Annotated in this window: 99 protein-coding genes and 2 pseudogenes; 28 read left to right on the forward strand and 73 right to left on the reverse strand. The window is 64.8% G+C overall.

What is annotated here, in order from left to right; genetic code table 11:
• Nucleotides 1-256 precede the first annotated feature (256 nt).
• Nucleotides 257-448: a periplasmic substrate-binding domain-containing protein gene (locus IEG05_RS23275; protein WP_020307714.1), complete on the forward strand. Its 192-nt coding sequence runs from the start codon at nt 257-259 to the stop codon at nt 446-448.
• A gap of 14 nt (nt 449-462) precedes the next feature.
• On the opposite strand, the pseudogene IEG05_RS23280 reads toward IEG05_RS23275, so the two are convergent.
• The 4 genes and pseudogenes from IEG05_RS23280 to IEG05_RS10075 all read right to left on the reverse strand — a co-directional run.
• Nucleotides 463-645, reverse strand: a pseudogene (locus tag IEG05_RS23280) (IS5/IS1182 family transposase); the annotation flags it as partial.
• 159 nt (nt 646-804) lie between these two features.
• Nucleotides 805-2,838: pseudogene (locus IEG05_RS10065) on the reverse strand (PAS domain-containing protein); the annotation flags it as partial.
• Nucleotides 2,839-2,904: 66 nt separating this feature from the next.
• Entirely contained in the window at nt 2,905-3,378 is a 474-nt protein-coding gene (locus IEG05_RS10070) for a response regulator (RefSeq protein WP_023446463.1), read from the reverse strand.
• A complete protein-coding gene (locus IEG05_RS10075; RefSeq protein ID WP_191121995.1) occupies nt 3,378-5,648 on the reverse strand; it encodes an ATP-binding protein in 2,271 nt (756 codons plus the stop codon). Before IEG05_RS10075 ends, IEG05_RS10070 begins: the two co-directional genes overlap by 1 nt.
• A 226-nt stretch (nt 5,649-5,874) precedes the next feature.
• On the opposite strand from IEG05_RS10075, the gene IEG05_RS10080 reads away from it, so the two are divergent.
• Together IEG05_RS10080 and IEG05_RS10085 are read left to right on the forward strand one after the other, a co-directional pair.
• Nucleotides 5,875-6,285 (forward strand): SMI1/KNR4 family protein, encoded by a 411-nt coding sequence (locus IEG05_RS10080; RefSeq protein ID WP_046618273.1) that lies wholly within the window; start codon nt 5,875-5,877, stop codon nt 6,283-6,285.
• An 82-nt stretch (nt 6,286-6,367) separates the two neighbouring features.
• The gene (locus tag IEG05_RS10085; RefSeq protein WP_014822224.1) at nt 6,368-6,742 is read left to right on the forward strand and encodes a DUF3301 domain-containing protein; all 375 of its coding nucleotides are present in this window, start codon (nt 6,368-6,370) and stop codon (nt 6,740-6,742) included.
• Nucleotides 6,743-6,746: 4 nt separating this feature from the next.
• Here the strand turns inward: IEG05_RS10085 and IEG05_RS10090 are convergent, their stop codons facing one another.
• On the reverse strand, nt 6,747-7,715 hold the full coding sequence (locus IEG05_RS10090; RefSeq protein ID WP_473774377.1) for a CobW family GTP-binding protein: 969 nt from the start codon (nt 7,713-7,715) through the stop codon (nt 6,747-6,749).
• 88 nt (nt 7,716-7,803) lie between these two features.
• Here IEG05_RS10090 and IEG05_RS10095 point away from each other — a divergent pair, with 88 nt between their 5' ends.
• Nucleotides 7,804-8,166 (forward strand): hypothetical protein, encoded by a 363-nt coding sequence (locus IEG05_RS10095; RefSeq protein WP_046618271.1) that lies wholly within the window; start codon nt 7,804-7,806, stop codon nt 8,164-8,166.
• 60 nt (nt 8,167-8,226) lie between these two features.
• Here IEG05_RS10095 and IEG05_RS10100 read toward each other — a convergent pair whose 3' ends face one another.
• A complete protein-coding gene (locus IEG05_RS10100; RefSeq protein WP_041015547.1) occupies nt 8,227-8,751 on the reverse strand; it encodes a DUF3617 domain-containing protein in 525 nt (174 codons plus the stop codon).
• 166 nt (nt 8,752-8,917) lie between these two features.
• Here IEG05_RS10100 and IEG05_RS10105 point away from each other — a divergent pair, with 166 nt between their 5' ends.
• The 4 genes from IEG05_RS10105 (at nt 8,918) to IEG05_RS10120 (ending at nt 14,263) form a co-directional block, all read left to right on the forward strand.
• A complete protein-coding gene (locus IEG05_RS10105; protein ID WP_046618276.1) occupies nt 8,918-9,433 on the forward strand; it encodes a sigma-70 family RNA polymerase sigma factor in 516 nt (171 codons plus the stop codon).
• Nucleotides 9,433-10,395 (forward strand): FecR domain-containing protein, encoded by a 963-nt coding sequence (locus tag IEG05_RS10110; RefSeq protein WP_046618270.1) that lies wholly within the window; start codon nt 9,433-9,435, stop codon nt 10,393-10,395. The genes IEG05_RS10105 and IEG05_RS10110 overlap by 1 nt, the downstream gene beginning before the upstream one ends.
• 99 nt (nt 10,396-10,494) lie before the next feature.
• Nucleotides 10,495-12,987 carry a TonB-dependent siderophore receptor gene (locus tag IEG05_RS10115; RefSeq protein ID WP_191121996.1) on the forward strand — a complete coding sequence of 831 codons (2,493 nt, stop codon included), beginning with the start codon at nt 10,495-10,497 and terminating at the stop codon, nt 12,985-12,987.
• Nucleotides 12,988-13,057: 70 nt separating this feature from the next.
• Entirely contained in the window at nt 13,058-14,263 is a 1,206-nt protein-coding gene (locus tag IEG05_RS10120) for a PepSY-associated TM helix domain-containing protein (RefSeq protein WP_046618267.1), read from the forward strand.
• Nucleotides 14,264-14,581: 318 nt separating this feature from the next.
• On the opposite strand, the gene IEG05_RS10125 is transcribed toward IEG05_RS10120, so the two are convergent.
• From IEG05_RS10125 to IEG05_RS10145, 5 genes are read right to left on the reverse strand one after another with little or no spacing between them, the layout of a single operon-like run.
• A complete protein-coding gene (locus IEG05_RS10125) occupies nt 14,582-15,217 on the reverse strand; it encodes an SCO family protein (RefSeq protein ID WP_046618266.1) in 636 nt (211 codons plus the stop codon).
• Nucleotides 15,218-15,238: 21 nt separating this feature from the next.
• Entirely contained in the window at nt 15,239-16,138 is a 900-nt protein-coding gene (gene cyoE, locus IEG05_RS10130; protein ID WP_023445729.1) for a heme o synthase, read from the reverse strand.
• Between the two features lie 17 nt (nt 16,139-16,155).
• Complete coding sequence (locus IEG05_RS10135; RefSeq protein ID WP_046618264.1) at nt 16,156-17,211, reverse strand: COX15/CtaA family protein; 1,056 nt, start codon at nt 17,209-17,211, stop codon at nt 16,156-16,158.
• 52 nt (nt 17,212-17,263) lie between these two features.
• Nucleotides 17,264-17,842, reverse strand: coding sequence for a hypothetical protein (locus tag IEG05_RS10140; RefSeq protein WP_046618263.1), 579 nt, complete (start codon nt 17,840-17,842; stop codon nt 17,264-17,266).
• Nucleotides 17,817-18,554 carry an SURF1 family protein gene (locus tag IEG05_RS10145; protein WP_090522791.1) on the reverse strand — a complete coding sequence of 246 codons (738 nt, stop codon included), beginning with the start codon at nt 18,552-18,554 and terminating at the stop codon, nt 17,817-17,819. Before IEG05_RS10145 ends, IEG05_RS10140 begins: the two co-directional genes overlap by 26 nt.
• 70 nt (nt 18,555-18,624) lie before the next feature.
• Here IEG05_RS10145 and IEG05_RS10150 point away from each other — a divergent pair, with 70 nt between their 5' ends.
• Nucleotides 18,625-18,828 (forward strand): twin transmembrane helix small protein, encoded by a 204-nt coding sequence (locus IEG05_RS10150; RefSeq protein WP_046618260.1) that lies wholly within the window; start codon nt 18,625-18,627, stop codon nt 18,826-18,828.
• Between the two features lie 4 nt (nt 18,829-18,832).
• Here the strand turns inward: IEG05_RS10150 and IEG05_RS10155 are convergent, their stop codons facing one another.
• From IEG05_RS10155 to IEG05_RS10190, 8 genes are all read right to left on the reverse strand, one after another.
• On the reverse strand, nt 18,833-19,729 hold the full coding sequence (locus tag IEG05_RS10155; protein ID WP_042924230.1) for a cytochrome c oxidase subunit 3: 897 nt from the start codon (nt 19,727-19,729) through the stop codon (nt 18,833-18,835).
• The gene (locus IEG05_RS10160; protein ID WP_003303654.1) at nt 19,726-20,301 is read right to left on the reverse strand and encodes a cytochrome c oxidase assembly protein; all 576 of its coding nucleotides are present in this window, start codon (nt 20,299-20,301) and stop codon (nt 19,726-19,728) included. Before IEG05_RS10160 ends, IEG05_RS10155 begins: the two co-directional genes overlap by 4 nt.
• An 88-nt stretch (nt 20,302-20,389) precedes the next feature.
• A complete protein-coding gene (gene ctaD, locus IEG05_RS10165; RefSeq protein WP_003303652.1) occupies nt 20,390-22,027 on the reverse strand; it encodes a cytochrome c oxidase subunit I in 1,638 nt (545 codons plus the stop codon).
• A 12-nt stretch (nt 22,028-22,039) separates the two neighbouring features.
• Complete coding sequence (gene coxB, locus IEG05_RS10170; protein WP_042924233.1) at nt 22,040-23,173, reverse strand: cytochrome c oxidase subunit II; 1,134 nt, start codon at nt 23,171-23,173, stop codon at nt 22,040-22,042.
• Between the two features lie 232 nt (nt 23,174-23,405).
• The gene (locus IEG05_RS10175) at nt 23,406-23,672 is read right to left on the reverse strand and encodes a hypothetical protein (protein ID WP_003303649.1); all 267 of its coding nucleotides are present in this window, start codon (nt 23,670-23,672) and stop codon (nt 23,406-23,408) included.
• 109 nt (nt 23,673-23,781) lie between these two features.
• Nucleotides 23,782-25,323 carry a SulP family inorganic anion transporter gene (locus IEG05_RS10180; RefSeq protein ID WP_046618259.1) on the reverse strand — a complete coding sequence of 514 codons (1,542 nt, stop codon included), beginning with the start codon at nt 25,321-25,323 and terminating at the stop codon, nt 23,782-23,784.
• Nucleotides 25,324-25,398: 75 nt separating this feature from the next.
• A complete protein-coding gene (locus IEG05_RS10185; RefSeq protein WP_046618257.1) occupies nt 25,399-26,133 on the reverse strand; it encodes a carbonic anhydrase in 735 nt (244 codons plus the stop codon).
• A gap of 197 nt (nt 26,134-26,330) precedes the next feature.
• Nucleotides 26,331-27,395: a PA0069 family radical SAM protein gene (locus IEG05_RS10190; RefSeq protein WP_191121997.1), complete on the reverse strand. Its 1,065-nt coding sequence runs from the start codon at nt 27,393-27,395 to the stop codon at nt 26,331-26,333.
• A gap of 299 nt (nt 27,396-27,694) precedes the next feature.
• Between IEG05_RS10190 and IEG05_RS10195 the strand changes: the two genes are divergently transcribed.
• A complete protein-coding gene (locus tag IEG05_RS10195) occupies nt 27,695-28,765 on the forward strand; it encodes an acyltransferase family protein (protein ID WP_046618235.1) in 1,071 nt (356 codons plus the stop codon).
• Nucleotides 28,766-28,857: 92 nt separating this feature from the next.
• Here the strand turns inward: IEG05_RS10195 and IEG05_RS10200 are convergent, their stop codons facing one another.
• Genes IEG05_RS10200 through prlC form a run of 3 tightly spaced genes read right to left on the reverse strand, consistent with a single transcriptional unit; the run spans nt 28,858 to nt 31,969 of the window.
• Nucleotides 28,858-29,637 (reverse strand): DUF1835 domain-containing protein, encoded by a 780-nt coding sequence (locus IEG05_RS10200; protein WP_046618233.1) that lies wholly within the window; start codon nt 29,635-29,637, stop codon nt 28,858-28,860.
• Between the two features lie 5 nt (nt 29,638-29,642).
• Nucleotides 29,643-29,921 carry a YheV family putative zinc ribbon protein gene (locus IEG05_RS10205; protein ID WP_023445743.1) on the reverse strand — a complete coding sequence of 93 codons (279 nt, stop codon included), beginning with the start codon at nt 29,919-29,921 and terminating at the stop codon, nt 29,643-29,645.
• Nucleotides 29,918-31,969, reverse strand: coding sequence for an oligopeptidase A (gene prlC / locus IEG05_RS10210; protein ID WP_046618232.1), 2,052 nt, complete (start codon nt 31,967-31,969; stop codon nt 29,918-29,920). Before prlC ends, IEG05_RS10205 begins: the two co-directional genes overlap by 4 nt.
• Before the next feature lie 257 nt (nt 31,970-32,226).
• On the opposite strand from prlC, the gene IEG05_RS10215 reads away from it, so the two are divergent.
• The gene (locus IEG05_RS10215; protein ID WP_046618231.1) at nt 32,227-32,763 is read left to right on the forward strand and encodes a gamma carbonic anhydrase family protein; all 537 of its coding nucleotides are present in this window, start codon (nt 32,227-32,229) and stop codon (nt 32,761-32,763) included.
• A 6-nt stretch (nt 32,764-32,769) separates the two neighbouring features.
• On the opposite strand, the gene IEG05_RS10220 is transcribed toward IEG05_RS10215, so the two are convergent.
• Nucleotides 32,770-33,195 carry a VOC family protein gene (locus IEG05_RS10220; protein WP_046618229.1) on the reverse strand — a complete coding sequence of 142 codons (426 nt, stop codon included), beginning with the start codon at nt 33,193-33,195 and terminating at the stop codon, nt 32,770-32,772.
• Between the two features lie 96 nt (nt 33,196-33,291).
• Here IEG05_RS10220 and IEG05_RS10225 point away from each other — a divergent pair, with 96 nt between their 5' ends.
• Nucleotides 33,292-34,275 carry a zinc-dependent alcohol dehydrogenase family protein gene (locus IEG05_RS10225; RefSeq protein WP_046618227.1) on the forward strand — a complete coding sequence of 328 codons (984 nt, stop codon included), beginning with the start codon at nt 33,292-33,294 and terminating at the stop codon, nt 34,273-34,275.
• Between the two features lie 204 nt (nt 34,276-34,479).
• On the opposite strand, the gene IEG05_RS10230 is transcribed toward IEG05_RS10225, so the two are convergent.
• Genes IEG05_RS10230 through IEG05_RS10240 form a run of 3 tightly spaced genes read right to left on the reverse strand, consistent with a single transcriptional unit; the run spans nt 34,480 to nt 36,996 of the window.
• Entirely contained in the window at nt 34,480-35,253 is a 774-nt protein-coding gene (locus IEG05_RS10230) for a MetQ/NlpA family ABC transporter substrate-binding protein (protein ID WP_046618226.1), read from the reverse strand.
• A gap of 58 nt (nt 35,254-35,311) precedes the next feature.
• Nucleotides 35,312-35,989: a methionine ABC transporter permease gene (locus tag IEG05_RS10235; RefSeq protein ID WP_046618225.1), complete on the reverse strand. Its 678-nt coding sequence runs from the start codon at nt 35,987-35,989 to the stop codon at nt 35,312-35,314.
• The gene (locus IEG05_RS10240) at nt 35,989-36,996 is read right to left on the reverse strand and encodes a methionine ABC transporter ATP-binding protein (protein ID WP_046618223.1); all 1,008 of its coding nucleotides are present in this window, start codon (nt 36,994-36,996) and stop codon (nt 35,989-35,991) included. Before IEG05_RS10240 ends, IEG05_RS10235 begins: the two co-directional genes overlap by 1 nt.
• Nucleotides 36,997-37,260: 264 nt before the next feature.
• Between IEG05_RS10240 and katE the strand changes: the two genes are divergently transcribed.
• Nucleotides 37,261-39,396, forward strand: coding sequence for a catalase HPII (gene katE, locus IEG05_RS10245; RefSeq protein ID WP_046618222.1), 2,136 nt, complete (start codon nt 37,261-37,263; stop codon nt 39,394-39,396).
• Between the two features lie 203 nt (nt 39,397-39,599).
• Nucleotides 39,600-41,087 (forward strand): DASS family sodium-coupled anion symporter, encoded by a 1,488-nt coding sequence (locus IEG05_RS10250; RefSeq protein WP_046618220.1) that lies wholly within the window; start codon nt 39,600-39,602, stop codon nt 41,085-41,087.
• A 44-nt stretch (nt 41,088-41,131) separates the two neighbouring features.
• On the opposite strand, the gene IEG05_RS10255 is transcribed toward IEG05_RS10250, so the two are convergent.
• From IEG05_RS10255 to zur, 4 genes are read right to left on the reverse strand one after another with little or no spacing between them, the layout of a single operon-like run.
• A complete protein-coding gene (locus IEG05_RS10255) occupies nt 41,132-41,653 on the reverse strand; it encodes a M48 family metallopeptidase (protein WP_041015525.1) in 522 nt (173 codons plus the stop codon).
• Nucleotides 41,650-42,435, reverse strand: a complete 786-nt coding sequence (znuB, locus tag IEG05_RS10260) for a zinc ABC transporter permease subunit ZnuB (protein ID WP_014822193.1) — start codon at nt 42,433-42,435, stop codon at nt 41,650-41,652. The genes IEG05_RS10255 and znuB overlap by 4 nt, the downstream gene beginning before the upstream one ends.
• Nucleotide 42,436: 1 nt before the next feature.
• Nucleotides 42,437-43,207 carry a zinc ABC transporter ATP-binding protein ZnuC gene (gene znuC, locus IEG05_RS10265; protein WP_023445753.1) on the reverse strand — a complete coding sequence of 257 codons (771 nt, stop codon included), beginning with the start codon at nt 43,205-43,207 and terminating at the stop codon, nt 42,437-42,439.
• On the reverse strand, nt 43,204-43,689 hold the full coding sequence (gene zur, locus IEG05_RS10270; RefSeq protein ID WP_046618217.1) for a zinc uptake transcriptional repressor Zur: 486 nt from the start codon (nt 43,687-43,689) through the stop codon (nt 43,204-43,206). The genes znuC and zur overlap by 4 nt, the downstream gene beginning before the upstream one ends.
• Before the next feature lie 64 nt (nt 43,690-43,753).
• On the opposite strand from zur, the gene IEG05_RS10275 reads away from it, so the two are divergent.
• Nucleotides 43,754-44,737, forward strand: coding sequence for a zinc ABC transporter substrate-binding protein (locus IEG05_RS10275; protein WP_046618216.1), 984 nt, complete (start codon nt 43,754-43,756; stop codon nt 44,735-44,737).
• A 53-nt stretch (nt 44,738-44,790) separates the two neighbouring features.
• On the opposite strand, the gene aptA is transcribed toward IEG05_RS10275, so the two are convergent.
• Entirely contained in the window at nt 44,791-46,116 is a 1,326-nt protein-coding gene (gene aptA / locus IEG05_RS10280; RefSeq protein WP_046618215.1) for an omega-aminotransferase AptA, read from the reverse strand.
• Nucleotides 46,117-46,307: 191 nt separating this feature from the next.
• Here aptA and IEG05_RS10285 point away from each other — a divergent pair, with 191 nt between their 5' ends.
• Nucleotides 46,308-47,801: an aldehyde dehydrogenase gene (locus IEG05_RS10285; RefSeq protein ID WP_046618214.1), complete on the forward strand. Its 1,494-nt coding sequence runs from the start codon at nt 46,308-46,310 to the stop codon at nt 47,799-47,801.
• Between the two features lie 100 nt (nt 47,802-47,901).
• Here IEG05_RS10285 and IEG05_RS10290 read toward each other — a convergent pair whose 3' ends face one another.
• From IEG05_RS10290 to IEG05_RS10335, 10 genes are all read right to left on the reverse strand, one after another.
• Nucleotides 47,902-49,305, reverse strand: a complete 1,404-nt coding sequence (locus IEG05_RS10290) for a glycosyltransferase family 2 protein (RefSeq protein WP_046618211.1) — start codon at nt 49,303-49,305, stop codon at nt 47,902-47,904.
• The gene (locus IEG05_RS10295) at nt 49,302-50,426 is read right to left on the reverse strand and encodes a HEAT repeat domain-containing protein (RefSeq protein ID WP_191121998.1); all 1,125 of its coding nucleotides are present in this window, start codon (nt 50,424-50,426) and stop codon (nt 49,302-49,304) included. The genes IEG05_RS10290 and IEG05_RS10295 overlap by 4 nt, the downstream gene beginning before the upstream one ends.
• Nucleotides 50,416-51,552, reverse strand: a complete 1,137-nt coding sequence (locus tag IEG05_RS10300; RefSeq protein ID WP_191121999.1) for a YaiO family outer membrane beta-barrel protein — start codon at nt 51,550-51,552, stop codon at nt 50,416-50,418. Before IEG05_RS10300 ends, IEG05_RS10295 begins: the two co-directional genes overlap by 11 nt.
• Nucleotides 51,549-51,938 carry a response regulator transcription factor gene (locus tag IEG05_RS10305; RefSeq protein ID WP_014822184.1) on the reverse strand — a complete coding sequence of 130 codons (390 nt, stop codon included), beginning with the start codon at nt 51,936-51,938 and terminating at the stop codon, nt 51,549-51,551. Before IEG05_RS10305 ends, IEG05_RS10300 begins: the two co-directional genes overlap by 4 nt.
• On the reverse strand, nt 51,935-54,811 hold the full coding sequence (locus IEG05_RS10310) for a CHASE3 domain-containing protein (protein ID WP_046618207.1): 2,877 nt from the start codon (nt 54,809-54,811) through the stop codon (nt 51,935-51,937). Before IEG05_RS10310 ends, IEG05_RS10305 begins: the two co-directional genes overlap by 4 nt.
• Before the next feature lie 132 nt (nt 54,812-54,943).
• A complete protein-coding gene (locus IEG05_RS10315) occupies nt 54,944-56,581 on the reverse strand; it encodes a diguanylate cyclase (protein WP_046618206.1) in 1,638 nt (545 codons plus the stop codon).
• Entirely contained in the window at nt 56,574-56,960 is a 387-nt protein-coding gene (locus IEG05_RS10320) for a response regulator (protein WP_014822181.1), read from the reverse strand. The genes IEG05_RS10315 and IEG05_RS10320 overlap by 8 nt, the downstream gene beginning before the upstream one ends.
• A complete protein-coding gene (locus IEG05_RS10325; protein ID WP_046618205.1) occupies nt 56,960-59,371 on the reverse strand; it encodes a PAS domain S-box protein in 2,412 nt (803 codons plus the stop codon). Before IEG05_RS10325 ends, IEG05_RS10320 begins: the two co-directional genes overlap by 1 nt.
• A gap of 74 nt (nt 59,372-59,445) precedes the next feature.
• Nucleotides 59,446-59,832, reverse strand: a complete 387-nt coding sequence (locus tag IEG05_RS10330; RefSeq protein ID WP_014822179.1) for a response regulator — start codon at nt 59,830-59,832, stop codon at nt 59,446-59,448.
• Between the two features lie 46 nt (nt 59,833-59,878).
• Nucleotides 59,879-62,842 (reverse strand): PAS domain S-box protein, encoded by a 2,964-nt coding sequence (locus IEG05_RS10335; RefSeq protein WP_046618204.1) that lies wholly within the window; start codon nt 62,840-62,842, stop codon nt 59,879-59,881.
• Between the two features lie 316 nt (nt 62,843-63,158).
• On the opposite strand from IEG05_RS10335, the gene desA reads away from it, so the two are divergent.
• Complete coding sequence (gene desA, locus IEG05_RS10340; RefSeq protein ID WP_046618203.1) at nt 63,159-64,349, forward strand: delta-9 fatty acid desaturase DesA; 1,191 nt, start codon at nt 63,159-63,161, stop codon at nt 64,347-64,349.
• Between the two features lie 124 nt (nt 64,350-64,473).
• On the forward strand, nt 64,474-65,472 hold the full coding sequence (locus IEG05_RS10345; protein ID WP_041015512.1) for a GGDEF domain-containing protein: 999 nt from the start codon (nt 64,474-64,476) through the stop codon (nt 65,470-65,472).
• A gap of 44 nt (nt 65,473-65,516) precedes the next feature.
• Here the strand turns inward: IEG05_RS10345 and IEG05_RS10350 are convergent, their stop codons facing one another.
• From IEG05_RS10350 to IEG05_RS10380, 7 genes are all read right to left on the reverse strand, one after another.
• Nucleotides 65,517-65,897 (reverse strand): hypothetical protein, encoded by a 381-nt coding sequence (locus IEG05_RS10350; RefSeq protein ID WP_046618202.1) that lies wholly within the window; start codon nt 65,895-65,897, stop codon nt 65,517-65,519.
• 80 nt (nt 65,898-65,977) lie between these two features.
• Complete coding sequence (locus IEG05_RS10355) at nt 65,978-66,577, reverse strand: hypothetical protein (RefSeq protein ID WP_046618201.1); 600 nt, start codon at nt 66,575-66,577, stop codon at nt 65,978-65,980.
• A 115-nt stretch (nt 66,578-66,692) separates the two neighbouring features.
• On the reverse strand, nt 66,693-67,370 hold the full coding sequence (locus IEG05_RS10360; RefSeq protein ID WP_046618200.1) for a hypothetical protein: 678 nt from the start codon (nt 67,368-67,370) through the stop codon (nt 66,693-66,695).
• A gap of 49 nt (nt 67,371-67,419) precedes the next feature.
• A complete protein-coding gene (gene aguA, locus IEG05_RS10365) occupies nt 67,420-68,535 on the reverse strand; it encodes an agmatine deiminase (RefSeq protein ID WP_046618199.1) in 1,116 nt (371 codons plus the stop codon).
• Between the two features lie 65 nt (nt 68,536-68,600).
• Entirely contained in the window at nt 68,601-69,482 is an 882-nt protein-coding gene (gene aguB / locus IEG05_RS10370) for an N-carbamoylputrescine amidase (protein WP_046618198.1), read from the reverse strand.
• A 132-nt stretch (nt 69,483-69,614) separates the two neighbouring features.
• Complete coding sequence (locus IEG05_RS10375) at nt 69,615-70,265, reverse strand: TetR/AcrR family transcriptional regulator (RefSeq protein ID WP_041015507.1); 651 nt, start codon at nt 70,263-70,265, stop codon at nt 69,615-69,617.
• Between the two features lie 74 nt (nt 70,266-70,339).
• Nucleotides 70,340-71,713, reverse strand: a complete 1,374-nt coding sequence (locus IEG05_RS10380; protein ID WP_014822170.1) for a glutamine synthetase family protein — start codon at nt 71,711-71,713, stop codon at nt 70,340-70,342.
• A gap of 240 nt (nt 71,714-71,953) precedes the next feature.
• Between IEG05_RS10380 and IEG05_RS10385 the strand changes: the two genes are divergently transcribed.
• The 8 genes from IEG05_RS10385 to IEG05_RS10420 all read left to right on the forward strand — a co-directional run bounded on the left by IEG05_RS10385 (nt 71,954) and on the right by IEG05_RS10420 (nt 81,328).
• Entirely contained in the window at nt 71,954-72,700 is a 747-nt protein-coding gene (locus IEG05_RS10385; RefSeq protein WP_046618196.1) for a gamma-glutamyl-gamma-aminobutyrate hydrolase family protein, read from the forward strand.
• A 42-nt stretch (nt 72,701-72,742) separates the two neighbouring features.
• Complete coding sequence (locus tag IEG05_RS10390) at nt 72,743-74,101, forward strand: glutamine synthetase family protein (RefSeq protein WP_046618195.1); 1,359 nt, start codon at nt 72,743-72,745, stop codon at nt 74,099-74,101.
• Nucleotides 74,102-74,187: 86 nt separating this feature from the next.
• Nucleotides 74,188-75,546: an aspartate aminotransferase family protein gene (locus IEG05_RS10395; RefSeq protein WP_014822167.1), complete on the forward strand. Its 1,359-nt coding sequence runs from the start codon at nt 74,188-74,190 to the stop codon at nt 75,544-75,546.
• Nucleotides 75,547-75,762: 216 nt separating this feature from the next.
• Nucleotides 75,763-76,860: a polyamine ABC transporter substrate-binding protein gene (locus IEG05_RS10400; protein WP_046618193.1), complete on the forward strand. Its 1,098-nt coding sequence runs from the start codon at nt 75,763-75,765 to the stop codon at nt 76,858-76,860.
• 207 nt (nt 76,861-77,067) lie between these two features.
• Complete coding sequence (locus IEG05_RS10405; RefSeq protein ID WP_023445772.1) at nt 77,068-78,153, forward strand: polyamine ABC transporter substrate-binding protein; 1,086 nt, start codon at nt 77,068-77,070, stop codon at nt 78,151-78,153.
• A gap of 151 nt (nt 78,154-78,304) precedes the next feature.
• Nucleotides 78,305-79,456 (forward strand): polyamine ABC transporter ATP-binding protein, encoded by a 1,152-nt coding sequence (potA, locus tag IEG05_RS10410; protein ID WP_023445773.1) that lies wholly within the window; start codon nt 78,305-78,307, stop codon nt 79,454-79,456.
• A complete protein-coding gene (locus IEG05_RS10415) occupies nt 79,453-80,349 on the forward strand; it encodes an ABC transporter permease subunit (protein ID WP_046618192.1) in 897 nt (298 codons plus the stop codon). Before potA ends, IEG05_RS10415 begins: the two co-directional genes overlap by 4 nt.
• Nucleotides 80,350-80,425: 76 nt before the next feature.
• Nucleotides 80,426-81,328: an ABC transporter permease subunit gene (locus IEG05_RS10420; protein ID WP_046618190.1), complete on the forward strand. Its 903-nt coding sequence runs from the start codon at nt 80,426-80,428 to the stop codon at nt 81,326-81,328.
• Nucleotides 81,329-81,529: 201 nt separating this feature from the next.
• On the opposite strand, the gene IEG05_RS10425 is transcribed toward IEG05_RS10420, so the two are convergent.
• The 6 genes from IEG05_RS10425 to IEG05_RS10450 form a co-directional block, all read right to left on the reverse strand.
• The gene (locus IEG05_RS10425) at nt 81,530-82,786 is read right to left on the reverse strand and encodes an NnrS family protein (RefSeq protein ID WP_046618187.1); all 1,257 of its coding nucleotides are present in this window, start codon (nt 82,784-82,786) and stop codon (nt 81,530-81,532) included.
• Entirely contained in the window at nt 82,780-83,604 is an 825-nt protein-coding gene (locus tag IEG05_RS10430) for an ABC transporter ATP-binding protein (protein ID WP_046618182.1), read from the reverse strand. The genes IEG05_RS10425 and IEG05_RS10430 overlap by 7 nt, the downstream gene beginning before the upstream one ends.
• Nucleotides 83,601-84,392, reverse strand: a complete 792-nt coding sequence (locus IEG05_RS10435; RefSeq protein ID WP_046618181.1) for an ABC transporter permease — start codon at nt 84,390-84,392, stop codon at nt 83,601-83,603. The genes IEG05_RS10430 and IEG05_RS10435 overlap by 4 nt, the downstream gene beginning before the upstream one ends.
• Complete coding sequence (locus IEG05_RS10440) at nt 84,389-85,381, reverse strand: ABC transporter substrate-binding protein (RefSeq protein WP_046618180.1); 993 nt, start codon at nt 85,379-85,381, stop codon at nt 84,389-84,391. The genes IEG05_RS10435 and IEG05_RS10440 overlap by 4 nt, the downstream gene beginning before the upstream one ends.
• Entirely contained in the window at nt 85,381-87,444 is a 2,064-nt protein-coding gene (locus IEG05_RS10445) for a TonB-dependent receptor plug domain-containing protein (RefSeq protein WP_046618179.1), read from the reverse strand. Before IEG05_RS10445 ends, IEG05_RS10440 begins: the two co-directional genes overlap by 1 nt.
• Before the next feature lie 114 nt (nt 87,445-87,558).
• Entirely contained in the window at nt 87,559-88,128 is a 570-nt protein-coding gene (locus IEG05_RS10450) for a DUF6436 domain-containing protein (protein WP_046618178.1), read from the reverse strand.
• 85 nt (nt 88,129-88,213) lie between these two features.
• Here IEG05_RS10450 and bipL point away from each other — a divergent pair, with 85 nt between their 5' ends.
• Complete coding sequence (bipL, locus tag IEG05_RS10455) at nt 88,214-89,152, forward strand: phospholipase BipL (RefSeq protein WP_046618177.1); 939 nt, start codon at nt 88,214-88,216, stop codon at nt 89,150-89,152.
• A gap of 5 nt (nt 89,153-89,157) precedes the next feature.
• Here bipL and IEG05_RS10460 read toward each other — a convergent pair whose 3' ends face one another.
• Nucleotides 89,158-89,922: a hypothetical protein gene (locus tag IEG05_RS10460; RefSeq protein WP_046618176.1), complete on the reverse strand. Its 765-nt coding sequence runs from the start codon at nt 89,920-89,922 to the stop codon at nt 89,158-89,160.
• Between the two features lie 154 nt (nt 89,923-90,076).
• Between IEG05_RS10460 and IEG05_RS10465 the strand changes: the two genes are divergently transcribed.
• Nucleotides 90,077-90,685, forward strand: a complete 609-nt coding sequence (locus IEG05_RS10465) for a 2OG-Fe(II) oxygenase (protein WP_046618175.1) — start codon at nt 90,077-90,079, stop codon at nt 90,683-90,685.
• 76 nt (nt 90,686-90,761) lie between these two features.
• Here the strand turns inward: IEG05_RS10465 and dctM are convergent, their stop codons facing one another.
• The 18 genes from dctM to IEG05_RS10555 all read right to left on the reverse strand — a co-directional run bounded on the left by dctM (nt 90,762) and on the right by IEG05_RS10555 (nt 112,910).
• On the reverse strand, nt 90,762-92,042 hold the full coding sequence (gene dctM, locus IEG05_RS10470; protein ID WP_023445784.1) for a C4-dicarboxylate TRAP transporter large permease protein DctM: 1,281 nt from the start codon (nt 92,040-92,042) through the stop codon (nt 90,762-90,764).
• A complete protein-coding gene (locus tag IEG05_RS10475; RefSeq protein ID WP_023445785.1) occupies nt 92,042-92,668 on the reverse strand; it encodes a TRAP transporter small permease in 627 nt (208 codons plus the stop codon). The genes dctM and IEG05_RS10475 overlap by 1 nt, the downstream gene beginning before the upstream one ends.
• Before the next feature lie 263 nt (nt 92,669-92,931).
• Nucleotides 92,932-93,927, reverse strand: coding sequence for a C4-dicarboxylate TRAP substrate-binding protein DctP (gene dctP, locus IEG05_RS10480; RefSeq protein WP_046618174.1), 996 nt, complete (start codon nt 93,925-93,927; stop codon nt 92,932-92,934).
• A gap of 344 nt (nt 93,928-94,271) precedes the next feature.
• On the reverse strand, nt 94,272-95,666 hold the full coding sequence (locus IEG05_RS10485) for a sigma-54-dependent transcriptional regulator (RefSeq protein WP_046618173.1): 1,395 nt from the start codon (nt 95,664-95,666) through the stop codon (nt 94,272-94,274).
• On the reverse strand, nt 95,663-97,471 hold the full coding sequence (locus IEG05_RS10490; RefSeq protein WP_046618172.1) for a sensor histidine kinase: 1,809 nt from the start codon (nt 97,469-97,471) through the stop codon (nt 95,663-95,665). Before IEG05_RS10490 ends, IEG05_RS10485 begins: the two co-directional genes overlap by 4 nt.
• 125 nt (nt 97,472-97,596) lie before the next feature.
• Nucleotides 97,597-98,511, reverse strand: coding sequence for a dTDP-4-dehydrorhamnose reductase (rfbD, locus tag IEG05_RS10495; protein WP_046618171.1), 915 nt, complete (start codon nt 98,509-98,511; stop codon nt 97,597-97,599).
• Nucleotides 98,508-99,053, reverse strand: coding sequence for a dTDP-4-dehydrorhamnose 3,5-epimerase (rfbC, locus tag IEG05_RS10500; protein ID WP_023445790.1), 546 nt, complete (start codon nt 99,051-99,053; stop codon nt 98,508-98,510). Before rfbC ends, rfbD begins: the two co-directional genes overlap by 4 nt.
• Complete coding sequence (rfbA, locus tag IEG05_RS10505) at nt 99,050-99,922, reverse strand: glucose-1-phosphate thymidylyltransferase RfbA (protein ID WP_014822145.1); 873 nt, start codon at nt 99,920-99,922, stop codon at nt 99,050-99,052. The genes rfbC and rfbA overlap by 4 nt, the downstream gene beginning before the upstream one ends.
• The gene (gene rfbB / locus IEG05_RS10510; protein WP_046618170.1) at nt 99,919-100,989 is read right to left on the reverse strand and encodes a dTDP-glucose 4,6-dehydratase; all 1,071 of its coding nucleotides are present in this window, start codon (nt 100,987-100,989) and stop codon (nt 99,919-99,921) included. The genes rfbA and rfbB overlap by 4 nt, the downstream gene beginning before the upstream one ends.
• A gap of 204 nt (nt 100,990-101,193) precedes the next feature.
• Nucleotides 101,194-102,321: an ABC transporter permease gene (locus tag IEG05_RS10515; RefSeq protein ID WP_046618169.1), complete on the reverse strand. Its 1,128-nt coding sequence runs from the start codon at nt 102,319-102,321 to the stop codon at nt 101,194-101,196.
• A gap of 1 nt (nt 102,322) precedes the next feature.
• Nucleotides 102,323-105,064, reverse strand: a complete 2,742-nt coding sequence (rbbA, locus tag IEG05_RS10520) for a ribosome-associated ATPase/putative transporter RbbA (protein WP_046618168.1) — start codon at nt 105,062-105,064, stop codon at nt 102,323-102,325.
• The gene (locus IEG05_RS10525; RefSeq protein WP_046618167.1) at nt 105,061-106,137 is read right to left on the reverse strand and encodes an HlyD family secretion protein; all 1,077 of its coding nucleotides are present in this window, start codon (nt 106,135-106,137) and stop codon (nt 105,061-105,063) included. The genes rbbA and IEG05_RS10525 overlap by 4 nt, the downstream gene beginning before the upstream one ends.
• A gap of 117 nt (nt 106,138-106,254) precedes the next feature.
• Nucleotides 106,255-106,881 carry an ABC-type transport auxiliary lipoprotein family protein gene (locus tag IEG05_RS10530; protein ID WP_014822140.1) on the reverse strand — a complete coding sequence of 209 codons (627 nt, stop codon included), beginning with the start codon at nt 106,879-106,881 and terminating at the stop codon, nt 106,255-106,257.
• Nucleotides 106,878-107,816: an MlaD family protein gene (locus tag IEG05_RS10535; RefSeq protein ID WP_046618166.1), complete on the reverse strand. Its 939-nt coding sequence runs from the start codon at nt 107,814-107,816 to the stop codon at nt 106,878-106,880. The genes IEG05_RS10530 and IEG05_RS10535 overlap by 4 nt, the downstream gene beginning before the upstream one ends.
• Nucleotide 107,817: 1 nt before the next feature.
• Complete coding sequence (locus tag IEG05_RS10540) at nt 107,818-108,603, reverse strand: ABC transporter ATP-binding protein (protein ID WP_023445797.1); 786 nt, start codon at nt 108,601-108,603, stop codon at nt 107,818-107,820.
• Nucleotides 108,600-109,748 (reverse strand): ABC transporter permease, encoded by a 1,149-nt coding sequence (locus IEG05_RS10545; protein ID WP_046618253.1) that lies wholly within the window; start codon nt 109,746-109,748, stop codon nt 108,600-108,602. The genes IEG05_RS10540 and IEG05_RS10545 overlap by 4 nt, the downstream gene beginning before the upstream one ends.
• A gap of 127 nt (nt 109,749-109,875) precedes the next feature.
• On the reverse strand, nt 109,876-111,012 hold the full coding sequence (locus IEG05_RS10550; protein ID WP_046618165.1) for a catalase family protein: 1,137 nt from the start codon (nt 111,010-111,012) through the stop codon (nt 109,876-109,878).
• Nucleotides 111,013-111,038: 26 nt separating this feature from the next.
• Nucleotides 111,039-112,910: a di-heme-cytochrome C peroxidase gene (locus IEG05_RS10555; RefSeq protein ID WP_191122000.1), complete on the reverse strand. Its 1,872-nt coding sequence runs from the start codon at nt 112,908-112,910 to the stop codon at nt 111,039-111,041.
• Nucleotides 112,911-113,649 lie beyond the last annotated feature (739 nt).

Here is a 113,649-nt window from a genome sequence, read left to right on the forward strand (position 1 = left end):
AGATCAACCGCAAGAGCGTGATCGTCCTGGCCGAGAACGGCACGAAACAGTACAAGGTCTCACCGGAATTGCTAAGGCCCCTTCGGGACGTAAAGTAAGTCCAGTACGTCGTGGAATGAACGCTTACAATTTCGTGGTCGCTGGGCTCTGTCATGGTTTAGCCTCCAAATAGGGGGAATCTACGACATGGGTGTGCGCTATGGTAAGGCGTCTCCGCCATGCTTCTGACTTTAGCTTCTGTAAGGAGGGTGGCGTCATGGACACACCTAACAGCTGGCGAGTTGTCTGCCAAGATCCGGGAGACGGCAGCGGAGACGTAATCGTTGAGCTTCCATCTGAGTTACTTGCGAAACTCGGTTGGACGCTGGGAGATGAGCTGATAGTGGAGAAAAGCGAGGAGGGATTTTCCCTAAAGCTCAAACCGCGGCCCGTGAACGCACCTCTTTAGGCGGATTGCACCGCATAGGCGGCATAGCCAATGAGGCGTTCCGGCGTTAGATCGAACTGCGCTTCGAAACACTCGACCATCGTTCTGGTCGAGTCGACTGCGGCAGTACGATGCACCGGAGTCGTTTCCACTTACATGATCACGCCATGCTCGGTGTCGCTCAGGAAGTTGGCGGAGTAGGCAAAATAAGCCGAGCCAGGGCGGCGGTGTCAGACTTTATTCCTGGCTGCGGTGGGGCTTTTCCGGCGGACGCGTTAGGCTGTGTCGAACTATATTTCCGTTGTTGCGGCATGCCATAGCGCTGAAGCTTGCGGATTTTGCGGCCCTCTATGTCAAACTATATTCTGGGCATCCATGTTGTCTTCGCGCGTACCGGAGCTCAATGCCAGGGCCGGCTCCACCTGCTGTGGTGCAGCGGTGCGCGGCAGGAACACCTTGACCGTCGTACCGATGCCCTCGCGGCTTTCGATACATGCGCCGCCACCGGATTGTTTGGCGAAGCCGAAGACCTGCGCCAGGCCCAATCCCGAGCCCTTGCCGACTTCCTTGGTGGTGAAGAAGGGTTCGAATGCCTTGCTCAGCACTTCCTCGCTCATGCCGGTTCCGGTATCGGTTACCGAAAGCACCACGTACTCGCCTGGGCTGGGATCTTCGGCGCGCAGTGCCGGTTCGCTGATCACCACGTTGCGCGTGCCCAGCGTCAGGCGTCCGCTGTCACCCATGGCGTCACGGGCATTGATTGCCAGGTTGAGAATGATCATCTCGATCTGGGTCGGGTCCACCAGCGCGTGCCAGATATTGGCCTGGGTATCGGTCTCGATGCTGACGCTACCGCCTAGGGTGCTTTTCAGCAGGCTGAGCAGGCTGACCAGGGTGTCGTTGAGGTCGATCGCTGCTGGCGTCAGCTGCTGGCGACGGGCGAAGGCGAGCAACTGGCTGGTCAGCGTCGCGCCGCGCTCGCCGGATTCGCGGATGTACTGCAAGCGCCGCAAGCTGCGCTCTGCTGGGGCGCCCTGCTCAAGGTCGCTCTGTAGAAAGCTGGCACTGGTCAGAATGACCGTCAGCAGGTTGTTGATGTCATGGGCGACGCCAGCGGTCAGCTGGCCGACGGCTTCGAGGCGCTGCATCTGCTGCAGGGTCGCCTCGACACGTTCGCGCTCCTGGATCTGCGCGCGGAGCTCGCGGTTGGCCTCGGCCAGTTTGTCGACCGCGGCGATTTCGCTGGTGATGTCCCGCGCCGCCGAGTAGACGCGGCCGTCATCGGCGACCACCGACCAGGACAGCCAGCGGTAGCTGCCATCGCGATGGCGTAGGCGATTGACGAAGCGGTTGGTGACCTTGCCTTGGCCGACACGGGCATTTTCTTCCTGGGTCGCCTGCAGATCATCGGGATGCACCAGCCAGGTCAGCGGGTGCTGCATGAGCTGTTCCAGCGGCCAGCCGAAGGCATCCTCCCAGATCGGGTTGAGCGCGACCGGCATCATGTCCAGGCGGGTGACCGCCAGCAGGTCACGGGACAACTCCCAGGTGCGGTCACGTTCGCGGGTGCGCTCCTGCACGCGCTCGCCCAGGGTTTCGTTCATCTGCCTGAGGGTCTGGGTCGCCAGCTGTTGTTCGGTGATGTCCATCACCACGCCGACGAAGCGCGAGCACTGCCCGCCTTCGAAAAAGGCTTGGCCGCGAGTTTCCATCCAGCGCAGGCTGCCGTCATCGAAGAGCACGCGATAGGTGGTGCAGTACTCGCCGTCATCTTCACCGGCGATGGCGCGGGCGATCTCCTCGCGTATCCGCTTGCGGTCTTCCGGGTGGCAGAGCCGTTCGAACAGCGGCATGTCCACCGGGTCCTGTTCACCGATACCGAGCATGGCCCGGCAGCGCTGGTCCCAGATCAGCGCGCCACTCTGTGGTTCGTAGTCCCACATGCCCAGGCGTGCCGCATCGATGGCCAGGCGCGCGCGCACCTCGACCTCGCGCAGCGCCTGTTCGGCCTGCAGACGGCGGCGCCGTTCGTTGACTTCGGCCAGTGCACGTTCCACCGCCTTGGGCAGAAAGCCGAGGTTCTGCTTGAGCACGTAGTCGACGGCGCCGGAGCGCATCATGTTGACCGCGTGCTCCTCGCCAAAAACGCCGGAGAGAAAGATGAAGGGGGTCTGTGGCGCCAGCCGACGCGCTTCCTGTAGGGCCTGGCTGCCGGAGAAGCCTGGCAGGATGAAGTCCGCCAGGATCAGATCAAAAGCGCGTCGCTGCAGCGCTTCCACCACGCCGGCATGGCTGTAGACCAGCTCGGTATGCAGGGTGTAGCCACTGCGCTCCAGCGCCAACTGGGCAAGTTCGGCGTCGTGCGGGCTGTCCTCGATGAACAGGACGCTGATGTTCTTTGACGCTGGCATATCCAACCTGTCGAGGAAGCAGGAATCATCGAAACGGCCCGCCAGGCGCGGGCCGGCAATGCACGTTCAGTTCTTTTCGTCTTTGTTGCGCGCGCGCTTGAGACGCAGCGAACCGGGTGGCGGCTCGTTGAGCACGGCCCAGAAGATGCCGAGGTCGGAGATTGCGGCGACAAAATCTTTAAATTCGACCGGTTTGACGACGTAAGCGTTCACCCCGAGCTCGTAGGCTTTCATCAGGTCGGGCTCTTCCCGCGAAGAGGTCAGCATGACCACTGGAATGCTGCGCAGCTCGGCGGTCTCGCGGACAGTCTTGAGCACTTCCAAGCCGTCGACCTTGGGCAGTTTCAGGTCCAGCAGCAGCACTGCTGGATTGCCATCGGCGCGATCGGCGTAAGCGCCGGTGCGCTGCAGGTAGTTCAGCGCCTCGGCGCCGTCACGCATGATCACCACCTCATTGGCCAGCTGGCTGCGCTCCAGCGCGATCAGGGTGAGTTCCAGGTCGTGGGGGTTGTCTTCGACCAGCAGTATTGGTTTCAGCATCAGATGTCTCGGTCCAGGAGGGACGATGTGTAGGACAGTTTGGGGAGTGAGAAGTAGAACGTGGCGCCCTTGTCCAGCTGGCCTTCGGCCCAGACCTGGCCGTCGTGGCGCTCGATGATGCGGCGCACGCTCGCCAGGCCGATGCCGATACCTTCGAACTCCTCCATGCGGTGCAGGCGCTGGAACACGCCGAACAGCTTGCTCGAGTACTGCATGTCGAAGCCGACGCCGTTGTCGCGCACATAGACGACCACTTCGCCGGCGCGCTGTTCGGCACCCACCTCGATGACGGCCACCTCCCGGGTGCGGCTGTACTTGACCGCGTTGTCGATCAGGTTGCGTAGCACCATGTGAATGAAGGCGGCATCGGCGACGACGATCGGCATTGGCAGCAGGTGCCATTCGATCTGGCGACCTTCGCAGTCAGGCGCCAGCTCCTCGCGAATCGAGGCGACCAATGCACCGAGGTCGACATCCGACAGGCGCAATGCCGAACGGCCCATCTGCGAGAAGCTCAGCAGGTTGTCCACCAGCGTGCCGGCGAAGCGCGCGGCGTCGGCAATGTTGTCGAGAAAGCGCATCCCACGTTCGCTCAGTTGCTTGCTCTCCATCTCGCTGAGCAGCTCGGTGTAGCCAGCGATATGCCGCAGCGGAGCGCGCAGGTCGTGGGAAACGCTGTAGGAGAAGGCCTCCAGCTCCTTGTTGCTGGCGCGCAACTCGCCGGCCAGCTGGGCCATCTCCTCGGCTTTGCGCAAGACAATACCGAGCACCGCATTGCGCAGTTCCAGCGCGCCCTCGATCACCACCTGATCCCAGGGCTGCGCATAGCCGCGCAGGGTTTCCTGCCATTGTTCGAAGCTGTGCCGCGGACTGAGCGCACCGCTCTGACGGTCGATCTGTTTTTCCGGCTGACCGGCCCAGTTGACCGTCTTGATCTGCTCGTGGCGAAACCAGATCAGATAGTGCGCGTGCAGGCGCGAGATGGAGATGGCCATGACCCCGGCACAATGCTCGGCGAGTGCCGGCATGTCGGGAATGTCGCGGCTGATGCAGTCACAGTGGAAGACCAGTTCGTCGCGTCGTTCGCCCAGCCACCGCGCCAGCTGCAGGATCTGTTCATGCTCCGGTGTGTCGCCGACGGTTTCGCACTTGTCGGCGGAAATGATCGCCGCGCCGTCGGCACCGGCGAACCCCAGCACCACCTCGGGGAGGTGGCGGAAACCCTCGACCACGCTGTCGCGATCGGCCATCGCCGCGAGCAGATGGACGATCTGGTGGCGCAGGTCCAGCTTGCGTTGCGCGAGGGTCTCGCTTTCCCGTGCCTCGATCTGCAGTGAGAGGATACGACCGAGCAGCTCGCAGGCGGTGCGCGTCTGGTAAGTGACTGCTCGCGGTTCGGCATCATGGCAGGAGATCAGCCCCCAGAGGCGGTCGCGAATGACGATGGAGATCGACATCGACGCCAGCGTGCCCATGTTGCGCATGTACTGCAGATGCACCGGGGAGACGCTGCGCAGTGCGGCGAAGCTCAGATCGAGCGGTGCCCCGGAGATCGGGTTGAGCGCCGGCACCAGGGGCGAGGGTTGATAGTTGGCGTCCTGAATCACCCGGATCAGGTTTTCGCGATACAGCCGGCGCGCCTGCTGCGGGATGTCGGCAGCCGGAAAGCACAGCCCGAGATAGCTTGGATAGCCCGGGTCGGCGACCTCTGCCAGCACTACTCCATTGTCTTCGGCATCAAAGCGATAGGCCTTGACGCGGCCGAAGCCGGTGATGCGCTTGACCTCCCGAACCGCCAGTTGGCAGAGCGCTTCCAGCTCGCGGCTGTCCTGCAGTTGGGCGACGAAGGTACGCATCAGCGGGTAGAGGGTGTCATAGGCCTGGCCGGAGGTTTCCGCGCGTTCGAATTCGAGGATCAGCTGGCCGCGATGGCGATGGCCGAGCAAGGCGAACGCCTGGCCGGCGACACCGGTGAGACCGATGCTTACATCGCTCAGGTGGAAGGGGTTGTGGTCGTCTTCGCTCAGTGCCGTGAGACCGGCTTCGATGCGTGCGGTGGGTAGCAGGTTCGACAGAGGCTGGCCGACCAGCGAGCGGGCGTCTATCCCGAGCCAGCGCTGAACGTTTTCACTGGCCTGCTGCACACGCAGCTCGGGCTCGCTGACCACCAGCAGGAAACCATGGGGCTGGATGCTACCGGGGATATGGATTGGTTCGTCGGCGCATCGATCGATGGCCTGGAGCAACTCCTGGGCTTCGGTAGTAGTCATTGCGTGTCCTTGTTCAGGTCCGAGCGGACCAGATGTGTTTGGCAGGCACCAATGCAAATTGCTACCTAATTTCTGCAATTGTGCGTATTGAATCGGGCAAGTCGCCGTGAATGTCTTAACCGAGCGTTTCGCTAAGCCATGCACTTTAACGCGACAGAACTGGCTCGCCAATCCGGCGGGCTGTATAAACGGGGCCTTGCCTGGGGGCATACGACAGGAGGTGGGTGTGGAAGAAGTCATCGAACAGCTGCGCGAGCTCAACGAGCCGGTGCCGGTACCGCTGGAGCTGCCCGACGACGATCTCTTGGTGGAGATCGAGGAGCAGCTGTTGATCAATCTCCCGTTCGGCCTGCGTGAGTTCCTGCTTCAGGTCAGCGATGTGATCTACGGGCGCCTGGAGCCGGTCACCGCCACCGATCCGCAGTCGCACACCTACCTGCCGGAAGTCGCCGCCAATGCCTGGGATGCTGGCGTGCCACGCGATCTGATTCCGATCTGCCAGGACGGGCGTGACTACTATGTGGTCGATCTGGAAGGCGAAGTCACCCTGTGGGACGGCGACGACTGCGAGCTGAGCGAGGAGGAAACCTGGGAGACCGTCTGGCATTGGGCGCGCGACGTCTGGCTGGAAAGCTGAAGCGGATATACGACGGTATCGACACGGCGGCGCCGCGACGGCCTGTTAAGCTGTGCGCCCGCCGGACACTTTCCATTACTTCATGCTGACTCTGAGCAATCTGTTTCTGTTCATGCTGCTGGCTGCCGCCGGCGCCTGGCTGTGGCACTCCCACGGTATTCGCGAGCGCGCCCTGCAGGCGGTGCGCCGGCACTGCCAGAAGCTCGATGTGGAATTGCTCGACGGCAATGTGGCCTTTCGCAAGCTGACGCTGTTGCCGGATGCACGCGGCCAGCGCCGGCTCGCGCGTATCTACGGGTTCGAGTTCACCGTCACTGGTGAGCAGCGCCACCCAGGCACCATCGTCATGTTCGGTGCGCAGGTCGGTCGTATCGAGCTGGCGGCGCATCCGTTCCAGCCCGCCGACGAGCCGGGGCGGGTGATTCAATTGGACGACTGGCGCCGCCCCCGCGAATGACAGGTCATTCGTCGATAAGGCACTCGACCATGCCCTGTTGCAGTTCCGCCTGCGACTGAGGTTCGCTGAAGATCAGCTCTATCCTTGAATCCCGCCGCCATTCGCTGCTCCTGAAGACCAACGCCTGGCCGTCCAGCGCGTTGGCTGACTGCCAACCGCTGCGGCCGTGAATTACCAGCTTGGCGCGACGCCAGGGCCAGCGCGTCAGCCATTGCGAGAGCTGGCCGAGATCGAAGCGCTGGCTCGGGTGCCAGCGCCAGCCGATGCTCCAGTGCTCTGCTGTCGCCTGAACCTGGCAGATCGGCTGGCGCGGATCGAGCCACACCTGCGCCAGCGTCGCCGACCCGCTGGGCAGGGTGGTCGCGCGTGTCGGTTCACTGGCGCGTGCGCCGATGCCGGGAAGCTGTTCCAGGGACAGCTGGCCTCGCGTGGTCCAGTAAAGCGGCTGCTCAGACAGCTGCTCGGCCAGTCGGATACGGCTGGGTTGGTCCAGCGTTTCGCTCTTGTTCATCAGCAGCAGGCCGGCTTGGGCCAGGGCCTGCTGCTGGCTGTCGGGCAGGGGTTCGCCGCGGCTGAGGGCGGCGGCATCCAATACCAGCACGGTTGGCTGGACGCTCAGCACGTTCTGCCATGGCGGTAGCCTGAGCTGCCGCAGCAATTCCGCCGGGTGGCCCAGGCCGGAGGGTTCGATCAGCAAGCGGTCTGGTTTTGCCTGACGCAGCAGGCGCGCTAGGCCGACCTGGAACGGGACGCCGTTGACACAACACAGGCAGCCGCCGGGGATCTCCGCCAGGCTGATGCCGTCTGCTTCGGTCGTCAGTAACGCGGCATCCAGCCCGATCTGGCCGAACTCGTTGATCAGCACCGCCCAGCGCTCGCCGGCTGGCTTCTGATCGAGCAGATGGCGAATCAGGCTGGTTTTGCCGGCGCCGAGCGGGCCGCCGATGAGATGGGTCGGGATATGTTCGAGCATGGCGGCTATGGTGAGCATTTTGCGCTGAGTCTGAAAGGGGCGGGTGGCTCATGTTAAAGTCGCCGGCGATTCTCGGAGAGGTGAAATCGTGCGGTTACCGTTCTTGCTGACAGCCCTGTGCGGCCTGCTCGTCGCTGGCGACGTGATGGCCGAAGCGTGCGTGATTAACAGCCACGACGACCGCGTGGCAGTGAAGCTTTGCCAGGCGAACATCAACATTCCCGCAGAGCTGTTCCGCAGCGGCTTCTGTCAGCCGCAGCTGAAGGATCACGAAGTCGAAGTGGAGTTCGTCGATCAGTGCCCGGACGGTGCCTTCGGTGTCTGCCGCAACGCGCAGGTGTCGAACATGCCGTACCGGCAGGACATTCACTATTACGGCATCGCCAGTGATGCGCGCTTTCTCCAGCCCGCCTGCGAGCAGAACAACCAGGGCAGCTGGAAGAAGAACTGACCTCGGCCCAGCAGCCATAGGGGTTTCACGTGGAACCCCTGCTGATTTCCCGGTGGCCTTCTACCGAGCCGGTTTCAATGCGCCGCAATCGTCCGCTATCCAGCGCGCGTGGGATTCGATTCGCGAGGTACCGGTCTCGGTGCCTTGGCGGTATTCACTTTCCACGGTACTGACGAACTCCTTGTCGCTGATGAAGCGCGTCTCGCCCTGACCTCGGGCATCAGGGCACTCGAACCTGAATTTCCACAGCTTGTCGCCACGCTCGGTGATCTCCTGGGTACAGGCCGGGTCATCCTGAAAGGGCAGCTCATCGGACTCCACCTGGGCCTTGCTCAGACAGATCTGCACGCCCTTGCCGCCGAGTTTCACGCCCTGCGCGGCCAGCATCTCCTCCATCATCCGGCGCTGGTCGGCGGGCAGGTTCTCCATCTGCGCCAGCATCGCGTCCATGCCGGGCATCTGTTGGCCGTCCACCTGTATATCGCCGCTGCTGAATTCCCAGAGGCCCGGCAGAATCTGCGCATGGGCTGGCAGCAGTGTCAGGGAGAGAAGCGCGAAAGCGGCCAGACGTGGCAGTTGAGTCATGAGCGTGCCTCCGGAGATGGGTTGTTCCTTCAGCCTAGTCGAGCTTTTTCTGCACCGTGCTCGAACGGACGTCGGTGGACAAAAGAACGCGATACAGCGATTGCCGATGGATTTGTGCTGTTGAGAAGCGTTAGCATTAACGCTTGCAGCGCTCATGGGAGGCCGCGTGGCAATTGAAGGTATGGTTCGACAGCAGATGCTGCATCGGCTCTATGCCGAGCATCACGGCTGGCTTAACGGCTGGCTGCGGCGTCAGCTGGGCTGTAATCAGCGGGCCGCCGACCTCGCGCAGGACACCTTCGTGCGGGTGATGACCAAGGATCAGGACGTGGGCGCCATCCGCGAACCCAGAGCCTACCTGCATACCATCGCCAAGGGCCTGTTGATCAACCATTGGCGGCGCCGACAGATCGAGCAGGCCTATCTTGATGCGCTGGCACTGCAACCCGAGCCCGTGGCGCCATCGCCGGAATCCCAGGCGTTGATCGTCGAAACCTTGCTGCAGGTCGACGCCATGCTGGCCCAGCTGCCGGCGAAGGTGCGCAGCGCCTTTCTCATGTCGCAGCTGCAGGGCATGACCTACGCCGCAATCGCCATCGAACTCGGCGTTTCCGAGCGGATGGTGAAGAAGTACATGGCTCAGGCCATGTTGCATTGCCTGCTGCTGGTGGCGGAGGACTGATGGGCATCGATTACCGCGTGCTGCAGGAAGCGGCGAAATGGTTTGCCGTGTTGCAGTCCGGTGCGGCCAGCGCTGGCGAGCGCCAGGCCTGGAGCGCGTGGCTGGAACAGCCGGAACATGCCCGCGCGTGGGCCAAGGTCGAACGCATCAGTGGCCAGTTCCAGCCACTGGCCGACGATGCCGTCGGGCGCACTGCCGGCGCGATGTTGCACAGCCGCCAATCGAGCCGTCGCCAGGCACTGAAGGTGCTGTCCGTGCTTTGTGGCGGCGCGGCACTGAGCCTGGCCGGCGGATCGCTGCCCTGGCGACAGTGGACGGCCGATGAGCGGACCGCGGTTGGTGAGGTGCGCGATCTGCGCCTGGCTGATGGCTCGCAGCTCTGGCTGAACACCGATACCGCGGTGGATATTGCCGATGACGCGACCGCGCGCAGGCTGGCGCTTTACCACGGTGAGCTGCTGGTCGATGCCTCGCCCAGCCAAGGCGGGCGGCCGTTGCTGCTGACCAGTCGTGAAGGTCGCGTGCGCAGCGAGCAGGCCGCGCGTTTCTCGCTGCGCCAGGAAGATGGCCATACCCGCCTGAGCGTGTTCGCCGGCGTTGTGGATATCCAGCTGGATGGCTTAGGCGTCACCCGTGTGGCGGCCGGGCAGCAGACCGATTTCAGTCGCCGCTACATCGCCCCCCTGTCAGCGGCCCGCGCCGAACATCAGGCCTGGGCGAGCGGCGTATTACTGGCCGACAACCAGCGCCTGGAAGATTTCCTCGTCGAACTGTCGCGCTATCGACACGGCTATCTCGGCTGCGATCCGCGTATCGCCGATCTTCGGGTGGTCGGCGCCTTTCCCCTCGGTGACACCGAGCGTGTGCTGGATGCGCTGGCGGCGACGCTGCCGGTGCGCATCGAGCGGCGCATGGCCTGGTGGGTCAGCCTCGAACCTGCCGCGGCACGGGGTGGCGTTTAGTTTGTTGCGGACACGAATAAAAAATATTCGCATCTGCAGTTCCCTTTCTTCGATCTGGTTGGGCATAGGGCTAAATCCGTCACTCGAACAGGAACACCCATGCGCTCGACCGCCTTGCCGTTCATTCCCAATCGCTCCCGCGCCTTGGCGCTCGGCATTCGTGCCGCGCTGCTGTGTCTGCCGCTGGCCAGCGTCGTGCCCGGCGCTGCCATGGCGCAGTCTGCGACCCAGCAGGTGGTGCGCAGCTACGACATTCCCGCCGGCCCGCTCTCCAGCGTACTGAGCCGTTTCGCCGGTGAGGCAGGTGTGCTGCTTTCGGTCGATGGCAGCCTGCTGCAGGGTCTGGACAGCAACGGCCTGCAAGGTCAGTACGGCGTCGACGAGGGCTTCGCCGCGCTGCTGCAGGGCAGCGGCCTGCAGGCCGTACGCGACAGCCAGGGTAACTATTCGCTGGAGCGCCGGAGCGCGCAGGCCGATGCCGTCGAACTGCAACCGATGACCGTCGAAGGCTTCGCCCTGGGCAACGCGCTGGGCTCGATGGAAGGCTACAACGCGACCCACAGCAGCGTGGCGACCAAGACCAGTATGCCGTTGGCAGAGACTTCGCAGACCGTTTCGGTGGTCACCCGCCAGCAGATAGAGGATCAGGGCTCGCGCTCCATCGCTCAGGCGGTGCGCTACACGCCGGGACTGATGAGTACGCCGTACGGTGCGACGACGCGCTACGACTATGTCGCCATGCGCGGCATCACCGATGGCTCGGTGGATAATCTTTATCTCGATGGCCAGAAGCTGCTGGGCGACAGCGGCACCTACAGCAGCCTGCAGGTCGATCCGTACTTCATCGAGCGCATCGACATCCTCAAGGGACCGTCCTCGGTGCTCTATGGCCGCAGCCTGCCCGGCGGCCTGGTGGCGATGACCAGCAAGAAGCCGCAGAAGGAAGCCAGCCGCCAGCTGCAGTTCTCCTACGGCAGCAATGATTACAAGCAGGCAGCGTTCGACTTCACCGGGCCTCTGGATGACGAGCGCATCAGTTATCGATTGGTCGGCGTGGCCAAGGATGCCGACAACCAGGTCGATGGAATCGAGGAGCAACGCTTTGCGGTGATGCCCTCGGTGAGTATCGACTTCACCGAAGACACCCGCCTGACCCTGCTGGCGATGCTGCAACGTGATCCGGAGAGCGGCTACCACGGCGGATTACCGGCCGATGGCACGGTGACGTCGCGCAACGGTCAGCGCATCTCGCGCAGCTTCTTCGAGGGCGACGAGGACTACGAGAAGTTCGAGCGCGACCAGCAGATGATCGGCTATCAGCTCGAGCACCGTTTCAATGATGTCGTTTCGGCGCGGCAGAACTTCCAGTACCTGGACTCCACCGTGGACTCGGGGCAGGTTTATCAGTACGGCTACGTGGCCCCAAGTTCCGATGAACTGGTGCGCTACTACACCGGGGCCGACGAAGCGCTGCATGCCTGGACCATCGACAACCAGTTGCAGTTCCTCTTCGATACCGGCGCACTCAGCCACACCCTGGTGACCGGCCTCGACTACCAGCGGCGCAAGGCCAAGGTGGTTTACGACGCAGCCTACGGCCTGCCCTCGGTCAATCCCTACACCGGTGCCGTAGGTGCGGGCAGCCCGGTGTTCTACCACCAGTACGACGAAACCCGTGAGCTGGAGCAGACGGGCCTCTATGTGCAGGACCTGATCAGCCTCGGCAACTGGCGCTTCTCGCTGGGTGTTCGCCAGGATTGGGTGGACGTCTCGTTCGATCACACCAACGATGCGAGCTACGGCGATCAGTCCGATAGCGCCAAGCTCGAGCAATTCACTGGTCGCGTTGGTGTGCTCTATGCCTTTGATAACGGCCTGTCGCCCTACGCCAGCTACTCCGAGTCGTTCAATCCCAACGCCACTGCGGCCTATAACGCGAATGGCAGCGGCGGCTTCGACATCACACTGCTTGATCCGACTGAAGGCGAACAGTACGAGGTGGGCCTGAAGTATCAGCCGCTGGGCACCGACGATCTCTACACCATCTCCTACTTCGACTTGAAGCAATCCAACCTGGCGAACAAGGATTCCAACGAGAACTTCTACCGCGCGGTGGGCGAACTTACCTCCAAAGGCGTGGAAGTCGAAGCTCGTCTGCGGCCGCTGGAACAGGTCAATGTCATCGCCAGCTATACCTATATGGACGTCGAGTATTCCAAGGACTTCACCGGTGCTGCCGGCGTCAACAATCGCGGCAACACGCCCAACGCGGTGGCGCGCAACATGGCCTCGCTGTGGACCGACTACACCTTCGACCGAGGGCCGTTGGCCGGGCTGCAGGTTGGCGGTGGCGCACGCTACTTCGGCAAGAGCTGGGCTGACGCGGAGAACACCCTGCGCATTCCGTCCTACACGCTGTACGACGCCATGCTTGGTTATGACCTGTCTCGCGTCGGGCTGCAGGGTGTCGGCGTGCGTCTGAACCTGAACAACCTCACCGACGAGAAGTACGTCGCCGCGTGCAACAGCCTGAGCCAGTGCTACTACGGCGAGGAGCGCAATGTCATGGCTACCGTGACCTACGACTTCTGATCAACGCTGAACTGCCGCCGGCCCCACAGGTCCGGCGGCTTTGTGCTTTCTGAAGGACAGACAACCGACGATGCGTTCCATTCTCGTGCTCCTGCACCGCTACATCGGCCTGGCCACGGCGATCTTCCTGTTTCTCGCCGGCATTACCGGCAGCATCCTGGCCTTCCATCACGAGCTGGACGAATGGCTCAACCCGGAGTTCTACCACACCACCAGTGAGGGACCGGTGCTGGCGCCGGGAACGTTGGTCGAGCGCGTCGAGCAGGCCAACCCGCGTATGCAGGTCTGGTACATGGAGTTTCCCAGTGAGCCCGGTCACGCCGCTTTGATGGCACTGGTGCCGCGTAACGATCCGGCGACTGGCAAGCCGTACGGCGAGCGCCCGGTGGTGCACTACATCGATGCGGTGAGCGGGGACCCGGTGGGCACGCGTTACTGGGGCGAATGCTGCTTCTCGCGCAAGAACTTCGTGCCCTTCATCCTCGAGTTTCACTACAACCTGTCGCTGCCGGGCAACTGGGGGCTGTGGTTGATGGGTATCGTGGCGATCGCCTGGGTGATCGATTGCTTCGTCTCGCTGGTGCTGACCTTTCCTCGTGGCCGGCCGTTCTTTTCCAAGTGGTGGACGTCCTGGAAGATCAAGCGCCAGCGCATGAACCACGACGTACACCGCGCAGGCGGCCTGTGGCTGTGGCTGCTGCTCACGCCGGTGGCGGTCAGCAGCGTGGCGATGAACCTGCCGGAGCAGGTGTTCAAGCCGGTGGTATCGCTGTTCTCGCCCGTTGAGCCGAGCGTCTACGAGGCCCGCGGGCGGATGCCGGCAGAGCAGCTGGGCACCACCGCTTACGACTTCCACCAGGCGTACGACTACGCCATGCAGCACGCCGCCGAAGTCGGCCTGACCGAAGCGATCACCGAGCTGTACTACAGCTTCGAGTACAACTTCTATGGCGCTGGCTTCGGCGAGCACGACAGCAACCAGGGCAACGCCTGGCTGTTCTTCCATGGAACCGACGGTCGTCTGCTGGGGCAGGAGATTCCCGGCCAGGGCACGCTGGGGCAGCAGTTTCATCTGCTGCAGCCGGCGATCCATGGCGGGCGCATCCTCGGCCTACCAGGGCGCATCCTCATCGCCGTGCTGGGCGTGGCGATCGCGGTGTTGTCGGTCACCGGTGTGGTGATCTGGTGGCGCAAGCGACGAGCACGCATCAGCGCGGTGCTGCGTGAACCTCGCAGGGGAAGCGCGGCGTCGGTAAGTTCGGTCGGTGAGCCATGATGGTCATGAGGTGAAGCGTCCCCTCAACCCTATGCTGGGCGCCCCAGCCGTCTCCCCGGAGGGGCGAGGGGGTTGGATCGCAGAGGTATGTGAGTATTGCGGTAGTGTTCGATGATTGTGCGGCCAAAGATGGTTGCTGCGCCGTGCTGACGTCCGAAGCGTGCCGCCTCTGGGCCGTGCGTTGATTCGCCAGAGCCTGCGCCATCATCGAACATTCCCCTCGCCCCCTTGGGAGAGAGCTTAGGGAGAGGGGGCGGGCTTCCAGGCCCAGCGCCAGCTATGGTCCGTACACTGCGAACGCCAACAGGCTCGCTTTCCTCACTCCGCCTGCTTGACCAGCTCAGGCAACTGCTCGGCCAGTTTCTGCACCCGCAAAGGCGAGCGGATAAAGCCCTGCTGGCGGCCGTCCGGGCCGATCAGGACCAGGTTGCCGCTGTGGTCGACGGTGTAGTTTTCCTTGCTGGTATCGCCGGGTATGAAGGGAATGCCGACGCCGTTGGCCAGGGTCTGGATATCGTCCAGCGGGCCGGTAAGCCCTTGGAAACCGGCGTTGAAGTAGCCGAGGTATTCCTTGAGTTTTTCCGGCGTGTCGCGATTCGGATCGACGCTGACGAGGATGATGCGCAGCTGGTCGCGCACGGCGTCCGGCAGCATGCCGTTGAGTTGGCGCAGTTCGGCCAGGGTAGTGGGGCAGATGTCCGGGCAGAAGGTGTAGCCGAAGAACAGTAGCGTCCACTGTCCGTCCAGTTCGTTCAGTTTTACCGCTTCGCCGTCCTGGTCCGTCAGGCTCAGCGACGGCACCGTGCGGCTCTGCGGCAGCACGACGATGCCGGCATCCAGCAACTGCGTGGGGTCGAGCTGGTGCTGGCTGTTGAGCACCTTGGAAACCGTCAGCCCGACGACCAGCGCGATCAGCGCCACGAGAATGAAGACGGTTTTCTGGATGCGGGTCATGAACGTCCTTTGGGCGACTATCTAGAAATCGAGCAGCAGATAATGATCAACCAGCAGCGCGATGAACAGCGCGAACAGGTACCAGATGCTGAATTTGAAGGTCTTGATTGCCGCATGTGGCCGGCTGTCGCGGTACAGCGCGATCGTCCAGTAGAGGAAGCGTGCACCCAGCAACGCTGCGGCGGCGAGGTACAGCGGGCCGCTCATGTGAATGGCGAACGGCATGAAGCTGACCGCCAGCAGCATCACCGTGTAGAGCAGGATATGCACCTTGGTGTAGTGCACGCCGTGGGTCACCGGCAGCATCGGCACGTTGACCTTGGCGTACTCGTCCTTGCGGTGAATCGCCAGCGCCCAGAAGTGCGGCGGCGTCCAGGCGAAGATGATCAGCACCAGCAGTAGCGGTTCGGCGGTGACCTGGCCGGTCACCGCGACCCAGCCGAGCAGCGGCGGCGCGGCGCCGGCGAGTCCGCCGATGACGATGTTCTGCGGCGTGGCGCGTTTGAGAAAGCCGGTGTAGATCACCGCGTAGCCGATCAGCGAGGCCAGGGTCAGCCAGGCGGCGAGGGCATTGGTGAAGGTCAGCAGCAGGGCCAGCCCGCTGACGCCGAGGGCGAAGGCGAAGGTCAGTGCCGCCGCTGGCGAGACCCGGCCTTCGGCCAGGGGTCGCTTGTGGGTGCGGGCCATCACCGAATCGATCTGCCGGTCCACCACATGGTTCACCGCCGCCGCGCCACCGGCACACAGGGCGATGCCCAGATTGCCGAACAGCAGCACCGTCCAGGGCACGCCGGCGCGGGTGGCGAGGAACATGCCCACCAGCGAGGTGATGAGCATCAGCAGCACCACCTTCGGCTTGGTCAGCTCCAGGTAGTCGCGCCAGCTGGCCTGGGCGCTGCGTTCGCTGAGTAGAGTCGCCATGGGGGTTCTCCTTGTGGTCATGCGCGGGGCAGATCGAGCTGCCCCGTCGTGTTCGAAATCGATGCTGGCTCGGTTTGCCGGGCGGCATGTGGAGGCTGGCGCAGCCGGTAATTGACCAGTACCAGCACCAGCAGCAGCGCGGCACCGCCGCCGTTGTGCGCTACGGCGACCGCCAGCGGCAGGTTGAGCAGCACGTTGCTGATGCCCAGCCCGACCTGCAGCGCCAGCGCGGCGATGAGCAGCCCCGCCAGCCGGCCGAGTCCGCGGCGCATGAGCATTGCGGCCAGCAGCAGCAACACCAGCGTCACGCACAGCGCGCCGATGCGGTGGCTGACATGGATGGCCGTGCGCGCCTCGCCATAGAGCAGGCCGCCGAGGTAATTCGGGCCGATGTCGTGGTGGGTCAGGTTGAAGGCGTTGGCGAAGTCCATCCGTGGCCACCATTCGCCATGGCAGGTGGGGAAGTCGGTGCAGGCGACGGCCGCATAGTTGCTGCTGACCCAGCCGCCGAGCGCGATCTGGGCGACCACCGCGAGCATGGCGATGCCGGCGAATTTGCGCAGCCGACCGTCGATGGCTGGCAACGGAGCAAAGGCGCCGGACAGCCGCAGGCACAGCAGAAACAGCAGGCTGAGGGTGGTGAAGCCGCCGAGCAGGTGCGCGGTAACCACCTGAGGCCAGAGCTGCAGGGTCACTGTCCACATGCCGAAGATCGCCTGGGCGATGACCACCGCGAGCAGTAGCAGCGGCAACTTCACCGGCTGCCCGCGTTGGCCGCGACGGCGTATCGCCTGCGCCGCCATGGCGAGAATCACCAGCCCCAGCGCGCCGGCGAAATAGCGATGGATCATCTCGTTCCAGCCCTTGGTCACTTCCAGTGGCGTCTCGGGAAAGCGCAGCGCGGCGAGGTTCTGCTTGTGCTCGCTCATGGGCACGGCGAGAAAACCGTAGCAGCCTGGCCAGTCAGGGCAGCCGAGGCCGGCGTGGGTCAACCGCGTATAGGCACCGAGCAGCACGACCACCACCGCCAGCAGCGTGGCGATCAGGGCGAGGCGGTATCCGGGTTTGGCCATCGGTTTCTCCTTGGGCGGCCAGTTTGGGACCCCAGCGAAGCGGCAGAGTGCGTCAGCCGATCTGCGAGATCTTCAGCAGGTATTTCAGGTCATCAAGGATTGCCTTGCCGTCGGCTTCGGCGTCGTATCGCAGCACCAGGTTGCCGTGCGGATCGACGATCCAAAGCTGCGGCGTGGCCGGTGCTTCGGGGTTGCGGGCATACACGCCGGCGTCGAGGCCATGGCGTTGCAATTGCGGATACTCGCGACGCAGGCGTTGCTCGTAGGCCTCGTCCAGAGCGGTGGCGCTGGCCAGGGCGTGGCTGGCGCGGGCGGCTTCGCGAGCCAGGCCGATATTGATCTGGCGGGCCAGGTAGACCAGCTGCTGGCACTGCGTTTCGCAGCCCTGCGGGGCGGTGACCAGCAGCTCCCAGCGCCGTTCGGAGTCGGCTGCAGTCACGCCAATGGCAGCGCGGTCCTGGCCGTTGGCGATCAGCACGCCGTCGTAGCTGCGGGTCTGCGGTACCCAGAAGCCGAAGCGATACATCGCCGTAGCCAGCAGCATCGGTCCCAGCACGACGCCGAGGATCAGCAGCAGTTGCAGCCGGCCACGGCCGCGTTTTGGTTCACGGCCGGTGAGGGTCGGATTCATTGTCATCAATGTGCTTCTCCCGTGCCTGATGCACGCCGAAGTAGATGAACAGCGCCAGCAGGGCAGCCGCCAGGGCAAACCACTGCACGGCGTAGCCCAGATGCTGCGCCGGGCGCATGCTGGTGATCGCCCAATCGGCGCGGTAGGCGCTGGGGCCGGGCTCCAGACGCAATTCATGGATCACGCCTTCGCGGCCGGCCTGCTGCCACATCGCCTCGATGTCGACGTGGTTGATCAGGCGCGGCCAGCCCTCGGCCGTGCGGTGGCTGAAGATGAACGGCTTTCCTGGCGGTACGTAGACCCAGGCGGCGAGCTTCAAAGACTGCGCAGGTGTGTCGAAGGCCGGCGGCACGCGGCGATCGGGCCAGGGAATCCAGCCGCGGTTGACCATTACCCAACGGTCGCTGAGCTCGTCATGAAAGGGCTGCAGCAGCTCTACGCCAACCTGGCCGTCACGGGTGCGGCTGTCGAGCAGGAAGCTGTGCTCGGCATCGAAACGACCCTGCAGATGCACGCGGGAAAAGGCCGGCTGGGCGCTGCTTTCGATCTGCTCCGGTGACAGCGGCGCAGCTTGCTGCCTCGCCTCCTGGCGTGCCAGCAGATCGCGCTTTTGTTCGCCGCGCTCCAGCTGCCAGAAGCCCAGCCAGACCAGTACCGGCAGCATGGCCAGCACCAGCAGGGTAGGCAGCAGCCCCGGCCTGAAGCCGCTCATGCCCGGCAGCCTGATGTGTCGATACGGCTGGCTATACTCCACCCCCAATACCCCTGTCGTGGAATCGCTCATGCTCAAGGCGGCGATCGTTCTGTTGTTAGTGGCCACGCTGGTCAGTCTGTTCAGTGGGTTGTTCTTCCTGGTCAGGGACGAGGGCCGCACCTCCCGCGTGAACACGGCCCTGTTTATCCGGGTCAGCCTCAGCGCACTGACCGTTGCGCTGATCGGCTGGGGTTTCTATACGGGGCAGCTGCGCCCCGCCTTTGGTTTCTGATTCGCTAGATCACATAGACGAAGACGAACAGCGCGATCCACACCACGTCGACGAAGTGCCAGTACCAGGCCGCCGCCTCGAAGCCGAAGTGCTGCTCCGGGCTGAAATGCCCGCGCAGGATGCGCACCAGCATCACCGTGAGGATGATCGCGCCCATGGTCACGTGGGCGCCGTGAAAGCCGGTGAGCATGAAGAAGGTTGCGCCATAGATGCCCGAGCCCAGGGTCAGCCCCAGTTCGGTGTAGGCATGCACGTACTCCTCGATCTGCAGGACCAGGAACGCGGCGCCGAGCAGCACGGTCAGCGCCAGGCCGATCTTCAGATGCTGGCGATTGTTCTTGCGCAGCGCATGGTGCGCCCAGGTCAGGGTGAAGCTGGAGCTGACCAGCAGGATGGTGTTGATCAGCGGCAGGCCCCAGGCACTGATGGTGCCTTCCGGTGCCGGATAGAGCTTGGGATCTGGGGTGTTGAGCAGTGGCCAGGTGTATTCGAAGTTGGGCCAGAGCATGTTGCTGATGCCCTTGTCGCCTTCGCCAGCCAGCCAGGGGCCGGCCCAGTAGCGGATGTAGAACAGCGCGCCGAAGAAGGCGAGGAAGAACATCACCTCCGAGAAGATGAACCAGCTCATGCCCCAGCGGAACGAGCGGTCCATCTGTGCGCTGTACAGCCCGGCGCGGCTTTCCTTCACCACAGCGCCGAACCAGCCGAACATCATGTAGGCGATCAGCAGCGCGCCGACGAAGAAGATCATCGGCCCGCTCGACTCGTCACGCCCGGCTTTCAGGTCGTTGAACCAGCTGCCCAGTCCGTAGAAGGTGACCAGCAGGGCGATGGTGGCGATGATCGGCCATTTGCTCTGATCAGGAACGTAATACTGCTCGTGGGTGGTCTGTTGGCTCATTGCAGACTCTCCTTGGCCGGGGCCGATGTGGCGTTGACGGCCACCGGCGGCTGGCGGGACGTGATGTCGAACAGCGTGTAGGCAAGGGTCAGGTTGTGCACGTCGGCGGGCAGGTCGCGATCGACGATGAAGCGCACCGGCATTTCGATGCGCTCGCCCGGTTGCAGCACCTGCTGGGTGAAGCAGAAGCATTCGGTCTTGTGGAAGTAGGCCGCCGCCCGCGACGGCGAGACGCTGGGGATCGCCTGGGCGGTCATCGGCTTGTCGGTCGGGTTGTAGGCGACGAAACGAATCTCCTGGCTGGCGCCCGGGTGCACGCTGAGCTGGTCGGCCAGCGGGCCGAACTCCCAGCGCATGCCGGCGGCGTTGGTGGCGAGGAACTGCACCCGCACCGCCCGCGCCGCGTCGGCGCTCTGCGAGCCGGTGTAGGCGCCGGCGGTCTTGCCGTTGATGCCGAACGCCTGGCACATGACGTCGTAGATCGGCACCAGCAAGAAGCCGAAACCAAACATGCCGACCACGACGAACAGCAGGCGGCGAACCAGGCGTCGCGTGGGCAGGGACTCGTTCATGAGCGCCTCCCCGTTTGGTGGGAGCGGGCCTTTTCGCGGTCGACCTGGCAGACCCGGCCGGGCCTGCCAGCGACGCCCTGTTGCCTGCTCACGGCGTCAGCTCCCCGCCAGTGCCCTTGCGGTGCTCGTGCACATCGCTCATGTCCGGTGGTGTCTGGAAGGTGTGGTAGGGCGCCGGCGACGGCACGCTCCATTCCAGGCCCTCGGCGCCGTCCCAGGGCTTGGCCGGCGCCGGTACGCCGCCGCGGATGCACTTGATGACGATGAACAGGAACAAGAGCTGGGTGGCGCCGAACATGAAGGCGCCGACGCTGGAGACCATGTTGAAGTTGGCGAACATCATGTTGTAGTCGGGGATGCGCCGCGGCATGCCGGCCAGGCCGACGAAGTGCATCGGGAAGAACGCCAGGTTCATGCCGATGAAGCTCATCCAGAAATGCAGCTTGGCCAGCGTCTCGTCGTACATGTGCCCGGTCCACTTGGGCAGCCAGTAGTAGGCCGAGGCGAAGATGCCGAAGATCGCTCCCGGCACCAGCACGTAGTGGAAGTGCGCCACCACGAAGTAGGTGTCGTGGTACTGGAAGTCCGCCGGGGCGATGGCCAGCATCAGCCCGGAGAAGCCGCCGATGGTGAAGAGGATGACGAAAGCCACGGCGAACAGCATCGGCGCCTCGAAAGTCAGCGACCCGCGCCACATCGTCGACACCCAGTTGAACACCTTCACTCCGGTGGGCACGGCGATCAGCATGGTGGCGTACATGAAGAACAGCTCGCCGGTCAGCGGGATGCCGACGGTGAACATGTGGTGCGCCCAGACGATGAACGAGAGAAAGGCGATCGCCCCGGTGGCATAGACCATCGAGGTGTAGCCGAACAGCGGCTTGCGGCTGAACGCCGGGATGATCGAGCTGACCGCGCCGAAGGCCGGCAGGATCATGATGTACACCTCGGGATGGCCGAAGAACCAGAACACGTGCTGGAACAGCACCGGGTCGCCGCCACCGGCCGCGCTGAAGAAGCTGGTGCCGAAGTGGATGTCCATCAGCATCATGGTCACCACGCCCGCCAGCACCGGCATCACCGCGATCAAGAGGAAGGCGGTGATCAGCCAGGTCCAGACGAACAGCGGCATCTTCATCAGCGTCATGCCCGGTGCGCGCAGGTTGAGGATGGTGGCGATCACGTTGATCGCGCCCATGATCGAGCTGATGCCCATCAGGTGGATGGCAAAGATGAAGAAGGTCACCGACTCCGGTGCGTAGGTCGTCGACAGCGGCGCATAGAAGGTCCAGCCGAAGTTCGGCCCGCCGCCTTCCATGAACAGCGTCGAGACCAGCAGGCCGAAGGCCGCCGGCAGCAGCCAGAAGCTGAAGTTGTTCATCCGTGGCAGCGCCATGTCCGGCGCGCCGATCATCAGCGGGATCATCCAGTTGGCCAGGCCGACGAAGGCCGGCATTACTGCGCCGAAGACCATGATCAGGCCGTGCATGGTGGTCATCTGGTTGAAGAATTCCGGCTGCACGATCTGCAGGCCCGGCTGGAACAGCTCGGCGCGGATCACCATGGCCATCGAGCCGCCGAGCAGGAAGGCGCAGAAGCTGAACCACAGGTACATCGAACCGATGTCCTTGTGGTTGGTGGTCAGCAGCCAGCGCGAGAGACCCTTGGCCGGGCCGTGGTGGTGGTCATGTCCGGCATGACCATGATCGTCGATCACTGCACTCATCACCGAATCCTCTTACTGGGTGGCTTCTTCGGCCTGTTTGAAGTCGAGCACGTCTTTCGGCGTGACCATTTCGCCGGTCTCGTTGCCCCAGGCGTTGCGCTCGTAGGTGATGACCGCGGCCAGGTCGACTTCCGACAGCTGCTTGCCGAAGGCCGCCATGGCGGTGCCCGGCTTGCCGTTGACGACGATGTCGATGTGCGCCTCGATGTCGCCGGTGGCGATGGCCGAGCCCTTGAGGGCCGGGAACATCGGCGGGATGCCTTCGCCGCCAGCCTGGTGGCAGGACGCGCAAGCGGTCTGGTAGACCTTCTCGCCGTGCGCGGAGAGCTCTTCCAGCGTCCATTCCTTGCTGGTCAGTTCGGCCACCTTGGCGGCTTCGGCCTTCTTCTCGCCGAGCCAGGCGGCGTAGTCCTCGGCGGACTTGACCTCCACCACCACCGGCATGAAGCCGTGGTCCTTGCCGCACAGCTCGGTGCACTGGCCGCGGTAGATGCCGGGCTCTTCGACGCGGGTCCAGGATTCGTTGATAAAGCCGGGAATGGCGTCCTTCTTCACCGCCAGATCCGGCACCCACCAGGAGTGGATGACGTCTGCCGCGGTGATCAGGAAGCGCACCTTGGCGCCGGCGGGAATCACCAGCGGCTCGTCGACTTCCAGCAGGTAGTTCTCGCCCTTGGGCGCCTGGTTGTTGATCTGCTCGCGCGGCGTGGTGAGGTTGCTGAAGAACTCCACGTCCTCGCCCAGATACTTGTAGTGCCATTTCCACTGGTAGCCGGTGATCTGCACGTCGACGTCCGATTCGCTGGAGTCGTAGATGTGGATCAGCGTGCGCGTCGCCGGGATCGCCATGCCCACCAGGATCAGTAGCGGGATGACCGTCCAGAGCACCTCGACGCGGGTGTTTTCGTGGAAGTGAGCGGAATGCTGACGCTTGGAGCGGCGGTGCGCGACCATCGACCAGATCATCACGCCGAATACCAGCACGCCGATGACCACACAGATCCAGAAGATCGTCATGTGCAGATCGAACACCGAACGGCTGACGTCGGTGGCGCCGGAGCGCATGTTCACGTCCCAGGCCGCCTGGGCCTGGCCAAATATTGCCGAAAGCCCAAGCCCCATCCAGATGCATGGATGTCGAGACATTGCGGGTTCCCCTTATGATTCTTGTTATCCCGCCGACCGCCATCGCACCGCCGAAAATCGGCTGGCCGGGGAAACCATTCCCGTCATGCCAGCTACGTTTTCGATCGGTCCGATTCTGCCCAACGCCACCCGCGAAACGCTCGCTGGCGACATGGACGCTTGCACGCGCAGTCGGAACTCAATCAGGTACGCCTACGATTCGGAGTATAGACAGCGATCCCACTCTGGCAATTTAAGCGCGGGGCGCGTCTGGCTCGGGCTGTGTGGGGGCATCGTTCTTCTTCACCCCACGCAGGTTCATCAGCGCCAGGCAGACCTGCAGGGTGATCAGCGCCCACGCCTCGGCGTGCCAGCCCCAGATCACCCAGAGCAGGTTGCTCAGCAGAAAACAGCAGAAGCCGACGAAGCGCCGGCCGGGCTGCAGCGAGCCGATCAGCCAGGCGGCGATCACCGTGACCACCATGGCAGGCCATTGCAGCAGATCGATATAGACGTCCAATTCAATCCTCCAGAAGCGCCGGCAGCGCATGGGCTTACCCGATGCGCTGCCGGCTAGATGCACGTTGTGCATGGTCGTGTCTGAAAGATGAGGGGGCTGGTCGCCCTGATTAGTTCCCGTCGGCAGCCGCGGCAAGATGCACGGCCTGCCGGCGGCGACCTTCGACCCGTCGCGTCAGTGCCCGCGGCTCGATGATCAGCCGTGCGCCGCTGGCCTGGTTGGCGCGCTGCCATTCTTCCAGCAGCTCCATGCAGGCATGGTCGATGTACTGCAGGTGTGTCATCGGCACATGCACGCAGGCATTCTTCGGTACGCCATCCAGCGCGCGGGCCAGTCGCGGCACCTTCAGAAAGGTCGCTGCGCCCTGCATGCGCAGTTCGACCCGGCGGCCTTCCTGCACCACCGCGACCCTCAGCCGCGAAGCCTGCCAAGCCAGTTGCCCCAGGGTCAGCGCGAAGCCCAGCAGCACGCCGGTCAGAAGGTCGGTGGCGACGATGGTCAGCGCCGTGGCGAGATGGATCAGCATGGCCATGCGCCCGTAGCGGCCGAGCTGGCGCAGCGCGTTCAGGTCGATCAGCTTGAGCCCGGTGTAGACCAGCACACCGGCCAGGCTGGCGATTGGAATCTGCTCCAGCAGCGCGGCCAGCAGCACCACCGCGGCCAGCAGCCAGAGCGCGTGCAGCATGGCCGACAGCCGCGTGCGCGCACCGGCCTGCACATTGGCCGAGCTGCGCACGATCACGCCGGTCATCGGCAGCGCGCCGAGCACGCCGCAGAGCATGTTGCCGATGCCTTGGGCGGTGAGTTCGCGGTCGAAATCGGCGCGCGGGCCCTGGTGCATGCGATCGACCGCCGCGGCGGAAAGCAGGGTTTCGGCGCTGGCGATAAAGGCCACGGCCAGCGCCGCGACCAGCAGACCGGGATCGGCGAAGGCCAGCAGATCGGCCGGTTGCAGCCAGCTGATGGCATCGGCGAGATTGTCCGGCACCTCGACACGGCGCACGTCGAGCCCAAGCCATAGCCCCGCCAGCGTTGCCGCCGCGACACCCAGCAGCGCGCCGGGCAGCAGGCGTAGGCGCTGCGGCTTGAGCCGATCCCATGCCCACATGCAGGCGATGGTCAGTAGGCCGAGAGATGCGGCGATCAGTCCGTTACCGCCGCCGGAAAACGGCAGCGCGGCCCATAGCGCGGCGGGAAAGGCGCCGATATTGTCCAGTCCGGAGGCTTCCGGCTGCCCGTCCAGCATCACGTGCAACTGCGACAGCACGATGAGGATGCCGATGCCGGCCAGCATGCCGTAGACCACCGCCGGCGCGGTGACGCGGAACCAGCAACCCAGCTTCAGCCGACCGGCCAGCAGTTGCAGCGCACCGGCCAGTAGCAGGATCGGCCCGAGCATGGCCGCTCCGTATTGCTGCACCAGTTCGAACACCAGCACCGTGAGTCCGGCGGCCGGGCCGCTGACCTGCAGGGGTGCACCGGCCAGCCAACCCACCACCAGCCCGCCGACGATGCCGGTGATCACGCCTTTGGTGGGCGGCATGCCCGAGGCGATGGCGATGCCCATGCACAACGGCAGGGCCACCAGAAAAACCACCACGGACGCCATCAGGTCACGCGGCAGCGTTGCTTTGAGTGTTTGTGCATTCATTCGAAAATCCTCGACACGCGGCGACGCCCCTGGGGCGTCGCATGAAGCGAAAGCCAATGCCTTGCGGCCGGCGGTTCAGGCCTGCAGGTAGCGCGGCGTGGGCGTTGCTACCGGCAGCGGGCCGTCGCCGTCCAGCGGCGCGAAACGGCCGCTGGTGGCGTCGTAGGCGAGGATTTCGCTGGTCTCGATGCAATAGACCCAGCCGTGGATCGACAGCTGACCGCCGGCGAGGCGCGCGGCGACCGAGGGATGGGTGCGCAGGTGGTCGAGCTGGGCCACCACGTTCTCTTCGGTGAGCACGCCCAGGGCTTCGCCGGCGCCGCAGCTGCAGTTCTGCTCCACCAGGCTGCGCGCCACTTCGCAATGCCGCAGCCAGGCCTTCACCGTGGGCATCCGTTGCAGGCCGCTGGGGTCGAGCACCGCTTTCATCGCGCCGCAGTCGGAATGCCCGCAGATGATGATGTGCTGCACGTTGAGCGTCATCACCGCGTACTCGATGGCGCTGGAGACGCCGCCGTTCATCTGGCCGTAGGGTGGCACCACATTGCCGACGTTACGGGTGACGAACAGGTCGCCGGGCAAACTCTGGGTGATCAGCTCGGGAACGATGCGCGAGTCGGCGCAGGTGATGAACATCGCACGCGGCTGCTGGGCCCTGGCCAAGCGGGCGAACAGCGCCTGCTGTTCGGGATAGACCTCGGTGCGAAAGCGGCGAAAGCCATCGACCAGATGGGCGAAGGATTCGTCGGCGCTTTCGCCATGTGCGGATGGTTCGTTGCGCTCGGCGCGAGCGGTGAATATTTCACGCATGGGTGGTCTCCTGATGCAGGGCAAGGCATGCCAGCACTCATCCAGGCCGGTTGTGCGGCTGGTGACTGGCTGGTCACATTTGCCCCGAGGCTAGTCAGCGAGACTTAACTGAAACTGAACGAACCGCTCTAGGACGAGCCTTTTCGGCTTTCTGATTGCTGTCGTAGTGATGGCGCGCTGGCGGCGCTTTCGAGGTCTCAGAGCAACGACATCTGCGAACCCGGCACGGCAAAACGGCTGCTATCCAGGCCGTAGTTCTGATCCCGTCGATTGAAGCCCAGGCGCTTGCACGCCAGCTGAAAGCGTTGCGCCAGCAGCTGGGCAAATTGGCCTTCACCGCGCATGCGGCTACCGAAGCGGCTGTCGTAATCCTTGCCGCCGCGCGATTGGCGCACCAGGCTCATGACATGGGCAGCGCGCTGCGGAAAATGCTCCTGCAGCCATTCATCGAACAGCGTCGCCACTTCGTGGGGCAGGCGCAGCAGCACATAGCCGGCCGAGCGCGCACCGGCCTCGCGGGCGGCTTCGAGCAAGCGCTCAAGCTCCATGTCGTTGATCATCGGAATCATCGGCGCGCACATCACGCTGACCGGCACGCCAGCCTCATGCAGGGTACGCAACACCCGCAGCCGCGCCGAGGGTGAGGCCGCGCGCGGCTCCATGATGCGTTTCAGCTCGTCGTCCAGCGTGGTCAGGCTGACCGAAACGCTGACCAGCCGCTGCTCGGCCAACGGCACCAGCAGATCGAGATCGCGCAGCACCAGCGAACCCTTGGTAATGATGTGCACGGGGTGCTTGAAGCGCAGCAGGATCTCCAGCGCCTGGCGCGTCAGCCGCTGCTCGTGCTCCAGCGGCTGATAGGCATCGGTGTTCACCCCCAGGGCGATCGGTTGCGGCACGTAGCCAGGCTTGGAGAGTTCCTGTTCGAGGCGCTCGGCGAGGTTGGTCTTGGCTATCAGCCGCGTCTCGAAATCGATGCCTGGCGACAGGTCCCAATAAGCGTGACTGGGTCGCGCGAAGCAGTAGATGCAGCCGTGTTCGCAGCCTCGATAGGGGTTTACCGAGCGATCGAAACCCACGTCAGGCGACTGGTTACGGGTCAGTACACTCTTGGCCGTCTCCAGGCGCACTTCGGTGGCGCGGGTCGGCGGCACGTCCTGTTCCCAGCCATCGTCGTACGCCTCGCTGCGTGTCGGGGCGAAACGGTTGTCCGGGTTGATCGCAGTGCCGCGGCCGCGTGGTGTGGCACGGGGGAAGCTCATGGGGTGTCGGTCCGATTACTGTTCATTCATACAGTAGTCTTCTCGGCGACAGTACGCCAGCGCCGCTGATCGGTGCTGCCTGCTACCGCCTGTCGGTTGGCTCGGGAACATTTGCGCTGCACTCGGGACAAAGGGGCTGACCGGGTAACGCTTGCACGCGCGAGCGACGCCTGTCGTGGCGGCCGGCAAACAACAAGGACGATCGGAGCGCGGTGCGCGACCGATCCGGCAGTACCGGCATGCACCGCTTGCGTGCGCCCCTTTTCTTAGTCACTGCCGTTACTCGTCAGGAGCAGACCATGCATCCCACCGGCTCTTTCCACACCCGGGAGAATAATTTCGACTTCCTGCGCTTCTTCGCTGCGGCGCTGGTGCTGTTCGCCCACAGCTATCCGCTGGTTGGCCGCCGTGGAGATGAACCCCTGACGTTGCTCACCGGCTACGAAAAGGGCGGCTCGATCGCCGTCGGCATCTTCTTCGTCATGAGCGGCTATCTGATTGCCTCGTCCTGGCTGGCTAGCAGCAGCCCGAAAAGCTTCCTGATCAAGCGGGCGCTGCGCATCTTTCCGGCGTTGATCGTCGCGGTATTGCTCTCGGTGTTTGTCATCGGGCCGCTGGTCACCCATCTGACCCTCGGCCAGTATCTCGCAGCCGACGGCACCTGGACCTATCTGCAGAACATCCTCTTGGTGACACGCTACGAGCTGCCCGGCGTATTTACCGGCAACGTCTACCCCGACGTGGTCAACGGCTCGCTGTGGACGTTGCCGCTGGAAGTGCTGATGTACATCGGCGTGATGATTCTCGGGCTGACCGGTTTCCTCAAGCGCCGGCTGATCTTCCTGCCGATTGCCGTGCTCGCCATCGGGCATTTCTGGCTGCTGGGCAAGCTGGGTATCGAGTCCTACTTCATCAAGAACATCTTCAAACTGGGGCTGCTGTACTACAGCGGCTCGGCACTGTTCCTCTATCGCGACGACATCCCCTGGCGCGGCTGGATCGCGGCGCTGTTGTTCGCCGCGCTGGTGGCAACCTTCCGTACCGACATCGGCCCGCTGGTGTACTTCATCGCACTGCCGTATCTGGTGCTCTATCTGGCCTACGCGCCGCTGCCGCTGATCTCGCGTTTCGGCAAGTACGGCGATTTTTCCTATGGCCTGTACATCTACGCCTTCCCGTTCCAGCAGCTGACGGTCTACCTGTTCGGTCCGCAGGTCGGCGTGCTCGGCCTGACGCTGATCGCCTTCGTGCCGACGCTGATCCTCGCTGCGCTGTCCTGGCACCTGATCGAAGCGCCGGCAATGAAGCTCAAGCGCCTGTTTGCTTCGCCACCGCAGCCGGGGCGAGCGACGCCGAAGGTCGAAGGCTGATTTGGACTGGTACAAAAAAGGAACCCGCCACTTGGCGGGTTCTTTGTTTTAGACGTTGGGCGCGCCGAGTCTTGGCCGCGAAGTGAAGTCTTTCACCTCATGACTCGGCGCACCTGCAGATCACGGTAACCGGCTGTTGGATCGCCCTGTACCTCCAGACGCCCTGCGGCAGCCAGTACGCGGGCGCGCCAGTAGAGGAAGAAATCCGTGGGAAAGAAGCCGTCGCAATGGCCCATGACCTCGGCCATCGCACGCGCCAGCGGAGCGAATTCGTCGGGGCTGGCAGCGACTAGCGCCGCGTCGATCAGCCGATAGTCTTCGCCCCGAAACGCCCCCTCGAACCAGCGGCGAATGTCATGCGAGCTGGCGCACTGCTCGTGCCAGACCGCAGCGAGTTCAGCCTGGCGAGACGCGGGAACCGCCTGTGGGCTGTATAGCGCCGCCAGTGCCTCGGGCGAATGCATGGACACCGCCTTGCGCTGGCCGGCGCGGCTGTCTCCGGTGCCGCAAGCAACTTCGTGCAACCCGCACCTGGAGCCCTGCAGCAGCGCGGCGATGCGAGCCAGCAGCAGCTGTTCGGATGCGCTGTCGCCGTGCCAGACCGTTACGGCTGCAGCCTGTTTGGCTAGGTTGGCTAGCCAGAGTGCATCAGCCGCTAGCTCATCGGCGAACACCGGGCGTGGCGCCACCTCTGCGGGCCAGACCTGCTCCCAGAATGTGGCGCGAGCAGCGCAAGGCGCACGATCCACGCCATTCAGCGGTCCGACAGCCAGGTCGTCGCGCAACACCCGCACCTGTACCTCGGGCTCTAGCCTGGCCAGCAGCGCACGTACGCTGTCGCCGGCCAGGTCGCCGCAGGTCAGGTGCAGCACAGTGGCTACTCGGGCTTCTTCAGCTTCGGATTAGGGAAGAACTGCACCGATTGCACCTGCGGGTTGGCCGGCTTGGGCTGGACCTTGTTCACCCGCGTGCCCAGCTCCATCGGTACCGACTGGCCCTGGGCGTTGAGGGTGTCGGCGTAGCCGCAGTCGATGCATTCGCGGTGCGGCACGCCGTCGACGTCCCACATCTTGATGCAGTCCGTGCCGCTGCACGCGGGGCACACGGCCCCGGCGATGAAGCGCTTGGTGGTGACACGGGTTACTTCGTCGTTCATGCCGCGGCCTCCGCTACCAGCCCGAGGTGGCGCAGCAGGGCGTCGATGGACGGCTCGCGGCCTCGGAAATCGACGAACAGTACCATCGGCTCCTGGGAGCCGCCACGGGCCAGGATCGCCTCGCGGAAGGCGCGCCCGGTCTCGGAGTTGAACACACCTTCTTCCTCGAAGCGCGAGAAGGCATCGGACGACAGCACCTCGGCCCACTTGTAGCTGTAGTAACCGGCCGCATAACCACCGGAAAAGATGTGCGCGAAGCTGTTGGGGAAGCGGTTGTAGGCCGGTGGGCGCATCACCGAGACCTCGTCGCGGATGTACTCGAGTACCTGCAGCACGCTGCGACCGTCGCCATGGGTGGCGTGCAGTTCGAAGTCGAACAGGGAGAATTCAAGCTGGCGCGCCATCATCATGCCGGACTGGAAGTTCTTCGCCGCCAGCATCATGTCCAGTTTGTCCTGCGGCAGGCGCTCGCCGGTCTGGTAGTGGCCGGAGATGTGCGCCAGGCCTTCGGGGTCCCAGCACCAGTTCTCCATGAACTGGCTCGGCAGCTCCACGGCATCCCAGGCCACGCCGTTGATGCCCGAGGCGCCGGCGTGCTCGACCTGGGTCAGCAGGTGGTGCAGGCCGTGGCCGAATTCGTGGAACAGCGTGGTGACCTCGTCGTGGGTCAAGAGCGCAGGGCGCTCGCCCACCGGCGGGGTGAAGTTGCACACCAGGTTGGCTACCGGCGTCTGCAGCGTGCCAGCGGCGGTACGGCGCTTGTCGCGGGCGCCATCCATCCAGGCGCCGCCGCGCTTGTTCGGCCGCGCATAGAGGTCGAAGAAGAAGCGCCCGACGTGCTGGCCGTTCTCGGTGATCTCGAACAGACGCACTTCCGGATGCCAGCCATCGAAGCCTTCCAGCTCATGAATCTCGATGCCGTACAGGCGCTGGACGATACAGAACAGCCCGGACAGCACCTTGTCGATCGGGAAGTAGGCGCGCAGTTCTTCCTGGTTCAGGCTGTAGCGCTGCTGGCGCAGCTTCTCGGCGTAGTAGCCGAGGTCCCAGCTCTGCAGATCGTCCAGGCCCTGCTCGGCGGCGAAGGCGCGCAGTTCGGCCAGGTCGCGCTCGGCGAACGGCTTGCTGCGCACCGCCAGGTCACGCAGGAAACTCAGCACCTGCTCGGTGGATTCGGCCATCTTGGTCGCCAGCGACAGCTCGGCGAAGTTGCCGTAGCCGAGCAGCCCGGCCAGCTCGTGGCGCAGCTCGAGGATCTCGGCCATTACCGGGCCGTTGTCGAACTGCCCGGCATTCGGGCCCTGGTCCGAGGCGCGGGTGCAGTAGGCGGCGTAGACCTCCTCGCGCAGGTCGCGGTTGTCGGCGTAGGTCATCACCGCGTAGTAGCTGGGGAATTCCAGACTGATCAGCCAGCCGTCGAGATCCTTCGCCTTGGCTGCCTCGGCCATCTGTGCCTTGGCCGAATCGGTGATACCGGCCAGCAGGCTTTCGTCGGTGATGTGCCGGGTCCAGCCCTGGGTGGCGTCCAGCAGCTGGTTGGAGAATTTGCTGCCCAGCTCCGCGAGCTTCATCTGGATGGCGCCGAAGCGTTGCTGCTCGACCGGCGGCAGGTCGATGCCGGACAGGCGGAAGTCACGCAGCGAATGCTCGAGGATGGTCTTCTGCGCCACCTCGAAGCCAGCCGCCGCGGGGCTCGCGGCCAATGCCTGGTAGGCCTCGAACAGGTCGCGGTTCTGTCCGAGTTCGGTGTAGTAGGCCGACAGCTTGGGCAGGCAGGCCTCATAGGCGGTACGCAGCTCCGGGCTGTTGCACACGGAGTTGAGGTGGCTGACCGGCCCCCAGGCGCGCGCGAGGCGGTCGTTCAGTTCGTCGAGGCCGACCACCAGGGTCTGCCAGTCCAGGCTGTCGGCCGGGCGGCTAAGCAGTTCCTGGATCGCCACGCGGTTGTCGCCGAGGATGGTGTCGATGGCCGGCTCGACGTGCTCCGGGCGGATCTCGGAGTAGGGTGGCAGATCGAAATCTTGCAGCAGGGGATTGTTCGCGCTCACGGGGGACACCTTGTGACGAAAGGGATTGCAGGCCGCTCACTTGAGTGAGGCTGGACAGGCCAGCGCGCAGGCAGATGTCCTAGATGGACGCGCTGCCGCGCTTTTTCAACGCCGGGCGACGAAACGCGCCGCCGGCAAGCAGCCGGTAGTTAACTCTGACCACGCCAGGCGGCATGCTGCTCAGGCCTGGTTCACCGCGGCAATGCCGACCATCTTAATTACAATCGACCCTTCCCGCAGCCAAAGAGGTTTCTATCGTGGCGATACGCAGCTACCACAACAGCACTCCGAAACTGGGCGAGCGCGTGTTCGTCGACGACTCCGCGGTGCTTATCGGCGATGTCGAGATCGGCGCCGACAGCTCGGTTTGGCCGCTGACGGTGATCCGCGGCGACATGCACCGCATCCGCATCGGCGCGCGGTCGAGCATCCAGGACGGCAGCGTGCTGCACATCACCCATGCCGGGCCGTACAACCCGGACGGCTTTCCGCTGACCATCGGCGACGAAGTCACCGTCGGCCACAAGGTCACCCTGCACGGTTGCACCCTGGGCAATCGCATCCTGGTGGGTATGGGTTCGATCGTGATGGACGGCGTGGTGGTCGAGGACGAAGTGATCATCGGTGCCGGCAGCCTGGTGCCGCCGGGCAAGACGCTGGAGTCCGGCTACCTCTACGTCGGCAGCCCGGTAAAGCAGGCGCGCCCGCTGACCGACAAGGAGCGCAGCTTCTTCAGCTATACCGCCGGCAATTATGTGAAGCTCAAGGACCAGCACCTCGCCGAGCGCGGCTGATCCCGCTCACTTGGCGAACAGCTGGCCGATGTCCTTGAACGCCTTGAACTCCAGGGCGTTGCCGCAGGGGTCGAGCAGGAACATGGTCGCCTGTTCGCCGACCTGGCCCTGGAAGCGCACGTAGGGCTCGATGACGAAGCGCGTGCCGCGCGCCTTCAGCCGCTCGGCCAGTGCCTCCCATTGTTCCCAGCCAAGCACCACGCCGAAATGCGGCACCGGCACGTCGTGGCCGTCCACCGGGTTGCTATGCGCCGCCTCCTGATGCGGCATCTTCGGTGCTTCGTGGATCACCAGCTGGTGGCCGAAGAAATCGAAATCCACCCAGTGTTCGCTGCTGCGGCCCTCGGCGCAGCCGAACGCCTCGCCGTAGAAGGTGCGGGCGGCGGCCAGATCGTGGACGGGAATGGCGAGGTGGAAGGGCGAAAGCGTCATAGATGGCACTCCTGAGCATGGGACGCTTCGAGTCTAGAGCCTTTTTCCACCGATCGGCCTACGCTCAGCAGAACAGAGACGAAAGGAGAGCCGTCGATGCGCGCCATGTTGCTGGAACAGATTGGCCAACCGTTGCAGCTGCGCGAACTGCCCGAGCCTCAAGCGGGGCCAGGGGAGCTGCGGGTCAAGGTACTGGCTTGCGGCGTCTGTCGCACCGACCTGCACGTGGTGGATGGCGAGTTGCCGGAGGCGCCGCTGCCGATCATCCCGGGTCACGAGATTGTCGGCCGCGTCGATGCGCTGGGCGAAGGCGTCAGCGGTTTCGAGCTGGGCCAGCGGGTCGGCATTCCCTGGCTCGGGCATACCTGCGGCACCTGCAGCTATTGCCAGCACGCCGAGGAAAACCTCTGCGATGCGCCGCAGTTCACCGGCTACACGCGGCCAGGCGGTTATGCCGAATACGTGGTGGCCGACGCGCGCTTCGCCTTTGCCCTCGGCGACGAGGGCGATGCCGTGGCGCTGGCGCCGCTGCTCTGTGCCGGGCTGATCGGCTGGCGTTCGCTGGTCAAGGCCGGTGACGGCAAGCGCCTGGGCCTGTACGGCTTCGGTGCCGCGGCGCATATCGTCATGCAGGTGGCGCGCTGGCAGGGGCGCGATGTCTATGCCCTTAGCCGTCCTGGCGACATCGCTGCGCAGGACTTCGCCCGTTCGCTGGGCGCGCTCTGGGCCGGCGATTCGAACGAGTCGCCGCCGGTGCCGCTGGATGCCGCGATCATCTATGCGCCGGCCGGCGAGCTGGTGCCGGCGGCGCTGCGTGCCGTGCGCAAGGGCGGGCGGGTGGTCTGCGCCGGCATCCACATGAGCGACATTCCGAGCTTCCCCTACGACATCCTCTGGCAGGAGCGCGAGCTGGTTTCGGTGGCCAACCTGACCCGTCAGGACGGCCTGGACTTCTTCCCGGTCGCTGCGCAGGTCGGCATCCATACCGAAACCCATGCCTACCCTTTGGAACAGGCCAACCAGGCGCTGGACGATCTGCGCCATGGACGCTTCCAGGGCGCGGCAGTGCTGGTGCCGTGAAGAGCATGCTGCGCGAACCATTTCGTGGGCCCGCGTCCTGATATGGCTTGGTCGTAGGGTGGATCGCGCTTTATCGATCACGGGGTGGGGAACCACGGGTTAGCCGAGCGGGGGCTCGGTGGTTGTAAAAGGCGACATCCACCCTACGGCCAAAAACGAAAAACCCCGCCGAGGCGGGGTTCGTTCAGGACAGCGCGGTCAGGCTCAGAAGGCCGGAACGACGGCACCCTTGTACTTTTCCTCGATGAACTGGCGTACTTGCTCGCTGTGCAGCGCGGCAGCCAGTTTCTGCATGGCATCGCTGTCCTTGTTGTCCGGACGGGCGACCAGGATGTTCACGTACGGCGAGTCACTGCCCTCGATCACCAGGGCGTCCTGGGTCGGGTTCAGCTTGGCTTCCAGCGCGTAGTTGGTGTTGATCAGCGCCAGGTCGACCTGGGTCAGCACGCGCGGCAGGGTCGCGGCTTCCAGTTCGCGGATCTTGATCTTCTTCGGGTTCTCGGCGATGTCCTTCGGCGTGGCGGTGATGCCGGCGCCGACCTTCAGCGTGATCACGCCGGCCTTGTCCAGCAGCAGCAGTGCGCGGCCGCCATTGGTGGCATCGTTGGGAATGACCACGGTGGCGCCATTGGGCAGTTCGTCCAGCGACTTGACCTTGCTCGAGTAGGCCCCAAAGGGTTCGATATGCACGCCGGCCACGCTGACCAGATCGGTGCCCTTGCCCTTGTTGAACTCATCCAGGTACGGCTGGTGCTGGAAGAAGTTGGCGTCCAGACGCTTCTCGGCGACCTGGATGTTCGGTTGCACGTAATCGGTGAAGACCTTCACGTTCAGCTCGACGCCTTGCTCGGCCAGCTGCGGCTTGACGAACTCCAGCAGCTCGGCGTGCGGCACGGCGGTGGCGGCCACGGTCAGGGTTTCGGCGGCCTGTGCGGAAAATGCCGCGACGGTGGCCAGGGCGGCAATCAGTTTCTTCATCGTTCGGTTCCTTCGTAGATTGAGTGGGGTGCGAAGGTTCGCTCGCCCTGGTTGCGCTTCATTTGCGTGAAAAATGGGTGACCAGCCGGTCGCCGACGCTTTGCAGCACCTGCACCAGTACCAGCAGCAGCACCACGGTGACCACCATCACGTCGGTCTGGAATCGCTGATAGCCGAAGCGGATCGCCAGGTCGCCGAGGCCGCCGGCCCCCACTACACCGGCCATCGCAGTGTAGGACACCAGGGTGATGGCAGTAACGGTGACCGCAGCGATGATGCCCGGACGCGCTTCCGGCAGCAATGCGCTGAAGATGATCTGCCGCGTCGTCGCGCCCATGGCCTGGGTCGCCTCGATGATGCCGCGGTCCACTTCGCGCAGTGCGGTTTCCACCAGGCGTGCGAAGAACGGCGCGGCGCCGACCACCAGCGGCGGGATCGCCCCGGCGACGCCCAGCGAGGTGCCGGTGATCAGCACGGTGAACGGAATCATCACGATCAGCAGGATGATGAACGGCAGCGAGCGCAGCACGTTGACCACGAACGACAGCGCGGCATACAGCGGCCCGTTCTCGAACAGCTGGCGCGGGCCGCAGAGAAACAGCAGCACGCCCAGCGGCAGGCCGAGCAGGATGGTGAACAGCAGCGAGCCGCCGAGCATCAGCAGGGTGTCCAGCGTCGCCAGCCAGATCTCGTACCAGTCGACATTCCCTAACAAGGAGCTGAAAAAGGCGTCCATCAGCGCAATACCTCCACGTGCACGTCGGCGGCCTGCAGTTGTGCCATTGCCGCCGCCATGTCACCGCCGATCAGCGCCAGCGTGAGCTGGCCGTAGGGGGTGTCCTTGATGCGATCGATGCGCCCGGAAAGGATGCTGTAGTCGACCCCGGTTTCACGGGCGACGGTGCCCAGCAGGGGCTTGTAGGTGGCATCGCCCTGGAAGGTCAGGCGCAGGATGCGGCCCGGCACGTGGGCGAAATCGTCGTGCAGCTCGCTTTCATCCATCGCCTCGTCTTCCAGCACGAAGCGCTGGGTGGTCGGGTGCTTGGGATGCAGGAACACCTCGGTGACCGGCCCCTGTTCGACGATGGCGCCGGCGTCCATCACCGCCACGCGGTCGCAGACGCGGCGGATCACGTCCATCTCGTGGGTGATCAGCACGATGGTCAGCTTCAGCTCGCTATTGATCTCGGCCAACAGCTGCAGCACCGATGCCGTGGTCTGCGGATCGAGGGCGCTGGTCGCCTCGTCGCAGAGCAGGATGCTCGGCTCGGTGGCCAGAGCACGGGCAATACCCACGCGCTGCTTCTGACCACCGGAGAGCTGCGCCGGATACTTGCGCGCGTGGTCCTTGAGGCCGACACGGTCGAGCAGGGCGGCGACGCGGGCGTCGATCTCACTGCGCGAGCGGATGCCGGCCAGGCGCAGCGGCATGGCGACGTTGTCCGCCACGGTCTTGGACATCAGCAGGTTGAAGTGCTGGAAGATCATCCCGACGCGCTGGCGGAAGCGCCGCAGGCCGTCGGCATCGAGCGCGGTGACATCTTCGCCGTTGACCAGGATGCGCCCGCCGGAGGGTTCCTCGAGGCGGTTGATCAGACGCAGCAGCGTGCTCTTGCCGGCGCCAGAATGGCCGATCAGGCCGAAGACTTCACCGGAGGCGATCTCCAGCTGCGTCGGCTGCAGGGCAGGGACGTCTCTGCCGCCGGTCCGATAGGTTTTGTGGACTTGATGGAATTCGATCACGGGCGAACCTTGTGGGTGCGGCGTTCGTTGCCGGGATATTCGGCGAAAGCCGGGCATTCTACCCGTTTGCCGGCGAGGTCGCTTGTCTGTGCCGCTGCGATTGAGCAAATGCATCGGGCTTATAGCTAAAGCAAATCGGTTCGGCCGGCAACCATGTAGCCGCTATGGGGGTCACTAACCGGTACGCCGTGAAATGATCACGCATCAGGTCCAGACCGTGGCCCGATCGTTCGCGGTTCAGCTCACCGCTAATGGAGGCCCATCATGACCGAAAAGACCCCTAAACAGAGCGAGCTGGCCGGCACCGATACCGTCGACCGTGCCAATCACAACGCCAAGCTCGACCAACTGGAAGAATTTCGCAGCGACGCCACCGGCGAGGCGCTGCGCACCAACCAGGGCGTGAAGATCGCCGACAACCAGAACACCCTCAAGGCCGGCGATCGTGGGCCCTCGCTGCTCGAAGACTTCATCATGCGCGAGAAGCTCACCCACTTTGACCACGAGCGCATCCCCGAGCGCATCGTGCATGCGCGTGGTTCGGCGGCGCACGGTGTGTTCGTCAGCTACGCCGACCACAGCTGGCTGACCAAGGCCTCGTTCCTCGCCGCCGAAGGCAAGGAAACCCCGGTCTTCACGCGCTTCTCCACCGTGCAGGGCTCGCGCGGCTCGGCAGACACCGTGCGCGACGTGCGCGGCTTCGCCACCAAGTTCTACACCGACGAGGGCAACTTCGATCTGGTCGGCAACAACATGCCAGTGTTCTTCATTCAGGACGCGATCAAGTTTCCGGACTTCGTGCATGCGGTGAAACCCGAGCCGCACAACGAGATCCCGCAGGCGCAGTCGGCTCACGACAGCTTCTGGGACTTCGTCTCGCTGACCCCGGAATCGGCGCACATGGTGCTCTGGACCATGTCCGATCGCGCCCTGCCGCGCAGCTTCCGGGCGATGGAAGGCTTTGGCGTGCACACCTTCCGCCTGATCAACGCTGAGGGCGTCAGCCGCTTCGTCAAGTTTCACTGGAAGCCGGTCGCGGGCGCCTTCTCGCTGGTCTGGGACGAGACACTGAAGATTGCCGGCAAGGACCCGGACTTCAATCGCCGCGACATGTGGGAGTCCATCGAGATTGGCGACTACTTCGAGTGGGAGCTGGGCGTGCAGGTGGTGGAAGAGGCCGACGAGCACAAGTTCGACTTCGACCTGCTGGACCCGACCAAAATCATCCCCGAGGAGCTGGTGCCGGTGCAGAAGCTCGGCAAGATGACCCTCAACCGCAACCCGGACAACTTCTTCGCCGAGACCGAGCAGGCCGCCTTCCACATCGGCCATATCGTGCCGGGCATCGACTTCACCAACGATCCGCTGCTGCAGGGCCGGTTGTTCTCCTACACCGACACCCAACTGCTGCGTCTCGGTGGGCCGAACTTCCACGAAATCCCGATCAACCGTCCGCTGTGTCCGTTTCACAACAACCAGCGCGACGCCTTCCATCGCCAGACGATCCACAAGGGCCGCGCCAACTACGAGCCCAACTCCATCGACAGTGGCTGGCCCAAGGAAACCCCGCCGGCAGCTCAGGGCGGCGGTTTCGAGAGCTATCCGGAGCGGGTCGAGGGGCACAAGATCCGCAACCGCAGCGAATCCTTCGGCGACCACTTCTCCCAGGCCACGCTGTTCTGGAACAGCATGAGCGGCCCGGAGAAGGAGCACATCATCGGTGCCTATACCTTCGAGCTGGGCAAGGTCGAGCGGGTGTTCATCCGTGAGCGTCAGGTCAACGAGATCCTCGCCAACATCGACCTGGAGCTGGCCCGCCGCGTGGCCGAGAACCTCGGCCTGCCGGCACCCGCTGCGCCGACCGTAGCGGCGAAGGTACCGACCCCGCAAAGCTCGCCGGCCCTGAGTTTGATGAACCATGCACCGGGCAATATCAAGTCGCGCAAGATCGCCATTCTGGTGGCCAACGGCGTTGATGGTGCTGCAATCGATGCATTCAAGGCCAAGCTGGCCGAGCAGGGCGCGCTGGCCAAGATCATCGGTCCCTCGCCGGCGCCGGTGAAGACGGCGGACGGCAAGATGCTGCCGGTCGACGCCGCGATGGACGGCATGCCCTCGGTGATGTTCGACGCCGTGTTCGTCCCCGGCGGTGCCGATGCGGCGGCGGCCATGGCCAAGTCCGGCGAAGCCAAGCACTACCTGCTGGAGGCCTACAAGCACCTGAAACCCATCGTGGTGCTCGGTGCCGCGCGTCCGCTGCTGGCGACCCTGGGCCTGCAGCCCGACGCTGGTCTGCTGGAAGGCGATGATGTGGATGGGGTGTTTGGCAACTTCGCCCAGGCGCTTGGCCAGCATCGGGTCTGGGCGCGCGAGGCCGCGGCGGACGCAATTCCCGCGTGACGCTTGCGCAAGGTTCGGCGCGGGCGCCAGCCCGCTCGAAACGTGCTGCGAACCATCGACCACAGAACGCCGGCGCATGCCGGCGTTCTGCTTTTTTTTTACTTGGTTAACTCGCCGCAAAGGCCCGCAATAGACACAGGTCATGGTCTCGCTGATCTGGCTTGCCCATGCTGAAGGCGTCTGTCAGCGGATGGAGCCATACCATGAGCGATACCCCTAACGTAGCCCTTCGCCAAGGTCTGCTTGGCATCCCGATCGGTCTGTTGGTGGCCGTACTGGCGCTCATTGGCGTGCTGCTGATGCCACTGCCTGCCGACCTGCCCGTGGCCGGCCAGCGAGTGCTGGCGATCCTGGTGTTCGCGGTGGTGGTGTGGATCACCGAAGCGGTGTCCTATGAGGTCAGCGCGATCATGATCACCGCGCTGCTGGCGTTCCTCATCGGTACGGCGCCTACGCTGGAAAACCCCGAGGTCGTCTACGGCACCTCAAAGGCGATCGGCATGGGGCTTTCCGGCTTCGCCAATCCGGCATTGGCGCTGGTAGCCGGAGCCCTGTTCATCGCTGCGGCGATGACCCTGACCGGGCTCGACCGGCGCATTGCGCTGATGACCCTATCCAGGGTCGGCACCAGTTCGCGGCATATCCTCGGCGGCACGCTGGTGGTCATCGTCCTGCTCAGCCTGGTGGTACCCAGCGCCACGGCGCGCGCCGCCTGCGTGGTGCCGATCATGCTTGGCATCATCACCGCATTCGGGATCGACAAGCGTTCGAACTTCGCCGCCGGCATGATGATCATCGTCGCCCAGGGCACCAGCATCTGGAACATCGGCATCCAGACCGCAGCGGCGCAGAACCTGCTGCTGGTGGGCTTCATGGACAAACTGCTGGGTGAGCGAGTCAGCTGGATCGACTGGCTCATCGCCGGCGCACCCTGGGCCGTGATGATGTCCTTCGTGCTGCTGTTCATCGTGCTCAAGCTGCTGCCGCCGGAAACCGAGCGGATAGCCGGTGGCAAGGAAGCCGTGGCACGCTCGCTTGCCGAACTTGGGCCGATGACCTCGGCGCAGAAACGCCTGCTCGCCGTGTCCATCGGGTTGCTGCTGTGCTGGGCCACCGAGGGCAAGCTGCACAGTTTCGACACCACCAGCACCACCTACGCGGGTCTGGTGATCCTGATGCTGCCGCGCATCGGCGTGATGAACTGGAAGGAGGTTCAGGCGCGGGTGCCCTGGGGCACGGTGATCGTCTTCGGCGTCGGGATCAGCCTCGGCACGGTATTGCTCACGACTCAGGCCGGACAGTGGCTCGGCGCGCAGGTGGTGGCCCACACCGGGCTTGGCGTGGTGGGGCCGCTGGGTATCTTCGCCATTCTCGGCGCTTTTCTCATCGTGATCCATCTGGGCTTTGCCAGTGCCACGGCGCTGACCTCGGCGATGCTGCCGATCCTGATCTCGGTGTTGCTCAGCCTGCCAGGGGATTTCAGCCGGCTGGGGATGACCATGCTGCTCGGTTTCGTCGTCAGTTACGGCTTCATCCTGCCAATCAACGCGCCGCAGAACATGGTTTGCCTGGGCACCGAGACCTTCAGCGCCCGGCAATTCGCCAAGGTCGGCGTGCTGGTAACGCTGATCGGCTATCTGAGCATGTTGCTGTTCGCGATGACCTGGTGGCGCTGGCTGGGCTGGATTTGAGCGCACTGCCAGCATACGAGGCGAGGCCTGGCGCCATTCGTGCGCTAGGCGTCGTCGCCGGAGCCGGCATCCTGTGCCCGCAGCTCGCGCCAATGCAAAAACAGGCGCAGATCGAACTCGATCTGCCCGTAGCCGGGCAGCATGTGTTCGCACAGCTTGTAGAAGGCACGGTTGTGCTCGCGCTCACGCAGATGGGCGAGTTCGTGCACCACAATCATCTGCAGGAATTCCGGCGCCGCCTCGCGAAACAGTGCGGCGACGCGAATCTCCTTTTTCGCCTTGAGCTTGCCGCCCTGCACCCGTGATACCGCGGTATGCAGGCCCAGCGCGCGATGGGTCAGGTCGAGGCGATTGTCATAGAGCACCTTGTCGATCGGCGGCGCGCTTTTGAGGTGGTCCTGCTTGAGCTGCTGCACGTAACCATACAGCGCCTTGTCGCTCTGCACCTGATGGCGGCCAGGGTAGCGCCGCGCGAGGTAATCGCCCAGGCGATCCTCGGCGATCAGCTGGCGTACCTGAGCCAGCAGCGGCTCGGGGTAGCCGCGCAGGTACTTCAGGTCACTCATGCGCGCTTCGGCCAGGCGAAGCTGAGCAGGAACAGCGCGGCGGCGCTGACCACGATGGACGGCCCGGCGGGGGTGTCTTCGAACCAGGACAGCGTCAGACCCAGGCACACCGCGACGATGCCCAACACGCTGGCGCCAAAGGCCATCTGCTCCGGCGTGCGCGCATGGCGTTGCGCCGCGGCGGCGGGAATGATCAGCAGCGAGGTGATCAGCAGCACGCCGACGATCTTCATCGCCACGGCGATCACCACGGCGATCAGCAGCATCAGCGCCAGGCGGATACCGGCCACCGGCAACCCTTCGACCTTGGCCAGCTCCTCGTGCACGGTGATCGCCAAGAGTGGCCGCCACAGCGGAATCAGCATCAGCAGCACCAGGGCGCTGCCGCCGATGATCCAGGCCAGGTCGCTCGGCCCGACGGCGAGCAGATCGCCGAACAGATAGCCCATCAGGTCGATGCGCACGTCATCCATGAAGCTCAGCGACACCAGGCCGAGCGACAGCGTGCTGTGGGCGAGGATGCCGAGCAGCGTGTCCGAGGCCAGCGGCTGGCGCTGCTGCAGGGTGACCAGCAAGAGCGCGAGCAGCACGCAGCCGACCGTCACCGCCAGAGTCAGGTTGACGTCGAGCATCAACCCGAGGGCGACGCCGAATAGCGCGGCGTGGGACAGGGTGTCGCCGAAATAGGCCATGCGCCGCCAGACGACGAAGGAGCCGAGCGGGCCGGCGACCAGCGCCAGGGCGAGGCCGGCGAGCAGGGCGTTGAGAAGGAAATCGGGCATGTCAGTGCTTGCAGTTCGGGCCGTGGACGTGGGGTTTGCCGGTCACCACGCTGCCGTGCAGGTCGTGGCTGTGGTCGTGCTGGTGGTGATAGATCGCCAGACTGCGCGCGTCCTGGCCGAACAGCTCGACGAAGGCCGGGTCGCTGCTGACCTGTTCCGGATGCCCCGAACAGCAAACGTGGCGATTGAGGCAGACCACCTGGTCGGTGGCGCTCATCACCAGATGCAGGTCGTGGGAAACCATCAAAACGCCGCAGCCGTAGCGGTCGCGTAGCACGCCGATCAGCCGGTACAGCTCGGCCTGGCCGGCGACGTCGACACCCTGCACCGGTTCGTCGAGCACCAGTAGCTCCGGCTCGCGCAGCAGCGCGCGGGCGAGCAGCACACGCTGCATTTCGCCGCCGGAAATCTTCTGCAGCGGGCTGTCGATGACGTGCTCGGCGCCGACTTCGCCCAGCGCAGCCAGGGCTCGGGCGCGATCGACGCCGGGCACCAGGCGCAGAAAGCGCAGCACCGACAAGGGTAGGGTGGGGTCCACGTGGAGCTTCTGCGGCATGTAGCCGACACGCAGCTTCGGCTTGCGCCAGACCTGGCCGCGATCGGGTTTCAGCAGGCCGAGCACTGCCCGTACCAGCGTGGTCTTGCCGGCGCCATTGGGGCCGATCAGGGTGACGATCTCGCCGCGATGCACCTGCAGTTGCGCGCCTTCCAGCACGTTCTGGTTGGCGAAGCGCACGTGGATGTCATCCAGCCGCAGCAGCACCTCGCTCATGCGGCTTTCCGGCAGTTTGAGCAGAGGCCGACCACTTCCACGGTCTGCCCCTCGACGGCGAAGCCGACGCTGCTGGCGGCGCTGTCGATGGCCTCGGCGATGGCGCGTTGCTCGAGTTCGATGGCGGTGTGGCAGTGCCGGCAGATGAGGAACTGGCCCTGGTGTGGATGCTCCGGATGGTTGCAGCCGATGAAGGCGTTGAGCGACGCGATGCGATGCACCAGGCCGTTCTCCAGCAGGAAATCCAGCGCGCGGTAGACAGTGGGCGGCGCGGCGCGGCGGCCATCCTGCTCGCTCAGTACGGCGAGGATGTCGTAGGCGCCGAGCGGCCTGTGGCTTTGCCAGACCAGCTCCAGCACACGCTTGCGCAGGGCGGTCAGGCGTACGCCCTGGCGCGCGCAGAGGCTGTCGGCTTCGGCCAGCGCGTGGCTGACGCAATGGTCATGGTCGTGGGGCGTACAGGCCAGCGGGGTCTTGGACATGAGCGGCGACGTGTTGGGGTAGAGACGTTATTATGTACCAATTCCCCCCGTACGAGTGACGCCCGTGAATCGTCTTTTTTCCCTTCCCTTGCTCGCGGCGCTGGTTGCTGGCGCCGCGTCCGCCCACGCCGAAGTCCGCGTGCTGACCAGCATCAAGCCGCTGCAGCTGATCGCCGCGGCGGTTCAGGATGGCGTCGGTGAGCCTGACGTTCTGCTGCCGGCCAGCGCTTCGGCGCATCATTACTCGCTGCGACCGTCCGACGTACGGCGTATCCGCGATGCGCAGCTGTTCTACTGGATCGGCCCGGATCTGGAGAGCTTCCTGCCGCGCGCACTGAGCGCTCGTGAAGGCACGACCGTGGCGGTGCAGGACCTGCCGCAGCTGACCCTGCGTCGTTTTGGTGATGCGCACGCGCACGACGATCACGACGATCACGACGGCCATGACCATGATGCTCACGAGCATGACGAAGCCGCACATGGCGAGACCGCGCATGCCGAGGAGCACGACCACGACCATCGCCCGGGCACGCTCGATGCGCACCTGTGGCTGCTGCCGGCCAACGCACTGGTGATCGCCGAGCGCATGGCTGCGGACCTGGCCACCGCCGACCCGGCCAACGCACAGCGCTACCAGACCAACTCGGCGGCCTTCGCCCAGCGCATCGAGGCGCTCGACGCCCGCCTCAAGCAGCGCTTCAGCAAGGTGCAGAACAAGCCGTTCTTCGTTTTCCACGAGGCCTACGACTACTTCGAGGCGGCCTACGGCCTTCGCCATGCCGGCGTGTTCAGTGCCGGTGGCGAGTCGCAACCCGGCGCCCGGCATGTCGCGGCGATGCGCGAGCGGTTGCAGCAGGCTGGGCCGAGCTGCGTGTTCAGCGAACCGCCGGCGCGTCCGCGACTGGCCGAGACGCTGACTGCCGGGTTGCCGGTGAAGATGGCGGAGCTGGATGTGCTCGGTGTCGGCCTGCCGACCGATGCCAAGGGTTACGAAAAGTTGCTGGAAGGCCTTGGCGACACCCTGGCCGGCTGCCTGGAATCGCTTTGATCCAGTGCCCGGCCTGATCCGTCAGGCCGGGCCACGCCTCTCGGGGCGCTGCGTCAGCCGGCCTTGCGGATACCGTCGGCGAGCAACTCCATCATCTGGTCGATCTCGGCCTTCTCGACGATCAGCGCCGGCGACAGGGCGATAGTGTCGCCGCTGGCGCGTACCAGCAGGCCCTTCTCGAAACACTTGCGGAACACCTCATAACCGCGCTTGCCGACGCCATCGGCATGGGCAGCGAACTGAATACCCGCGACCAGCCCGACCGTGCGGATGTCGATCACGTTGGGCAGGTCCCTGAGGCTGAAGAGTGCTTCCTGCCAGTAGGGCTCCAGGTCGATGGCCTTCTGGAACAGGTTCTCCTGCTGATAGATCTGCTGGGTCGCCAGTGCCGCTGCACAGGCCACCGGGTGCCCGGAGTAGGTGTAGCCGTGGAAGAACTCGATGACGCTTTCCGGTCCCTTCATGAAGGCATCGAACAGGTGGTCGGCGACCAGCACTGCGCCCATGGGAATCGCGCCGTTGGTCAGGCCCTTGGCGCAGGTGAGGATGTCCGGCGTCACGCCCCAGCGCTGGGCGGCGAAGGCTTCGCCGACACGGCCGAAGCCGGTGATGACCTCATCGAAGATCAGCAGAATGCCGTGCTTGGCGGTGATCTCGCGCAGACGCTGCAGATAGCCCACCGGCGGCAGGATCACCCCGGCCGAGCCGGACATCGGCTCGACGATCACCGCGGCGATGTTCTCCGCGCCATGCAGCACCACCAGCCGCTCCAGTTCATCGGCGCGCTCCACGCCATGCTGCGGCAGGCCCTTGCTGAAGGCGTTGCGCTGCAGATCGAGGGTGTGCGGCAGGTGATCGACGCCCGGCAGCATCGGGCCGAAGGCGCGGCGATTGTTGGCCATGCCGCCCACCGACATGCCGCCGAAACCGACGCCGTGATAGGCCAGCTCGCGGCCGATCAGCCGCGTACGCGAGCCCTGACCGATGGCGCGCTGATAGGCCAGGGCGATCTTCAGCGCGGTATCCGCCGACTCCGATCCGGAGTTGGTGAAGAACACCCGGTTCAGTCCTTCGGGGCTGATGGCGGCGAGTTTCTCGGCCAGCTCGAAAGGTAGCGGATGGCCCATCTGAAAGGTCGGCGCGAAGTCCATCTTGGCGATCTGCTTGCTCACCGCTTCGCTGATCTCGCGTCGGCCATGGCCGGCATTGCAGCACCAGAGCCCGGCCGTGCCGTCGAGCACCTGGCGGCCGTCGCTCGCCGTGTAATACATGCCCTCGGCGCTCTCCAACAGGCGCGGCGTGGCCTTGAACTGGCGGTTGGCGGTGAAGGGCATCCAGAAGTGATCGGGCGAGGCGTTGGGATGGAAATCCTGTGACATGGGGCTGGCTCCGGGTGGCGAGCGGCTATGCTGCGACGGCGAGCCGCAGGGTTTTCATCGAGTCTATGTTTAATAAAACGAACAAAACAAGGCGATAGACCGGCCGTTCGTAAAAAATATTGATAGGGTCCGCGCCGCTGGTTTAGGGTGCCTTTTCCACAGCCCGAAGACCTGACTAGAGAGGATGCACCATGCCCACCCTGACCCTCGCCGACTGGCAACAGCGTGCCCGCGACCTGCACATCGAAGGTCGCGCCTTTATCCAGGGTGAGTATTGCGCTGCGGCGGACGGCGGCCAGTTCGACTGCATCAGTCCGGTGGACGGGCGGGTGCTGGCGCAGGTCGCCAGCTGCGACCAGGCCGACGCCGAGCGCGCGGTGGCCAGTGCCCGTGCCGCATTCGATGCCGGCAGCTGGTCGCGTCTGGCACCGGCCAAGCGCAAGGCGGTGCTGATCCGCTTTGCCGATCTGCTGGAAGACCACCGCGAGGAGTTGGCGCTGCTGGAGACCCTCGACATGGGCAAGCCGATCGGCGACTCGCTGGCGGTGGACATCCCCGGCGCCGCGCGGGCGCTGCGCTGGAGTGGCGAGGCGATCGACAAGATCTACGACGAAGTGGCGGCCACGCCCCACGACCAGCTCGGCCTGGTCACCCGCGAGCCGGTCGGTGTGGTGGCGGCCATCGTGCCGTGGAATTTCCCGCTGATGATGGCCTGCTGGAAGCTCGGCCCGGCACTGGCCACAGGCAATTCGGTGGTACTCAAGCCGTCCGAGAAGTCACCGCTGACCGCCATCCGCATTGCCCAGCTGGCGATCGATGCCGGCATTCCGGCCGGCGTGCTCAACGTCCTGCCGGGCTACGGCCACACCGTCGGCAAGGCGCTGGCGCTGCACATGGACGTCGACACGCTGGTCTTTACCGGTTCCACGCGGGTAGCCAAGCAGCTGATGATCTATGCCGGCGAATCGAACATGAAGCGCGTCTGGCTGGAGGCTGGAGGCAAGAGCCCGAACATCGTCTTTGCCGACGCGCCCGATCTCGAAGCAGCAGCGCAAGCCGCGGCCGGCGCCATCGCCTTCAACCAGGGCGAGGTCTGCACCGCCGGCTCGCGGCTGCTGGTGGAGCGATCGGTCAAGGAGCGCTTCCTGCCCATGGTGGTGGAGGCACTCAAGGGCTGGAAGCCGGGCAACCCGCTGGACCCGGCGACCAACGTCGGCGCGTTGGTAGACACCCAGCAGCTCAACACCGTGCTCGGCTATATCGACGCCGGCCGTGAAGCGGGTGCGCAGGTGCTGATCGGCGGCCAGCGTACGCTGGAGGACACCGGCGGGCTGTACGTCGAGCCGACCATCTTTGATGGCGTCGACAATGCGATGAAGATCGCCCAGGAGGAAATCTTCGGCCCGGTGCTGTCGGTGATCACCTTCGACAGCGCCGAGGAAGCGGTGGCGATCGCCAACGACACGCCCTACGGCCTCGCCGCCGCCGTCTGGACCGCCGACCTGTCCAAGGCGCACCGCACCGCACGGGCGCTGCGTGCTGGCAGTGTGTGGGTCAACCAGTACGACGGCGGCGACATGACCGCGCCGTTCGGCGGCTTTAAGCAGTCCGGCAACGGCCGTGACAAGTCGCTGCACGCCTTCGACAAGTACACAGAGCTGAAGGCGACCTGGATTCAGCTCTGACGGCATCCGTAGGGTGGATGTCGCTTTTTACATCCACCTTGTTGCACGGCCATGGTGGATCGATGAAGCGTGATCCACCCTACGGTTTTTGAGCGTTCAGCTAGCTTTGCCCCCACTGCCCGCTGCGACGCATTGCGCCCCAGTGGTGCTTGCGTCGCGAGAACCATTGCCAGAGCCCGCGGCAGCGCCAGACGGTGTTCAGCTGGCGGTAGCCGAAGTTCTCCAGCACGGCCATCAGAAACAGCTGCAGCATGTCGCGTCGGCGGCTGTAGACGCGGAACGACATGGTTTCCAGCAGCAGGCCGTTGACCGACAGCAGGATGCCCATGCCGATCGCCACCAGCAGGAAGGCCGCCAGCGCCGCGTAGGACACCGCACCGAAGGCGAAGCCGGCGAGCATGAAGCCGTAGCCGACCAGCTCGATCAGCGGGCCGATCCATTCGAACAGCGCCATGAACGGCCAGGCCAGCCAGCCCGGCGTGCCGCCACGCAGGCTGAAGGCCAGCCGGGCATGCCGACTCAGGCTTTCGGCCAGGCCGCGTTGCCAGCGGCTGCGCTGGCGGCCCAGGGTGCCGAGGTCTTCCGGGCATTCGGTCCAGCAGATCGGATCGGGCAGGTAGCGGATGCGGTAGGGGATGCGCTTCTCGCGGTGATAACGGTGCAGCCGCACCACCAGCTCCATGTCCTCGCCGACGGTATCGGTGCGATAGCCGCCGACCGCCATCACCCGTTCGCGGTCGAACAGGCCAAAGGCGCCGGAGATGATCAGCACGGCGTTGAGCGGCGACCAGCCGAGACGGCCGAAGAGAAACGCACGCAGGTATTCGACGATCTGGAAGCGCGCCAGCCAGTTGCGTGGCAATCCGGCTTGGATAAGAAAGCCGCCGCGCACCTGCGAGCCATTGGCGATGCGCACGGTGCCGCCGGCGGCGATGGTGCGTTCGTCCTCGAGGAAGGGCTGCACCACGCGCAGCAGGCTGTCGCGCTGCAGGATCGAGTCGGCGTCGACACCGCAGAACAGGCCGTAGCGCGCGGCATTGATACCGGCATTCAACGCATCGGCCTTGCCGCCGTTGGCCTTGTCCACCACCCGCAGATTGGCGTAGCGCCGCGAACGATAGATGGCCTGCACCGGTTGGTGGGCCACGGCCTGGCGCAGCGGCTCGGGGTGCGGCACCAGGTCGAATTCCTCGATCAGCACGGCGAGGGTGTTGTCCTTCGAACCGTCGTTGATCACCACGATCTCGAACTCGGGGTACTGTAGCTGCAGCATCGAGCGCACCGAGGTGCGGATCGTTGCCTCCTCGTTGAAGGCCGGCATGAGCACCGACACCGGCGGTTCGACGCCGAGATAGGGCGCCAGCTCGCCGGTTTCCGCGCGCTGGCGGATGTAGCCCATCAGGCTTGCCATCGACAGCAGGTTTAGCAGCAGGTACATGCCGTTGAGCAGCAGGAAGTAGAGAATGAAGGCGACCTGCAGCCACCACAGCCAGTCGACCGTCACCGGCGCACCTCCGCCATGGCCCGGCGCAGGGCATCCCTGCCGTAGCGGTCGTGCACCTGCTCGAGCAGCTGCTGCAGCGCTTCGGTGGATGCGCCGGGCAGTGTCGCCAGGCTGTCGGCCGCCGCCTGGCGCACCCACCAGCTGCTGTCCGATAGCAGCGGCAGGAACAGTTCGCTGTCTTCGCGGCGTGCCTGTTTGTGCAATGCCTGCAGCGCCGCCAGACGCACGGTGTCCTGATCGTGCTGCAGGGCGCGTAGCAGGCGGTGGCGGTCGCGCGGGTCGCCGAGTTCGCACAGGCAGCGCAGCGCTACCTGCAGATATTCTGCCGGTGCGCCTTCGTCCAGCCGGGCACGGGCCCAAGGCGCGGCGTGGCGGGGATCGCCCTGCACGAGCAGGGGAACCAGACGCTCGCGACGCGGATCCTCCGAGGAGGACAGCACGATCAGCAGCGGCGTGGTCACGGCCTGTTCGCCAGCCTGCTGGCAGAGACTGATCAGCCGCGGCAGTGCCCAGTCGGGGCGATTCACCGCCGCCGGCAGGATCAGCGCCATGGCTTTGCTGGCATCCATCGCCACCAGGGTCTGGGCGGCGGAGAGGGCGACGATGGAGTTGCGGCTCAGCAGTAGCGGTTGCACCGCCTGCCAGTGCGCCGGGTCAGCCAGATGCCGCAGGCACGTCAGGCCGATCAGCTTGCTGCGCACTCTCCCGCGCAGCAGGATCAAGGCCTGGCGGTCGATGCCCAGAGCGATCAGCGCGCGGTTCATGCGCTCGCGTGCGGCCCCGCGCAACTGCAGCTGGGTGCGGTTCCACTGCAGCAGGAACCACAGCTGTCGCCGCCGTGGCAATGGCGCATGGCTGGGCGGGAGTTCGTCGCTCAAGCTGCAGAGGGCGAAGAAGGGCCGCCACTGTTCGTTGAACTGCTGCCGGCGTACGGTGCGCCGGCGTGATACCTCACCGAGCAGCAGCACCTGCAGCAGCACCAGCACCGTCAGTGCGCCGAGGCCGAAAGCGCAGTACAGAGCCAGCTGCAGCATGCGGTCTTCCGGCCAGAGCTGCGCCCAGGCGTTCGCCGGTGCTTCGCACAGCCAGCGGGGGCAGCGCGCCAGCCATTCAGAAAGCATGACGCAGGCCGAGCTGCAGCCATTGACGGTCGTAGTAGCTGCCCTGCTGGTGATGGCCGATTTCCCAGCTCAGCGCCCAGCGGCTGTCGAACCAGTGGCGACCCTGCAGGCTGATGGCGCGCACGTCGCTGGTGATCAGCTGCTGTTCCTCCACCGCTTCTTCCTCGCCCACGGTCAGGCGCAGGCCGGCGTAGCTCAGGCCCTGGTAGTAGTAGTCCAACGCCACATCATGGCCGATTGGCGTGCCGGCATTGGCGACATCGGTGACGTTCAGCGTGTAGCCGGCGCGCCAGGCATTCCAGTAGCGCTCGGCGCTCAGCGCCAGGCGGTCGACCCGGGTCGTCTCGTACTCGGTGCGGCGGACACTGACAGCGCCGAGGTAGCCGTCCGGTAGCCGCCGCTGCAGGCGCAGATCGGCATGCCAATCGGGAAGGAAATAGGGTGACGGCTGGTAGCCGACCTCCGGTTGCAGGGTCCAGTTCTCGTCCAGCGCAATGACGGCGCCGGCTTCGACGCCTTCGTCCCACTCGCCGAAGCGTTGCTCGCGTGTCAGCGCGCCATACCAGCCGAGACTCTCCGGCTTCATCGAGGCGTAGTCCAGGCGCTGGCTGCGCCAGTTGTCAAAGCCGCTGTCGAGCCAGTCCTGGCGAGCAGAGATTTCCAGTTCGTGGCGTCGCCTGGTCGCGGCGTCGACGACCGGCACGGGCGCCGCTGCGGTGCTGGGCACGGTCAGCGCAGCACGGGCCTGCTGGATCACCTGCTGCACCTCGGCATAGTCCGGGGCGAGCTGGGCGGCGCGCTCGAGCGATTGCAGCGCACGTTGCGGATGACCGGCCCAGAGTAGCGCCTGGCCCTCGCCGAGCAGATAGTCGGCGTTGTCCGGCTGATGCTGCAGCAGGCGGCGATAGATCGGCAGCGCCTGTTCAGGGTGGCCTTGCCAGCTCAATACGCGGGCGAGCAGGAACTGCGCCGCGGTGTCGTCCGGCTGCCCGGCCAGATGCGCCCGAAGTGTTGCTTCGGCCGCGTCCAGTTGTTGCGCCTGGACCTGCCGCTCGGCGGTGGTGACGTCCGCCAGCGCCGCACCGCAAGGCAGCGCCAGGGCAAGCAGCATTACCGCTCGCTTCATCGGCGGCCCCTCAGCAGACGGCGGATGCGCGCCAGCAGTTCTTCCGGCTGGAACGGCTTGGTCACGTAGTCGTCGGCGCCGAGTTCCAGCGCTCGGACGATGTCCACTTCACGGGCCTTGGCCGTCAGCATCAGCACCGGCACGCTGTCCCAGCCGGGCTGCGCCCGCAGCCGTTCGATCAGCTCGAGGCCATCATGGTAGGGCAGCATGATGTCCATCAGCGTCAGGTCCGGCGGCTCGCTCTGGGCGAAGTACTCCAGTGCCTGCCGGCCATCGGCGGCGTGGTCGACCACGAAGCCGTGACGTTCGAGCATGTAGCGGATGAGAAAGGCGATGTCTTCTTCGTCTTCCACCATGAGAATGCGTTTGCTGGCGGATTCGCTCATGGGTGAGCCTCGTCGGTTTCGTGTGTGTGCCCCGGCGGCCAGTGTTGCAGCAGGTGCTGGATCAGCCTGGCCAGCTCATCGCCGTCGTGACGGGATTTCACCAGTTGGCGCAGCGCCAGGCGGTCGTCCTGAATCGGGGTGTCGAGCGCGGAAAAGATGATCACCGGCGGCGGTGGGACGCTCTGCGCCAGCTGGTCGAACAGCTCGGTGCCCTGGCCGTCCGGCAGCATCAGGTCGATGATCGCCAGGTCGAAGGTCTGTGCCGCGATCAGCTCGCGCGCGTCGTGCAGCGTCGCGGCGCCGGAAAGATCGACATCGAGCGCGGCGATCTGCCTGGCCAGCAGCACCCGCAGGTCGTCGTCGTCCTCGACGTGCAGGATGCGCGGTTTGTGCCCGCCGAGCTGCAGACAGGCGCGGATCACGTCCATGACCCGCGAGGGGTCGATCGGTTTGTGCAGCCAGTCGATCACGCCCACCGCGCCGCCGCGCAGCGTGCCGTCGTCGTCATCGCGGCGCTGCGGCTGCAGGCTGACGATCAGCACCGGCAGGTTGCGGTAGTTGTGCTGGCTGCGCAGGCTCTGCAGGAAGGCCGCGCTGTTTTCGTCATCCAGCGCCGGGCTGAGGGTCAGTGCCTCAATGTCGAACTGCTGCAACAGTCGGCGTGCCTCGGCTGCGGTGCCGCTGATCAAGGTCGCGTAGCCATGCTGCTGCAGCGCCGCGGCCAGCTGCTCGGCCGCATGGGTGTCCGGCTCGAGGATGAGGATCAACGCAGCATTGTCAGGCTGGGCTGCTCTGGCCGGCGGCGTAGTGGGTCGCTGCAGCGGCGTCGCGGATCGCACCTCCAGCGGCAGCTGCAGCCAGAAGCGCGAGCCGTGACCTTCCTGGGAATCGAAGCCGATCTGCCCGTGCATCTGCTGCACCAGCGAGCGGGTGATTGCCAGGCCCAGCCCGGTGCCGCCGCGCTGGCGGGCGTCGGAGGAATCGGCCTGGGCGAAGCGCTCGAAGATGCGCCCACGGAAAGCCTCGGGAATCCCCGGCCCCTGATCCTGTACGCCGAGTTCCAGCACGTTGTCATGGTGACGTAGATCGACCGTCACGCTGCCGCCGGCGGGGGAATGCTTGATCGCGTTGGACAGCAGGTTGGCCATCACCTGGGCGAAGCGGTCGGGGTCGACCATGGCTTCGCTCGACAGCGACTCATCGGCGCCCACCAGCGTGAGATTGACGTCGTAGTCGCGGGCGTACGGCTGGATATCCGACAGCGCCTGCTGCACCAGCGCGCGCACGTCATGGTGGCCGAAGTTGAAGGCCAGGCGTCCGGCTTCGAGTTTTTCGATGTCGAGGATGTCGTTGATCAGGCGCACCAGGCGTTCGCTGTTCTTGTGAGCGATATCCAGCAGCGGGCGGGCGTCGTCGCCGATATGTCCGGCAATGCCTCCGATCAGCATACCGAGGGCGCCGCGGATGGCGGTCAGCGGCGTGCGCAGCTCGTGGCTGACGGTGGAGATGAATTCGGTCTTCATCTGCTCCATGCGTCGGCGCAGGGAGATGTCCACCGCCACCGTGACCACATGACAGGTACGTGTCGAGATCCGCAGCGGGCGCTTGACCACCTGGAACCAGTGCTCCGCGCCATGGGCATCGGTCAGCGCGACCTCGGTGCTGCGCAGATCGCCGCTGCCTCCCGCCAGTTCGGCCAGCTCTTCGTCACCCAGCAGCAGCGGTTGCAGCCGCACGGCAGACGGCACCTCGTCGGGGCGGCGCTGCTCGATGTCCTGCGGGCGCACGTCCAGCAGGGCCGCGAGCGCCGAATTGCAGAGCAGGAAACGGCCCTGGGCGTCGCGAACAAAGATCAGGTTCTCGTCGGTGTCGACCACGCGGCGGAGAAAGACCTGCTGGTCGTGCAGGCTGTCGCGGTTGCGCTGCAGTTCGCTGACGTCGCGCGCGATGGCCAGATGATCGCCCAGCCCGGTGGGCGTCAGACGAACCTCGAATGTGCGCTGGGTCTGCAGCTCGCACCAGGTCTTCTGGCGCAGTGCGCCCTCGTCGGTCTGATTGAGCAGCTCGATGAGCAAGGGTTCGATCGCTTCCGGCGGCGGTGCGCGGCGCGGGGTGCCTCGCGAAATGCTCGACACCTGCTGCTGCTCATCGACCGCGTAGAGATGGTCCGGGATGGCCTGCAACAGCGCCCCGAGGCGTGCTTCGCCGGCCTGAGCGCTGCGGGCGAGCTGCTGGCGAATCTGCAGATTCCGCTGCAAGGCCCAGAAGGCCGCCAGAAACAGCCCGATCACCACCAGCGTGCCGATCAGTGCCAGTTGCTGCGCGCGCTCGGTGGTGCGTGCCACGGCTGCGCTGGCGGCGGCCAGGTGGCTGCGCTCGTGCTGCTCGACGGCGTTGAGCAGTGCGCGCAGGCGGTCCATCAGCAGGTGCCCGCCGGCCTCGCGCAGACGCTCCACGGCAGCCTGCAGCCCGGCCTCGCGGCGGGTTTGCATGTTGCCGGCGGCTACTTCGAGGCGGTCGGCGATGGTCGCATCGAGGGTCCGGAACCAGCGTCGGTCGGGATAATCACGTCCTTCGACCTGGCGCTGCAGGCTGCGTCGGTTGCCTTCCAGCTGTCTGAGGCCACGTTCGTAGGGTTCGAGATAGGTGGGGTCGCCGGTGAGGATGAAACCGCGCGAACCGGTTTCGATGTCCTGTAACGAAGAAAAGATAGCCTGGACCGAGGTGATGATTTCCAGGCTGTGGCTGACCGAGCGATTGGTCTGCAACAGCGCTTCCTGCGTGCGCTTGCCTTGCCAGCCAAGCGCGACGAGCAACAGAAACGCAGCGAGAAAGGCGATTGAGTGCCAACCGATCGCGAGTCTTGCGGGCAAACCGGACTCCTTCCGACGGGGACGACTGCACAGAATCCCCAGTTGCCTCGCTACCGCGTGGTCACCGGGATGAATTCAGTATAGTCAGACCTGCCCGGACCACTGCGGTTCGCCGCCGAAAGGGCCGGGCGCTCAGCGCTGGGAGATCTGCACCTGGTTGCGGCCATTGTGCTTGGCCACATACAGCGCCTGGTCGGCACGCTCGAGCAGCAGGCCAGCGGGGCTGTGACCGTCGGTTTCGCAAATGCCGGCGCTGAAGGTCACGCAGAACTCCTGGTCGCCGGCATTGAAGCTCAGCGCGGCGAAGCGCACGCGGATTTCGTCGAAGATGCGCCGCGCCTGCAGGGCCGAGCATTCGGGCAATACGGCGACGAACTCCTCGCCGCCATAGCGGCCGAGGCTGTCGATACGCCGCAGGCGCTGGCGCAGCAGGTTGGCCAGGGCGCGGATCACATTGTCGCCGGCGGCGTGCCCGTAGGTGTCGTTGATCTGCTTGAAATGATCGAGGTCGAGCATCACCACGCTGGCGGGTTTGCCGGTGCGGGTGGTGCGCTGCACTTCCAGCGCCAGCTGTTCCTTGATATCGGCGTGCTTGAGCAGGCCGGTCAGGCTGTCGCGGGCCAGCGCCGTACTCAGCGAGCGCGCACGCTGGGCGTGGGAATACACCGCGGCCACCAGCGCGGTATCGCTGATCGGCTTGGTGATGAAATCGTCGCCGGCCTTGAGCAGCGCCGCCATCTGCCGGTGGGTATCGGTCTCGGCGGAAAGGTAGATGATGGTCACCCGCAGCCATTCGTCATGCAGGCGGATCATCTGCGCCAGCTCTGGCCCCGAGCAGTCCGGCATGTTGACGTCCAGCAGCAGTACCTCGGGGTTGAAGCTGCGCATGGTCTCCAGTACGCGGGTAGGTTCGGTGAGTATCTGCACCTGCATCTGCGCATTGCGCAGCACCAGGCTGTAGCGTGCTGCCAACTCGGCGTCGTCATCGACGATCAGCACGCGGAAGGGTTCGCCCTGCTGGCGATCGAGGCAGCGCTCCAGGCTGTTCTCCAGCTGGGTGATATCCAGCGGGCGGACGAAGAAGCCCTGGGCGCCGGCACGCACCGCGGCCAGCTGGCTGGCGAAATCGGCCCGGTCGTGGATGACCAGCAGCGGCAGTGGCTGCTCGAGGCCTTGCTGCAGAGCAGCGAGCGCGTCGAAATCGCTGTCCTGCTGCACGCTGACGATCAGCGCGTCGGGCAGTTCATCGGCCACGGCCGCTTGCAGTGCGGCGAAGTTGGGCCACTGGCTGACCAGATAACCGAAGTTGCGCAGGGTCACCGCCATGCTGGCGCCCGCGACCGGATCGGCCTTCATCAGGTAGATGCGACAGCCGGGTGCAGGCTCCTCGTGGTGCTCCGGCAGTTCCGCCGCGCCGTCGCGTTCCTGGCCAGGGGTTTCGCCGGCCAACTGCAGCACCGCGCGGGCGAAGGCCTCGGCGGCGCGGCTGCCCGGCTTGGCCGAATCCAGCCAGCGGTCAGCCCGCTGCTCCAGCTGCCTGGCGCGCTCCCCGAGCTTGGCGAAGCCGAAGGTACCGGCGGCGCCGGCCAGCCGATGCAGGCGCTCGCGGATGCTCAGCATCACTAGCCGGCGGCTGGCGGTGGCACGGGTCTGCTGCAGATCCTGGGCGAGCGTGGCGAGGTCGGTCAGGTCGGCCTGCAGGCGCTCGCCGAACTGCTGTTCCAGCTGCGCCAGTTGCGCCTGCAGCGCCAGGCGGGTGCGATCATCCATGCTCGGCCTCCCAGATCTGCCGCAACTGGGTGGCAAGTTGCAGCGGGTCGAAGGGCTTGCCCAACACCTGGCGCACGCCGAGCTGGCGCAGCTCCTGCAGCCGTTCGGGCTGCAGGTGGCCGGTGAGAAACACCACGGGCGTCTGCTGCAAATCGACCAGATCGGCCAGTTGGCGAACCAGCTCGATGCCGTCCATCTGCGGCAGCATCACATCGAGCAGGATCAGGTCGGGGGCGAAGGCCTGTACCTGGTCGAGCGCGGCCTGGCCGGACTGACAGCTGAGCACTTCGAAGCCGCCGAGCTTTTCCAGGGCGATACGTGTCACCACCTGGATGGACGGTACGTCTTCGACGTGCAGGATGCGCTTAAGCTGTTTCATCACGGGCTCTCCTTGGCCTGGCCTTGTATGGGTAGTTCGAACCAGAAGCAGGCGCCCTGGCCAGGTCCGGATTCGAAGCCGATCTGCCCGCCCATGTGCTCGATCAGCTCCTTGCTGATCGCCAGGCCCAGTCCGGTTCCGCCTTGCTGGCGGCTGTCGGACGAGTCGGCCTGGGCGAACTTCTGGAATACCCGCGCACGAAATTCGTCGGAAATGCCCGGGCCCTGGTCTCGGACGCTGACCCGTACCCGGCCGTCACTGACCCGCGCCGACAGCTCGACCCGCTCACCGGCCGGGGAAAACTTCGCCGCGTTGGACAGCAGGTTGCTCAGCACCTGCTGCAGGCGCATGGCGTCGACCGTCACGTTCACCGGCGGGCAGGCGCCGAGTTGCAGTTGCACGCCATGCCGTTCGGCATAGCTGCCGTTGCTGCGCAGGGCCAGCTCCAGCTGCGGCTGCAGCGCTTGTTCGAGCATGTCGAAGCGCATCTTGCCGGCGTGCAGCTTGTCCATGTCCAGCAGGTCGTCGATCAGCGCGCTCAGGCGCAGGCTGTTCTGCTGGGTGATCTCCAGCAGCTCGTGCATCGACTCGGGTACTTCGCCCATGACGTTCGAGCAGATCAGCGCCAGGGCGCCGGTGATGGAGGTCAGTGGTGTGCGCAGCTCATGGCTGACGGTGGAGATGAACTCACGCTGCAGACGCTCGATGCGCTTGCGCTCGGTGATGTCGTGCAGCACGACTACCGCGCCCATGCGCTGGCCATCGGAGGTGTACAGCGGGTCGGCGTTGGACAGTACGTGCCGCGGTGCGCCATTGCTCAGCAGCACCATCTCGTGATCGATGACGTGCTCGCCATTGAGGGCGCGGCGCAGGGGAATCTCCTCGGGTTCCAGCGGGGTGACGCCATCGGCGCGGTACAGCCGGTAATGGCGGGCCCATTCGCTCGGCGATAACGGGGCGACATCGGCGCCATGCCACTGTTTGGCCTTCTCATTGAAGAGGGTCAGATTGCCCTCGGCGTCGCAGGCGATCACCGCTTCGCTCAGCGCCTCAAGCAGGCGCCGGTTCATTTCCTGCTGCTTGTCCAGCTCCAGCTGCTCGGCCTTGCGCGCGGTGATATCGGTAACGAAGCCGTGCCAGAGCACCGAGCCATCGGCCTGCTGCAGCGGCGTGGCTCGTGCCTCGACCCAGATCAGCCCCTTGTGCGGGTGCTCGACACGGTGCTCGCTGTGCCAGGACGTGAGTTCACGAGCCGCCTGGCGGATGCTGAGCAACAGGGCGCTGCGGTCGGGGCCGTGGACCCGGCCGACGATCGGCGCAAAGCTGCTGGCCAGCTGCGCCGGGCTGAGCCCGTAGATCTGCTCGACCCCTTCACTGACATAGGGAAAGCACGCCGGCCCATCGGCGCGCCAGTGGAACTGGAAGAGCATGCCCGGGACCTGCGCGGCGATCTGCTGCAGGCGCAGTTGCAGCTGCTCCTGATAGGCCAGGTCGTAGGCGTTGATCAGGTAGCCGCGCTGGTGCTCCTGCTCGTCATGGATCGCAGTCACGCCCAGCAGCACCGGCACCTCGTTGCCGTTCTGGTGGCGCAGGCGCCATTCGGACATGTCGCGCCGCCCGCGGTGCAGCGGCGCGCTCAGCACCGAGAAATCTGCCTCGACCGGCATCTGCAATTCGCTGGAAAGCAGCAATGCCCGGCGCTGCAGCGCCTCCGGACGGAACAGCGCGGCGGTCAGCGGATGGCCGACCAGCGCCTGTTCACTGTAGCCCAGCAGGCGTTCGGCGGTCGGGTTGACGCTGGTGACCACGCCATCGGGGCGGGTCACCAGCACGGCGCTGGAGGCGCTGTCGAGGATCGCCTGTTGCAACGCCGCCTGCTCCGCATGGCGGTGCGCCAGCAGATGCTGCTCGAACAGGCGGATCACCTGGCGCCCGAGGCGCTCCAGGGTCTCGCGCTGCTCCGGGCTGAGGCGGCGTGGCTGGCGGTCGATCACGCACAGGGTGCCGAGGTTGTAGCCATCCGGCGAGGTCAGCGGCGTGCCGGCATAGAAGCGGATATGCGGATCGCCGAGCACCAGCGGGTTGTTGCTAAAACGCGGGTCCTGCAGCGTATCCGGTACCTCGAAGATCTCGTCGCCGGCGATGGTGAAGGTGCAGAAGGAGATCTCCCGCGAGGTCTCGCTGACGTCGAGGCCGACCCTGCTCTTGAACCACTGGCGGCGGTCGTCGACCAGCGAGATCAGCGCGATCGGCGTGTCGCACATCTGCGCGGCAAGCGCTGTGAAGTCATCGAAGGCGCTGTCTTCGGGGGTGTCGAGGATTTCGTAGCGCAGCAACGCTGCCAGGCGTGACAGCTCGCGCGGCTGGGCGGTGGATGGCATCGGCGTCGTGCTTTGTTGCGGTGACTCCATCGTCGCGCCTTGCTGGTTCGGTGGGGGGCGTCCGGTCGGCAGCGTTTCACGACCGGGGGATTAAGCAGTTCTGCCTAGTATCGGCCACTCAGCCAGATGCTGCGAATCTGCTCGGCCAGCTGCATCGGGTCGAACGGCTTGACGATCACGTCGCGCGCGCCCAGCTTGCGCAGGTGCTCGATCTCGCTCGGCTGCACCTTGGCGGTCATGAATGTTACCGGAATCCGTTCCAGGTCGATGCGCTCGCGCAATCTGAGCAGCGTCTGCGGGCCGTCCATGCCCGGCATCATCACGTCCAGCAGGATGAAGTCGGGGGCGAAGGCTTCGACTTCCTCCAGCGCCTGTGCGCCAGAGGAGCAGGACAGCACCTCGTATCCGCCAACGGCCTCCAGGGCCAGTTTGGTCACCGCCTGAATCGACGGATCGTCTTCAACGTGCAGGATGCGCCTTAGCTCGGCCATTGTGCCTCCGGGGGTCGTTTGCGTGCGCGTCCGCTTAACGGAAGCATCAGAATCGATCTTGCGCCAGCGGCGCGACTGGTAATTCGCACCAGAAACAGGCGCCTTCGCCAGGCTCGGAATCGAAACCGATCCGGCCGTGCATGTGTTCGATCAGTTCCTTGCTGATGGCCAGGCCCAGGCCGGTGCCTTCCTTCTGGCGGCTGTCGGAGGAATCGGCCTGGGAGAATTTCTGGAAGATTCGTGTGTGGAATTCAGGGGCGATGCCCGGTCCCTGATCGCGTACCGAGATTCGCACCCAGTCATCGCGTCGCTCGCTGCCGAGCGTAACGGTGCCACCCTGCGGCGAGAATTTGACCGCATTGGAGATGAGATTGGCCAGTACCTGCTGCAACCGGTCGTCGTCTGCCATCAGCTGCACGTCCGGCGCGGGCAGCAGCTCCAGCGTGACGCCATGCTTGCTGGCGTAGCCCTGATTGGCGGCGATTGCCTGTTGCAGCTGCGTCGGCAGCGCATGCGCGCGCAGGTCGAGGGTCATCTTGCCGGCGACCAGCTTGTCCATGTCCAGCAGGTCGTCCACCAGGCGCCCCAGGCGCAGACTGTTCTGGTGGGCGATGCTGATCATCTGGCCCATGTTTGGCGAGGGTTCGCCCAAGGCACCGCCGACGATCAGGCCGAGGGCACCGGAGATCGAGGTCAGTGGCGTACGCAGCTCGTGGCTGACGATGGACACCAGTTCGCTCTTCATCCGCTCGATGCGCTTGCGTTCGGTGATGTCGCGCACCAGGCCGATGAATCGGCGCTCGCCGTGATGGTTGATCTGCGACACGCGCAACTCGATGGTGAAGGTTTCGCCGGTACGGCGCAGGGCGGTGAGTTCGCGGTTTTGTTCCAGCGCGCGAGGAATGCCGCGTCTTTCGTAGGTCTCCAGATAGCCGTCGTGGGCGGAGCGGTCCGGTTCGGGCATGAGCATCGACAGGTTGCGGCCGATGACCTCCGCGGCGCTGTAGCCGAAGATCTGTTCGGCGGCATGGTTGAAGGTTTCGATGATGCCGCGGGCGTCGATGATGATGATGGCGTCGATCACGTTGTCGATCAGCATGCTCAGGTAGCGCTCGCGCTCCTGCATCTCTTCCTTGGCCAGCGCCTGGTCGGTGACATCCCAGATGAAACCGTCGCACCAGCCGACCGGGTCGTCACGCTCGTGCAGGACGCGGGCTTTTTCCCGCACGTAGACGGTGCGGCCTTCGGCATTGGTGAGTCGGTAGATGCCCTCGAAGGTGTCCTGCTCGGCGTGCTGCCGGGCCAGCTCGAGGTCGTCTGGGTGGATCAGGCTGGCGTAGCTGCGCACGCGGTCGCCGACGAAATCGCTGGCCGGGTAGCCGGTCAGGCGTTCGATGCCGTCGCTCAGGTAGCTCATGCGCCGGCGGCCGTCGTTGCGGCAGCGGTAGACCACGCCCGGGAGGTTGCCGACCATGGCGCGGTAACGGCTCTCGCTCTTCTGCAGCGCGCGGGTGGCTTCCATCAGTTCGGTGATCTCGGTGACGAAGCCGTGCCAGAGCACGGTGCCGTCAGGACGTCGCTCGGCGGTGGCACGTCCCTCGGCCCAGAGCAGACCGCGTTGCGGATGCTGGATGCGGAACTCCACCGAGCCGGTTGTCGACCCAGCTGCCACACGCAGCAGCGCGGCTTTCAGGCGTGGCAGGTCCTGCGGGTGAACGTGCACCAGGGCCTGGGAAGCATCTTCCAGTAGCCGCTGCGGGTCGATGCCGTAGAGGTCGCGTGCGCCCTCGCTGGCATAGAGAAAGGCATAGCGGCCGTTGGCGAAGCGCTTGAGCTGGAAAACCACACCGGGCAGCAGGCTGGCGATCTTCTGTGCGCGGTCGAGCAGGCGCTGGCGGCGTCGGCCCTGCTGTTGCTGGCTGAACTGATGCTGCAGCTGCGCGCCGATGCGCCGTTGCAGCAGTACCGCCAGGGTCAACAGCAGCGCCTCGGCGATCAGCCAGGCCAGACTCCATTTGATCAGCAGCCGGCGCTCGGCCTGTTGGTGCTCCTGCTGCATCGCGGTGATGTCGCGCCAGACCAGCGCCGCTGCCAGCAGCGGCGCCGATGGCTGGGCCCGACGGTCGCTGTGCAGGGGAATCTGATTGAGCATATAGGTGCGGCCGTCGGCACTCAGCAGGCGCAAGGCCAGGCCGCTCTCCGGCTCGGGCAGCATGCTCTGCTGCGCCCAGTGCAGAATCTGTGTCGCCGAATGTTCGATCAGCAGCCAGCCGCCGTCGCTGCGCAGTTGCACGCCGCTGGGGGCTTCCACGTCTGCCGCCTGCAGTGCCTGGCGATTGACCACCAGCGCCAGTCCGGCAGCCAGCTGATCGCCCAGCTCGGGCAATTCCGGCAGCACGTTGTAGCCGACTTCCAGGGCGCCGATGATCTCGCCGGACTCGCTGTCGGTGGCACGCAAAGGAACGATGGCGCGACTGCTGGCGCCGAGCGCATTGACCTCCATGCCGTACTGCATGCTGCCTTCGCTCATCGCGCGGCGCAGCATCGGGCGCTGCGCCGCCATTGCGTCACCGAAGCGCTCCGGTTGCTGCATGCGCAGCAGGGCGACCCCAGCGTCGCTCCAGAAGATCTGCAACTGCAACGCGCCGTGGCGTTGCATGGCGCTCCAGGCCGGGCTCAACGCGGCGCGCAGACGCTGACGTGCCAGCTCGATACGTGCATCGTCCATGGCCCGGCCATCACGTAGCGCCGTATCGATCTGGCGTACCTGGCGCAGCACTTCGGCATTGCCGGCCAGCGCCGTGGCGACCATGTCAGCCTGCCGCCGCTGATTGAGCTGCGCGCTCTGCAGTGCCAGGCTCTGCAGTTCGCCGTGGGTGTCGATTTCCAGGTGCCAGGCGGCATCGCGCGCGCGGTAGTCATTGAATGCCAGGCTACCGAACAGCAGCACGAGCAGCAGGCTGCCGAGCGTGAAGATCCAGTGGGGTGTGGTGATGCCGGCGTTCGTCATCGGCGGGCCGGCCAGAGGCGCGAGGTGCTGCGCTCGACGTACGACGTTTGCATGAGCCGCAACTTTCCAAGGCAAAAAAGAAACAATGATAGCTCTATGCCAGTACGGCCGATAGCGTCTTTCGGGAATGCACGTCAGCATGGCGCCACGTACCGAAGCGTAGCGATTGCAGCCGAATCTGGCTAAAAAATCACCAGCTTTTAGACGGTCGGTCGGGCTGTTTCCTAGACTCGCCGACGCCTGGTGTTAGGCTGAAGGCAGGTGGACGCCAGCGGACGTCGCTGGTGCACCGTTCTGCAAGAGGCACCCCGTTATCATGTGGCACACCGGTTTACTCGACCTGTCGGTCTGGCAACTCATCGCGACCACGCTGCTGCTGACTCACGTCACCATCGTCAGCGTCACGGTCTACCTGCACCGTTACTCGGCGCACCGCTCGCTGGAGCTGAATCCGGCACTCAAGCATTTCTTCCGCTTCTGGCTGTGGCTGACCACGGCAATGAACACCCGCGAGTGGACTGCCATCCATCGCAAGCACCACGCCAAATGCGAGACCCCCGATGACCCGCACAGCCCAGTGCACAAGGGTCTGAGCACGGTGCTGCGCAAGGGCGCCGAGCTGTACATGGAGGAGGCGAAGAACGAGGAAACCCTGCGCATCTATGGCAAGAACTGCCCGGACGACTGGATCGAGCGCAACCTCTATTCGCGTTTCCCCAATACCGGCATCGTGCTGATGCTGCTGATCGACCTGGCGCTGTTCGGTGTGCTCGGCCTCACCGTGTGGGCCGTGCAGATGATCTGGATTCCGTTCTGGGCCGCCGGCGTGGTCAACGGTCTCGGTCACGCGGTCGGTTATCGCAACTTCGAATGCCGTGATGCGGCGACCAACCTCGTGCCCTGGGGCATCCTCATCGGCGGCGAGGAGCTGCACAACAACCACCATACCTATCCGAACTCGGCCAAGCTGTCGGTGCGCAAATGGGAGTTCGACATGGGCTGGGCCTGGATTCGCCTGTTCAGCCTGCTGCGGCTGGCCAAGGTCAACCGTACCGCGCCGATCGCCCACCGCATCGAGGGCAAGCAGCAGCTGGACATGGACAGCGCCATGGCGATCCTCAACAACCGTTTCCAGATCATGGCGCAGTACCGAAAGCTGGTCATCGTGCCGCTGGTGCGCCAGGAACTTGGCCGCGCCGACGCCACGCTGCGTCATCAACTGCGCCGGGCCAAGCGTCTGCTGGCGCGGGAGCCGAGTCTGCTGCAGCAGGAGCAGCAGGCGCACATCGACGACATGCTGGCGCAGAGCCAGTCGCTCAAGGTGATCTACGAGAAGCGTCTGGCGCTGCAGCAGATCTGGACGCGAACCAGCTCGAACGGCCACGAAATGCTGGCGGCGATCAAGCAGTGGGTGCACGAAGCGGAAGCCAGCGGCATCCAGTCGCTGCGCGAATTCGCCGAGCATCTGCGGACCTATTCCCTGCGCCCGCCGGTCGCCATCGCCTGACCTTCCATCGGCTCAAGCACAAGGCCTGCAGCCGGCCGGAACTTTGCTTCTGGCCGGCTCTCTGAACAGCATTCTCAACATGCAGTACCGTCGCAATCGCGACGGTCGTTTCAGGAAGAAGGCTATGCGGCTGGCGAGTAATCAGGGTGATTCGGGTATGGGCATGCTACCGGGCGGCGATGCGCAGACATTGCTGGCGCTGATGCATGCGCGCGCGGAGGCTGCCCGCCTGGGCGAGCGCGAGCAACTGTTCAGCACCCTGCTGGGCGGCGTCAACGCCGTGCTCTGGGCGTTCGACTGGCAGGCGCAGCGGATGATCTACGTCAGCCCGGCCTACGAGCGCATCTTTGGTCGCTCGCCGGCCCTGCTGCTGGCCGATTACGGCGAGTGGCGCAATGCGATCTATCCGGATGACGTCGAGTTTGCGCAGAAGAGCATGCTCGCCGTGCTCGACGAGGGCGCGGTGGAAACCCGCGAGTACCGCATCATCCGTGGAGACGGGCAGTTGCGCTGGTTGAGCGACAAGTGTTTCCTCGGCCGCCGCGCCGATCGTGGCCAGGGCCCGATCATTGTGGGTATCGCCGAAGACATCACCGAGAAGAAGCAGCTCGAAGGCGAACTGCAGCGTCTGGCCACTACCGATGTGCTGACCCAGAGCAGCAACCGCCGGCACTTCTTCGAATGCGCCCGCGGCGAGTTCGAGCGGGCGCGGCAGTTTGCTTCCTCGCTGGCGTTTCTGCTGCTGGATATCGATGACTTCAAGCGCATCAACGACACCCACGGCCACCAGATGGGCGATCAGGTGCTGCAGAAGGTGGCCCGCTGCGGCGCCGCCGTGCTGCGCCAGAGCGACCTGTTCGGGCGCATCGGCGGTGAGGAATTCGCCGCGGTACTGCCAGGCTGTCAGCCGGATCTGGCCGAACAGATCGCCGAACGCCTGCAGCGCGAGATCGAACGGGTGGTGTTTACCGCCGACAACGGCGAGCGTTTCCGCGTCACCGCCAGCCTGGGCCTGACCTACCTGAAAGCCAGCGATCCCGAGCTGAGCAGCGTGTTCGCCCGCGCCGACGCGGCGATGTACACCGCCAAGCGCCTAGGCAAGAACCAGGTGATCGTCGGCTAATTGCGGCGGGCTGGCCGGGCTGGCTTGCCCGGCGCGCTCTGTCGTCACTGGCCAAGCTGCTGCCCGAAGCTCTCCATCTGCTGCTTGAACTCGGTGCATTTCGCCTGACGCTCGGACGCGGGGACATCCTTCCACTTTGCCTCGCTCTCCTTGACGCCGTCGGCAAAGGCCGTATCGAAAGCTGCCGGGTCCATCCCGGCGCGGGTCGCCTGGGTTTTTTGCTGCTCTCTATGCTCGGCAAGTTTCTCGTCGGTGTAGTCGTCGCAGACTTTAGCTGTCACATGCATGGCGCCGCCAAACTTGGCCAGCTGCGCGTGCATGTTGGTCATCATCTGTTGATCCGACTCCTGCGCCTGAGTGATCGAGCTGATCAGCGTGAACGCTGCGGCGAGTGCCAGGGATGGCAGGTGGATGGCTGAAGACATGATTGCTCCTATGATCAGTACTTGTTTTTTTGGTGCGTGGCGAGGCCTCAGTGGTTTCGGCCTGTTGGTTGTGATTCGACTCAGCGAAGCATTCGGTGAATGGCGATGGCTGCCTCGATCGCCTGGTCGTTGGTGATGTACTCCATGCTCTCCACTTTCTGCAGGGCGATACCGGCAGCCGTCGCGGTGACGGTGACCCGGCCGACGACCACCTGAGGGCCGATGATCCCCAGCTGAGCGCTGGGGTCCATACGCTTGCTGACATCTACCACGAAGCCGCCGATATCCTCGGCGCGGGCGTCGTCATGGACCATGCCCATTTTGCGAAGCATCTGTTCGTCCGAGGGTGTTTCGTCGACAGAGATGCCGATGGAAAGACCGCCACCTTTGACTTGCTGGGAGATATCCGCGTTCTGCATTTCCCGGGAAAGCCAGGAGCAGCTGATGCCATAGACGGTCACATTGTCGTAACGGCCACCATCGTCCTGATCCACGAGGGCCAGACCATCCAGAAGCGGCGTGAGTCGTGCCGCGATCCGTTCACACTTGGGCAGCTGCTCCAGCGTCGGAGCGGCATTAGCGGCCTTGGGAATGGATGCTGAGCCCTCTTCTTCGCTGCAGCCACTGGCTGCGAGAGCGAGCGACAGCAGCACGAACTGGACTGAAAGGGGGATCGACAAGAGGTGTTTCCTGACGGGCGCTGGGATGTGTGACCGCACCAACGGTCAAGCGAACCCCAAATGTAGACCAGATCGACAGGGCTTCAAGTCAGCGGGGGCCTGCCGGGCTCTGGCATCAGCGCGACTTGCGGTATACGTCGTCGAAGCGCACGTTGAGCCCGCCGCAGTGGCTGTTATCGGTCACCACCAGATTGCCGGCGACATGCTGCAGGGTCACCTGGCAGTCGTACTCGTCATCGCCTTCGCTGATCTTCAGCAGGTCGTCGGAGGGACGACCATGGCCGGAGAATGCCCCGACATGAACGATTGGCTCTCCGTAGCTGTTGAGGCCGCCTTGCCACATGGCCTCGCCTTCAACGGCGAAGGGTTCGTCGGGGGAGGGCTGGGTAATGAGGATGCTGTTGCTACCCGCGATGGGGTGCCAGCGGCCGATCCAGTCGCCGGCCGTGGGTACCGGCGTAGCGTGGTCGGTACGGACGTGGTGCGCGGGCAGCCAGCCGACGAACTCGCGCTTGCTGGAGAAATACCAGGCGCAGGCCCAGCCATCCGTCTCCTTGCCGACCAGCAGCTTGTCACCATTCACCAGATAGGCGCGTCGGATGCAGGATTCCTGCTCCGGGCAGCCAACCGCGTCATCGCGAAAATGCACGGGTTGATCTGCATTGGCTACAACCTCCGCATGCCTTACCGCGCCGGCGAAGGCCGGAAAGAATCCATTGCGGCAGGAATACGGCTCGATGGCCTGCGCTGATGGCGCCAGTAGCATGCATAGCAGGAAGGCTCTGATTCGCACGGTGCGCAGTCTCCTCATTACAGCCATGTTGACCCGCCCAGGGGATCAACTACATGGCTGATCGGTTCAGCGGTGCCGGCTGCTGCTGGGTGATGCAGTGGATGTTGCCGCCGCCGAGGAGGATCTCGCGGCCAGGCACCATGACGACCCGGTGCTCCGGGAATACCTGCGCCAGGATGCGCTCGGCTTCGGCGTCCAGCGGGTCGCCGAAGGCTGGGGCGATGATGCCGCCGTTGACGATGAGGAAGTTCACGTAGCTGCCGGCCAGGCGTATCGACGGGTCGCGCGGCTGGCTGCCGTCCAGCGCGAGCACCCCGGCGCATTCTTCGGCAGTCGCATGCAGCGGGCCGGGAATCGGCATCTTGTGCACCGTCAGCGTGCGGCCCTTGGCGTCGCGAACGCTCTGCAGCACGGCCATGGCCGCCTGACAGCGCTCGAAGTTGGGGTCGTTCGCATCGTCGGTCCAGGCCAGCAGTACTTCGCCCGGGCGCACGAAGCAGCAGAAGTTGTCGACGTGGCCGTCGGTTTCATCGTTGAACAGGCCGTGCGGCAGCCAGATGATGCTGTCCACTGCCAGCTGTTCCCGCAGCACGCTCTCGATCTGCTCGCGGGACAGATGCGGGTTGCGATTGCGATTGAGCAGGCATTCCTCGGTGGTGATCAGCGTGCCCTCGCCGTCGACGTGGATCGAGCCGCCCTCGAGCACGAAGCCCTCGGTGCGGTAGCGGTCGCAGTATTCGAGTTCGAGGATCTTACGCGCCACTTCGTCGTCGCGCTGCCAGTCGGCATAGAGGCCGCCGTCTTCACCGCCCCAGGCATTGAACGTCCAGTCGACGCCGCGCAGGCCGCCTTGGTCGTCGATGACGAAGGTCGGCCCGGTATCGCGCACCCAGGCGTCGTCGGTGCTCAGTTCCACCACGCGGATGCGCGGATCGTCCAGTGCCGCGCGGGCTGCGAGGTACTGCTCGGCGCTGGCGCAGACGGTAACCGGCTCGAAGTGTGCAATGGCCTTGGCGACAGCGGTGAACGCGGCCTGCGCGGGCGCGCCGTTGTCACGCCAGTTGTCCGGGCGTTGCGGCCAGACCATCCAGGTCTGGCTGTGCGGTGCCCATTCGGCGGGCATGAAGTAGCCATCGGTACGCGGCGTGGTGGTCAGGGTGGTCATCTGCATCTCTCATGAAGCGGAAAAGGACAGGCCTTTCCCGTGGTTCGTAGCGGCGGGCGCGCGGCTCACTCTGAAGGCTGCGAGCCGTCCAAGGTCCGGATCGAGCCGTAGAGATTCGGCCGGCGATCGCGGAACACGCCCCAGGCGCTGCGGATGTGTTCGAGCTGGTCGAGATCGAACTGGTGCACCAGCACGCCCTCGCTGGTTTCGTCCATTTCCTCGACCTTGGCCCCGAACTGGTCGGCGATGAATGACGAGCCGTAGAAGGTGATGTCGTAGCCGTCCTGCTCTTCGCGGCCGATGCGGTTGCTGGCGATCAGCGGCATCAGGTTGGCGCCGGCATGGCCCTGCTGCACGCGCTGCCAGTGGTCGCGCGAGGTGATGTTCGGGTCGTGCGGCTCGCTGCCGATGGCGGTCGGGTAGAACAGCAGTTCTGCGCCCATCAGCGCCATGCTGCGCGCGGTTTCGGGGAACCACTGATCCCAGCAGATGGCCACGCCGATCTTGGCGTAGCGGGTGTTCCACACCTTGAAGCCGGTGTCGCCCGGGTTGAAGTAGTACTTCTCGTGGTAGCCGGGGCCATCCGGAATGTGGCTTTTACGGTAGACGCCGAGCAGCTTGCCGTCGGCATCGATGATGGCGATGGAATTGAAGCGGGCGCGTCCGGCCAGCTCGAAGAAGCTGATCGGCAGCACCACCTGCAGTTCGGCAGCGACCTTCTGGAAATGCTGGATGGCCGGGTTTTCCTCGACCGGCGTCGCCAGCTGCAGGTACTCGGCATTGGGCTTCTGGCAAAAGTAGGGCGTCTCGAACAGCTCCTGAATGAGGATGATCTGCGCGCCCTTGGTGGCGGCCTCGCGCACCAGCTTGTCGGCATTGGCGATGTTGGCCTGGCTATCCCAGGAACAGGCCATCTGGGTGGCGGCAACGGTAACGACTCGGGACATGGAAACCTCGCGGCTGCAGTTGAAAGGGCGACGGCTATCGAAAGCGCAAATTTATTCGATAGTTATCTGGATTGATAGGGGGCTGAACGCCGATGGCAAAGAAAGGGCTGACCGTTTATCGATATTTATCGGTCAGTGGTTCGGTGTTTCCCGCTTCGGCAGGCATGGCGGCAGATACAGGCCGAGATAGGCATCGAATACACGCAGGCCTTCCTCGGCCATGCGTGGCGTCAGGCTGCCGTACAGCTGTATCGATCGAGCATAGACGCGGTCGCCGAGTTCCACGGCCATGGCGAACACATCGATGTCCTGCGGCAGAGGCGGCAGGGCGAAATGTCGCTCGAACACGGCCTGCATCGCCTGGCCGAGTTCCAGGTCCAGGCGCTGATCGGTCTGCGTTACCTCGCCGAGGCCGTGCTGCACGAGGATCAGCTGGCGGGCGGCGCTGTCCTGTTCGTAGACCCCGAGCATGCGCTGTTCGATCAGTCGCGACAGGTCGCGCCAGCTGCTCAGGCTCTGGTGATCGATGGGCTGCTCGAGGCTGTCCCTGAACGTCGCGTGCACATCGGCGGTGAGCGCCGCGAGCAATGCCGGCACGCCGGAGAAGAAGTGGTAGACGGAAGAGGGCGGAATGCCGGCGCGCTCCGCCACCGCGTACACCGATAGCGTCGCGGCACCCTGCTCGGCGAGCAGTTCACGGGCGCTGGAGAGAATCTGGCGGATGCGCGCCTGGCTGCTGGCGCGCGGGCGGCGACTGGGCGTCGCGGGGCTGGGCTTGGTCATCGGCCTATTTGAAGCCAGCACGGCGGCGGATGCAAACCGCCGTGGCGGTCGCCCCGCTGCACACGGGCCTGCGGCTAGACGGTATGCAGATACCAGTTGTACTCGAGGTCCGAGATCGAGTGTTCGAACTCGGCCAGTTCGCTTTCCTTGCAGGCGACGAAGATGTCGATGTAGTCCGGGCTGATGTAGCGCGCCATGATCTCGCTGTCGTCCAGCTCGCGCAGGGCGTCGCGCAGGTTGGTCGGCAGGCTCTGCTCGACTTGCTCGTAGGAGTTGCCCTCGATGGGGTCGTCCGGCTCGATCTTGTTGGTCAGGCCGTGGTGCACCCCGGCGAGGATGCCGGCGAGCAGCAAGTAGGGGTTGGCGTCGGCGCCGGCGACCCGATGTTCCACACGCACGGCGTCGGGGCTGTCGGTCGGCACGCGCAGCGCCACGGTGCGGTTGTCCATGCCCCAGCACGGCGCATTGGGCACGTAGAACTGGGCGCCGAAACGGCGATAGGAATTCACGTTGGGGCAGAGGAAGGCCATCGAGGCCGCCATGGTCTGCTGCAGGCCGCCGATGGCGTGACGCAGCGGCTCGCTGTCCAGCGGATTCTCTGTGGCGAATATGTTGTTGCCATTCTTGTCGAGCAGCGAGATGTGCACGTGCAGCCCGTTGCCGGCCTGGCCCGGATAGGGCTTGGCCATGAAGGTGGTGTCCATCTCGTGGTCGTAGGCGATGTTCTTGATCAGGCGCTTGAGCAGCACCGCGTAATCGCACGCCTTGATCGGATCGGCGACGTGATGCAGGTTGACCTCGAACTGCGCCGGGGCGCTTTCCTTGACGATGGCGTCGGCCGGAATGCCCTGTTCCTTGGCGCCTTCGAGAATGTCCTGCAGGCAATCGACGTACTCGTCGAGATCGTCGATCAGATAGACTTGGGTCGAGTGCGGGCGCTTGCCGGAGATCGGCGAGCGCGGTGGCTGCGGCCGGCCGTTGATGTTCTCCTGATCGATCAGATAGAACTCGAGCTCGAAGGCGGCGCAGATGGTCAGGCCCAGCTCGTCGAACTTGCTCACCACCTGGCGCAAGACCTCGCGCGGGTCGGCGAAGAAGGGGTCGCCGTCGCGCTCGTGCATGGTCATCAGCAGCTGCGCAGTGGGACGCTTCTGCCAGGGTTCCTTGCACAGCGTGTTGGGGATCGGGAAACAGGTGCGGTCGGAGTCGCCGATATCCATGCCAAGGCCGGTGCTTTCAACGGTGATTCCGTTGATGTCGAGGGCGAACAGCGAAGCGGGGAGGTTGATGCCCTTTTCGTAGACCTTGTGCAGGCTGGCGCGCTCGATGCGCTTGCCGCGCACGACTCCATTCATGTCGGTGATCAGCAGATCGACGTACTGAACCTCCGGATGTTCCTTGAGAAATGCGTTAGCTTCGTTGAGCTGAACGGCACGCGGCGGGGCCATGATGAATTACCTTAATTGTTAAAAATTTCAATCATCAGATGCTTGTCTGGGAGTCAATCGAAAAGCCTGTTCACTGTCAATAGTAGCCCGCCAGCGCCCCATGAGTGCCCACAATGGGCCTTTTTTGGGGCATCTCCGGTGCGCTGAATCCATCGCGCACCGGGCTAATGCTCGGGCTATTGTCTATAAAAATGAACAAGACTACTCTCCGGTATGCCCCATTCGAACAACGAGTATCCCATGCCTCGCAAGCCTCTGATCGGCGTTTCGGCCTGTACCAAGCAGATCGGACATCACGGTTTCCACATCGCCGGTGACAAGTACCTGCGTGCCGCGGCGATTGCCGGTGTGCCGCTGGTGATTCCGGCGCTGGATGAGCTGATCGACCCGGCGGCCCTGCTGGAGACCTTCGATGGCCTGCTGTTCACCGGCTCGCCGTCGAACGTCGAGCCACATCACTATGGCGGCCCGGCGAGCGAGACGGGCACCCATCACGATCCGCTGCGCGACCGTCTCACTCTGCCGCTGATTCGCGCGGCTGTCGAGGCGGGCATCCCGGTGTTCGGCATCTGCCGTGGGTTTCAGGAAATGAACGTGGCCTTTGGCGGCAGCCTGCACCAGAAGGTTCACGAAGCCGGCCCGTATCAGGACCACCGCGAACGTCCGGACGATCCATTGGAGGTGCAGTATGGACTCAGCCATCCGCTGCACGTGCAGCCGGGCGGGCTACTCGAGCGGCTGGGCCTGCCGGCGCAGATCCAGGTCAACTCGGTGCATGGCCAGGGCGTCGAGCGGCTTGGAGCCGGTCTGCGCATCGAGGCGCTGGCGCCGGACGGACTGATCGAGGCGTTCTCTGTCGAGCAGGCGCGCAGCTTCGCCCTCGGCGTGCAGTGGCACCCGGAGTGGAAGGTTCACGAGCATCCGCATTATCTGACGCTGTTTCGCGGCTTCGCCGAAGCCTGCGAGGCGCGCGCCCGACAACGCTGACGGCCGACCCAGGCGGCCCTCCCCAGCAACCCCGAGGTCAACATGAGTATCCAACTCGACCAGCTCACCGGCTGGCTGAAAGAACACAAGATCACCGAAGTGGAATGCCTGATCAGCGACCTGACCGGGATCGCCCGCGGCAAGATTTCACCAACCAACAAGTTCCTCGGCGAGAAAGGCATGCGCTTGCCGGAAAGCGTGTTGCTGCAGACCGTTACCGGCGATTACGTCGAGGACGATATCTACTACGAGCTGCTCGATCCAGCCGACATCGACATGTTCTGCCGCCCTGACCCGAACGCCGTATTTCTCGTGCCCTGGGCCATCGAGCCCACCGCCCAGGTGATCCACGACACCTACGACAAGATGGGCAATCCCATCGAACTGTCGCCGCGCAACATCTTGAAGCGCGTGTTGAAGATGTACGCCGACCGTGGCTGGCAGCCCATCGTCGCGCCGGAGATGGAGTTCTACCTGACCAAGCGCTGTGAGGACCCGGACCTGCCGTTCCAGCCGCCGATCGGCCGCTCAGGCCGCCAAGAAACCGGCCGCCAGTCGTTCTCCATCGACGCCGCCAACGAGTTCGATCCGCTGTTCGAGGACATGTACGACTGGTGCGAAGCGCAGGGCCTGGATCTGGACACCCTGATCCACGAGGAAGGCACCGCGCAGATGGAGATCAACTTCCGTCACGGCGAAGCACTGCACCTGGCCGACCAGATCCTGGTGTTCAAGCGCACCATGCGCGAGGCGGCGCTCAAGCACAACGTTGCCGCCACCTTCATGGCCAAGCCGATGACCGGCGAGCCAGGCAGCGCGATGCACCTGCACCAGAGCGTCATCGACCTCAAGACCGGGCGCAACATCTTCTCCAGTGAAGACGGCTCCATGAGCCAGCTGTTCCTGCACCACGTCGGCGGCCTGCAGAAGTACATCCCCGAGCTGCTGCCGATGTTCGCGCCGAACGTCAATTCGTTCCGCCGCTTCCTGCCCGACACCTCGGCGCCGGTAAACGTCGAGTGGGGTGAGGAGAACCGCACCGTGGGCCTGCGCGTGCCGGACTCCGACCCGCAGAACCGCCGCGTCGAGAACCGCCTCGCGGGCGCCGACGCCAACCCCTACCTGGCCATCGCCGCGAGCCTCCTGTCCGGCTATATCGGTATGGTCGAGCAGCTGCCACCGAGCCAACCGGTCAAGGGCCGTGGCTATGAACGGCGCAACCTGCGCCTGCCGCTGACCCTGGAAGCAGCGCTGGAGAGGATGGAAACCTGTCGCGAGCTGGAGAAATACCTGAGCCCGAAATTCATAACCGGCTACGTCGCGGTCAAGCGCGCCGAGCAGGAGAACTACCACCGCGTGATCAGCTCTTGGGAGCGGGAATTCCTGATGCTGTCGGTGTAGGGCCGCTTCCGCCGGAGCCGGTCGTAGGGTGGATGACGCTTTTCTCGTCCACCGAACATGCACGAACTTTTATCGAGAGGTGACTGATGAGCGATTCGCAAACCCTGCACTGGCAAGCGCTGAGCCGCGACCATCATCTGCCGCCGTTCACCGATTACAAGGCGCTGAACGCCAAAGGCACGCGCATCATCACCAAGGCGTCAGGCGTCTATCTGTGGGACAGCGAAGGCCACAAGATCCTCGACGCCATGGCCGGGCTCTGGTGCGTCAACCTGGGCTATGGCCGCGAGGAGCTGGTCGAGGCCGCGACCAGGCAGATGCGCGAGCTGCCGTACTACAACCTGTTCTTCCAGACCGCTCACCCGCCGGCCGTGGCGCTGGCCAAGGCGATTGCCGACATCGCGCCGGCCGGGATGAACCACGTGTTCTTCACCGGCTCCGGCTCGGAGGCCAACGACACCGTGCTGCGCATGGTGCGCCATTACTGGGCGATCAAGGGCCAGCCGGCGAAGAAGGTGGTCATCGGCCGCTGGAATGGCTATCACGGCTCGACCATCGCCGGCGCCAGCCTCGGTGGCATGAAGGCCATGCACGAGCAGGGCGACGGCCCGATCCCCGGCATCGAGCATATCGACCAGCCCTACTGGTTCGGCGAGGGCGGCGACATGAGCCCGGAAGAGTTCGGCGTGCGCATCGCCGACCAGCTGGAGCAGAAGATCCTCGAGGTCGGCGAGGACAAGGTCGCCGCCTTCATCGCCGAACCGATCCAGGGCGCCGGCGGCGTGATCATCCCACCCGAGAGCTACTGGCCGCGGGTCAAGGAAATCCTTGCGCGCTACGACATCCTCTTCATCGCCGACGAGGTCATCTGCGGCTTCGGCCGTACCGGTGAGTGGTTCGGTAGCGACTACTACGGCCTCGAGCCGGACCTGATGCCGATCGCCAAGGGCCTGACCTCAGGCTACATCCCCATGGGCGGCGTGGTGGTGCGCGACGAAGTGGTGCACACGCTAAACGAAGGCGGCGAGTTCTATCACGGCTTCACCTACTCGGGACACCCGGTGGCCGCCGCGGTGGCACTGGAAAACATCCGCATCCTGCGCGAGGAGAAGATCGTCGAGCGTGTGAAAACGAAGACGGCACCCTATTTGCAGTCTCGCTGGCAGGAGCTGCTCGAGCATCCGCTGGTAGGCGAGGCGCGTGGCGTCGGCCTGCTCGGCGCGCTCGAGTTAGTGAAGAACAAGAAGACCCGCGAACGCTTTGCCGATCCCGGCGTGGGCATGCTCTGTCGCGAGCACTGCTTCCGCAACGGCCTGGTGATGCGTGCGGTTGGCGACACCATGATCATCTCGCCGCCGCTGGTGATCAGCGAAGAGCAGATCGACGAGCTGGTCGGCAAGGTGCGGTTGTGCCTCGATGCCACGGCCAAGGATGCGCTGGGTTGAGCCGGGCGGCAGCCCGCGCCAGCTGAGCTAAGGTTGTCGTTTGCACCGCTGTGCGTTCGGCTTGTTGAAAAGTGGGTCCTGACCTTGCCAGACTGCGCGCGTGCTGGAGGCCAGATCGGCCGAGGGTGTGTCGATGCCGCCACACCGCCAGGCCGCCGCGTGTTCATGGCCTGTTCCACTGCCCCGACATTAATGATGACAACAGGAGCTGCACGGATGAATCCCTTCGCCAAGACACTACTTGCCATGACGCTGGCCGGCACCGTTGCCGGGGCTGCGCAGGCCCAGGAAAAGGTTCTGCACGTCTACAACTGGTCCGACTACATCGCCGAAGACACCCTAGAGAACTTCACCAAGGAAACCGGCATCAAGGTCGTCTACGACGTCTTCGACAGCAACGAAGTGCTGGAAGCCAAGCTGCTGGCTGGCAGCTCCGGGTATGACGTGGTGGTGCCATCCAACCCCTTCCTGGCCAAGCAGATCAAGGCCGGCGTGTTCCAGAAGCTGGACAAGTCCAAGCTGCCGAACTGGGAAAATCTCGACAAGGACCTGCTCAAGGCGCTGGATCCGAGTGATCCGGGCAACCAGTATTCGATTCCCTACATGTGGGGCACCATTGGCATCGGCTACAACGTCGACAAGGTCAAGGCCGTGTTGGGTGACAACGCGCCGGTGGATTCCTGGGACCTGGTGTTCAAGCCGGAAAACATCGAGAAGCTGAAGTCCTGCGGCGTTTCCTTCCTCGATTCGCCGACCGAAATCCTGCCCGCCGCCCTGCATTATCTGGGCTACGCCCCGGACAGCGGCAAGGCCGACGAGCTGAAGAAGGCCGAAGAGCTGTTCATGCAGATCCGTCCGCATGTGGCCTACTTCCACTCTTCCAAGTACATCTCCGACCTGGCCAATGGCGAGTCCTGCGTGGCGATCGGCTATTCGGGTGACATCTATCAGGCCAAGGCGCGCGCCGAGGAAGCCGGCAACGGCGTCAACGTCGGCTACAAGATTCCCAAGGAAGGTGCCGGCAGCTTCTTCGACATGCTGGCCGTACCGGCTGACGCGAAGAACGTCGACAGCGCCCATGCCTTCATCAACTACCTGATGAAGCCTGAAGTCATGGCGTCGATCACCGACTACGTGCAGTTCCCCAACGGTAACGCCGCGGCCACCCCGCTGGTGGACGAAGCGATTCGCACCGACCCGGGCATCTACCCGAGCCAGGACGTGCTGAAGAAGCTGTACACCTTCCCCGACCTCGATCCGAAAACCCAGCGCGCCATGACCCGCAGCTGGACCAAGATCAAGTCGGGCCGCTAATACGACCGATCCGTTGCCGGGCCGCATGGAGCATGCGTACCGGCACCGGAGCCCGGTTGAGCGCAGCTCGTCGCGTAGCCACGTTCCCTGTCTTTTGTGATGCACCGACATTTGCATCAAATCTGTTGATTTTCAGAGGTTTTTCCAATAAACAGCCCGCCTTTCCCGCCGGGATCACGCGCGGCCTGTAACAAGAGGACTCATCCCATGCGCTCGACACTCAAGTCGTTGATCGTCGCCGCCGCCGTAGCCGGTGCGGCCACCGCCCAGGCCGCCTCCGTGCATATCTACAACTGGTCGGATTACATCGGCGAAACGACGCTGGAGGAGTTCGAGAAGGAGACTGGCATCAAGCCCGTCTACGATGTCTTCGATTCCAACGAAACCCTTGAAGGCAAGCTGCTGGCCGGCCGTAGCGGCTACGACGTGGTGGTGCCTTCCAACCATTTTCTCGGCAAGCAGATTCGCGCCGGTGCCTTCCAGCCGCTGGACAAGAGCAAGCTGCCGAACTGGGAAAACATCGATCCGGCACTGCTCAAGCAGCTGCAGAAGAACGATCCCGACAATGCCCATGCGGCGCCCTATCTGTGGGGCACCAACGGCATCGGCTACAACGTCGAGAAGGTCAAGGCCGCACTGGGTGTCGACACGATCGACTCGTGGGCGGTGATCTTCGAACCGGAGAACGCCGAGAAGCTGGCCAGTTGCGGCATCGCCTTCCTCGATTCGGCCGATGAGATGATCCCGGCCATGCTCAATTACCTGGGGCTCGACCCCAACAGCGAGAACGCGGCGGACTATCAGAAGGCCGAGGAGAAGCTCCTGGCCGTGCGGCCGCATGTACGTTATTTCCACTCGTCCAAGTACATTTCCGATCTGGCCAATGGCAATATCTGCGTCGCCGCCGGGTTCTCCGGTGATGTGTTCCAGGCCGCCGCCCGCGCCGAGGAAGCCGGCAAGGGTGTCGAGATCGCCTATGCCATTCCCAAGGAGGGCGCGAACCTCTGGTTCGACATGCTCGCCATCCCCGCGGATGCCAGCAATGTCGAAGAAGCCCATGCCTTCATCAACTACCTGCTGCGCCCCGAGGTGATTGCCGCGGTGAGCGACTACGTCGGTTACGCCAACCCCAATCTCAAGGCGGGCGAGCTGATGGACCAGGAGGTGCGTGGCGATGCGTCGGTGTATCCGCCGCAGGAAGTGCTCGACCGGCTGTATGTCTCCGCTGAGCTGCCGCCGAAGATTCAACGTCTTTCGACCCGCTCCTGGACCAAGGTGAAATCCGGCAAGTGAATTCCATGGTCTGTTCCCGTTTCGTCTGCGGCATTGCCGGTGACGAATCGGAACCGGCCGATCGGGAGCATGTCAGGCGACGCGCTCTCTGCAACGACCATTAGATCCCCGGCCCAGGCCGGCCAACCTTTTTCATTTCGGGAGTTCGCGCATGGCCGTTGCCTCCAGCGCCTACAAGAAAGCCCTCAGTGGCGAAAGCAAGAACAAGCAGGTGCTGCTGAAGATCGACCGCGTCACCAAGAAGTTCGACGAAACGGTGGCGGTCGATGATGTCTCGCTGAGCATCCATCAGGGCGAAATCTTCGCCCTGCTCGGTGGCTCGGGTTCGGGCAAGTCGACCTTGCTGCGCATGCTCGCCGGCTTCGAGCGGCCCACCGAGGGGCGCATCTTCCTCGATGGCCAGGACATCACCGACATGCCGCCCTACGAGCGGCCGATCAACATGATGTTCCAGTCCTACGCCCTGTTCCCGCACATGACGGTGGAGCAGAACATCGCCTTCGGCCTGAAGCAGGATGGCCTGCCGAAACAGGAAGTCGAGGCGCGGGTGAAGGAGATGCTCGGCCTGGTGCAGATGACCCAGTACGCCAAACGCAAGCCGCATCAGCTGTCGGGCGGGCAGCGCCAGCGCGTCGCCCTGGCGCGTTCGCTGGCCAAGCGGCCGAAGCTGCTGCTGCTCGATGAGCCCATGGGCGCGCTGGACAAGAAACTGCGCTCGCAGATGCAGCTTGAGTTGGTGCAGATCATCGAGCGCGTCGGCGTGACCTGCGTGATGGTGACCCACGACCAGGAAGAGGCCATGACCATGGCCGAACGCATCGCCATCATGCATCTGGGCTGGATCGCCCAGGTCGGCAGCCCGATGGACATCTACGAGACCCCGGCGAGCCGCCTGGTTTGCGAGTTCATCGGCAACGTCAACCTGTTCGACGGCGAGCTGATCGAGGACATGGGCGACCACGCCGTCATCGCCAGCCCAGGCCTTGAGAACCCGATCTACGTCGGCCACGGCATCAGTACCCGCGCGCAGGACAAACAGATCACCTACGCGATCCGCCCGGAAAAGCTGCTGATCGGCACCGAACTGCCGGAACTGGAGCGCCCCGGCTACAACTGGGCCAAAGGCGTCGTGCACGACATCGCCTATCTTGGCGGCCACTCGGTGTACTACATCAAGCTGCCGTCCGGCGGTGTGCTGCAGGCCTTCATGGCCAACGCCGAACGTCACGTGAAGCTGCCGACCTGGGAGGAAGAGGTGTACGTGTACTGGTGGGATGACAGCGGCGTGGTGTTGCAGGCATGAAGCGCTCGCCCCTGAATACCGGGCGCCGACTGGTCATCAGCGTGCCCTTCCTGTGGCTGATGCTGTTCTTTCTGCTGCCCTTCGCCATCGTCCTGAAGATCAGCTTTGCCGAAGCGGATGTGGCCATTCCGCCGTACACCGACATCTTCGCCTACGCCGACCAGCAGCTGCAGGTGCTGATCAACCTGGGCAACTACATCTTCCTCAGCGAAGACGAACTGTATCTGGCGGCCTATCTGGGCTCGCTGAAGATTGCCTTATTCAGCACGCTGCTCTGCCTGCTGATCGGCTATCCGATGGCCTACGCCATTGCCCGTGCGCGCAAGGATCTGCAGACGGTTCTGCTGCTGCTGATCATGATGCCGACCTGGACCGCCATCTTGATTCGCGTCTACGCCTGGATGGGCATCCTCAGCAGCAACGGCATCCTCAACGGACTGTTGCAGGGTCTCGGCCTGATCGACGCGCCGCTGCAGATTCTGAACACCGATACGGCGGTGTATATCGGCGTGGTCTACTCATACCTTCCGTTCATGATCCTGCCGCTCTACGCCAACCTGGTGAAGCATGACCCGAGCCTGCTCGAGGCGGCTTCCGATCTCGGCGCGCGCAACCTCACCAGCTTCTGGAAGATCACCGTGCCGCTGTCGAAGAACGGCATCATCGCCGGCTGCATGCTGGTGTTCATTCCGGTGGTGGGTGAATTCGTCATCCCCGAGCTGCTCGGCGGTCCGGAGACGCTGATGATCGGCAAGGTGCTCTGGCAGGAATTCTTCAACAACCGTGACTGGCCGGTGGCCTCGGCGCTGGCGGTGGTGATGCTGGCGATCCTGCTGGTGCCGATCATCCTGTTCAACCGGAACCAGGCGAAAGAGCTGGAGGGCAAGCTATGACCTACCCAACTCGCTGTCTGTCCTGTTCAACCGGCTCTTCATTCACAAGCATGGCCAAGGAACTGGAGGGCAAGCTATGAAACGCTGGAGCTTTTCCAACCTGATCCTGGTGCTCGGGCTGCTGTTCATCTACCTGCCGATGGTCATCCTGGTCGTCTACTCGTTCAATGCCTCGCGGCTGGTGACGGTGTGGGGTGGCTGGTCGCTGAAATGGTACGCCGGCCTGCTCGACAACTCCCAGTTGATGGGCGCGGTAATGCGCTCGCTGGAAGTCGCGGCCTATACCGCGATTGCCGCGGTGGCTCTGGGCACGATGGCGGCTTTCGTCCTCACCCGTATCCCGGTGTTCCGCGGCCGTACGCTGTTCGGTGGCCTGGTCACCGCGCCGCTGGTGATGCCGGAAGTGATCACCGGTCTGTCCCTGCTGCTGCTGTTCGTCGCCATGGCGCAACTGATCGGCTGGCCGGCGCAACGCGGGCTGGTGACCATCTGGATCGCCCACACCACGTTCTGCTCGGCCTACGTCGCGGTAGTGGTGATGGCGCGCCTGCGCGAGCTGGACCTGTCCATCGAGGAAGCGGCGATGGACCTCGGAGCGCGGCCGTGGAAGGTGTTCTTCCTGATCACCATGCCGATGATCGCGCCCTCGCTGGCGGCCGGCGGCATGCTCTCCTTTGCCCTCTCGCTGGACGATCTGGTACTGGCCAGCTTCGTCTCCGGGCCGGGCTCGACCACCTTGCCGATGGAGATCTTTTCCGCCGTGCGCCTGGGCGTGAAGCCGGAGATCAACGCGGTGGCGAGTCTGATCCTGCTCAGCGTGTCGCTGGCTACCTTTCTCGCCTGGTACCTCAGCCGCCGTGCCGAGAAGCGCCGTATTCGCGCGATGCAGCAGGCGATGGATGAGACCGCTGGCAATCCCACCTGGCGTCAGGTGATCGACAGCCGCAAGGTGCTGGTGCCGCCCTCGGCGCATACCTGATGATGGTTTGAACAGCAAAAACGAAAAGGGCGCATTGATGCGCCCTTTTCGTTTCAGATGGTTTGTCCCCTGCCGCAGAGCGGTAGGGTGAATAACGCGAAGCTTATCCACCGCCGCGCCTTCTCCGTCGCCGAGTCCGCATTCACGGCTCGGTTGTCTGTTCGCCTGCAACGAATATCGCGTCCAGTTGCCGATCACCGCTCAGGTCCGGCAGCCCGAACCCGTGCTGTGTTCATCCATCGGTTCTTCACATCCCGTACCACCGTCCGGGCGCGGGCGCAGCCAGATCGGTGCCAGGTAGCACAGCGCCAAGCCAAAGACTGTCAGCCAACCGAGCCCGGCGAGCATGTTCAGCAGCGGCACGGGAGCGCCCGGCAGCCTCGCACTGGCACGCAGCAGCGCGGCGAGCACCAGCAGGCAGGTCGCGATCGGCACCCAGCGCCGCTGATCCAGTGCATAGCCACTGTGGGTACGCCCGGCGATGCACAGCACCGCGAGAATCGATACGCCCATGGCCCCGAGTGTCAGCAGATGGCGGCCGGCGCTGCTGGCAAAGCCGTCGGCTAGCAGCGAGACACCCAGTGCACCATAGCCCAGCGCCATCAGCCAGTAGACGCTGTAGAGCATCAGCGACCAGCGCTCCAGCAGCGCTCGGCCGATGTGCCAGTCGTTGAGCAGATTGAACATGGCGGCGGCTGTGGCCAGGGCCAGCCAGCCGTTCAGCGGGGCCGGCAGTGCCAGCCATTCGGCGAGAGTGAACAGGCTGATGCAGAAGATCGCCAGGTTGCGTCGTGGCGGACGCGCGCGGTAGTCGTCGTCCACGTCGTGCCCGGCATCCCGGCGTGCCTGGATGGCGTCGTTGAGAATGCGCATGGAGATTCGGCTCATGGCCACCACGATCAGTACCATCATCACGCCGATGCCAGCGTACAGCCAACGCATCGGGTATCGGCCGCCGACGGCATCGACATGAAAGCCCACGGTCACCAGCGCCAGCGCGGCGAGCCCGCCGAACAAGCCGTACTGCCGGCGCAGCGGGTCGCCGAGCAGGCGCGGTGCGAGCAACACAAGCAGCGCAATGGCGAAGGCACTGTTGCACAGCGCCGCCGGCCACGGCCCGATGACGCCGGAAAGCCAGAAGCTCAGCCGAGCCGCTAGCCACAGCACTAGAAAACCGAAACCTACCTGCCGACCGAACGCTGCGGTAGCAGTGAATTCCGGCACCGCGGTGAGAACGAAGCCGGCGACCGCCGCCAGGCCGAAGCCGAGCAGCATTTCGTGGGCATGCCAGACCATTGGTCCACCCGGCACGCCTGGCAGCAGCAAGCCGAACCCGAGAAAGCCCAGCCAGAGTGCGATGCCGGCCACGGCCAGCAGCACGGTGGCGAGAAACAGTGGACGGAAGCTGCACAGCAGCAGCGGCCAGTTGGCGAGTCGCGGCGATAAGGTTTTCAGCATCGTGAGCGCGCTCTGCTGGCGGAGGATAAGGGGGCCGCCTCGCGAATGGCGACTTTGGTGGCGCCAGGCAAGGTCTGCGGCGCGCGGCTGGCCAGGCCGAAACTTTCCCGTACGGCCGGCAACTGCAGCAGCTCGGCGGTGTGCTGATAGATCCAGGCATCGCTGCGCTGCACGGCTGGCAGATCCAGCTCCAGGTGGCTGACGATGCGCCCCGGCGCCGCCGCCATGACCAGGATGCGGTCGGCCAGGCGCACGGCTTCCATCAGGTCGTGGGTGATCATCAGCACGCCCATGCCGCGTGCAGCCTGCTCGGCCAGCAGCAGGGCATAAAGGTCTTCCTTGAGGCCGATATCCAGTGCGGCGAAGGGTTCGTCAAGCAGCAGCAAATCCGGCTGCAGCACCAGCGCCCGCGCCAGGGACACGCGGCTCTGCATTCCGCCGGAAAGCTGGTGCGGAAACTTGCCGAGATCGCCTGCGGCCAGGCCCAGACGCAGCGCCAGGGCCGCCGCCTGTTGCACGCGTTGCTGGCGCGGCATGCCGGCCGCCTTGAGCCCCAGGGCGATGTTGTCGAGCGTGGTTTTCCACGGCAGCAGCCGCGGTTGCTGGAACATGCTGGCGGGATTGCCGAAACCGTTGTCGATGCGACCTTCTTGGGCGTCCAGAAGCCCCGCGCAAAGATGCAGCAGGGTGGTCTTGCCGCAGCCGGAGGGGCCGACCAGGGCGACCACTTCGCCTGCCGCCAGGTTGAAGTTGATGCCGCTGAATATCTCGTCGCGACCGAAGGCGTGGGCCAGGCCGTGGATGTGCAATTGCGTCATGAAGACACCTCGCGCCAGCGCTCGACTTCGCGCTTGATCGGTTCCAGCAGCAGGTACTCCACCGCCAGCAGCAGACCGACCACCGCGGTGATCCAGGCCATGGTCGCGCTGGTATCCAGGTGCGAGCGTGATACCGCCAGCGCGGCGCCGACGCCGTCCTGGGTGGCGAGCAATTCGGCCATCACCACGATCTTCCACGCCATGGCGAGCGCGGTGATCCAGGCGGGAAACAGGTAGGAGACGACGTGCGGCAAATAGACATCGAGCAACAGCATCCGCCGCGGCAGACGGAATGCCAGGGCCATGTCCTTGAGCTGGTTATCCAGCGTGCGGGTGCCTTGCAGTGCGCCGATGAACACCAGCGGAAAGCTGGCGATGAACACGGTGAACACCGGGGTGCCGTCGCTGGCGCCGAACCAGAGCATCGCCAGTACCAGCCACGCGATTGGCGGCATGCCCATGAGCACGGTGACCAGCGGCCGCGCCATCATCGAGGCAGTCATGGAGACACCGGCGGCAAGCCCGAGCACGCTGCCGACTGCCACGGACAGGGCAAAGCCGAGCAGCGCCCGGCGACTGGTGGCCAGCAGCTCCGGCCAGGCGGCACCTTCATCGATCAGCTGGAGCAGGCGGGCAAAGGTCTCCAGCGGCGCCGGCAGCACCAGCGCGCCATAGTGACTGGCCGCTGCCTCCCAGGCGGCCAGCAACAGAAACAGGCTGGCCAGCGCGCCCCAGCCGCTCCACAGATAGCCGGGCAGGCTGGTTAGCCAGCTGCGCAGGAGGCTCATCGCTGATCGCTGACTGGCGAGTAGAAGTCATCGGCCGGCAGCTTGCCGCCGATCAGCGCCGGATTCTTTTGCAACAGCAGCTCGAACAGATACTCCACTTCCGCCCGCGCCTCAGCGGCGGGCACGGCCTCCATCTGCGCCACGGCCAACGAATCGGTCACCGCTTCGGCGCTGAGCATCGGCAGATGCGTGGCGACCAGCTGCCCGCAGCGCTCGGCGTTGGCGCTGCACCATTGCAGCGAGTCGGCGTAGGCCTGGGCGATCCGTGCGGCGATCTGCGGCTGGTCCTTCACGCTGGCCATCAGCGCGATGCCCGCCTGCGGGATGCGTGCTTCGCGTTGCAGCAGGCGGCCCCACTCCTGTTGCAGGTCGACACTGCGATACAGATCCGGCGCAACCAGCCCCAGCGGCCCTTCGCTGGCCTTGCGCAGGGCCATGGAGATGGCCGGCTCGGCCAGCAGGGCATGGTCGGTACGACGCATCAGCAGCAGCTGCATGGCGTCGATCGGGGTGGCGACGTAGCGCAAACGCAGGTCCTTGCGCACATCGATGCCGGTACGCTCGGCCAGCAGGCCGAATAGGATGTCCGGCATGTCGCCGCGGAACGGCATGGCGATTTCCTTGCCGCGCAGGTCGTCGAGGGTGCTCAGGCCCTGCTCGCGGGATACCAGCCAGAGCAAGCCCCAGGTCGAAACGTTGAGCATGCGCAGCTTGGCGCCGCGGTTGTACAGGTTGGCGGCGACGTTGACCGGCATGGCCAGCACGTCCGCCTGCTGGTTAAGCGCCAGCAGGCGCAGCTGGTCGGGATCGCGCCAGCTGACGAATTCCACCTTGTCCGCCAGGTCGTCCAGTGCGCCGGATTCGACCATGTGGATCAGCGGGTTCGATACCGACGAGGAAGGGCCGGCCAGGACCAGGAGCGGCAGCTTGTCCGCCAGCGCTGGTGCTCCAGCCGCCAGCAGAATGACCATCAGCAGATGGCGCAGCATCAGAAGCTCCCGCTCAGCGCGACGGTGATGCCGCGCCCGGGTGCTTCCAGCTCGTTGCCGCTGATGCCGTCAGCCAGATGCTCGTGGTAGGCCTTGTCGAACAGGTTGCTCAGGCGCGCATCGAGGTTGGCGGTCTGCAGTACACCGATCCTGCCGAAGCCCCAGCCAAGGCTGGCATCGGCGGTAACGAAGCCTGCGGTACGGTCCTCGCCACCGCGGGTGAACTCGGTCGCTACACGATCCTGCTCCGCGACGGCACGCAGCTGCGCATGCCAGTAGAGGCCGCGCTCGGCTGGCTGGCCGATGCCCAGGGTCAACTCGTGGGCCGGCATCTGGTGCAGTGGTTCGTCGTCCTGTTTGTTCTCGCCGCGCAGCCATGTGAAGCTGCCGTCCACCACGAAGGCGCCGACACCCTTGCTGGCGCTGCCTTCGAGGCCGTAGATCACCACTTTGTCGAGGTTCTCGGTGCGCTTGATCGGCAGCCCGTTCGTGGCGTTTGTGCCGGTCACGCGGCCGGCAATGTAATCGTCGATGCGGGTGTGGAAGGCCGCCAGCTGATAGGTGAAATCGCCATCGTTACCCTTGAGGCCGAGCTCGAAACTGGTGGAGCGCTCCGGGTCCAGCAGCGGGTTGCCGACGTGGAAGTAGCCGTCGCCGCGCGGCGCATCGTCGTAGCGCTCGCGCATGTCGGCGGCGCGGTAGGCCTGGCCGACGTTGGCGTAGAGGTTCAGGGTGTCAGTCAGCGGATGCAGCGCGCCCAGCGACCACGACAGGTTGTGGTCGGTGCTGTCCAGGCCGCTGGTTGTAAATGAAGGACCGTTGCCCTTGGCGCGGGCGTCGGCGCTGATGCGGTCGTAGCGGGCGCCGGCGGTGAGGCGCGTCTGGCCGAGGTCGAATTCGTCCTGCACGAACAGTCCGTAGGACTCGATCTCGGCATCCTTGAAGGGGTCGTTGCGCTGGTTGTTGTTGAAGGTCGGCGGGCCATCCACGTAGCGCTCCGGATCGCCGGTCATCTTCCAGCCGTCGACGCCCACCGTCAGCAGGTGATCGGCGATTGGCACCACCCAGCTCGAGCGCAGTCCGTGGGTGATGAAGCTGACGTTGTTGCGTACATAGTCGCGGTCGAGCCGCTCGGAGTAGGCGCGGATCTCCCGGTACACCTCCTGACGATAGAGCTCGGTGGTCAGGGTGCCTTCACCGAGGCCGTTTTCCAGGCCGATCTGGAACAGCTCGCGCTGCTGTTCCGGCGAATGGATGGTCGCGGTGCCGAGTGGTACCGGGATGCCGGCGCCGCCCGGCTGCCCGCCGGTACGCGCCGAGCCCGGGTACCAGACGTCGCGGTCGGTGTGGCGCTGGATGTTCAGGTTTACGCTGACATCCTCGGCCAGCCGTTGCTTGTACTTGAGCAGCAGGGTATCGGAGCTGTAGCCGGTGTTCTCTTCGGTACCGTTGGGGCTCTTGTAATCGTTGACCTTGCGCCCGGCAACGCCCAGCACCAAGGCATGATCGGAGCTGGAGTCGCGCAGCAGCGTAGCGCCGGTAAAGCCCTTGTCGACGCTGCTGGCGCTGGTGGAGAAGCGACCGCCGCGTTCGTCCTGCTCGGTGAAGCGTGCCTTTGGCGTGATCAGGTTGACCACCCCGCCCATGGCGCCGCTGCCGTACAGCACCGAGCCCGGACCCTTGACCACTTCGGCGCGTTCCAGCAGGCCGAGATCGAGCATGGAGGCCAGCGAGCCCTGTGGCTGGCCGGAATTGACCCGCACGCCGTCGACCATCAGCACCACGCTTTCCTTCTTCATGCCGCGCAACACCGGGTTCTGCCCCCAGGCGCCGTCGCTATGCACGGCGAGCCCGGGCTTGCCGCGGAACAGGCTGCCGGCCGGCGCTGCCGTTTCGGTTGGCTGAGCCTGCAGCACCTCGATGGCTTGCGGAATGTCCCGCGTTGCGGCCTCGTAGCCCTTGGCGGTGACGACGGTTTCCTGCAGCTCCAGCGGAGCGGCGAAGGCGGACGCGCTGCTGACGGCCAGGCAGGCCAGGGCGAGTGGGTGAAGGCGGAGTATCATCGAACGGCTCCCGGATAATTCGTCGGCGGTGATGCCGACTTGGATGGGAGTAATTCTCGTTTAGGTGATAATAATTATCATTTGATCGCGATCAAGTTTCCTGTCGCAAGCGCGCTACTGCTGCCAGTCGCAGAAACAGGCCACCGCCAGCGAATGGGTAGCGCGCACCTTGCGCCCGGCCAGCACGGCATCAAGGATAGGCTCGACGAAGCTGTTGTCCGAACTGCACACCGCACCTTCGCTGTAGGGGCCGATATAGACCAGCTCCCCGCTTTGATCCCAGATGCCGACAGTGGGGCTGGCCGGTAGTTGCTCGGAGCCGGGCGGGGCGCTCAGCGGTTTCAGCGCTGCCCGCGGCTGCGGCAAGCGGCCCTTGCTGCCCGGCTTGCGTACTTCGTAGAAGTCCACGGGTTGTCCAGCAAAGCGCTTGAGCAGTTCTTCCAGGTGCTGCTGATTGCCGACGTTGCACGGGCATCCCGGGTCCCAGAAATGCACGAAGCGCACTGGTCCCGGGCCCTGTAGTTCGGCGGGCAGGCGCAGTGCGTCGCCGGAGAACAGCTCGGCACGTTCGCCATCGAAGGTGCGCAGATAGCGCGCCTCGAACCACCAGAACGCAGCCAGCATGGCGCCGCCCCAGAGCAGGGCGATCAGTGCAGCGATCAGGTATTTGCGACGAGCACTCATGGCTGGCTCCGATGTGGGTGCGCAAGCTTGCCATGGCGCGGCGCAGAGCTGAATATCCCGAGTCCTTGCCAACCGAAGAAAGTCCATGCCCGCGCGTATCCAGCCCGATCGCCTGCGTAACAGCTTGCCCGCCCTGCGCGAAGCAGCTGACGCATCCGCCGAAACGTTGCACTACCAGGCCTATTACGGCCTGGACATGCCGCATCGGGGCAATGTGCAGCGGCGACTCGGGCGTTTTCGTGTGCATGACTACGATGTCGTCGCCCAGGCCTGGTGGCCCGAGCAGCCCCACGCCAGCCTGCTGATCCTGCACGGCTACTACGACCACATGGGCCTGTATCGCCATGTGGTCGACTGGGGACTGGAGATGGGGTTCGCCGTGCTCGCCTGCGACCTGCCGGGCCATGGGCTGTCCAGCGGTCCCCGGGCGAGCATCAACGAGTTTGCCGAATACCAGGCGGTGCTGAGCGGTCTGTTCGAACAGGCACGCCAGCTCAATCTGCCGCGTCCCTGGCACCTACTTGGCCAGAGTACCGGCGGTGCCATCGCACTGGATCACCTGCTGCACCAGGCCGACAACCCGGACCTGGGCCGCACCATTCTGCTCGCTCCGCTGGTTCGACCGCGCGCCTGGTTGCGCTCGCGTGTCAGCTACGAACTGTTGCGGCGTTTCGTGCAGCAGATCCCGCGGACGTTCAGCGAGAACTCCAGTGATCCCGCTTTCCTCGAGTTCGTCCAGAGCCAGGACCCGCTGCAGCCGGACATCCTGCCCACGGCCTGGGTCGGGGCCCTGTCACGCTGGATTCCCCGTATCGAGGGTGCGGCTGACAGCACGCACGCGCCGTTGATCATTCAGGGCGAGGCGGACATGACCGTGGATTGGCAGTACAACCTGCCGATTCTGCAGCGCAAGTTCCCAAGTGCTGAGGTGCTGCGACTGCCCGAGGCGCGCCACCATCTGGTGAACGAGCGCGAGGAATTGCGCCAGGCGTACTTCGACTTCCTGCGCAAGCGCCTCAGATAGCGGGATCAGATGCCCTGCTGCGGCTCCAGCTCGGCGCCGCTCATGCCCACCGCCAGGCCGGCGCGTAGCGCCTGCAGCGCGGCCTGGTAATAGGCCTTGCCTTCGTCCGACTGGGCGAATGTCACATATTCCTCCAGTTCGGCATCGGACAGGTCGCGATAGACGTACAGCAGCGTGTTGTCGAGATCGGCCTCTATCTGCTCGATCATGCGTTGGCGCTGGCTGCTCAGCAGGCTCTGCGCCTGATTGCCACCGAGCAGGCCGGGAATCATCTGGCTGAGACTGTCGGCGGCGACGCCGGCCAGTGCCAGGCTGACTTCCGCGCCCGCTTCGCTGGCTGGCAGCGCCTGGGCCAGGTGGCGGATCAGCAGTTGTCGGTTGCTGCCGGCTTGCACCCGCGGCAGGCCGGCGGCGTGCTTGGCCAGCTGTTCGCGCCGTGCGGCGAGCACTTCGGCCGAGACGATCTTGCGTCCCAGGGTCGACTGGAAGAATTCCAGCGCCGGCTGCGGCTCGGCCAGGTTGCCGCGCAATGCCTGCTGTGCGCGCTGGTCGATGGCATGGGCGGCGAAGCGGCGGTTGCTGTTGGTCACCAGTGCCTGGAATACCGCCGGTGGCAGGGTGTCCTTGTAGCGTTGCTGGGCCGCGGTCAGGGCATCGCCGAAATTGGCGCGCTGTTCGGTCCAGCCGGCGGTTTCGTAGAGTTCCTGATAGGTGTCGGCGAAGCTGCTGAAGCTCAAGGTCAGCAGTACACAGGTCAAGAGGGCGCGCATGGAAGCTCCTGTCTGGCGGGCGGTTCATTTTCCGTGCGTCGACGCGTGCTTGTCGAGGCGCACGGTTACTGCTGCCATTTGGCGCAGCGACGCAGCTTGTAGCGGAGTCTCAACAGACCCTAGACTCCTGCGGTATCCCTTCGGAGTCACTTCCTTGCCGTTCTCTTCGATCATCGACGACCTGGCCGAGCGCGGCTGGTCGGTGCAGAGTTCTTTCCTTCCCAGTGATGTGACCCACAAGCTGGCCGACGAGTGCCGCAGGCGGGAAGCCGAGGGTGCGCTGGCACCGGCAGGGGTCGGCCGCGGCGAGGCGCAGGCGGTGCGCGAAGGCATTCGCAGCGACCATATTCAGTGGCTCGAACCGGGCCAGTCTGCAGTCTGCGACGACTACCTCGAACTCATGGACGGCTTGCGCCAGCAGCTTAACCGCGAGTTGTTCCTCGGGCTGGAAGAGTTCGAATGCCATTTCGCCTTCTACCCGCCGGGCGCCTTCTATCAGACGCACCTGGACCGCTTTCGCGATGACGACAGCCGTTCGGTCACCGCCGTGCTCTATCTGAACCCGGACTGGCAGCCCGGCCATGCCGGTGAATTGCGCATGCACATGCCTGATGGATCGCATCTGGACGTGCCACCGCTCGCCGGCAATCTGGTGGTCTTTCTCTCCGGCGATTTCCCCCATGAAGTGCTGGTCACCCAGGCCGACCGTCTGTCGCTGACCGGCTGGTTCCGTCGGCGGCCGGCCGATGTGCTGGTGCTCTGACGAGCCCACATCGACATTTGCGCAGACGAAAAAAAGCCCGGCACAGGCCGGGCTAAAGGGAAGTAAGTGTCTCGGGCTACATGCCCAGCATGTTCGGCAGCGCCAGGGAAATCGACGGCACGTAGGTGATGATCACCAGGAAGCTCAGCATCAGCGCCAGCCATGGCAGAACTGCGCGGATCACCTGGGTCACCGGCATGCCCGTCACCGCTGAGGCGACGAACAGGTTCAACCCCACCGGTGGCGTTATCAATCCTATCTCCATGTTCACCACCATGATGATGCCAAGGTGGATCGGGTCGATGCCCAGCTGTATGGCAATCGGGAACAGGATCGGCGCCAGGATCAGGATGATCGCCGACGGCTCCATGAAGGCGCCGGCCACCAGCAGCACGATGTTCACCACCAGCAGGAACATCCACGGCTGCAGACCGGCCTCGATGACCCAGGCAGTGATCGCCTGCGGAATCTGCTCGGTGGTCAGCACGTGGGCGAAGAGCATGGCGTTGGCGATGATGAACATCAGCATGATGCTCAGTTTGCCCGACTCCAGCAGTACCTTCGGGCATTCGCGCAGCTTGAGGTCCTTGTAGACGAAGATCGCGACGAAGGCCGAATACACCGCCGCGACCGCTGCCGCTTCGGTGGGCGTGAACATGCCCGAGTAGATGCCGCCGAGGATGATCACCATCAGCAGCAGGCCCCAGACCGCCTTGCGCGCGGCGGACAGCCACTCGCGGAAGCTGGCGCGCGGTAGTGCCGGCAGGTTCTTCTTCACCGCGATGATGTAGATCGCCAGCATCAGCGCGCCGCCGAGCATGATGCCCGGGACGACACCGGCCATGAACAGCTTGCCCACCGAGGTCTCGGTAGCCGCGGCGTAGACCACCATGACCACCGACGGCGGGATCAGGATGCCCAGGGTACCAGCGTTACAGACGATGCCAGCGCCGAAGGCCTGCGGATAACCGGAGCGCACCATGCCGGCGATGGCGATGGAGCCCACCGCAGCCACGGTGGCTGGCGACGAGCCGGACAGCGCTGCGAAGAGCATGCACGCCAGCACCGCACCGATCGCCAGGCCGCCACGGATGTGGCCGACACAGGCGTTGGCGAAGTCGATCAGGCGACGCGCCACGCCGCCGGTGGTCATGAAGGCGCCGGCCAGGAGGAAGAACGGGATCGCCAGCAGGGTGTAGTGCTCGGAGGTCTCGAACAGCTTGATCGCCAGCGAGCGCACCGAGTCCTGGCTGAAGATCATGATGGTCAGCGAACCGGCCAGACCGAGGGATACGGCCACCGGCACGCCGATGAACATCAGCACGAAGAGGGCGACGAACAGGAACAGGATGGTCATTACTTGGGCTCCTCTTCGCCGTGCTTGAGCGCATCGGCCGCTTCATCGGCGAGGCCGAGGCCGGTCTGCTCGTTGCGCAGGATACGCACGAAGATTTCGGCGAAACGGATGAACACCATGGCGAAGCCGAACGGCACGATCATGCCGATGTGCCACTGCTTGACGCCGACATGGCCCAGGTCTTCCGCGCCGATGTTGGCAACGAACAGCGCCTGGATCCACTCGAAGCTGGCCACGGTCAGCAGACCGGCGTAACCCAGGCAGAGCAGGCAGGCGATGATGCCGATGACGCGCTGGATGTGTCGCGGCGCCAGCTTCACCAGAGCATCGACGCCGATGTGGCCGGCGGTGCGCACGCCATAGGCGAGGCCGGAGAAGATCAGCCAGGCGAACAGCGCCTTGGTCAGCGCGGTGCTCCAGGTCATGGACTGGGCCAGGCCGATGATGAAGTCACCGATGGCGAACCAGAAGTCGGCGCTTCCCTCGAACCGGTCGCCCAGGTCGTAGAAAAGTGTGTAGAGGTTGTTGAGGATCACGTAGACGAAGGTCACCAGTGTCATGGCGGCCAACAGAAAGGCGATGAAACCTTCCTCGAAGTGGTCCCAGACGCGCCAGAGGGCGTTCATGGATGACATCTCCCGATGGACTGCTTGTTGTATCGAAGGCAGCACGGAGGTGCGCCGTGAACCAGCCAGGGCAGGCTGGGGGACAGAGCAATGAAAAACTCTTGTTGTGACTGTCGAAGCGGCGCGGCCCGGGATCGCCTCGGCCATGCCTGTCAGCCCTTGGTGCGGGCTTCGCCTTCTTCAGCTGCTGTGTTTTTTCACTGAGCTGTCGGTATCGCTGGGTAGTGCAGCAAAGGGGCGGGGTGTCCGCCCCCCGGCAAGGCTTATTTAGCCTGGTTGGCAGCTTCGGCGGCCTTGATCAGGTCAGCACCGATTTCGCCTTCGAACTTCTGCCACACCGGCTTCATGGCTTCGCGCCACTTGGCGCGCTCTTCCGGCGTCAGCTCGAGGATTTCGGTAGTGCCGGCGGCGAGGATGTCAGCCTTGGCCTTCTGGTTCAGGGCGTCGGCCTGCTTGTTCACTTCAACAGTGACTTCTTCCACGATCTTTTCCAGCTCGCCACGTACATCGGCAGGCAGGCCGTTCCAGAACTTGGTGTTGGTGATCAGCATGTAGTCCAGCAGGCCATGGTCGGACTCGGTGATGTGCTTCTGCACTTCGTGCATCTTCTGCGAGTAGATGTTCGAGTAGGGGTTCTCGGCACCGTTGACCACGCCGGTCTGCAGGCCCTGGTAAACCTCGGCGAAGCTCATCTTGCGCGGGTTGGCACGCAGCGCCTTGAACTGCTCGTCCAGCACTGCAGAAGCCTGTACGCGGAACTTCAGGCCGCGCGCGTCTTTCGGCTCACGCAGTTCCTTGTTGGCCGACAGCTGCTTCATGCCGTTGTGCCAGTAGCCCAGGCCGGTGATGTTCTTGTCTTCCATGGAACGCAGCAGGCCCTGGCCAGCCTCGCTCTTCTGGAAGCGGTCGACTGCCGCGATGTCGTCGAACAGGAATGGCAGGTCATAGACCTGAACGCCCTTGGAGTAGTGTTCGAACTTGGCCAGAGACGGAGCGATCAGCTGAACGTCACCCAGCAGCAGGGCTTCCATTTCCTTGCCATCACCGAACAGCGAGGAGTTCGGGTAAACCTGTACCTCGACCTTGCCGGCCAGACGCTCTTCCACCAGTTTCTTGAACATCAGGGCGCCCTGGCCTTTCGGCGTGTTTTCGGCGACCACGTGGGAGAACTTGATGGTGATCGGGTCAGCCGCGTGGGCCAGACCAGCGATGCTCAGCGACAGGGCGCATGCCAGCGCCTTGGCAGTCAGTTTGAACATTGATGTTTCCTCTTGTTGTGGGTGGGAGGCCACACGGCATCCCGGCAGTAACCAGCTGGACAAGTCTAGGCGTTGAAGTCCGGGTGCGATGCTCTATCGCGACTCGTTCCGTCCGGTTCATTGAGTTTCAGGAGCAATGCCTGTGCCAAGAGCTGGCAGAGCCGCCTGAGGGCAGCGAGTTTACCCAGCAATAGATGAAGGTTTGAATGGCCAATTGCCAACAAGCGCGTCTAGGTCGCACCTTTGCGCGGGACCGCCGGTGCTGGCGCGGGCCACGCACGTGCCGTGGTCTGTGCCGGCGAGTTCGACCCTAGTCAGCATCGAAGATGGCGGGTTTCCGCCATCTAGTCGTTTTCATCGGGCGAGCTTCCGCCAGCATCGGTAAAACTCAGCCCGTGCTTGCGCAGCTTGTCGTGCAGCGTCTTGCGCGGCAGGCCCAGCGCTTCGGCGACGCTGCGCAGCGAGCCATGCGGGCGATTCAGCTCGTCGGCGATCAGTGCGCGCTCGAAGGCCTCGACCTGCTCGCTCAGATTGCCACCTCCGGCTATCCCGGCAGCCGGTTCGCCGGTCGTCTGGTCGAGCCCCAGGCCAAGGCCCAGGGCGAAGCGCTCGGCGGTGTTCTGCAGCTCGCGCACGTTGCCCGGCCAGGCGTGACGTAGCAGTGCAGCGCGTTGTTCCGGCTGCAGCTCGCGGATCGGCAGGCCATGGCGCTGGGCGGCGGCTTCGGCGAAATGCTGGAACAACAGCAGGATGTCCTCGTTGCGCTCGCGCAGCGACGGAATTCGCAGCGGCGCGACGTTGAGCCGGTAATACAGGTCGGCACGGAACCGGCCCTGATCCGCGGCCACCCGCAGGTCCTCCTTGGTCGCGGCGATGACCCGGATATCCAGGGTGATCGACTGGTTGCCGCCGAGCCGTTCGACCACCCGCTCCTGCAGCAGGCGCAGCAGCTTGACCTGCACATCCAGGCTCATGCTCTCGATCTCGTCGAGGAACAGCGTGCCGCCGTTGGCGAATTCGAACTTGCCGATGCGCCGCTTCTGCGCGCCGGTGAAGGCGCCCGGCTCGTGGCCGAACAGTTCGCTTTCCACCACCGATTCGGCGAGCGCCCCGGCGTTGATCGCGACGAAGGGGCCGTTGCGCCGGCTGGACAGGTCGTGCAGCGCCCGGGCGACCACCTCCTTGCCGGCGCCCGTTTCGCCGAGAATCAGTACATCGGCCTGGGTCCCGGCCAGCGCGCCGATCTGTTCGCGCAGGCGCAGCATTGCCTGGGATTGTCCGAGCAGGCGCGCCGACAGCTGCTGGCGGTCGGCCAGGGCCAGGCGCAGCGAGCGGTTGTCCAGCACCAGCTGGCGCAGCGCCAGGGCGCGACGCACGCTGTCCAGCAGCGCCTCGCTGGGGAAGGGCTTTTCCAGGAAGTCGTAGGCGCCTGCGCGCATCGCCTGCACCGCCAGCTGAATATCACCGTGGCCGGTGATGAGGATCACCGGCATCTCGCTGTCGCGCGTGCGCAGCTGTTGCAGCAGCTCGAGGCCATCGATGCCGGGCATGCGAATGTCGCTGACCACCACGCCTGGCCAGTCCGCTGGCAGCCGCGCGGCCAGGTCGCGGGCATCGCCCAGGCTGACGACCTTGAGACCGGCCAGGTCGAGGGTCTGGCTCAATGCCTGACGCAGGTGCGGATCGTCGTCGATCAGCAGCACCTGCGCCTGGGCGCTGATCGACTGGTCACTGCTCATTGAAAATGGTCCTCGGTGGGGAAGGCGACGCCGGGCTCGGCGCAACGCAGAAACAGGCCGAGCTGCGCGCCACCCTCGGGATGGTTGCTCATGCGCAGCTCGCCGCCCAGGGCGCGGGTGAGGGTATCGCAGATCGCCAGGCCGAGGCCCAGCCCCTGCGCGCTGGTCTTGGTGGTGAAGAACGGCTCGCGGGCACGCTGCAGCGCTTCCTCGCTGAAGCCGGGGCCGTTGTCGCGCAGGCTGAGCAACACGCCGTCACCCTGCAGTTCGGCGCGCAGCCAGATGCGTCGCGGCTGCGGCCGCTCGGCCAGCGCATCGAGGGCGTTGGCCAGCAGGTTGGCGAGGATCTGCCGCAGCCGCGTCTCGCCGGCCTGCACCCACAGGGTGGCCTCCGGCAGGTCGCGGATCAGCTCCACGTCCATGGCCTGGCGGCGCTTGGCGAGCAGGGCCAGGGCGTCGTCCAGCGCCGGCTGCAGCGCGACCCGCTCCGGCGCGTGCTGGTCGCGACGGGCGAAGGCGCGCAGGTGGGCGATGATCGACGCCATGCGCGCGGTCAGTTCACTGATCAGCCGCAGATTGTCGCGGGCTTCGGCGTTGCGCTGCTGGTCGAGCAGCACCCCGGCGTTGTCGGCGTAGCTGCGGATCGCCGCCAGCGGCTGGTTGAGTTCGTGGCTGATGCTCGCCGACATGGTGCCCAGCGCCGACAGCTTGCCGGCCTGCAGCAGTTCGTCCTGGGCACGCACCAGTTCCTGCTGGGCCTGCTCGCGCTCCAGTACCTCGACCTTGAGCCGGCTGTTCAGCGCTTCCAGGTCGCGCGTGCGTTCCAACACGCGCTGTTCCAGCTGCTGGCGCGCCCGGGTGTCCAGCGCCAGGCGTTCGATGAAGTGCCGGCGGCGCTGCATCAGCAGGCCGATCCAGAGCAGCAGGGCGAGCAGTGTGGCGGCGCCGATGGCGACCACGGTGCGCACTGGTCGCTCGATCAGGTTGATCGGCGCGAGGATGCGCACCGTCCAGCCGGTCTCCTTGAGCTCACGGCTCTGGATCAGCCAGGCATCGATGTCCAGCGTCAGGTCCTGCGGATAGAGGGTTGGATAGGGCTGATCGAAGGCGATCTGTTCGCGCTCGTCGACACCCAGCCCGCGGGTCGCGCGGAAACGCCATTCCGGGCGCGAGGTGAGAATCACCACGCCGAAGTTGTCGGTCACCAGCAGCTGCTCCGGGGTGTTGCCCCAGAGCGTCTCGGTATGGTCGAGGTCGACCTTGACCACCAGCACGCCGAGGATGCCGCGCTCGTCGCGCACGGCGGCGCCGAAGTAGTAACCGCGCTTGCCGGAGGTGGTGCCAAGGCCGAAGAAACGCCCCAGGCGACCTTCCATGGCCTGGCGGAAATAGGGGCGGAAGGCGAAGTTGCGGTCGACGAAGCTGTCTTCCTCGTCCCAGTTGGAGGCCGCCAGGGTATTGCCGTCCGTGTTCATCAGATAGATCACGTCGGCTCCGGTCTGGTTGCGCAGGCGTTTGAGCAGGCGATTGGCATTGTCCCGCACGGCCGGCGCTTCGGCCTGCTGCAGGACGGCGCGTAAAGCCGGCAGGTCGCCGAGGATGCGCGGCAGCACCTCGTAGCGGTTCAGCGTGCCGAGCAGGTTGGCGACGTAGAGGTCGAGGGTCTGGCGATTCTGCTCGGTCAGCTCGTTGCGGTAGTAGCGCTCGGCGAGCTCCTGCAGCGGCCAGAGCAGAGGCGCAAGCAGCAAGGCCAGCAGGGCGAGGGTGCGCCAGCGAGGGCGGCGGGGTGGATGCAGTGCAGTCATGCGTGGGCGCCTGGATGTCGGGCGCATTATGCACGCAGAGCGTGCCGGCTTTCAGCGTCGCTTATCGAGCTGGCCGGATCAGAGCAGAGTGGCAGAGGCAGCCGTGAGGCCTAGCCGCTGTTGCCTCAGCGGCCGGCTGCAGCGGTCTGGGGCGCGTTCGCCGCATCGAAGTGCCGGGATTGGGCAAGGCACTCGTGTAGTGCCGTCTCCCAGTCCGGCAGGCGGATGCCCCAGTCCTGCTGCAGGCGTGCGCAGTTCAGGCGGGAGTTGAGCGGACGCTGGGCGGCGGTCGGGTAGTCCTTTGACAGGATCGGCGTGATCTCGGCGCGCAGACGGCCCTGCTGGCGAAGCTGTTCGGCAATGCTGCAGGCGAAGCCGTACCAGGAGGTCTCGCCGCTGGCGGTGAGGTGATACAGACCGCTCGGGCCCGCTTCGCCCGCACTTCGCTTGCGTACCATTTCTGCCGTGGTGCGGGCGATGGTCGCCGCCCAGGTCGGCGCGCCGATCTCGTCGCTGACCACCGACAGCGCATCGCGCTCCTGCAGCAGGCGCTGCATGGTCAGCAGGAAGTTCTTGCCGCGCTGCGAGTATACCCAGCTGGTACGCAGGATCAGGTATTCGCCGCCGACCGCCTGAATCGCTTGTTCGCCGGCCAGCTTGCTCGCGCCGTAGACGCTAAGCGGTTGCGGTACGTCCGCTTCGCAGTAGGGTTCGGCCTTGCGACCGTCGAACACATAGTCGGTGGAATAGTGGATCAGCGGCACGCCAAGACGTGCAGCCTCTTCGGCGAGCACCTGTGGCCCGCGTGCGTTGACCGCGAAGGCCAGTTCACGGTGGCTTTCCGCCGGATCGACGGCGGTGTAGGCCGCCGCATTGATGATCAGATCCGGCCGCAACAGGCGTACCTGTTCGCGCACCTGATCCGAGTCGGACAGGTCCAGTGCGTTGTGCCCAAGCGCCAGCAGCTTGCCGGCGCCCGCCAGCTCCAACTGCAGCTCACGGGCGAGTTGCCCCTTGCTGCCGGTGATCAGGATTTTCATGGAAACAGCTCCGCATCGCTGAGGCGCTTGCCAGCCTGGTCCTTCGCGGACAGTTGTGGTGCTTCGTCGAACGGCCATTCGATGCCGAGCTCCGGATCGTTCCACAACAGGCTGCGCTCGTGCTCCGGCGCGTAGTAGTCGGTGGTCTTGTAAAGGAACTCGGCAGTTTCGCTGAGCACCACGAAGCCATGCGCGAAACCTTCGGGGATCCACAGCTGGTGCTGGTTCTGCGCACTCAGGTGAGTGCCGAACCAGCGGCCGAAGCTCGGTGAGCTCTTGCGCAGATCGACAGCGACGTCGAACACCTCGCCGGCCACCACGCGCACCAGTTTCCCCTGCGGCTGCTGGATCTGGTAGTGCAGACCGCGCAGCACGCCGCGCTGGGACTTGGAGTGGTTGTCCTGGACGAACTGGCGCTTGAGCCCCGTGGCCGCTTCGAAGGCGGCCGCGTTGAAGCTCTCGTAGAAGAAACCGCGTTCGTCGCCGAAGACCTTGGGCTCGATGATCAGTACGTCGGGAATGCTGGTTTCGACGACCTTCATGCGTCTTCACCCGCCAGCTTGAACAGGTACTGGCCGTAGCCGGTCTTGCCCAGAGCGTCGGCGCGGCGCAGCAGCTGCTCGCGATCGATCCACTTGTTCTGGTAGGCGATCTCTTCCAGACAGGCGACCTTCAGACCCTGGCGATGCTCGATGGTCTGCACGTACTGCGAAGCTTCCAGCAGGCTGTCGTGGGTACCGGTGTCGAGCCAGGCGAAGCCACGGCCGAAGCGCTCGACGTTGAGGTCGCCACGTTCGAGGTAGGCCATGTTGACGTCGGTTATCTCCAGCTCGCCGCGTGGCGAGGGCTTGATCGACTTGGCGATCTCGATGACGTCGTTGTCGTAGAAGTACAGGCCGGTCACCGCGTAGCTGGACTTCGGCTTCTTCGGCTTTTCCTCGATGGACAGCGCTTTGCCGCTCTCATCGAAGTCGATCACGCCGAAGCGCTCCGGATCCTTGACCCAGTAGCCGAATACGGTAGCGCCGCTTGGCTGGGCGGCGGCGCGCTGCAGCTTCTCGGTGAAGTGCTGGCCGTGGAAGATGTTGTCGCCGAGGATCAGGCACACCGAATCGTCACCGATGAACTCTTCACCAATCAGGAACGCCTGGGCCAGGCCATCCGGCGAGGGCTGCTCGGCATAGCTGAAGTTGACGCCGAACTGGCTGCCGTCGCCCAGCAGGTTCTTGTACTGAGGCAGGTCCTGCGGGGTGGAAATCAACAGGATGTCGCGGATGCCAGCGAGCATCAGCACCGAAATCGGGTAGTAGGCCATTGGCTTGTCGTAGATCGGCAAGAGCTGCTTGGATACGCCAAGGGTGATGGGGTGCAGACGGGTGCCGGAGCCTCCGGCGAGGATGATTCCTTTCATGCGTTCTCCAGGGCGCCAAGGCGCTCGCGTTGATAGCTGCCGTCCTGAACACGACGGCACCATTCGAGGTTTTCCAGGTACCACTGCACGGTCTTGCGCAGGCCGGTCTGGAAGGTTTCCTGCGGCACCCAGCCGAGTTCACGCTCGATCTTGCTGGCGTCGATGGCGTAGCGCAGGTCGTGGCCCGGGCGATCCTTGACGAAGGTGATCAGGTCTTCATAGCGCGCAAGCCCGGCAGGCTTGCTCGGCGCCAGCTCTTCCAACAGTGCGCAGATACCGCGCACCACCTCGATGTTCTTCTGCTCGTTGTGGCCGCCGATGTTGTAGGTCTCGCCGACCACACCTTCGCTGACCACCTTGAACAACGCGCGGGCGTGATCCTCGACGAACAGCCAGTCGCGGATCTGCGAGCCATCGCCGTAGACCGGCAGCGGCTTGCCATCGAGGGCATTGAGGATGACCAGTGGGATCAGCTTCTCGGGGAAGTGATACGGCCCATAGTTGTTCGAGCAGTTGGTGATCAGCACCGGCAGCCCGTAGGTACGCTGCCAGGCGCGCACAAGGTGATCCGACGAGGCCTTGCTGGCCGAGTAGGGCGAGCTGGGCGCATAGGGTGTGGTCTCGGTGAACAGGTCGTCGACGCCATGCAGGTCGCCGTAGACCTCGTCGGTGGAGATGTGGTGGAAGCGGAAGGCCTCGCGGCGCTCGGCCGGCAGGCTCTGCCAGTAGGCGCGGGTGGCCTCGAGCAGCTGGTAGGTGCCGACGATGTTGGTCTGGATGAACTCCGCCGGGCCGTCGATGGAGCGGTCGACGTGGGATTCGGCGGCCAGATGCATGATGGCGTCCGGCTGGAAGTCCAGCAGCGCCTCGCTGACCCGCTCACGATCGGCGATGTCGGCCTGGAGGAACTGATAACGCGGGTTGTCTTCCACGGCTGCCAGCGACTCCAGGTTGCCGGCATAGGTCAGTTTGTCCAGGTTGAGCACGCTGTGCTCGGTATCGAGAATGAGATGGCGGATCAGTGCGGAGCCGATGAATCCGGCTCCGCCAGTTACGAGAATGCGCATAGTGATGGGGCTTCCTTGGCGCGCTGTCGAGCGTCAGGCTCTTAGCATGTCGGCACGATAGACCGGCCACTGATACAAAAATTCCCGAGCGCTTCGGGGCGTTGGGTAACCGTATCGTTACGGACGCAAGTATAGGCTAGTGGCCTTTTGCTGGTCAGCCAGCGTGAATCGCGCAAGCCCCTGATAGAGGTTGAGATTTCGCCGCTAGCGCAACGACACCCGTAGTCGCGATAGCGCGCCAAGAAAGAACACCGTACCGATCACGCCCAGCGCGAGCAGCTGTGGCCAGACGATGGACGGGCCGGCGCTGCGGAACAGGATCGCCTGCGCCAGTTCGACGAAATGCGTGGTGGGCGCCACCAGCATGATGTTCTGCACCAGCTCGGGCATGCTCTCGCGCGGCGTCACCCCGCCGGAGAGGATTTGCAGCGGGATCAGCGTGAGGATCACCAGCAGGCCCAGCTGCGGCATGGAGCGCGCCACCGTGCCGAAGAAGATGCCCATGGAGGTGGCGGCGAACAGGTGCAGCGCCGCGCCGCCGGCGAACAGCCACAGCGAACCCTGAATCGGAATATCCAGCCAGCCTTCCACCACGAAGCGCAGGGCGAACGCCGCTGCGGCCAGCACCACCAGGCCCATCGCCCAGACCTTGCCGACCATGATTTCGAATGGGGTCACCGGCATCACCAGTAGGTGTTCGATGGTGCCGTGCTCGCGTTCGCGGATCAGCGCCGCGCCGGTAAGGATGATCGCCAGCATGGTGATCTGGTTGATCACCTCGTTCACTGCGCCGAACCAGGCGCGGCTGAGGTTGGGGTTGAACGCGGTGCGCACCACCGCTTCGACCGGCAGTGCGTCGCTGCTGCGGTAGCGACGGACGAACTCGGCGGTTTCGCTGGCGATGATCTGCTGGATATGCCCGGCGCCGGTGAAGGCCTGGCTGACCTGGGTGGCATCGACGTTGAGCTGGATGTTCGGCTGGCGGCCGGCGAGCAGGTCCTGCTGGAAGCGCGGCGGAATGTTCAGGGTGAAGGTGTAGAGGCCATCGTCCATGCCGCTGTCCATTTCCTGCAGGCTGATCGCTTTCGGCTCGATGAAATAGGGCAGTTGAAAGGCGTTGATGATGCGCAGCGAGGCTTGTGAGCGATCCTCGTCGACCACCGCGATGCTAGCCCGGCGTGGCGCCTCGGGGATCGCGGTGGCGCCTTCGTAGATGGCCAGGGTGAATGAATAGATGATCAGCACCAGCATCGCCGGGTCACGGTAGAGGCTGCGCAGTTCCTTGAGGCCGAGCTGGAAGATGTTGCCGAGTTTGCGTCGCAGGCCGCCCATGTCATTTCTCCTGCTTGCGCAGGCCGGCGACGCTGAGCAGGGTCAGCAGCGGAATGGCCAGCAGCATGGGAATGAAATAGGGGTACAGCTCGGCCAGCCCCAGCGACTTGGAGAACACCCCGCGGCTGATGATTAGGAAGTGGCTGGTCGGGTAGAGTTTGCCGATGAAGGCACCGGCACCCTCCATCGCCGAAACCGGATGGATCAGTCCGGAGAACTGGATGGCCGGCAGCAGGGTGACGATGGTGGTGCCGAAGATCGCCGCGATCTGGCTGTTCAATATCGACGACATCAGCAGGCCAAGGCCGGTGGCGCAGGTCACGTAGAGCAGCGCGCCAAGGCAGAGGGTGAGGATGCTGCCCTTGATCGGAATACCGAAGACGAACACCGCCAGCAGCGCCAGGGTGGCGAAATTGAACATGCCCAGGGCGATATAGGGCAGTTGCTTGCCGAGCAGGAATTCCAGGCGGGTGGTCGGCGTGACGTAGAAATTGGTGATCGAGCCCAGTTCCTTTTCGCGCACCACGCCGAGGGCGGTGAGCATCGCCGGGATCATCATCAGGAGCAGCGGGATCATCGCCGGTGCCATGGCTGGCAGGCTCTGCACGTCCGGGTTGTAGCGATAACGAATGGCCACGTCAGCCGGTGCCAGCTGCCCGTCGACGCCCGCCTCGCGGGCCAGCTGCTGCAGGTAGCTCAGGTGGATGCCTTGCACATAGCCCTTGATGGTGTCGGCGCGCATCGGCATGGCGCCATCGATCCAGAACGCGACTTGCGGCACGGCGCCGCGCTTGAGGTCGCGGCCGAAATTCGGCGGAATCTCCACGGCCAGGCTGATGTCGTTGCTGCGCATGCGCTGATCGAGCTCGGCATGGCTGGCCAGCGGCGCCTGCTCGATGAAGTAGCGCGAGCCGGCCATGTTCAGCAGGTAGTGCTGGCTGGTGGTGGTCTGGTCGCGGTCGAGCACGGCGTAGGTCAGGTTCTCCACGTCGAAGCTGACGCCGTAGCCCATGATGAACATCAGCAGCACGCTGCCGAGCATCGCCAGCGTCGCCCGAATCGGGTCGCGGCGCAGTTCCATGGCCTCCCGACGGGTGTAGCTGAGCAGGCGGCGCAGGCTGAAGCGGGCCTGACGGCCATTGTTGCCGGCCGGTTGGATCGGGTTGCGCGTCGCGGCAGGCGGCGCTGCTGGCTGGTCGGCGGCATGTGCGGCAGCGGCTTCCTCCAGGTAGGCGATAAAGGTCTCTTCCAGCGTCGGCAGGCCGCGCTTGGCCATCAGCGCCTGCGGCGTGTCGCTATCGAGCACCCGTCCGGCATGCATCAGCGAGATGCGGTCGCAGCGCAGTGCCTCGTTCATGAAGTGGGTGGAGATGAAGATGGTCACGCCGTCCTCGCGGGACAGCTGCACCAGCAACTCCCAGAAGCCATCGCGCGCCACCGGATCGACCCCGGAGGTGGGCTCGTCGAGGATGAGGATTTCCGGGTTGTGGATCACCGCCACGGCCAGCGACAGGCGCTGGCGCACGCCCAGCGGCAGGCTGCTCGGCAGGCTTTCGGCATCGCCGGTGAGATCGAAGCGGGTGAGCATCTCCTGAATGCGCGTGGCGCGCCGCTCCACCGGCAGGTGGAACAGTCGCGCATGCAGCTCGAGGTTCTGCCGCACCGTCAGCTCGCTGTACAGCGAGAAGGCCTGGGACATGTAGCCGACGCGTTGGCGGGTCTGCATGTCGTGCGGGTCCACCGGTTTGCCGAACAGCAGCGCCTCGCCCTCGCTGGCCGGCAGCAGGCCGGTGAGCATCTTCATGGTGGTGGTCTTGCCGCAGCCGTTGGAGCCTAGAAAGCCGAAGATCTCGCCGCGGGAGATGCGGAAATTGACCTGGTCCACCGCGACGAAATCGCCGAAGCGCATGGTCAGCCCGTGGGCCTCGATTGCGATGCTGTCACTGTGCGGCTGTGGCGGAATGACCAGCTCGCGGTGCTGGCTGCGCTTGGCTTCCGGCAGGAGGCGGATAAAGGCCTGCTCCAGCGAGTCGCTGCCGGTGCGCGCCAGGAGCTCGGCCGGTGTGCCGGTGGCCAGCACCTGGCCGGCGTCCATCGCCACCAGGTGATCGAAACGTTGCGCCTCATCCATGTAGGCGGTGGCGACCAGTACGCTCATCTGTGGCCGCTCGGAACGGATGCGCTCGATCAGCTCCCAGAATTGCGCGCGCGACAGCGGGTCGACGCCGGTGGTGGGCTCGTCGAGGATCAGCAGGTCGGGGTCGTGGATCAGCGCGCAGCAGAGGCCGAGCTTCTGCTTCATGCCGCCGGAGAGCTTTCCCGCCGGGCGCTCGACGAACGGCGCGAGGCCCGTGCTGCGGGTCAGTTCGGCGATGCGCCAGTGGCGCTCTTCGGCGTCCTGGCCGAACAGCCGGCCGAAGAACTCGAGGTTCTCGAACACCGTCAGCGTCGGGTAGAGATTCTTGCCCAGCCCCTGAGGCATGTAGGCGATGCGCGGGCAGACCGCGCGGCGGTGGCCGGCATCGCCCATGTCGCCGTCGAGCACCTGCACATGGCCCTGCTGCAACTTGCGCGCACCGGCGATCAGCGCCAGCAGGCTCGACTTGCCGACCCCGTCCGGGCCGATCAGGCCGACCATGCAGCGCGCCGGCAGCGACAGGCTGAGGTCGTCCAGCGCGCGGGTCTTGCCGTACTGCAGGCTGACTCCGCTGATCTCGGCGACCGGGTCAGGAGACTGGTTCATTTGCCGACATTGATCTGCAGGTGCGCCGGCCATTCGGCGTCAGCGTCAAGCTTCAGATAGGCCATTCCGGGCAGCCCGGTCTTGACCTGCTCCATGTGTTTCTTCAGCAGTTCCGGATCGATCCGCGCCTTGACCCGGAACATCAGCTTCTCGCGCTCGCTCTCGGTTTCCACCGTCTTCGGCGTGAATTGCGCGACGCTGGCGACATAAGTGACCTTGGCGGGAATCACGTACTGTGGCGCCGCATCGATCACCAGGCGCACCTCGCTGCCCATCGCCACCCGGCCGGCCTGGCGCTCGGGGAGGAAGAAGGTCATGTAGACGTCGGCCAGGTCGACCAGATTGAGCAGCTTGCCGCCGGCGCCGAGTACCTCGCCCGGTTGCGCCACGCGGTACTGCACGCGCGCCACGCGATCGGTCTTCAGTTCGCTATCCGTGATGTCCGCCTGCAGCCGAACCACGCTGGCCTGTGCCGCCTCCAGCGCAGATTGCGCTTCGATGACCTGGGACCTCGCGGCGGCGATGCCGGCATCGGCCGAGAGCACCTGCGAGCGCGAAGCAGCCAGCGCAGCCTGCGCGCTTTGCATGGCGGCGAGGTCGTCGTCCAGCTGCTGGCGCGGCAGGGCGTTGCGGCCGACGAGGGTAGCGGTGCGCTGGTGGCGTTTCTGCGCCGCGGTCAGTTCGGCGCGCCGCTGCAATACCACCGCCTCGGCAGTGGCCTTCTCGCTCTCGCGCTGGGTGACCAGCGCCTGGGCGGTGAGGATGGCGTTTTCTGCCTGGCGCACCTGGGCGCGGGCCTGGTTGAGCTGGGCGTCGAGCACTTCGGTATCCATGCGCGCGATGACCTGGCCCGGCTGGACGAAGTCGCCCTCGTCGACGGTGATCTCGCGGATGCGACCACCGAGCTTGGTCGCCACATCGATCTCGGTGGCCTCGATCCGGCCGTTGCCGCTGGCAAAGCCCTCGCCCAAGCCATCCGTGCGCAACTCCGACCATGCCAGCAGGCCGATTACCACGAGCGCGACGAGCGCGAACAGCACCCGTCGAAGATTTTTCTGGGCTGGCGCTTTCATGGGCGTTCCTTACGTGAAGCGATAGTTCGCATAATAAGCGATTGCCCTGAAGGTTACGCTTAGCCTGAGTCAATAAAACTGCGGTTCAGCGCCTTTAATCGACTTTTTCGCCGGTTTTCACTGCGCGGGATGGCTTTTTGCTACCGCCACGACCCAGCTTTGCAACTGCTGACTCAGCTCGTCGCTGGCCTGGGCGAAGGCATCGACGACGCTTTCCAGTTGTGGGCTGTGGGCGGGCTGGAGAATGTCGAAGCGGCGACTGGCGAGAATCCGCTGGTCAGCGGTCGAGGCGAGCTGCGCGTCGAGACGGATCCGCACATGAGGGTGGCCGTCGATGTATTCGCTTTGAAACGCCCTCAGATCGCTGAACAGCTCCAGCTCGGCGAACAGGTTGCTTTCCTCATTGCTCACTGCCGCTGCCTGCCCGCCTTGCCTGAACTGCTCGACCAAGCGGTCGCGCAGTAGCGTCGGTGCCGCATCGCCCCAGCGCGCGCCCTGATAGCTGCTGATCTGGTTGCCGTTCGGCACCACGGCGATGCGTGGCCCGGCAAGGATGCGGCTTGCATGGGGGGTATGAATACGCAGTGCCTGGCGCAAGGTGCCAGTGGACTGATTTGCCGGCACGTCGCCGGTCGGCAGCAGAAACACCCGGATTGGTTCGGCGTCGGGCAGCAAGGTGCAGGCCGAAAGCGTGCCGAACAGCGTCGCGAGGACGAGGGGGCGGAACAGCGCTAGGCGGCTCATGGGGTGAACTCCTGAATCTTTTCGCGGCCGAGCAGGAAGCCGCTCGGGTTGTCTTCGAGGCGCTGGGTGACGCGACGCAGCGCGCCGAGGGTGCCGCGCAGTTCGTTGATTGCCGGACCGAGGTCGCTGAAGCCCTGCAGGCCGTTGTTCAGCGCGCCCTGGTTGTCGGACAGCAGCGAGTCCAAGCGCGAGGTGGCACGCTCCAGCGCGGCCATCGATTCACCCGCGCTGCTCAGCAGTTGGCGTCCTTCATCGTCGATCAGGCCGTTGGCGTTCTGGGTCAGGCGGGTGATTTCCGCCAGTGCGGTGTTGGTCTGCTGCCCCAGTTGCCCGAGCTGGGTCAGCGCTTCGCTGAGATCGCCCCGTTGCTCGGCCAGCACGCTGGTCGCCTGTTCCAGATTGGCCAGGGTGCGGCCGATGCGACCGGCATTGTCTTCGGAGAGCATCAGGTTGGCGCTGCGCAGCAGGTTGTTGATGTTGGTCATCAGGTCTTCGCCGTTCTCCAGCAGCGCGCTCAGCGGCGATGGGTCGGCGATGATCAGTGGCGGCTCGCCGCGCTTGCCCTCCAGTGGCGGGCTCTGTGGCGTGCCGCTGTGCAGCTGGATGATCATGCTGCCGGTGATGTTGGCCAGCGCCAGGCGGGCGCGGGTGTCCTGCTTGATCGGCGTGCCGGAATACACGCGGATGCGCGCCCGCACCTTGCGTGGGTCGTCCGGCTCGAGCCACAGCGCTTCGACGTCGCCGACCTTGATGCCGCTGTACTCCACAGAGCTGCCGTTGGACAGCCCGCTGACCGCGCGATTGAAGCTGATCTCGTAATAGTTGTATTCGCGATCCATGCTCGACTTGCCCAGCCAGAGGGCGAACAGCAGGGCGCCGCCGACTGCCAGGACGGTGAACAGGCCGATCAGCACGTGATGGGCGCGGGTTTCCATGTCAGTTCTCCTGCAAGTCGGCAGCCTGTTGCGCCGCCCGGCCACGTGGGCCGTGGAAGTAGTCGCGAATCCAGGCGTCGTCGGTGGCTTCCACCACCTCCAGGCGATCGGCCACCAGCACGCGCTTGCGCGACAGCACGGCGACCCGGTCGCAGATGGTATAGAGCGTATCCAGATCGTGGGTCACCAGAAACACGCTGAGGCCCAGCGCGTCGCGCAGGGTCAGGATCAGCTGGTCGAAGGCTGCCGCGCCGATGGGGTCGAGGCCGGCGGTGGGCTCGTCGAGGAACAGTACTTCCGGGTCCAGCGCCAGCGCGCGCGCCAGTGCAGCGCGCTTGATCATGCCGCCGGACAGCTCGTCGGGGTACTTGCAGGCGGCGTCCGCCGGTAGGCCGGCCAGCGCCAGCTTCAGCCGCGCCAGGTGCTCGGCATCCTTGCGTTCGAGGCCGGCGTGCTCGATCAGCGGCAGGGCGACGTTCTCCTGCAGATTCAGCGAGGTGAACAGTGCGCCACGCTGGAACAGCACGCCGAAGCGTCGTTCCAGCTGTGAGCGGCGCTCGGCCGACAGTTCCAGCAGGTTCTCGCCAAATACCGTTACGCTGCCGGCGTTGGGCCGGCGCAGGCCGACGATGCTGCGCAGCAACACCGACTTGCCGGTGCCAGAACCGCCGACCACGCCGAGAATCTCGCCACGGCGGATGTCCAGGTCGAGATTCTCGTGCACGGTCTGGCTGCCAAAGCGATTGACCAGTCCGCGTACCTGAATCAGCGAGTCGTTGCTCGTCACCAACCCATCTCCATGAAGAACAGCGCGGCGATGGCGTCCAGCAGGATCACCATGAAGATTGCCTGGACCACGCTGGAGGTGGTGTGCTCGCCCACCGACTGCGCGCTGCCGCTGACCTTGAAGCCTTCCAGACAGCCGATCACCGCGATGATGAAGGCGAATACCGGGGCCTTGCCCAGCCCGACCAGGAAATGGCTGACGGCGATATCGCGCGCCATGATGTTGAAGAACATCGTCGGCGAGATGTCCAGCGCCAGCACGCACACCACCAGCCCGCCGGCGATGCCGCTGAGCATGCCGACGAAGGTCAGGATCGGCAGCGTGATCAGCATCGCCAGCACCCGTGGCAGCACCAGCAGCTCGATCGGGCTCAGGCCGAGGGTGCGGACCGCGTCGATCTCTTCATTGGATTTCATCGAGCCGATCTGCGCGGCGAAGGCGCTGGCGCTGCGTCCGGCGAGCAGGATCGCCGCCAGCAGCACGCCGAACTCGCGCAGGAAGGAAAAGCCCACCAGATTGACGGTGTAGATAGTAGCGCCGAAGTCGGCGAGCACGGTCGCGCCAAGAAAGGCCACCACCGCGCCGACCAGAAAGGTCAGCAATGCGACGATCGGCACCGCGTCCAGTCCGGTCTGTTCGATATGCACGGCCAGTGAGGTCAGCCGCCAGCGCCGCGGTCGCGGCAGGGTCAGCAGCAGCGTCTGCAGGGTCAGGCCGATAAAGCCGAGCAGCATGCGCTGCTGCTTCCATACCGCAGCGACGGTGCGACCGACGTGGGCCAGTATGTCGCCGAAGGCATAGCCACGCGGCGGCTCGGCGGCATCCGGTTGATCCAGGGCGCTGGCAACGGTGCGCAGCAGCGCCAGGCGTTCGGCCGGCAATTGCGGCGCCCAGGCTTCAATGGCGGCGATCCGCTCGGGTCCCAGCAGTTCCACCAGCAGGCCGGCGCCTGCCGTATCCAGTGCACCCAGCCCGCTCAGCTCGATCTGGCTGCGCTCGTCGATCCGCGCCCTGAGCCGCTGCACCTCACGACGCAGCGCTGCGTAATGGGCGATGGTCCAGTCACCGACGATGTGCGCCCGCAATGGTGAAGCCCCTGGATCGAGGGTCACCGAACCGGGAGACGAGGACAGGGTGGCGCTCATCTTCTGCAAACGGGTGCCTATGTCGGGCGATGGAGTCCCGATTGATGCTAGCAGGGCTCTGCCCGGCAAGACAGGACCGGATGGCCCGTGGTCGGCAACGGCCGGCGGATGGACCACGACGGTCGCGTCAAAGTGCGCCGTTACGCTCGAGCCGATAGCTGCTGATCGCCTCGTACACCGCCTTGCGCAGCCGATTGATGCCGCCGATGGGACGATGCTCCGGCAGTGCGTGCCAGGGGTTGAAGCTGAGGTTGTCGCAGGCGAGATTCTGCTCGGGGCTGTCGAAGTCCTGCGGCGGCAGGCGGATGTCGGCGACCGTCTCGAATGGCGCGATGGCTTCGTCCCACTCGATGCTGGTGTCCTCAATGGGCATGTAGTGCTCGGCGTTCTGCCGCTGCACCTGCAGGGCGAAGCAGGCGGGCGCGCGGTCGAGGGACAGCTGCTGATAGAGCGCACTGCGCAGGAAGTTCGGCAGGTCGCGGTTCTGCTCGGGTAGCTGGTAGGTTGGGCAGTTCTCCGGCGTCGGGATGACCCGGTACTTGATGCTATGCGGGCCGAACTTGTAGGGCGCCACCGAGCTGTAGGTGGTGGCAACCGGGCTTTGCGGTGCAGGCGCCAGGGTCTGCAACGCGATAAACAGATGGCGCAGCTCCCAGCTGCGCGGATCAACGCTCGGGAAGAACGCCAGCGCCTTCTTGCCCTGCGCCTGGGCGGCGAAGTTGCTGCGGTATTCGGCAACGTCGCGGACGAAGAACACCGGGTGGTTGAACATCACGAAGTCCTGCTCACTGGCGTGGCGCGGGTCGCGGCTGAGCTTTTCCCCCGGCACGTCGAGCAGCTTGATCGCCATACCACGCGCGTCCCGGATGCGGTCGAACTGCGGATAGGCGTTGCCGTTGGACAGTCGCACCCAGGCCTGCCAGGTCTTGCCCGGTTCGCTGAAAACGCCCTGGCGCAGCATGGGCTGCAGGTCGGCGCGCACGCTGACCTCGGCGCGCACGCAGCCGTGGGCCTTGGCATGGGCGTCGCGCAGCACACGGGTGTTCCCGCTGTACTGCTCTACCACGGCAATGGCGTCGGCGATGATCGCCTGGGTGTCGGCCGCTTCGCTCGGCGCGATGACTTCTTCGCTGGAGACGGGGCCACGATGGGTGAGGTGAAAGTGGACGGCGGCAATCGCCCAGCCTGCCAGGCCCACGGCGGTGACGGCGAGCAGCAGCCGGCCCAGCAGGCGACCGATCCAGAGCCAGAGTCTTGTCAGCATGAAACAGATCCTTGTGCGGGGGCAGGTCAGGGGCAGCTTGGGCCGGGGTTGTGGGGGGGCGCCGGCAATTCCTCGAGGCGCGGTTCGAATCGGGGGTCGCCGAGCACCTTGAGGTACTCGACCAGCGCCCAGCGCTCGTGCGGTGCCAGTGCCCGGCCGATCACGCCGTTGCCACGGCAGCCGGCGCGGAATTCATGGCCGCGGTTGCTGTTGCCGGTGATCGCGGTATCCAGCAGAAAGCCGCCGTCGAAGCGCTCGGTGCGGATACCTACGTGCTGCGGATCGTATTCGCGACTACCCACCCAGAACTGCTTCTGCCGTTCGGCGACCGGCGACAGCAGCTGGAACAGAGTGGGGACCGAGCCGTTATGCAGGAACGGCGGCGTCGCCCAGATGCCGTCCAGCGGACGTGCCTTGTAGCCGCGCAGTTCCTGCACGCCGATCGGCAGGCCGAAGCCGTCGAATTCCGCGCGCTCGACCTCGTCGATGCCGGCGTCACGGTAGGCGCGCTCTTCGACATAGACCGTGATATAGGCCAGCCCCTTGGCGCTGGACAGGCTGGCGAGATCGAGCGGGCCGGCTGGCGCGCCATACAGCTGCACATCCAGACGATCCAGCTCGTCCTGAGTCCAGCCCAGACGGGTCAGGTCGAAGCGGTGGTCGGCGATATTGTCGGCCGTGGTCGGATCGGTACCGACGAAGGAGGTGGGGATCACCTTCATGCGCCACTCGGGGTCGCGCTCGGCAGCGAAACGCTTGTCGACCGGCCTGGGCCTGGCGTCGTGGCAATGCGCGCAGTTTTCCTTGTACAGCGCGCGACCGAGGCTGGCCTGCGTGAGATCGATCGCGCCCAGCACGTCTTCGGGCCAGCGGGGCGGGGCCAGCTGCATGAGCGTGGTTTCCAGCCTGTGCAGGTCTCGTACGCGAACGCCCGATGCGTAGCGCTCGGCTTCGGCGACGGGCTGGCCGTTCTCATGCAGCAGCCGCAGCGTGGCGCCAACACCCAGCGCCTCGCCGATATTGCGCGCCATCGGCTGCATGGCCGAGCCGTTCCACTGCACCCAGTCGAACTTCCAGATATCCCACAGATGCGGGTAGCTCACCGGCGCGTTGGCCACGCGGTAGTTCGCCGGATCGATGGTGTCGCCGAACACGCTGTTGGCGATGCGACCGAACGCATCGGTACGGCCGAAGCCTTCTTCGGTAGGGTAGAGCCCGCGGTGCCAGTCGTTGTAGGCGGTGCCGAGCAGACGGTCGAGCACCTGCTTGAAGTCGTGGCGCAACTGCGCGCGGTCCTGCTCGTAGCGCTCGCCCAGCACCTGCTCGGCGAAGCGACGGAACTTGAGCGGGTTGTAATAGGTGAAGGCCATGCTCATGCCCAGCGCCTGGCCAAAGGCTCCACCGCGCAAGGTCGGCACGGTGGAGGCCAGCGAATGCATCGCCGCGCCGCCGTCGATACGAATGGCCTGACCCCCATAGCGCAGCTCGCCGGTGTGGCAGGCCGCGCAGGTCACATCCAGATAGGCGCGACCGGTCTCATCATCCTCGTGGCGGGCAAAGCCGACCGGCAGGTTGCCGGGGTTCAGCGCGGTGGCTTGCTGTGCGGGATCGACCAGAAAGCCGAAGCGCGCGAGGTAGTCGGGCGTGGCGAACCTGTCCCGGCTGAAGGGCAGCTCCAGCGCACGGAACCAGTCGTACTCCAGTCCCTTAACCTGGGTGCCTTGCGGCGTGTAGTAATAGGTCTGCCGCTGCGTGGTGTCCCACTGCTCCAGATAATGCAGCGCTTCGGGCGCTTCGTACTCTGGAAGGTTCGGGTAGGCCACGAAATACAGCCCGACCCCCACGACCAGCACGGCCAACAACAAGACAGCCCCCAGGGCTCGGCGCAGCAATCGCATCGGTACATCCTTGTAGCGTCATGGCGAGTGCGCGTTTATCGCAGGGTTAATAAGCAATGGCAATAAATGGGACAAGGAACATTTATTGTTTGCCGGGCAAATATCAAGGATGCGTCTAAAACGCGCGTGAGGTTAGGTTGAGGGGTGATCGGTGATGGCGCGGCAGGTTTGCCTTGAGCCGACCGGCCGTCGTTGGCAGGCGATCCGTTCATCGCTGACGGACCTGCGGAAACGCAAAAGCCCGCAGTGAGCGGGCTTTGTCGGAGCGTTTCGAGCGGGACTCGAAACGACTATCTATATGGCGCATCCGGCGGGATTCGAACCCACGACCTCCTTCGGAGGGCAAAATTTATAGCTGAGCGTCAAATGTTATTTTTCGGCGATAAACGGTCTGGATGGTCGTATACTTGGCTAAGCGCTTGATATTTAGCAATATCTATTATCACCATGTTGTGCCAATTTGCTTCGATTAATCGAGGCTCAAAACCGATTCGCAACTATCTCGGCACAAAATTTGGCACGTAAATATATTGCCGTTTGACATAGAGCTGTGCGATAGGCCCGCCGCGTCAGGATAGTTGTCGTGTGAGTTGATTCGATGAGTCTTGGTCGGTGGGCGGAAGTGAGAGCCGTGTGGCGCGTTATTCGATAGAGCTTTGGTGCTCAGTCGGCGATTGGCCGCCAGTGGGTGCGGCTTCGTACGCCTGCTCGGCCAGCTCGATCAGCTGCCACTGGGTGA

The sequence above is a fragment of the Stutzerimonas kunmingensis genome (assembly GCF_014764705.1).
GTDB lineage: Bacteria > Pseudomonadota > Gammaproteobacteria > Pseudomonadales > Pseudomonadaceae > Stutzerimonas.

What these genes read in the sequence shown, in the direction of transcription:
- IEG05_RS10255 (WP_041015525.1), bottom strand. Translation starts at nt 41,653, where the DNA reads ATGAGTGACCTGAAGTACCTGCGCGGCTACCCCGAGCCGCTGCTGGCT.
- IEG05_RS10430 (WP_046618182.1), bottom strand. Translation starts at nt 83,604, where the DNA reads ATGACGCAATTGCACATCCACGGCCTGGCCCACGCCTTCGGTCGCGAC.
- IEG05_RS10530 (WP_014822140.1), bottom strand. Translation starts at nt 106,881, where the DNA reads ATGAGCCGCCTAGCGCTGTTCCGCCCCCTCGTCCTCGCGACGCTGTTC.
- IEG05_RS10405 (WP_023445772.1), top strand. Translation starts at nt 77,068, where the DNA reads ATGCGCTCGACACTCAAGTCGTTGATCGTCGCCGCCGCCGTAGCCGGT.
- rfbC (WP_023445790.1), bottom strand. Translation starts at nt 99,053, where the DNA reads ATGAAGGTCGTCGAAACCAGCATTCCCGACGTACTGATCATCGAGCCC.
- IEG05_RS10515 (WP_046618169.1), bottom strand. Translation starts at nt 102,321, where the DNA reads ATGGGCGGCCTGCGACGCAAACTCGGCAACATCTTCCAGCTCGGCCTC.
- potA (WP_023445773.1), top strand. Translation starts at nt 78,305, where the DNA reads ATGGCCGTTGCCTCCAGCGCCTACAAGAAAGCCCTCAGTGGCGAAAGC.
- znuB (WP_014822193.1), bottom strand. Translation starts at nt 42,435, where the DNA reads ATGCCCGATTTCCTTCTCAACGCCCTGCTCGCCGGCCTCGCCCTGGCG.
- IEG05_RS10330 (WP_014822179.1), bottom strand. Translation starts at nt 59,832, where the DNA reads ATGGCCGAGCTAAGGCGCATCCTGCACGTTGAAGACGATCCGTCGATT.
- IEG05_RS10550 (WP_046618165.1), bottom strand. Translation starts at nt 111,012, where the DNA reads ATGCTGACAAGACTCTGGCTCTGGATCGGTCGCCTGCTGGGCCGGCTG.
- aguA (WP_046618199.1), bottom strand. Translation starts at nt 68,535, where the DNA reads ATGACCACCCTGACCACCACGCCGCGTACCGATGGCTACTTCATGCCC.
- IEG05_RS10425 (WP_046618187.1), bottom strand. Translation starts at nt 82,786, where the DNA reads ATGCTGAAAACCTTATCGCCGCGACTCGCCAACTGGCCGCTGCTGCTG.
- IEG05_RS10385 (WP_046618196.1), top strand. Translation starts at nt 71,954, where the DNA reads ATGCCTCGCAAGCCTCTGATCGGCGTTTCGGCCTGTACCAAGCAGATC.
- IEG05_RS10325 (WP_046618205.1), bottom strand. Translation starts at nt 59,371, where the DNA reads ATGGAGTCACCGCAACAAAGCACGACGCCGATGCCATCCACCGCCCAG.
- rfbA (WP_014822145.1), bottom strand. Translation starts at nt 99,922, where the DNA reads ATGAAAGGAATCATCCTCGCCGGAGGCTCCGGCACCCGTCTGCACCCC.
- IEG05_RS10300 (WP_191121999.1), bottom strand. Translation starts at nt 51,552, where the DNA reads ATGAAGCGAGCGGTAATGCTGCTTGCCCTGGCGCTGCCTTGCGGTGCG.
- IEG05_RS10485 (WP_046618173.1), bottom strand. Translation starts at nt 95,666, where the DNA reads ATGAGCAGTGACCAGTCGATCAGCGCCCAGGCGCAGGTGCTGCTGATC.
- IEG05_RS10305 (WP_014822184.1), bottom strand. Translation starts at nt 51,938, where the DNA reads ATGAGCGAATCCGCCAGCAAACGCATTCTCATGGTGGAAGACGAAGAA.
- zur (WP_046618217.1), bottom strand. Translation starts at nt 43,689, where the DNA reads ATGTCCAAGACCCCGCTGGCCTGTACGCCCCACGACCATGACCATTGC.
- aguB (WP_046618198.1), bottom strand. Translation starts at nt 69,482, where the DNA reads ATGTCCCGAGTCGTTACCGTTGCCGCCACCCAGATGGCCTGTTCCTGG.
- IEG05_RS10315 (WP_046618206.1), bottom strand. Translation starts at nt 56,581, where the DNA reads ATGGATGATCGCACCCGCCTGGCGCTGCAGGCGCAACTGGCGCAGCTG.
- rbbA (WP_046618168.1), bottom strand. Translation starts at nt 105,064, where the DNA reads ATGAACCAGTCTCCTGACCCGGTCGCCGAGATCAGCGGAGTCAGCCTG.
- IEG05_RS10230 (WP_046618226.1), bottom strand. Translation starts at nt 35,253, where the DNA reads ATGAAGAAACTGATTGCCGCCCTGGCCACCGTCGCGGCATTTTCCGCA.
- IEG05_RS10250 (WP_046618220.1), top strand. Translation starts at nt 39,600, where the DNA reads ATGAGCGATACCCCTAACGTAGCCCTTCGCCAAGGTCTGCTTGGCATC.
- IEG05_RS10555 (WP_191122000.1), bottom strand. Translation starts at nt 112,910, where the DNA reads ATGCGATTGCTGCGCCGAGCCCTGGGGGCTGTCTTGTTGTTGGCCGTG.
- ctaD (WP_003303652.1), bottom strand. Translation starts at nt 22,027, where the DNA reads ATGAGTGCAGTGATCGACGATCATGGTCATGCCGGACATGACCACCAC.
- coxB (WP_042924233.1), bottom strand. Translation starts at nt 23,173, where the DNA reads ATGTCTCGACATCCATGCATCTGGATGGGGCTTGGGCTTTCGGCAATA.
- IEG05_RS10150 (WP_046618260.1), top strand. Translation starts at nt 18,625, where the DNA reads ATGCTCAAGGCGGCGATCGTTCTGTTGTTAGTGGCCACGCTGGTCAGT.
- IEG05_RS10220 (WP_046618229.1), bottom strand. Translation starts at nt 33,195, where the DNA reads ATGACGCTTTCGCCCTTCCACCTCGCCATTCCCGTCCACGATCTGGCC.
- dctM (WP_023445784.1), bottom strand. Translation starts at nt 92,042, where the DNA reads ATGACCATCCTGTTCCTGTTCGTCGCCCTCTTCGTGCTGATGTTCATC.
- IEG05_RS10390 (WP_046618195.1), top strand. Translation starts at nt 72,743, where the DNA reads ATGAGTATCCAACTCGACCAGCTCACCGGCTGGCTGAAAGAACACAAG.
- IEG05_RS10145 (WP_090522791.1), bottom strand. Translation starts at nt 18,554, where the DNA reads ATGAGCGGCTTCAGGCCGGGGCTGCTGCCTACCCTGCTGGTGCTGGCC.
- IEG05_RS10225 (WP_046618227.1), top strand. Translation starts at nt 33,292, where the DNA reads ATGCGCGCCATGTTGCTGGAACAGATTGGCCAACCGTTGCAGCTGCGC.
- IEG05_RS10395 (WP_014822167.1), top strand. Translation starts at nt 74,188, where the DNA reads ATGAGCGATTCGCAAACCCTGCACTGGCAAGCGCTGAGCCGCGACCAT.
- IEG05_RS10335 (WP_046618204.1), bottom strand. Translation starts at nt 62,842, where the DNA reads ATGACGAACGCCGGCATCACCACACCCCACTGGATCTTCACGCTCGGC.
- bipL (WP_046618177.1), top strand. Translation starts at nt 88,214, where the DNA reads ATGCCCGCGCGTATCCAGCCCGATCGCCTGCGTAACAGCTTGCCCGCC.
- IEG05_RS10375 (WP_041015507.1), bottom strand. Translation starts at nt 70,265, where the DNA reads ATGACCAAGCCCAGCCCCGCGACGCCCAGTCGCCGCCCGCGCGCCAGC.
- IEG05_RS10205 (WP_023445743.1), bottom strand. Translation starts at nt 29,921, where the DNA reads ATGAACGACGAAGTAACCCGTGTCACCACCAAGCGCTTCATCGCCGGG.
- IEG05_RS10125 (WP_046618266.1), bottom strand. Translation starts at nt 15,217, where the DNA reads ATGACCCGCATCCAGAAAACCGTCTTCATTCTCGTGGCGCTGATCGCG.
- IEG05_RS10140 (WP_046618263.1), bottom strand. Translation starts at nt 17,842, where the DNA reads ATGAATCCGACCCTCACCGGCCGTGAACCAAAACGCGGCCGTGGCCGG.
- IEG05_RS10160 (WP_003303654.1), bottom strand. Translation starts at nt 20,301, where the DNA reads ATGAACGAGTCCCTGCCCACGCGACGCCTGGTTCGCCGCCTGCTGTTC.
- IEG05_RS10490 (WP_046618172.1), bottom strand. Translation starts at nt 97,471, where the DNA reads ATGACTGCACTGCATCCACCCCGCCGCCCTCGCTGGCGCACCCTCGCC.
- IEG05_RS10460 (WP_046618176.1), bottom strand. Translation starts at nt 89,922, where the DNA reads ATGCGCGCCCTCTTGACCTGTGTACTGCTGACCTTGAGCTTCAGCAGC.
- IEG05_RS10320 (WP_014822181.1), bottom strand. Translation starts at nt 56,960, where the DNA reads ATGAAACAGCTTAAGCGCATCCTGCACGTCGAAGACGTACCGTCCATC.
- IEG05_RS10120 (WP_046618267.1), top strand. Translation starts at nt 13,058, where the DNA reads ATGCGTTCCATTCTCGTGCTCCTGCACCGCTACATCGGCCTGGCCACG.
- IEG05_RS10180 (WP_046618259.1), bottom strand. Translation starts at nt 25,323, where the DNA reads ATGAATGCACAAACACTCAAAGCAACGCTGCCGCGTGACCTGATGGCG.
- IEG05_RS10350 (WP_046618202.1), bottom strand. Translation starts at nt 65,897, where the DNA reads ATGTCTTCAGCCATCCACCTGCCATCCCTGGCACTCGCCGCAGCGTTC.
- IEG05_RS10440 (WP_046618180.1), bottom strand. Translation starts at nt 85,381, where the DNA reads ATGCTGCGCCATCTGCTGATGGTCATTCTGCTGGCGGCTGGAGCACCA.
- IEG05_RS10445 (WP_046618179.1), bottom strand. Translation starts at nt 87,444, where the DNA reads ATGATACTCCGCCTTCACCCACTCGCCCTGGCCTGCCTGGCCGTCAGC.
- IEG05_RS10085 (WP_014822224.1), top strand. Translation starts at nt 6,368, where the DNA reads ATGCTGACTCTGAGCAATCTGTTTCTGTTCATGCTGCTGGCTGCCGCC.
- znuC (WP_023445753.1), bottom strand. Translation starts at nt 43,207, where the DNA reads ATGAGCGAGGTGCTGCTGCGGCTGGATGACATCCACGTGCGCTTCGCC.
- IEG05_RS10075 (WP_191121995.1), bottom strand. Translation starts at nt 5,648, where the DNA reads ATGACTACTACCGAAGCCCAGGAGTTGCTCCAGGCCATCGATCGATGC.
- IEG05_RS10195 (WP_046618235.1), top strand. Translation starts at nt 27,695, where the DNA reads ATGCATCCCACCGGCTCTTTCCACACCCGGGAGAATAATTTCGACTTC.
- IEG05_RS10535 (WP_046618166.1), bottom strand. Translation starts at nt 107,816, where the DNA reads ATGGAAACCCGCGCCCATCACGTGCTGATCGGCCTGTTCACCGTCCTG.
- IEG05_RS10190 (WP_191121997.1), bottom strand. Translation starts at nt 27,395, where the DNA reads ATGAGCTTCCCCCGTGCCACACCACGCGGCCGCGGCACTGCGATCAAC.
- IEG05_RS10100 (WP_041015547.1), bottom strand. Translation starts at nt 8,751, where the DNA reads ATGACTCAACTGCCACGTCTGGCCGCTTTCGCGCTTCTCTCCCTGACA.
- dctP (WP_046618174.1), bottom strand. Translation starts at nt 93,927, where the DNA reads ATGTTCAAACTGACTGCCAAGGCGCTGGCATGCGCCCTGTCGCTGAGC.
- IEG05_RS10110 (WP_046618270.1), top strand. Translation starts at nt 9,433, where the DNA reads ATGGGCATCGATTACCGCGTGCTGCAGGAAGCGGCGAAATGGTTTGCC.
- IEG05_RS10345 (WP_041015512.1), top strand. Translation starts at nt 64,474, where the DNA reads ATGCGGCTGGCGAGTAATCAGGGTGATTCGGGTATGGGCATGCTACCG.
- IEG05_RS10295 (WP_191121998.1), bottom strand. Translation starts at nt 50,426, where the DNA reads ATGCTTTCTGAATGGCTGGCGCGCTGCCCCCGCTGGCTGTGCGAAGCA.
- aptA (WP_046618215.1), bottom strand. Translation starts at nt 46,116, where the DNA reads ATGTCACAGGATTTCCATCCCAACGCCTCGCCCGATCACTTCTGGATG.
- IEG05_RS10475 (WP_023445785.1), bottom strand. Translation starts at nt 92,668, where the DNA reads ATGAACGCCCTCTGGCGCGTCTGGGACCACTTCGAGGAAGGTTTCATC.
- katE (WP_046618222.1), top strand. Translation starts at nt 37,261, where the DNA reads ATGACCGAAAAGACCCCTAAACAGAGCGAGCTGGCCGGCACCGATACC.
- rfbB (WP_046618170.1), bottom strand. Translation starts at nt 100,989, where the DNA reads ATGCGCATTCTCGTAACTGGCGGAGCCGGATTCATCGGCTCCGCACTG.
- IEG05_RS10380 (WP_014822170.1), bottom strand. Translation starts at nt 71,713, where the DNA reads ATGGCCCCGCCGCGTGCCGTTCAGCTCAACGAAGCTAACGCATTTCTC.
- cyoE (WP_023445729.1), bottom strand. Translation starts at nt 16,138, where the DNA reads ATGGCGACTCTACTCAGCGAACGCAGCGCCCAGGCCAGCTGGCGCGAC.
- IEG05_RS10420 (WP_046618190.1), top strand. Translation starts at nt 80,426, where the DNA reads ATGAAACGCTGGAGCTTTTCCAACCTGATCCTGGTGCTCGGGCTGCTG.
- IEG05_RS10185 (WP_046618257.1), bottom strand. Translation starts at nt 26,133, where the DNA reads ATGCGTGAAATATTCACCGCTCGCGCCGAGCGCAACGAACCATCCGCA.
- IEG05_RS10070 (WP_023446463.1), bottom strand. Translation starts at nt 3,378, where the DNA reads ATGCTGAAACCAATACTGCTGGTCGAAGACAACCCCCACGACCTGGAA.
- IEG05_RS10435 (WP_046618181.1), bottom strand. Translation starts at nt 84,392, where the DNA reads ATGAGCCTCCTGCGCAGCTGGCTAACCAGCCTGCCCGGCTATCTGTGG.
- IEG05_RS23275 (WP_020307714.1), top strand. Translation starts at nt 257, where the DNA reads ATGGACACACCTAACAGCTGGCGAGTTGTCTGCCAAGATCCGGGAGAC.
- IEG05_RS10545 (WP_046618253.1), bottom strand. Translation starts at nt 109,748, where the DNA reads ATGAGCGCCACCCTGTCCTCGTCTCCCGGTTCGGTGACCCTCGATCCA.
- IEG05_RS10450 (WP_046618178.1), bottom strand. Translation starts at nt 88,128, where the DNA reads ATGAGTGCTCGTCGCAAATACCTGATCGCTGCACTGATCGCCCTGCTC.
- IEG05_RS10415 (WP_046618192.1), top strand. Translation starts at nt 79,453, where the DNA reads ATGAAGCGCTCGCCCCTGAATACCGGGCGCCGACTGGTCATCAGCGTG.
- desA (WP_046618203.1), top strand. Translation starts at nt 63,159, where the DNA reads ATGTGGCACACCGGTTTACTCGACCTGTCGGTCTGGCAACTCATCGCG.
- IEG05_RS10400 (WP_046618193.1), top strand. Translation starts at nt 75,763, where the DNA reads ATGAATCCCTTCGCCAAGACACTACTTGCCATGACGCTGGCCGGCACC.
- IEG05_RS10525 (WP_046618167.1), bottom strand. Translation starts at nt 106,137, where the DNA reads ATGAAAGCGCCAGCCCAGAAAAATCTTCGACGGGTGCTGTTCGCGCTC.
- IEG05_RS10285 (WP_046618214.1), top strand. Translation starts at nt 46,308, where the DNA reads ATGCCCACCCTGACCCTCGCCGACTGGCAACAGCGTGCCCGCGACCTG.
- IEG05_RS10155 (WP_042924230.1), bottom strand. Translation starts at nt 19,729, where the DNA reads ATGAGCCAACAGACCACCCACGAGCAGTATTACGTTCCTGATCAGAGC.
- IEG05_RS10115 (WP_191121996.1), top strand. Translation starts at nt 10,495, where the DNA reads ATGCGCTCGACCGCCTTGCCGTTCATTCCCAATCGCTCCCGCGCCTTG.
- rfbD (WP_046618171.1), bottom strand. Translation starts at nt 98,511, where the DNA reads ATGAAAATCCTGATCACCGGCAGCAAGGGGCAACTCGCCCGTGAGCTG.
- IEG05_RS10135 (WP_046618264.1), bottom strand. Translation starts at nt 17,211, where the DNA reads ATGGCCAAACCCGGATACCGCCTCGCCCTGATCGCCACGCTGCTGGCG.
- IEG05_RS10235 (WP_046618225.1), bottom strand. Translation starts at nt 35,989, where the DNA reads ATGGACGCCTTTTTCAGCTCCTTGTTAGGGAATGTCGACTGGTACGAG.
- IEG05_RS10090 (WP_473774377.1), bottom strand. Translation starts at nt 7,715, where the DNA reads ATGCTCGAACATATCCCGACCCATCTCATCGGCGGCCCGCTCGGCGCC.